Genomic DNA, 110,865 nt, shown 5'->3' with positions numbered 1-110,865 from the left:
CGGCGGCAAGTGGACGGGGACGATGAACCTGACCGAGCCGCAGGCGGGTTCCGACCTGGCGCAGGTGGCCACCCGGGCGGTCAGGCAGGACGACGGCAGCTATCGCCTGTCCGGCCAGAAGATCTTCATCACCTATGGCGAACACGACCTGGCCGAGAACATCATCCATCTGGTGCTGGCCCGCACGCCGGACGCGCCGGCGGGCGTGAAGGGCATTTCGCTCTTCATCGTGCCCAAGTTCCTGGTGGCGGCCGACGGCAGCCTGGGCAAGCGCAACGACGTCTGGTGCGCGTCGCTGGAGCACAAGCTGGGCATCCATGGCAGCCCCACGGCGGTGCTGCTGTACGGCTCGGGCAAGGGCGAAGTGGGCGAGGGCGCCATCGGCTACCTGGTTGGAGAGCAGAACCGCGGCCTGGAATACATGTTCATCATGATGAACGCCGCCCGCTACTCGGTCGGGCAGCAGGGCATCGGCGTATCCGAGCGCGCCTACCAGCACGCGCTGGCGTACGCGCGCGAACGCGTGCAGGGCCGCGCGGTGGAAGGCTCTGCCGGACCAGTCGCCATCGCTCGCCATCCCGACGTGCAGCGCATGCTGATGACGATGAGAGCGTTGACCGAGGCGGCGCGCGCCGTGTCCTACGTGACGGCCGCCGCGCACGACAAGGGCACGCACCACCCCGACCCGGAACAGCGCTCGCGCAACCGCGCCTTCTATGAATACATGGTGCCCATCGTCAAGGGCTGCTCCACGGAGTCCGCGGTGGAGGTCGCGTCGCTGGGCATCCAGGTGCATGGGGGCATGGGCTTCATCGAGGAAACCGGCGCGGCGCAGTTCTATCGGGATGCCCGCATCCTGCCCATCTATGAAGGCACCACGGCGATCCAGGCCAATGACCTGGTCAGCCGCAAGACCCAGCGCGACGGCGGCGCCACCGCCTACGCCGCCATCGCCGCGATGCGCGAGACCCTACGCGCGGTCGAGGCGGAATCGTCGCGCGCGGCCGCTCCCGAACGCGACGCCTTGCGCCTCTTGCGCGACAACCTGGATGGAGCCATCCAGGCGTATGAGGCGGGCGTGGGCTTCATCCTTGAGCAGTCGGCCGCGAACATCCGGGCGGTCTATTCCAGCAGCGTCCCCTACCTGATGCTGGCGGGCGTCGTGCATGGCGGCTGGCAGATGGCGCGCGCCGTGCTGGTCTGCCGCCGCAAGCTGGCGGCGGGCTCCACCGATCCGTTCTACAAGGAAAAGGCCGCGACGGGATTGTTCTACGCGGCGCATATCCTGCCGCGCGCGCTGGCCCTGTCCGCGGCCGTGCGCGCCGGGGTCGTCGCGGAGGCCTGCGGGGCGGCTTCGAATATTGCATAAGGTTATATGACTTGCGTATTTCCTCGGCTAAAGGTTTGATGGAAGAATCGTTTCATACGCGGTACTGTCCGCAAGGAAACGCTGTCCTGCGCTGCCGGCCATGACGGTCGGGCAAGCCAGTCCCCCCTAACTGAATCCGCATACAGGAGACACCATGAGTCAACTACGCCTGGGCGATACCGCCCCTGATTTCGAACAGGAATCCTCGGCTGGCCCGATCCGCTTCCATGAGTACCTGGGCAACAGCTGGGGGGTGCTTTTCTCGCATCCGGCCGATTTCACCCCCGTCTGCACGACCGAACTAGGCTACACGGCCAAGCTGGCCGACGAGTTCGCCAAGCGCAACGTGAAGGTCCTGGCCCTGTCGGTGGATGGCGCCGATTCGCATACCAAGTGGATCGAGGACATCAACGACACGCAGTCCACGACGGTCAACTTCCCGATCCTGGCCGACAAGGACCGCAAGGTCTCCGAGCTCTACGACATGATCCACCCCAACGCCAGCGCCACGGCTACCGTGCGTTCGGTGTTCATCGTCGACCCGAACAAGAAGGTGCGCCTGACCATCACGTATCCGGCCAGCACCGGCCGCAACTTCAACGAAATCCTGCGCGTCATCGATTCGCTGCAATTGACCGACAGCCACAGCGTGGCCACCCCGGTCAATTGGGAAGACGGCGACGACGTGATCATCGTTCCGTCCCTGCAGGACGAGGCCGTGATCAAGGAGAAGTTCCCCAAGGGCTACAAGGCCGTGCGCCCGTACCTGCGCATTACGCCGCAGCCGAATAAGTAAATTCGAAAAACGGGGGGTAGCCCCCCGCCGGACCGGCGGCTTTCCAGCCGCCGCCACCGCCGCTTTCCCCATAGGGAAACGCGGCGGTTTTTCATTGTTGGGACGGCGATCCTATATGCCTGAGAGCGATGAGCAATCAAAAAATGATTCGTTCCGTTCAGAATGGCCAGCCCCCAAACTTGCTTCCACATTGCCGAACACAGGGAGCAAGGGATGTCTTTCAGGAAAGCCGGTTGGTTGGCCGCCTTGGCCGCAGTGACAGTTTCGTTTGCCGCGATTTCGCCGGCGCAGGCGCAGCAGAAGCAAACGCTGCTGAACGTGTCCTACGATCCCACGCGCGAGCTGTACCGCGCCATCGACGACGCCTTCGTCAAGCAATACAAGGAAAAGGCGAACGTCGACCTGACGATCCGCCAATCGCACGGCGGCTCCGGACGCCAGGCGCGCTCGGTCATCGACGGGCTGGAAGCCGACGTGGTGACCCTGGCGCTTGCCTACGACATCGACGCAATCGCCGACCGCGGCCTGCTGCCGGAGAACTGGCAGGCGCGCCTGCCGCAGAACAGCTCGCCCTACACCTCCACCATCGTGTTCCTGGTGCGCAAGGGCAACCCCAAGCAGATCAAGGACTGGGACGACCTGATCAAGGACGGCGTGCAGGTCATTACGCCGAATCCGAAGACCTCGGGCGGCGCGCGCTGGAACTACCTGGCCGCCTGGGCCTATGCGCTGGAGAAGAACGGCGGCAGCGAAGACAAGGCCCGCGCCTTCGTCGGCGACCTGCTCAAGCACGTGCCCGTGCTGGACACCGGCGCGCGCGGCGCCACCACGACGTTCGTGGAGCGCGGCGTGGGCGACGTGCTGCTGGCCTGGGAGAACGAGGCCTTCCTGGCGCTTGAGGAGCTGGGTCCGGACAAGTTCGACATCGTGGTGCCGTCGCTGTCCATCCTGGCCGAGCCGCCGGTGGCCATCGTCGACAAGATCGTGGACAAGAAGGGCACCCGCGACGCGGCGCAGGCCTACCTGGAGTTCCTCTACACGCCCGCCGCGCAGGAAATCATCGCGAAGAACTACTACCGGCCCTTGGACAAGACGGTTGCGGCCAAGTATGAGTCCAAGTTCCCCAAGGTCAAGCTCGTCACCATCGACGACAAGATCTTCGGCGGCTGGCGCAAGGCGCAGAAGGATCACTTCAGCGACGGCGGCACCTTCGACCAGATCTACCAGCCCCAGAAGAAATAATCGGACAACGATCGGACGACGGCCATGACTACCGCCTCGAACCCGACGGCAAACGGCGCGCAAGCGCCTTTTGCCGTTCGGCGCAACAGCCCGGGCGTGCTGCCCGGATTCGGCATTTCCATGGGCTACGCGGTGTTCTACCTGAGCGTGCTCGTGCTGATCCCCCTGGCCGCCTTGCCCATCAAGAGCGCGGGGCTGGGATGGCAGGGCTTCTGGGATGCGGTGACGGCGCCGCGCGTGCTGGCGTCCTATCAACTGACGTTCGGCGCGTCGCTGATCGCGGCGCTGGTGAACCTTGTGTTCGGCACCGTCGTCGCCTGGGTGCTGGTGCGCTACCGCTTTCCCGGCAAGAAGGTGCTGGACGCGCTGGTCGACCTGCCTTTCGCGCTGCCCACCGCCGTGGCCGGCATTGCGCTGACCGCGCTGTATTCGCAGAAAGGCTGGCTGGGCGGCCCCCTGTCCGAATGGTTCGGCCTGAAAGTGGCCTTCACGCCGCTGGGGATCGTGATCGCGCTGATCTTCATTGGCGTGCCCTTTGTGGTGCGCACCGTGCAGCCGGTGCTTGAAGACGTGGAGCGCGAGATCGAGGAAGCGGCGGCCAGCCTGGGCGCCAACCGCTGGCAGACCATCCGCCGGGTGCTGCTGCCGACCATCCTGCCCGCGCTGATGACCGGCTTTGCGCTGGCGTTCGCGCGCGCGGTGGGCGAGTACGGATCGGTGGTGTTCATTGCCGGAAACATGCCCATGGTGTCCGAGATCACGCCGCTTCTGATCATTTCCAAGCTGGAGCAGTTCGATTACGCCGGCGCGGCCGCCATCGCGACCGTGATGCTGGTCCTGTCGTTCGTGCTGCTCCTGATCATCAATCTGTTGCAGGGCTGGCAGGCGCGCCGCGGCCTGGGGAGGCAGTCATGAGCGCATCGGACCGTCCCGCTCACCTGACCGAGCCGCGCTGGGTGCGCGGCGTGCTGCTGTTCGTGGCGTTGGGATTCCTGACGCTGTTCCTGCTGGTGCCGCTGGCGGCGGTGTTCGCCGAGGCCTTCAGGAAAGGATGGCAGCTGTACCTGGACGCCATCGTCGAGCCGGACGCGCTGGCGGCCATCCGCCTGACGCTGCTGGTCGCGGCGATCGCCTTGCCGGTGAACCTGGTGTTCGGCGTCGCCGCCGCCTGGGCCATCACCAAGTTCCAGTTCCGCGGCAAGCAGTTCCTGATCACGCTGATCGACCTGCCGTTCTCGGTGTCGCCCGTGGTGGCAGGCCTGGTGTTCGTGCTGCTGTTCGGCACGCAGGGCTGGTTCGGCGGCTGGCTGCAAGCCCACGACATCAAGATCGTCTATGCGGTGCCGGGCATCATCCTGGCGACGCTCTTCGTCACGTTCCCTTTCGTGGCGCGCGAGCTGATTCCGCTGATGCAGGCGCAAGGCAGCGAGGAAGAGCAGGCCGCGCTGACCCTGGGCGCCAGCGGCTGGCAGATCTTCTGGCGCGTGACCCTGCCGAACATCAAGTGGGGCCTGCTGTACGGCGCCATCTTGTGCAACGCGCGGGCCATGGGCGAATTCGGGGCGGTGTCGGTGGTGTCCGGGCAGATCCGGGGGCTGACCAACACGATGACCCTGCATGTGGAAATTCTCTACAACGAATACCAGTACTCCGCGGCGTTCGCCGTCGCTTCGCTGCTGGCCCTGCTGGCGCTGGTGACCCTGGTGGCGAAGAACGTGGTCGAGTGGCGCAATGCGCGCCTGATGCAGGGCGCCGACCAGCCGGTCGAGTACCCGGGCCCCGCGGTGGCCATCAAGCCGGCCGTCGCCTGACGCGACGGATACGAAGGAGACAGGCATGAGTATCGAAGTTCGCAATCTATCCAAGCGGTTCGGCCAGTTCCGCGCGCTCAACGACGTTTCGCTGCATATCGAGACGGGCGAGCTGGTGGCGCTGCTGGGGCCGTCGGGCTGCGGCAAGACGACGCTGCTGCGCATCATCGCGGGGCTGGAGTCGGCCGATTCCGGCAGCGTGCTGTTCGCTGGCGAGGACGCCACGGCCGTGGACGTCCGCCAGCGCCAGGTGGGGTTCGTGTTCCAGCACTATGCGCTGTTCAAGCACATGACGGTTTTCGAGAACGTGGCCTTCGGCCTGCGCGTCAAGCATCGCTCGCAGCGCCCGTCCGAAGACCAGATCAAGCGCAAGGTGCACGACCTGCTCAGCCTGGTGCAGCTGGACTGGCTGGCGGACCGCTATCCGGCGCAGTTGTCGGGCGGACAGCGCCAGCGCATCGCCCTGGCGCGCGCGCTGGCCGTCGAGCCGCGCGTGCTGCTGCTGGACGAGCCCTTTGGCGCGCTGGACGCCAAGGTGCGCAAGGAGCTGCGGCGCTGGCTGCGCCGGCTGCACGACGAACTGAACGTGGCCAGCGTGTTCGTCACGCATGACCAGGAAGAGGCGCTGGAGGTATCGGACCGCGTGGTGCTGATGAACGCGGGCCGGATCGAGCAGGTGGGCACGCCGCGCGAGGTGTGGGAAGGTCCGGCCACGCCGTTCGTCTACGGCTTTCTGGGCGACGTGAACCAGTTGCAGGGCGTGGCCACGCGCGGCGTGTGGGAAGGCGCCGGCCTGTCGCTGCCGGCCCCCGAGCTGCCGCACGCCGACGCCCAGCGCGCCACCGCCTATGTGCGGCCGCACGAATTCGATATCGAGCGCTACCGCGCGGATGCCGACGGGATTGCCGTGCGCCTCTCGCACGCCTATCTGGCCGGGCCCAGCGCCTACCTGGAACTCGCCCGCCAGGATTCCGACGCCATCATCGAGGCCGAAGTGCCGGAGTACCTGTACCGGGAACTGAACCTGCGCGACGGCGAACCCCTTCTGGCGCGTCCCCGCCGGGCGCGCATCTTCGCGGTGCAGCCATGACGACTATTCTTTCCGCCGAACTGGACGCCGGCCTGGCGGCGCGCTGGCGCGATCTGGCGGCGCGCCTGGCCGATATCCAGCGGCGCTATCCGGATGCCGCGCTGGCGTCTTCGCTGGCGGCCGAGGACATGGTGCTGACGCACGCCATCTACGACGCTGGCCTGGAGCTGGAGGTGTTTACGCTGGACACAGGCCGGCTGCATGCCGAGACGCTGGGCGTGCTGGACGCGGTGAGCGAGCGTTATGGACGCGAGGTGACGGTGTACAGGCCTGTCGCCGCCGCAGTCGACGAGCATGTGGCCGCGCATGGCGCCTTCGCCTTCTACGAAAGCGTGGAGCTGCGCAAGGCCTGCTGCCAGATCCGCAAGGTCGAGCCGCTCAAGCGCGCCCTGTCGGGCCGCGGCGCCTGGATCACCGGGCAGCGCCGCGCGCAGTCCACGACGCGCGGCGAGTTGCCGCTGGAAGAGGACGACAAGGCCTTCGGCCTCTACAAGTTCAACCCGCTGGCCGAGTGGAGCGAGGATGAGGTCTGGGCCGCCATCCGCGCGCTGGGCATTCCGTACAACCCGCTGCATGACCAGGGCTACCCCTCGATCGGCTGCGAGCCCTGTACGCGCGCGATCCGCCCGGGCGAAGACCTGAGGGCAGGGCGCTGGTGGTGGGAGTCGTCGGACTCCAAGGAATGCGGCCTGCATGCGGGCAACCGGGTCATCAGTATCGTGGCGCGCGACGATTGAAGCCGCCCATGAATTCAAAATCTGTTTTAGGGGAATACCTATGTCTGCTGTGATCCAACGCAGCCACCTGGATTGGCTGGAATCGGAAGCGATATTCATCCTGCGCGAGGTGGCCGCCGAAAGCGAAAAGCCCGTGCTGCTGTTCTCGGGGGGCAAGGACTCCGTGGTGCTGCTGCGCCTGGCCGAGAAGGCGTTCCGTCCGGGACGGTTTCCGTTCCCGTTGATGCACATCGACACCGGGCACAACTTCGACGAAGTGATCGCGTTCCGCGACGCGCGCGCGGCCGAACTGGGCGAAACCCTGATCGTGCGCAGCGTCGAGGATTCGATCAGTCGCGGCAGCGTCGTGCTGCGGCGCGAGACCGATTCGCGCAATGCGGCCCAGGCGGTGACCCTGCTGGAGGCCATCGAGGAGTTCGGCTTTGACGCCTGCATCGGCGGCGCCCGCCGCGACGAGGAAAAGGCGCGCGCCAAGGAACGCATCTTTTCGTTCCGCGACGAATTCGGCCAATGGGACCCCAAGGCCCAGCGCCCGGAACTGTGGAGCCTGTTCAACACGCGGGTGCATCGCGGCGAGAACATGCGCGTGTTCCCGATCTCGAACTGGACCGAGCTGGACGTCTGGCAGTACATCCAGCGCGAGCAGCTCGCGCTGCCGCCGATCTACTACACCCATGAGCGCGAGGTGGTGCGCCGCAAGGGTCTGCTGGTGCCGGTCACGCGGCTGACGCCGCCGCAGGAGGGCGAGCAGGTCGAGCGCCTGTCCGTGCGGTTCCGCACAGTGGGCGACATCTCCTGCACCTGCCCGGTGGCGTCAGACGCCGCCGACACCATGGCCATCATCGCCGAGACGGCGGTGACCGACATCACCGAGCGCGGCGCCACGCGCATGGACGACCAGACTTCCGAGGCCTCGATGGAGCGCCGCAAGAAGGAAGGCTATTTCTGAATGCACGATGCGCCGGCGCATGCCGGCGTCTGGGGACGCACATGAATGCACTGAACGATTCTTTTCTTTCCGGCGCCGGCACCGGCGTGCTGCGCCTGATCACGGCGGGTTCCGTCGATGACGGCAAGTCCACGCTGATCGGCCGCCTGCTCTATGACAGCAAGGGCGTGTTCGCCGACCAGCTCGATGCGATTTCGCGCTCCAAGCACAAGCGGGTGGCCGGCGACGGCATCGACTTCTCGCTGCTGACCGACGGCCTGGAGGCCGAGCGGGAGCAGGGCATCACCATCGACGTGGCCTACCGCTACTTCTCTACGCCCGCGCGCAAGTTCATCGTCGCGGATGCGCCCGGCCACGAGCAGTACACGCGCAACATGGTGACGGGCGCCTCGACGGCGGACGTCGCCGTCATCCTGATCGACGCCACGCGCGCCGCCGACGGCAAGCTGCTGCCGCAAACCAAACGCCACAGCACCATCGCGCGTCTCCTGGGCATCCGCCACATCGTGGTCGCCGTGAACAAGATGGACCTGGTGGACTGGGACCGCGCCGTGTTCGAGCGCATCCGCGACGCCTATGCGGATCTGGCGGGCAAGCTGGGCATCGCGCATTTCGACGCGCTGCCGCTGTCGGCCCTCAACGGCGACAACGTCGTGACGCTGTCGCCGAAAACGCCGTGGTACGAAGGGCAGCCGTTGCTGTCCTTGCTGGAGTCGCTGGACCTGGCCAGCGATGGCCGCGCCTTGCCGCTGCGCTTTCCCGTGCAGTGGGTGGCGCGCCATGATGGCGACCGCAAGGAGGATTTCCGCGGCTACGCCGGCCGCGTGGCCAGCGGCGTGCTGCGTCCGGGCGACGAAGTCACGGTGCAGCCGTCGGGCGTGACGGCGGTGGTGCGCGAGGTGCGCGCCTTCGACCGCGCGCTGGATGAGGCCGTGTCGGGCGACTCGATCACCCTGGTGCTGGATCGCGATGTGGACGTGTCGCGCGGCGACGTGATCGTGCATGCGTCCGCGCCCGCGCAGGTGTCGCGCGAGTTCGAGGCCGAGTTGTGCTGGCTGGATTCGCAGGCCTTGAATCCGGCGCGCAAGTACCTGCTCAAGTCGGGCACGCGATTGACGTCGGCAAAGATACGCGCGGTGCTGTCGCATCGCGATATCCACGAACTGCAGGAAGTGGAAAACACCGAAGGCACCTTGCGCATGAACGATATCGGCCGCGTGTCGTTCACCACGCGCGAGGCGCTGGCGGTTGATCGCTATGACGATGTGCCCGCGACCGGCGCCTTCATTCTGATTGACGAGGCTACGCATCAGACCGCGGCGGCGGGGATGTTGCGATAAGCGGAAAGAGGCGGGAAAACAACGGGATTCTGGGCCGATTTTCTGTGTTGTTTTTCTTCCAAATCCAATGCTGGCGCGGGTTTCCAGCGCATATCGCCTGATGAAAACGATTTGTTCGGACGTCGTCTTCGTCTTGCGGTAAAGTTGGGTTGTCTTACGAAAAGGCTTTTGGTGCTTGTCAAAACCACTGTGTTTTTGTACAGTAGTTTTCATGGCACGCACCGATCATTCTTTTCCCGCCGGTTCTGGGTCCCCGGCTGCCGCCCCCGCCGCCTTGCGCGGTCGGGGTGCGGTTACTAATGTTCGGCATCGCTTTCAGCGCGATGACCGCGTGCAGGTCGACGATGGCTGGTCCTCGTCCGGTTTGCCCGCCGACTTCGTAGATTCTGTCCCCGATAATTCCCCCGATGGGTCGCGCCCCGGCGCCGTCGTCATTCCCATCCTGCCCGATACGCGTTGCACCCCGCCCGCGCCCAAGACCACGGTCACGGCGGAAGAGGCGCGCAAGATGCTGTCGCGCAACGATTCCCCCGACATTCCCTTCGACGTCGCGGTCAACCCGTATCGCGGGTGCGAACACGGCTGCGTGTACTGCTACGCCCGGCCCACGCACTCCTACCTGGGCTACTCTCCCGGGCTGGACTTCGAAACGCGGCTGGTGGCCAAGGCGAACGCCGTTGAAGCCCTGCGCGCCGAACTGAGCCGGCCGGGTTACAAGCCCTCGCCCATCAACATCGGTTCGGCCACGGACGCCTACCAGCCCATCGAGCGCGACTGGCGCCTGACCCGCGGCCTGCTCGAACTCATGCTGGAAACCCGGCACCCCGTCACCATCGTCACGAAGAACGCGCTGGTCGCCCGCGACCTGGACCTGCTGGCCGCTTTGGCGGAGCAGAACCTGGTGGTCGTCTACATCAGCATCACGACGCTGGATGCCGGCATGGCGCGCACGCTGGAGCCCCGCGCCGCCGCGCCGTGGCGCCGCCTGGAAGCCGTACGCAGCCTGACGGACGCCGGCGTGCCGGTGGGCGTGCTGGTGGCGCCCGTCATCCCGTTCATCAACGACGAATCCATGGAACACATCCTCCAGGAGTCCAAGGCGGCGGGCGCGCATTACGCCAGCTATACCGTCCTGCGCCTGCCCTGGGAGGTCAAGACTCTGTTCGAGGACTGGCTCAACGCGCATTACCCGGACCGCGCCCAGCGCGTGCTGCACCGCATCGAAGACCTGCGCAACGGCCGCCGCAATGATCCGAATTTCGGTTCCCGCATGCGCGGAACCGGCATCTGGGCCGACCTGCTGCGCCAGCGCTTCGCCGTGGCGACCCGCAAGCTGGGGCTCAACCGCCACCGGCTGGCGCTGGACTGCGACCGTTTCCAGCCTCCGGCGGGCCCCGGGGCCACGGCGCCGCTGTTCGCGGCCGGCGCCACCGGCCAAGCCGCCCAGGCGCCGGCAACCGCATCCGGCGCCGGTCCGGCCGCTTCCGATTTCCTATCCCCGGTTGGCGCGCAAGCGTCTTCAGGGGTCCCTTTTCCCAGTGGTTTGCCCGCCGTCAGCGGCGCGTACGGGCGTGGTGCGCGCCAGTTGCGCGCCATGGCGGCCGGCCAGTTGTCATTGTTCGATTGACCGCAGGCGGCTGTTGCCCCGCGCGCGCATGCCAAGGCGGTCCGCCAAGGCGCTGAAACGTTTATCCAAGGAGTTCCCATGAACACCGCTGATTTTTCCGTCCTGTCGGATGAGCTCGTCGTCTCGCTGAATCCCCTGCGCCGCAGCGCCCATCGCGCCCGCGCCTTTTGCGCCAGGCTGACTGGGCTGGCCATGCCCTGGGCGGCGTCCGGGGCCGGCATCGAGCCCCGCCAGCGCGTGCGCTCCGGCACGACGCCGGCCCGGTGGCCGTTCCCGCCCGCGCCGGTCGAAGAGGGCGCGCTGACGGGCAATGCCGTGGTTGCGCCGGCGGCGCCGGCCGTCGTGCCCGTGGCAACGCCGGTCGCGCCCGCCATGCCCGCCGCCCCTGCCGTCCGCGATCACTGCCTGGGCAACGCCACCGTCGAACCGGTGTCCCAGCAGGTCACCATGAAGGCGATGGTGACGGACGTGGTGCTGGTGCTGGCTTGGGGCGCAATGATCCCCGGCCTGATGTGGCTGGGCGTGGCTGGCGGCTTCTAAGTCATTGATGGTCAAGCGTTTGTTGGAAAACGCCAGGCGGACGAACGACGTTCAGCTCGATCCCAACAGGATCACGCCCGCCAGGATGGACAGGCAGCCGGCCAGCCGGCCAGGCCCGACCTTTTCTCGCAGCAGGAACATGCCGGCCAGGGTGCCCAGCATCATGGACATTTCGCGCGCAGGCGCGACCAGGCTGAGCGGGGCGCCATTGCGCAGCGCGTACAGCACCAGAATGTAGCCCAGCGGGGACAGGAATCCCACCGCCAGCGCCAGGTGCCAGTGCCCGCGCATGGATTCCCAGGCCTGGGTACGGCGGCGCAGCATGTGCGGCGTCATCATGGTGGTCCGCGTGACACAGGTAAACCAGTCGAACAGCACCGGGCTGATCAGCAGCACCTTCACGCCGTACGCGTCCACCACCGTATAGGCGGCAATGAACAGGCCGATCACCACGCCCCAGCGCACGCCTACCCAGGCCTGCGCATGCTTGAAGATGGCCAGCCGCCCCTGGGTGGCGATTAGCAGCACGCCGATGACCACGCACAACATGCCGACGATGCCGGTGCTGGTGGCGGGCTCGCCCAGCAGCAGGAAGGCGCCCGTGGTCGAGAGCAGCGGACCGGTGCCGCGCGCAATGGGATAGACCACCGACAAGTCGGCCACCTGATAGCCGCGCTGCAGGCACAGGCTGTAGCCCAGATGCAACAAGCTGGACGTCAGAATGGCCCCGACCACCGGCCAGGTCCAGGTCATGCCGTCATGCATCAGCACCCAGATCACCCACGGCGCGTAGAGCACCGAGGCGCACAGGCCATAGGCGAAGACGAAGGGAGCGCCCACCATGGCCGCCCGCTTGGCGAGCAGGTTCCACGTTGCGTGGGCCATCGCCGCCAGGACGACCAATATCAGGGACGAGTACGACATGAGGGAACAGCGTCAGATGACGTGTTTGTTACAGAAAGGGGAAGGGTACCGCAAAGCGTAGGGCAGGCGCTCATGTTACCTGAGGCTCAGGCGAATTTTTGGTGTAGAATCATTGGTTTGCCAAATCTCATCCTCTGCTTGCGGCACGAGCATTGCACGAAAACCCGCCGGGTTGGCTGCAATGCACACGCGGATGGCTTGATGTGACCCCTTGGTGTGACCCGGTTCTTGAATTGGCGTGTTGGTTTGGTCGGCTGATAACCCAGCTGATGCGAATCCGATGCCAGTCAGGGGCGGCCACATGCAAGAAAGCCAGCGCGAACAACATCGAACGGCAAAAGTTTTAGCCCGCAAAGACATGATGATCTAGGAGTTCTAATGAACCTCATCGCTATCCTGGAACAGGAAGAAATTGCCCGTCTGACCGGCGGTCAAGCCAAGCCTGAATTTGCTCCTGGTGACACCGTCATCGTGAGCGTGAACGTCGTTGAAGGCACCCGCAAGCGCGTGCAGGCTTTCGAAGGCGTTGTCATTGCCAAGCGCAACCGCGGCCTGAACTCCGCGTTCACCGTGCGCAAGATTTCGTCGGGTGAAGCCGTGGAACGTACGTTCCAGCTGTACTCGCCGCAAATCGCCAGCATCGAAGTCAAGCGCCGCGGCGACGTGCGCCGCGCCAAGCTGTACTACCTGCGCTTCCGCTCGGGCAAGTCGGCACGTATCAAGGAAAAGCTGGTCAGCAAGCAAGCCTCGGCGGCTTGATCGCTTATCGGTACACGGCCCAGCCAGTGTCGGACGCTCACGCCAACCCGCGTTTCCGTCCGGCACAGGTTTCCGGGTTAAAAAGGCACCTGCGAGGGTGCCTTTTTCTTTTTACAAAGCCGTATGTCTGATTCCTCGTCTTCCGCGCGGCCCCGACGGCCGCTCGCGCGCCCGGGCTTTGACCCGGCTACGCAACCTTGGGTGGTGGCCAACGAGTCCTTGCCGGCCGTGCCCACCAGCCTGCTGACCCCGGATTCCTTGCGGGGCACGCTCAGCCAGCCGTCCACCTGGACGCTGGAGCTTTCACGCGACAACGATCTGCGCTATCCGGGCCGGGAAGGCACGCCCGTGCCGGCCGCGGTGCTGATTCCGCTGGTGACGCGCGAGAACGGCGTGCACATCATGCTGACGCAGCGCGCCGCGCATCTGCACGATCACGCTGGCCAGATCAGCTTTCCGGGCGGACGCATCGAGACCAGCGACCCCACGCCCGTGGCCGCGGCCCTGCGCGAAGCACAGGAAGAAACAGGCTTGCCGTCCAACCATGTGGAAGTGCTGGGCAGCATGCCGCCTTACCTGACCGCAACGGGATTCTCGATCATCCCCGTCGTATCCCTGGTGCGCCCTGGCTTTCATCTGGCGCCCGATGCGTTCGAGGTGGCCGAGGTGTTCGAGGTGCCGCTGTCGTTCCTGATGGACCCGGCGAATCATCGGCTGTACGAAGCCAGGCTGGACGATGGCCGGGTGCGTCATTATTACGGCATGCCCTACGGCAAGCATTTCATCTGGGGCGCCACGGCCGGCATGCTGCGCAATCTTTACCATCTGCTGCGCCACGGTTTCGCGCCGAGCTGATCCCCGCCGCGCGCCGGCAAATGAAGACGGCCCCGACAGGGGCCGTTTTCATTGCTGTGGGTGGACGGGCGATCCCGCCTAGTAGCGCTGCTGGCCCGCCAGGTTTTCTTCCAGGATCCGCTGGTACAGGGCGTAGCGCGCCGGATCGATCTTGCCTTCCTGCAATGCCGCGACCACGCCGCAGCCCGGTTCGTGCCGGTGCGAGCAGTTGTAGAAGCGGCAGGCTTCGATGGGCTGCGTGAATTCCGGAAAGCCGCGGATGATGTCTTCGCGGGTCAGGTGCTGCAGGCCGAAGGCCTGGAATCCGGGCGAATCGATCAGGTCTCCGCCCGGCGCCGGCAGGTGGTAGAGCCGGGTGCTGGTCGTGGTGTGCTTGCCCATGTCCAGCGCGGTCGAGTGTTCGCGGGTGGCGGCGGCGGCGCCGGGCACCAGCACGTTGAGCAGCGTCGATTTGCCCATGCCGCTCTGGCCCAGCAGCAGATTGGTTCGTCCGGCCAGGCGCGGCGCCAACAGGCTGTGGACCTTTTCGGGCTCCAGGGCGCTCAGCTCGATCACGTCCACGCCCAGCGCCGCAATGGGCGCCAGGCGCGCGCGCGCGGCGGGCAGTTCGTCCGCGAGGTCCGTCTTGTTCAGGATGATCAGCGGCGAAATGCCCGCGCTCCAGGCTCCCGCCAATGCCCGGCCGGTGAGGTCGTCCGAGAAGGTCGGCTGCACGGCGATCACGATCAGCAGCTGGTCCACGTTGGAGGCGAACTGCTTGGAACGCATCTCGTCCGAGCGGAACAGCAGGTTGGTGCGCGGAAGGATCGCGTCGATGGCGCCTTCGTCCTTGCCCTGCGGCGTGATCCGCACGCGGTCGCCCACGGCGGCGCCGGCCTTCTTGCCCCGGGGGAAGCACTTGCGCAATGCGCCGTCGGCAAGCTCGACGGTGTAGTGGCGCCCATGGGCGGCGATGATGCGGCCTTCCATCGGGGGGCGCGTGGGCAGGCCTTCGTGCGGGGCACTGGGCGGCGAGGTCTTGGAGCTGCGCGGCGCGCTCATGCGGCGGGCGCCATCAGGTGGCGGATGCGCACGGCGGCGGGGGGATGGCTATCGTAGAAGGCGGAATGCACAGGGTCGGGGGTCAGCGTTGCGGCGTTGTCGTCGTAGAGTTTGACCAGCGCGGATACCAGGCGTTCCGGCGAACTCTGTTCGGCCGCATAGCGGTCCGCCTCAAATTCGTCGCGGCGCGAGTACCAGCTGGCCAACGGCGTGAATATGAAAGTGAATACGGGGATGGCCAGGAAGAACAGCAGCAGCGCCATGGCGTCATTGCGGCCGCCCAGTTGCGGCATGACGCCCAGGCCCACGTAGAACCAGGGCTGCTGGGCGACCCACCCGAGGATGGCGAAGAATACCAGCGCCGCGCCAAAGCTGAAGACAATGCGCTTGACGATGTGGCGCTTGGCGAAATGGCCGAGTTCGTGCGCGAGCACCGCTTCAATCTCGTCGGCATTCAGGCGCGCCAGCAGGGTGTCGAAGAACACGATGCGGCGGGAACGTCCGAAACCGGTGAAGTAGGCGTTGCCGTGGGCGGACCGGCGCGACCCGTCCATCACGAACAGCCCGTTCAAGGCAAAGCCGCAGCGCTGCGCCAGCCGCTGGATGCGCCCGGCCAGTTCAGGGTCGGACAGCGGCGTGAACTTGTTGAAGAGCGGGGCGATGAACATCGGGTAGATGATCAGCAGCGCCAGGTTGAACACCGTCCATAGCGCCCAGGCCCAGACCCACCAGTACGCGCCGGCGCTGCCCATCAGCCAGAGCACCGCGGCGGCCAGGGGCAGGCCCAGCACCGCCGCGACCAGCAGGCCCTTGAGGGCGTCCGCGACGAACAGCCGGGGCGTCATGCGGTTGAATCCGAAGCGCGCCTCCAGCTTGAATTGCCGCCATAGCGTGAAGGGCAGGCCGACCAGGCCCAGCACCAGCGCCACCACCACCAGCAACAGCATCTGGCGCACGAAATCGTTGCTGGTAAGCTGGCTTACCTGCAGGTCGATGAATTGAAGTCCGCCCATCAGCGTCAGGCACACCAGCAGGATCGCGTCGTAGGTGCGCTCCAGCATGCCCAGCTTGACCCGCGCCACCGTGTAGTCCGCCGCGCGCTGATGGCTGGCCAGGCCGATGCGATGGGAGAATTCCGAGGGCACCTGGCCGCGATTGCGCGCGACGTGGCGGATCTGGCGCGAGGCCAGCCACATGCGCACGGCAATATCGGTCAGCAGGAAGGCAACGAACAGCAGTGTGAACATGGGCGATGCGGCTTGCTCAAGAAGGGATGTGCGAAAATCGCGTGTTTTATAGGCAAATTATATGGCTGCGAACGAAAACCGCCTGATCTGGCTCGACATGGAAATGACGGGGCTCGACCCCGAGAAAGAGCGCATCATCGAAGTCGCCGTCGTGGTGACCGAGCCTGACCTGACGGTCGTGGCCGAAGGCCCCGTGCTGGTGGTGCATCAGCCCGACAGCCTGCTCGACGCCATGGACAACTGGAACAAGTCCACCCACGGCAAGAGCGGCCTGATCGACAAGGTCAAGGCGTCCACGGTATCCGAGGCGCAGGCAGAGGATACGCTGTTGGCGTTCCTGGCGCAGCATGTGCCGGCCGGCAAGTCTCCCATGTGTGGAAACACGATCAGCCAGGATCGCCGCTTCATGTTTGCTTACATGCCGCGCCTGGAGCAGTTCTTCCACTACCGCAACCTGGATGTCAGCACGCTGAAGGAACTGGCGCGCCGCTGGGCGCCGGCCGTCTACAAGGGCTTCGAGAAAAAGAGCCGCCACGAAGCGCTGGCCGACATCTACGAGTCGATCGACGAACTGAAGTACTACCGCGAGCACTTCCTGAAGGTGTGATGCCTTCCGGCGTTCACTGACCGGCCCGGTGTCTTGCCCATGCAATCCTATTCCGTTGCCGCCATCCGCCATGCCGAGCGGCTCGCCCTGGAGCAGGGGCGGGCGCTGATGCCGCTGGCCGGCGCGGCGGCGGCCCGTCATGCCGCCGGGCGCGTCCCGCCCGGTACGCACGTCCTGGTCCTGGCCGGTCCCGGCAACAATGGCGGCGACGCCCTGGAAGCCGCCACCCGCCTGCGCGCCCAGGGATTCGATGTGCGGGTGCTGCTGCCCGCCGGCCCCGCCAGGCTTCCCGCCGATGCCGCCCGCGCTTATGCGGGCTGGCTTGCCGCGGGCGGCGCCGTCCAGGCGACGCTGGCCCCCGGCGAGATTCCCGGCCTGGTCATTGACGGCTTGTTCGGCATAGGCCTGAACCGGCCCTTGGACGCGGACTGGCAGGCGCTGGTCGATGCCGTGAATGGCCGGCGGGTGCCGGTGCCGGTGCTGGCGCTGGACGTGCCCAGCGGGATCGATGCTGATACCGGCGCCGCGCTGGGCCGCCCGATCCTGGCGCGCTGGACCCTTTCCTTCATCGCGCAGGCCAGAGGGCTGGCGCGCCCGGGGCCCGGCCGCGAGGCGGCGGGCGAACTGCTCGTGGACACCTTGGGCGTGACCATGCCCGCCGGCAGCGGCGAGACCCCTTAGGCCGGCCGCCCGCCAAAGCGCGATTCCACATCCTTGGCCAGCGGCGTGTAGCGTTCGTTGTCCTGGCCCGCCAGGGCATCCAGATGGGTTTCCGACGCGTCGAAAACCTTCCAGTAGATGCGGCCGCACAGTTCGCGCGCGGCGTGGCCCGGCCAGTTGTCGGGCAGCATCGGTCCGGGCAATTGGGGATCGTGCAGCACGATCCGGCGCCAGTTGTGCAGCAGCATGACCCGGACCGTGAAGGCCTCGGACGGCGAGGGCGCATCCTCCAGCAGCTTTTCCAGCGGTCCGAAGTTCCTGGAGAACTGGCGGTACTGTTCGGCCACGTCGTCCAGGTTCCAGCATTGCGAGGCCAGGCTGGCGATGGGCAGGCCGCCGGCGCCGGCCAGGTCGCGGGCCGACAGCACCAGCGCGCGGTCGGGGATGCCCAGCTTGTCCAGGATGTCGTGCGCAGCGCGCGCCTCGGTGTGCGGGTGCGCGAACAGGCCCGGCGCAATCATCCCAAACCCTTCCCAGACCAGCTCGCGGCGCAGCTCGCCGCGTTCGGCCAGGCCGTTGCCCGAGCGCGGCAGCGCGACCAGCGTCCATTCCCCGTTCCACTCCCTGGCCGCGCCCTCATAGATGCGCTGCGAGGCGTGGGAGGTATGGCGCGCGCCCTGTTCCGAGATCAGGTAGAGGCTGCGCCGGCCATGCCGCTCCGACTGCAGCCAGTTCTGCGCGACCAGGCGGAACACGCTGGTGCGCAGCAGGCGTTCATTGATCCCGAGCGGGGCCAGCAGTTCGATCAGGCTGCCCAGCCAGATGGCGCCGCCGTGGGGGGCCAGCGCGTCGCCAAGCAAGCTGACGCACAGCGATTTGGCGCGGGGCGGATCGCTTTTCAATAAGCGGGACAGGAAGCGGTCCAGGGGCGACTGAGGGTTTGCCATAAGGGGGGCCGCAAGGGGCCGGTATCGGGATCCTCAATATGATACATAAATCCAATGTGATACAGATTTGAGTTTGACAATGAATTTTTTGTATTAAATAATCTTCCTATGACATGACGGCACTGCGGAGCGTTTGCCTTGCGTTTTCGCAAACCGTCTCAAGGAGACAAACATGTACGCTCAACTCGTCGAAACCGGCGTCAAGCAGGTCAAGACCGCGGACCAGCTCGAAGGCCCGGAACAGGCGTTCCAGCGACGCATCGACGACGGCGTCCGCATCGAGGCCAAGGACTGGATGCCGGAGGCCTACCGCAAGACGCTCGTGCGCCAGATCTCGCAGCACGCGCACTCCGAAATTGTCGGCATGCTGCCCGAAGGCAACTGGATCAGCCGCGCGCCGTCGCTCAAGCGCAAGGCCATCCTGCTGGCCAAGGTGCAAGACGAGGCGGGCCACGGGCTCTATCTGTACAGCGCCGCGGAAACGCTGGGCGTATCGCGCGACGACCTGATCGACGACCTGCACGCCGGCCGCGCCAAGTACTCCAGCATCTTCAATTACCCCACGCTCAGCTGGGCCGACATCGGCATGATCGGCTGGCTGGTCGACGGCTCCGCAATCATCAACCAGATCCCGCTGTGCCGCTGTTCCTATGGCCCGTATGCGCGGGCCATGGTGCGCGTCTGTAAGGAGGAGTCCTTCCACCAGCGCCAGGGCTACGACCTGCTCATGCAGATGTGCCTGCACGGCACGCCCGAACAGAAGGCCATGGTCCAGGACTCGCTGAACCGCTGGTGGTGGCCTGCCCTGATGATGTTCGGCCCCTCGGACGCGGACTCCCCCAACAGCGCCCAGTCCATGGCCTGGAAGATCAAGCTCTTCTCCAACGACGAGCTGCGCCAGAAGATGGTGGACCAGACCGTGCCCCAGGCCGAGTACCTGGGCCTGACCGTCCCGGACCCCGACCTGAAGTGGAACGCCGAGCGCGGCCACTATGACTTCGGCGAGATCGACTGGAGCGAGTTCTACGCGGTGCTCAAGGGCAATGGCCCCTGCAACCGCGAACGCCTGGCCGCGCGCGTCAAGGCGCACGAGGACGGCGCCTGGGTGCGGGACGCGCTCGTCGCCTACGCCGACAAGCAGGCTGAGCGCAAGGCCGCCTGAGCCGCGCGTCGACTTCACGCTACTCCATCATCAGAGACCGGTGCGCGCGCGGCGCGCCCGGCATTAGAGGAAATCCATCATGAGCAAAGACTGGCCTTTGTGGGAAGTCTTCATCCGCAGTCAGCACGGACTGGCGCACAAGCACGTGGGCAGCCTGCACGCCTCGGATGCCGAAATGGCGATCAACCACGCCCGCGACGTCTATACCCGCCGCAATGAAGGGCTGAGCATCTGGGTGGTGCGCGCGGCCGACATCTCGGCCAGCAGCCCCGGCGACAAGGACCCCCTGTTCGAACCGGCCAACAGCAAGGTCTACCGGCATCCGACGTTTTTCCCGATGCCCGAAGAAATCAAGCACATGTAAGGCGCGGGCGTAGACATGGACAAGACATTCTTTGAGTACCTGCTGCGCCTGGGCGACTCGTCGCTCATCCTGTCGCAGCGCCTGGGCGCCTGGACCGGCCACGGCCCTATCCTCGAAGAGGACCTGGCGCTGACCAACACCGCGCTGGACCTTCTGGGCCAGGCCCGCATGTGGTTGACCCTGGCCGGCGAGGTCGAGGGCGCCGGCCGCGACGAAGACGCGCTGGCCTACCTGCGCGACGCGCACCAGTACCACAACGTGCTGCTCGTGGAGCGCGACAACGGCAACTACGCCGACACCATGGCGCGGCAGTTCCTGTTCGACGTCTGGCATTACTTCCTGCTGCAGCGCCTGGAGAAGTCGGCCGACGAGCGCGTTGCCGCCATTGCCGCCAAGTCGATCAAGGAAGTGACCTACCACGTGCGCCGCTCGTCGGACATGGTGGTGCGCCTGGGCGACGGCACCGCCGAAAGCCACGCCAAGATGCAGGCCTCCGTCGACGACGCCTGGCGCTTTACCGGCGAACTGTTCGCCGACGACGCCATCGACCTGGACCTGGCCGCCCGCGGCATCGGCTGTGAGCTGTCCGCCCTGCGCCAGCCCTGGCTGGCGCATGTGCGCGAAGTGCTGGAAGAGGCCACCTTGACCGTGCCGGACGAGGCGGCCGCGAATCATCTGGCGTACCGCGGCGGCCGGCAAGGGCGCCACACCGAGGCGCTGGGCTACGTGCTGGCCGAGATGCAGCACCTGCCGCGCGCCTATCCGGGAGCCACGTGGTGAACGCGCTCGCGCCCGTTTCCGCCGACCAGGTCTACACCTGGCTGCAGGAGGTTCCCGATCCGGAAATCCCCGTGCTGTCCGTGGTGGATCTGGGCGTGGTGCGGGACGTGTCCTGGGACGGCGGCGCCTGCGTGGTCGTCATCACGCCCACGTATTCCGGCTGCCCGGCGATGCGCGAGATCACGCAGGACATCCAGCAGACGCTGGGACGCCACGGCATCGGCGAGGTCCGCGTCGAAACCCGCCTGGCGCCGGCCTGGACGACCGACTGGATGAGCGAGAAGGGGCGCGAGGCGCTCAAGGACTACGGCATTGCCGCGCCCGCCGAACGCGCCATCGACATCTCGGGCATCAGCCGCCGCGCGGTCGGCCCCGCCATCGCGTGCCCGCGCTGCGGCTCGCGCGAGACGCGCCTGGTCAGCAACTTCGGGTCCACATCGTGCAAGGCGCTGTACCGCTGCGTGTCCTGCCGCGAGCCCTTCGATTATTTCAAGACTCACTGAGAGTGGTTGCTAGATGAGCCAGAACCAATTTTATTCCTTGAAGGTGGCCTCCGTGGCGCGCAATACGCGCGATGCGGTGGTCGTGACCTTCGACCTGCCCGAGGCGCTGGCGGAAGAGTTCGCCTTCCTGCCCGGCCAGTACCTGACGCTGCGCACCCAGCTCAACGGCGAAGAATTGCGCCGTTCGTACTCCATCTGTTCCGCGCCGCACGACAAGCTGCTGCGCGTGGCGATCAAGAAGGTGGACGAGGGCACGTTCTCCAGTTGGGCCAATCACGAGCTGCAGCCCGGCCAGACGCTGGAAGTCATGGCGCCGGCGGGCAACTTCACCGTCGACTTCTCACCCGAAAACCAGCGCCACTATGTGGCGTTTGCGGTGGGCAGCGGCATCACCCCGGTGTTCTCGCTGGTCAAGACAGCGCTGTCGACCGAACCGCGCAGCACGTTCACCCTGTTCTTCGGCAACCGCGCGTCCTCGGCCGTGCTCTTTCGCGAAGAAATCGAAGACCTGAAGAACCTCTACATGGAGCGTTTTTCGCTGGTCTACGTCATGAGCCGCGAAACCCAGGACATCGAGCTCTTCAATGGCCGCCTGGACGGCGACAAGGTCGATCAGCTCATGACGGCCTGGATGAGCCCCGAGGATATCGATTACGCTTTTGTCTGTGGTCCGCAGACCATGACGGAAAGCGTGGTCGAGCGGCTGCAGGCCCGCGGCATCCCGAAGGCGAACATCAAGTTCGAGCTCTTCGGCGCGCCCAAGGGGCCGCGCGCATTGCGCACCGGCCAGGACGCCCGCCAGGCGCCCGGCAAGGGCCAGTGCGAGGTGACGGTGGTGCAAGACGGGCATAGCCGCATGTTCGTCATTGAAAAGAACAAAGATAGCGTGCTGGACTCGGCGCTGGCGCAAGGGATCGAACTGCCGTATTCGTGCAAGGGCGGGGTGTGTTCCACCTGCCGCTGCAAGGTGATCGAAGGCGAGGTGGACATGGACGCCAACTTCGCCCTGGAAGACTACGAAGTGGCGCGTGGTTTCATCCTGAGCTGCCAGAGCTTCCCGGTCAGCGACCGCCTGGTCATCGACTTCGACCAGGAAACCTGACCCGGCCCGCGCCAGGCAGAAAATTCATATCCATTTGGAGAGACACAGTGTCCCAAGAATTCTTCGAACGTCACCAGCCCCTGCTGGAGCAGGCCATGGCTGCCGCCGCGCTGCGCGGCTACTGGAGCCCCTTTGCCGAGTCGCCCAGCCCCCGCAATTACGGCGAGACCGCCAACGACGACGGGCGCGCCGCATTCGAGGCGCTGCGCGGCAAGGCGTTTCCTCTGAAGCAGCATGACGCCGACGGCGCCGTGGGCGGCGAAGTGTCTCCCTATGGCTTCGACCTGGGCATCACCTACCCGCGCGTGCCGGCCGACAAGCTGGTCGCGGCGTCCAAGCGCGCGCTGGAAGACTGGCGCCGGGCCGGGCCGCGCGCCTGGGTGGGCGTGTCGCTGGAAATCCTGGCCCGCCTGAACAAGCTCAGCTTTGAGATCGCCTACGCGGTCCAGCACACCACCGGGCAGGGCTTCATGATGGCGTTCCAGGCCGGCGGCCCGCATGCGCAGGACCGCGGCTTTGAAGCCGTCACCTACGCCTGGCAGGAGATGTCGCGCATTCCGGGCGTCTCCATCTGGGAAAAGCCGCAGGGCAAGAACGATCCGATCCGCATGGAAAAGCAGTTCACCGTCGTGCCGCGCGGCGTGGCGCTCGTGATCGGCTGCTCGACCTTCCCGACCTGGAACGGCTATCCCGGCATGTTCGCCAGCCTGGCGACCGGCAACACCGTCATCGTCAAGCCGCACCCCGGCGCGATCCTGCCGCTGGCCATCACCGTGAAGGTGGCGCGCGAAGTGCTGCAGGAAGCGGGGTTCGACCCCGACGTGGTGCAGCTGGCCGCGCACGCCGCCGGCGACGACACCGCGCAGAAGCTGGCGCTGGATCCGGCCGTCAAGATCGTCGACTTCACCGGCAGCACCGCCAACGGCGACTGGCTGGAAAACAACGCCCGCCAGGCGCTGGTGTACACCGAGAAGGCCGGCGTGAACCAGGTCATCATCGATTCGACCACCGATCTGAAGGGCGTGGCGCGCAACCTGGCGTTCTCGCTGGCCCTGTATTCCGGCCAGATGTGCACGGCGCCCCAGAACATCTACGTGCCGCGTGGCGGCATCAATACGCCGGAAGGCCGCGTCAGCTTCGACGACGTCGCCGCCGCGCTGGGCGTGGCGCTGGAAAAGCTTGGCGCCGATGCCGCGAAGGCCGTCGAACTGACCGGCGCCATCCAGAATGAAGGCATCGTCGAGCGCATCGAAAAGGCGCGCGCGCTGGGCCTGCCCGTCGTGGCCGACAGCAAGGCGTTGACCCATCCGCAGTTCGAGAACGCCCGCGTCCGCACGCCGCTGCTGCTGCGCACGGAAGCCGGCAACGCCGCCATCGGCCAGGAATGGTTCGGCCCCATCGCCTTTGTCGTGGCCACCGATTCCACCGCCCACAGCATCCAGCTCGCGCGCGACAGTGTCATCCAGCATGGCGCCCTGTCCCTGTCCGCCTACACGACGGACAACCAGGTGGCCGAGCAGGTGCAGGACGCGGCGGAGGTGTCCGGCGTGTCGCTGTCGCTCAACCTGACGGGCGCGGTGTTCGTCAACCAGACGGCGGCCTTCAGCGACTTCCACGGCACCGGCGCCAACCCGGCTGCCAATGCGGCGCTGTCCGATACGGCGTTCGTTTCGAACCGCTTCCGCGTGGTGCAAACCCGCCGCCACGTCTGACCAGGGCGACCGCTCATGACTTATCAGGATATCCAATTCGATCTGTCGGCCGGCATCGCGCGTCTGACGCTGAACCGTCCGGACAAGCTGAACAGCTTCACCGCGAACATGCACGCCGAAGTAGCTGACGCGCTGACGCGCGTCGAGACCGAAGGCGCGCGCGTGCTGGTCCTGACCGGCGCGGGCCGCGGCTTCTGCGCCGGCCAGGACCTGAGCGAGCGCAAGCCCGCCCCGGACGGCACGCCGCCCGACCTCGGCGAGACCGTCGACAAGTTCTACGCGCCGCTGGTGCGCCGCTTGAACGCCTTGCCCATGCCCGTCGTGGTGGGCGTGAACGGCGTGGCCGCGGGGGCGGGCGCCAACCTGGCGTTCGCGGGCGATATCGTCATCGCCAAGGCCTCGGCCAACTTCATCCAGTCGTTCTGCCGCCTGGGCCTGATCCCGGACACCGGCGGCACCTACGCGCTGCCGCGCCTCGTGGGCCGCGCTCGCGCCATGGGCCTGGCCCTGCTGGGCGACAAGCTCAGCGCCAAGCAGGCTGAGGAATGGGGGCTGATCTGGCAGTGCGTGGCGGACGAGGAATTCGACGCCGCGCTGGAGCGCCTGGCCCGGCATTTCTCGACCGCCCCCACCAAGGGCCTGGCCTTCACCAAGCGGGCGCTGCAGGCCAGCCTGGGCAACGACCTGTCCACGCAGCTCGACCTGGAACGCGACATGATGCGCGAACTGGGCCGCAGCGCCGATTACGCCGAAGGCGTCGCCGCCTTCCTGGGCAAGCGCGAACCGCAATTCAAGGGGCAATGATGAGCACACACGTTTCCCCCGTTGAAGCGCCGGCCGATCCCCAGGAACTTGCGCAGGCCGTGGGCACCGTCATGTACGCGGGCGACGCGGCGTCGCAGGGCCTGGACATGCGGATCGAGGAAATGGCGCCGGGCTACGCGCGCCTGACGATGCGCGTGCGCGCCGACATGCTGAACGGCCACAAGACCTGCCATGGCGGCTTCATCTTCGCCCTGGCGGACAGCGCTTTCGCGTTCTCCTGCAATTCCCGCAACGTCAGCACCGTGGCGTCCGGCTGCACCATCGACTACCTGGCCCCCGGGTTCGAGGGCGACATGCTGACCGCGGTGGCCCAGGAACGGTCGCTGGCCGGCCGCACGGGCGTCTACGACGTCACCGTCACCAACCAGGACGGCCGCAACGTGGCCCTGTTCCGGGGCCGTTCCTATCGCATCAAGGGCCAGATCGTCGGAGTGCCGGCGGACGCTTGACCGCGCAGCCCAACCAAAGAGAGAGCCGCCGGCCGGGCCGGACGCGGATTGGAGCCGCGCCGCTTGAGCCGGGGCGTAGAGAATTTCAGGAGAGACATCATCATGCCCAACACCATGAGCAAGCCGGGACTGGATCCCATCGAGCATGCCAGCCAGGATGAACTGCGCGCCCTGCAGCTCGAGCGCTTGAAGTGGTCGCTCAGGCACGCCTACGAGAACGTGCCGCACTACAAGAAAGCGTTCGACGAAGCCGGCGTGCATCCGGACGACCTGAAGCAGCTGTCCGATATCTCCAGGTTCCCGTTCACGACCAAGAAGGAACTGCGCGAGAACTATCCGTTCGGCATGTTCGCGGTGCCGCGCGAGCGCATTTCGCGCATCCACGCCTCCAGCGGCACGACCGGCAAGCCGACGGTGGTGGGCTACACCAAGGGCGACCTGGATAATTGGGCCAACCTGGTGGCGCGCTCGATCCGCGCCGCGGGCGGCAAGCCCGGCGACACGGTGCACGTGGCCTACGGCTATGGCCTCTTCACGGGCGGCCTGGGCGCACATTACGGTGCGGAACGCCTGGGCTGCACGGTCATCCCGATGTCGGGCGGACAGACCGAAAAGCAGGTGCAGCTGATCAACGATTTCCGTCCGGACATCATCATGGTCACGCCCTCCTATTTCTGCAATATTCTGGAAGAGCAGCGCCGCCAGGGCATTGATCCGCGTCAAAGTTCGCTGCGCATCGGCATCTTCGGCGCCGAGCCGTGGACTGGCCAGATGCGCGCCGACATCGAGGCCGAAGCCGGCATCGACGCGGTCGACATCTATGGCCTCTCCGAAGTGATGGGCCCGGGCGTGGCGAGCGAATGCGTCGAGACCAAGGACGGCCCGGTGGTGTGGGAAGACCACTTCTACGCCGAGATCGTCAATCCGGACACGGGCGAACCCGTGGCGGACGGCGAGGCGGGCGAGCTGGTGTTCACGTCGCTGACCAAGGAAGCCATGCCCATCGTGCGCTACCGCACGCGCGACCTGACCCGCCTGTTGCCGCCGACCTCGCGCAGCATGCGCCGCATCGGCAAGATCACCGGCCGCAGCGACGACATGCTGATCGTGCGCGGCGTGAACATGTTCCCCACGCAGGTCGAAGAGCTGGTCCTGAAGATTGCCCAACTGGCGCCGCACTATCAGCTGGTGCTGTCGCGCTCGGGCAACATGGACGAACTTGAGATCCTGACCGAGGTGCGCGCGGAGTTCTCGGGCCTGTCGGACGCGGACCGCGCCAACCTGGGCAAGCAGTTGCAGCACGCGGTCAAGACGCACATCGGCGTGAGCGCCCGGATCCAGGTTTCCGACGCCGGCCAGGTCGAGCGCACCTTGACGGGCAAGGCGCGCCGGGTGATCGACAAACGGCCGAAATAAGACCCTCACGCCGCGCACGCCATGCGTGCGTGCTGCCCCGCCTTGGGGCGGCCCGGCGGCGGGGCGGCTATTTTTGCGTGGGTCCGGCGCTGGGCGCCACGGCCCGCACGATACGCCGGTACCAGTAGTGCAGCAGGGCAGCCGACAGCGCCAGGCCCACCATGGCCATCAGCCACATGGTGCCGGCGCCCTCGGGCGAGCCGGGCACCAGCGCGTTGCGCAATCCGTCCAATCCGCCGCGGCCCGGACCGAAGCCGAACCACCAGCCGCCCACCAGGCCCACGCCCGCCAGCGCCACCATCTGCAGCAGCAGGGGCACCACGGCCACCTTGTAGGCGCGCAGGAGGTAGGAGTTGATGCATTGCATCGAATCGAACAGGTGGAACAGCGGCAGGACGGCCAGCAGCGTGGTCGCCACGGCCGCGACCTCCGCGTCGTCGGTATAGGCGGCCAGGATGAGGGGGCGGCCGGCCAGCAGCACCGCCGCCGTCAGCAATGCGCCCATCAGGCCCAGCGCCAGTCCCGCCATGCCGGTGCGATGGGCGTGCGCAAAATTGCCGGCGCCGACGGCTTGCGCGGTCAGGGCGGCGGTGGCGACGCCCAGCGCCATCGGCATCATGTAGCACAGGGCGGCCAGGTTCGACATGATCTGGTGGCCGCCGGTCACGAACGTGCCTTCGCGCGCGACCAGCAGCGCCATGAACGTGAACGCGGACACCTCGACCAGATACGATCCGCCCATGGGGATGCCCGGGCGCAGCAGTTCCTTCAGCGCCTTCCAGTCCGGTTTGCCGATGCGCAGCCGGAAGCGGCGGTAGTAGCGGTCGTGCGTGATCACCCACAGGCCCAGTCCCAGGCTCATCCACGACACCACGGCGGTGGCCAGCCCGGCCCCGGCCGCGCCCATCGCGGGCAGGCCCAGCTTGCCGTAGATGAAGAGCCAGTTAAAGAGCGCCTTGAAGCCGATGATGGACAAGTTGATGGCCATGACCAGCTTGGGCCGGGACACCGCCGTGCCCAGGGCGTAGATGGTGCGGAACACCAGCGCGGCGGGCAGGGCCAGCACCAGGGCCTGCAAATAGGACGCGATGCGGTCGCGCACGCCGGGGGCGACGTCGCCCGACAGCGACAGCCACACGTCCGGAAACAGCATCAGGACCGCGCCCACGACGGACAGGCCCAGCGCCAGCCAGACGCCTTGGCCCCAGCTGCGGCCGACTTCAAGATTGTTGCCGGCGCCGAACTGCTGGGCCAGGATCGGGATCAGGGCATGCACGACGCCCATCAGTCCCACGAAGATGGTGATGTAGATGGAGGCGGACAGGGCCATCGCCGCCAGGTCGTCGGGGCTGGAGTGGCCCGTCATGGCGGTGTCCAGCACGCCGAACGAAATGCTGGCCCACTGGCTGATCAGCACGGGCCAGGCCTGCTTGGCGATGCTGCGCAGCGTGGCGCCGAAAGTCATCGGCGCCATGGGCGCGGGCGTCATTGCTTGGGGCCGACCCGGAGCAGTCGGAACACTTCCTGCCGGTCGGCGCGGCGGCCGCCTTGCCACAGCACCTCGGCGCCATCGCTGTACGCGGCGGTGTTGTCGCGCAGGCTCTGGTTGCTGGTCTGCTGCAGGATCAGCGTGCAGCGGGCGTCGAACGTGAACGAAAGGTTATTGAAGATCAGGAACGACGCGCGCTGGCCGCTGCCCAGGCTCAGGCCCCGCACGCATTCGCCCGGGCGCACGTGCTGCTCCAGCGCCTGGGCCAGCTGGCCCGAGACGGTGCGATAGCTCCGGGCGTAGTCCACCGCCGGTTGCCACAACAGCACCAGCAGGATCCAAGTCGTGGTCAATCCGCCGGCCGACAGCACGGTGCCGCGCCACAGCGCTTGCGGTCGCACCCGCAGGCGCCACACTACCAGCGCGATCCAGGCCAGCGTGAAGATCGCGGCCAAGGTGAAGGCCACCCAGGAGATGACGGGCTCATAGCCGGCGGTCTGGCGGCCGATGTTGCGGGAAATCTGCGCCGGCCACTGGAAATGCAGGGCCACCCAGCCGAGCCAGACGGTCGCGGCCGTCAGCGAAAAGCACATGACCGCGAACCAGTCCAGCGTATTGACGACGCCACGGCGCAAGGTCGGCAGCGAGAACGCGCCCAGCACCGCGCAGGGCACGGCCAGCAGTACGTACTCGGAGTCCGAGGCTTGTTCCTGTATGAACAGGATCAGCGCCGAGCAGACCAGCAGCATCAGGGGCAGCCAGATGTGCGGCGCATAGATCCATGCGCGCCAGCGCCACACGGCCAGCAGCGCCAGCGGCCAGGTCGGCCACAGATACCAGGGCAGGTCGCGCAGCGTGCGCCCGGCGTCGTGCCAGGAGGGGGCCGCGAAGGACGACAGGTTCCAGGTCTTCCAGTTGCGGACCCAATATTCGCTGCCTTGGCTGGCGGGAATCCACCAGGCAAGGATCAGGGCGGTGGCCAGCAGCGCGGCCCAGAGCAGCCAGCGCTTGCATTTCCACAGATGGCTGCGGGGATAGAAGGCGAGGGCCGCGCCGATCATGATGGGCAGGGCGCCCACCCAGCCGCGCGTCAGGAAGCTGGCGGCCAGCGCGATGCCCAGCGTGGTGGAGCCCGTGACGGGGCGGTCCACGGTGCGCGCCAGCGAGTAGAAGGCCAGCGCCTGGCAAGCCATGATGGCGGGCACGACGGTGGTTTCATGGGTGCGCTGCAGGATGCCGACCGTGGCCAGCAGCAGAAGCAGCGCGGCGTCGGCGAGCATGCGGCCGTAGTCGCGCGGTTCGGGCTCGCCGCCGAATGGCAGCGCCAGCGGCTGGGCTTCGGGACGGCGGCCAAGCAGGTAGGTGCCGTACCAGACGCTGGCGGCCGTAATGCCGAACCACAGCAGGTTGGGCAGGCGGCCGGCGGGGATGTCGCCGATGAGGGGGCCGAACAGCCAGATGAAGATTGCGCCCACCCACGTGATCAGCGGTCCTTCCTCGGCGTGCGCCAGATGCCCTACTTGGGGCAGCAGCCAGGTGAGTCCGCCTTCGCGGATCGCCGTGACCATGGTCGCCAAGCCGACCGCATCGTCCGTCTTCCACGGGTCGCGCATGAACAGGCCGGCCACGATATAGGCCAGTGCCAAGCCCAGCAGGATGAGGCGGGGCAGTTTTGCGGTGGCTACCGACGTCAGTCGGGCCGGAGTGGAAATAGAAAGAGGGGACACGGGCGTTAATGTAACCGAGTGGTCTGAATGCGCCAGCCCTAGACCGCGGATAAGCCGGCAAGGGGGGAAAAAAAAGCAGCCCGAAGGCTGCCTTTTTGCTGTGACTCCCGCAGGAGCAACAGGATCAGGAAGCGGACTTGACCGTGCCGGCCGTACGGGCGAAGCGGGCGCGGAACTTTTCCACACGGCCGGTTTCGACGATACGCGTCTGGGCGCCCGTGTAGAACGGGTGCGATTCGGAGGTCACGTCGCACTTGAAGAGCGGGTACGTCTTGCCATCGATTTCGATGTTTTCGCGCGTGTGGACGGTCGAACGGGTGATGAACTTGTTGCCCGTTTGCAGGTCGGCGAAGACGACTTCGCGGTATTCGGGGTGAATGCCTTCTTTCATGGTGCTTTCCTAGACTCTCTTGAGTCTTTCTCAAGTTGTTAGGGTCGCCAGCTAGCGTTGGTGAAATTCCTCACGCGAAAAATACCCAAAAAACGGAGTACCCCGCGGATGGCGCTAGCCACGTATCCAAAAAGTAACCCCAAATTCTAGCATGGGAAATTTCGCCGGGCTAGCCTCGGAGAGGTAGCCCCGAAGGGCCACCCTCGCCAGAAATAAAGGGGGCAGATTTGTTCCAGCTGTCAAAGCTCCGTACGCAGCTTCCAGATCTCGGGGAACAGCACGACGTCCAGCATGCGCCGCAGATAATCCACCCCCGACGTGCCACCCGTGCCGCGCTTGAAGCCGATGACCCGCTCGACGGTCGTGACGTGGCGGAATCGCCACAGGCGGAAGGCGTCTTCCAGGTCGGTCAGCTTTTCGCCAAGCTGATACAGGTCCCAATAGCGGTCGGTCTGGCGGTAGACCGTCAGCCAGGCGGCTTCGACGCCTGCCGATGACTGGTAGGGCTGCGTCCAATCGCGTTCCAGGCGGTCGGCGGGCACGTCGATGCCATGGCGGGCCAGCAGCCGCAGCGCTTCGTCATAGAGCGACGGGGCTTCATAGGCGCTCTGCACCTGGGCCAGCAGGTCCGCGCGATGCGAATGGGGCTTGAGCATGGCCGCGTTCTTGTTGCCCAGCAGGAATTCGACCTGGCGGTACTGGTAGCTCTGGAATCCGCTGGAGCGCGCCAGATAGGGGCGCAGCGCCGAATACTCGGGCGGCGTCATGGTAGCCAGCACGTCCCAGGCATGGACCAGCTGTTCCATGATCTTGCTGACCCGGGCCAGCATCTTGAAGGCGGGCTGCAGCCGGTCGGCCGCCACGTTGGCGATCGCCGCGCGCAGTTCGTGCAGCATCAGCTTCATCCAGAGTTCGCTGGTCTGGTGCTGGATGATGAAGAGCATCTCGTTGTGCTCCGGCGACAGCGGGTGCTGCGCGCCCAGCAGTTCGTCCAGATGCAGGTAATCGCCGTAGGTCATGTCGCGCGCGAAATCGAGCTGCGCCTTTTCCTGGTGGACGATGTCTTCGGGGCGTTCGGCCTGGCTCATGCGCGGCCTCCTTGGCAGGGCGGCGCGGCGCGGCGGGCGGATGCGGGCAGTGCGCGCCAGTGGGGCGCGAAGTTATTGGTCATGGTCGTGCTTCACAGAATGGGAGCTGCTGGGTCTTGTCAGCCGCTCCGTGGCCGGCGTATCAGCCTACAGCTCGCGCAAGACCGCGCGAACGGGGCTGGCATCAGCCTGGACCAGCGCCAACGGCAGTGCGATCAACTCGTAATCGCCTTCCGGCACATCGTCGAGCACCAGGTTTTCCAGTACCCGCATGTCGTGCCGCAAGATCGTGTGATGGCTGTCCAGGGTCTTGCTGGACGCGGGGTCGATGCTGGCCGTATCCAGCCCGATCAGCATGACGCCGCGTTCGGCCAGCCATTCGATCGTCTGGGGCGCATAGGCCGAGAAGTCGTCAGTCCACCAGTGCTGCGCGGCATGCTTGGCGGTGCGCACCAGCACGCGGGGCGGCAGATTCAGGGCCGCATGGGCCAGGTGGTCGGGGGTGATCAGCGGGCCGCAGTCGATGGCATGGATGACGCGGCAGGGCCCCAGGAAGGGCTCGAGCGAGACCGCGCCGATGGTCGCGGCGTCGTTCTGGTAGTGCAGCGGGGCGTCCGCGTGCGCGCCGATGTGCGGAGACAGCGTGATCTCGCTGACATTGACCGGACAGCCGGGCGCGAGCGACCACTTCCATTGCTGGCGGTACGGCGTGTCGCCTGGAAAAACAGGCGAAGCCGTGGAGACGGGCGGGGAAATATCCCACAGGCGTTTCATGTCGGGCGCAAAAGGGTCGCGGGAGGCCGGAATTAGGTTAAGCCTAAAGCAATAACGGGCGGTAGTCTAACGAATTCCGGCGCGCCGCGCAGTCACAGGCAGCCCAGTTCGGCCAGGGAGGTCACGGCGCCTCCGGCCACGATCAGGTGATCCACCAGCTTGATGTCCACCAGCGCCAGCGCCTCTTTCAGGTGCCGGGTAAAGGCCTGGTCGGCGGTGCTGGGCTCGGCCAGGCCCGAGGGGTGGTTGTGGGCCACGATCAGGGCGGCCGCGTGGTGGCGCAGGGCCTCGCGCACCACTTCCCGGGGGTAGACCGCGGCTTGCGACAGTGTGCCGCGCGCCAGCTCCCCCGTGGCGATCAGGCGCAGCTGGTTGTCCAGGTACAGGGCAATGCAATGCTCCACCTGCCGGTGCGCCAGCGCGGTCTTGCAATATTGTTTCACCTGGGCCGGGCGGTTCATCGGGTTGTCGCGGGCCAGGTCTTCCTCGATGGCCCGGCGGGCCAGTTCCAGCAGGGCGGCCAGGGTGCAGGCCTTGGCCGACCCCAGCCCGGGAATCGCCATCAACTCCTCTGGCGGGGCGCCCAGCAGGCCCCGCAGCCCGCCGAACCGGTCCAGCAGCTTGCGGCACAGATCCACCACGCTCAGGCCCGGAATGCCCGTGCGCAGCGCGATGGCGAGCAGCTCCGCGTCCTGGATCGATGCGGCCCCGAGACGCAAAAGCCGCTCGCGGGGACGCTCATGTTTTGACAGTTGGGCAGACAATTTCATAAGAGGCTCTAAAATCAAGGTTTACTTAATGTCTATACGGTGGCAGATCTTGAGCATCGCCTCTAATGAAGTGAACGTTTTGGTCCGTCCGGATTCCTACCTGACGCTGCACTATCGGATCACGCTGGCCTCCGGGCCGGGCAAGGATTCCGTGTTCGCCAACACCTTCGACGGTCGGCCCGGCACGCTGCAAATGGGCAGCGGCCAGTGGGCGCCCGGCCTGGAGGCGGCCTTGATCGGCCGCGCCGAAGGCGAACGGTTCAGCGTCACGGTGGCCCCGGCCGATGCCTATGGCGACCGCAACCCCGAACTCATCCAGCGCGTGACGCGCGCGATGCTCGCCGAGCACGCGGGCGCGGACGCCACGTTCGAGCCGGGCGACCTGGTGGAATTCGCCGCGCCGAACGGCGGCCGGTACTCGGGCGTCCTTAAAGAAATCAACGATGAGTCGGCTCTGTTTGATTTCAACCACCCGCTTGCGGGCATCAGCTTGCAAGTGGACGTGGCGCTGCTGGGAGTCCTTTGATGAGCCAGGCCGTAACCGCCTCCGACGCCGAAGTCCTGCTGGCTCAGCCGCGCGGCTTCTGTGCCGGCGTGGATCGCGCCATCGATATCGTCGAGCGCGCGATCGAATTGCATGGCGCGCCGATCTACGTGCGCCATGAGATCGTCCACAATCGCTATGTGGTGGAAGACCTGCGCGCCAAGGGCGCCATCTTCATCGACGAGCTCGACGATGCGCCCGCCGGGTCCATCGTGGTGTTCTCGGCCCACGGCGTGTCCAAGGCGGTGCGCGCCGAGGCGGAATCGCGCGGCCTGCAGGTGTTCGACGCCACGTGCCCGCTGGTCACCAAGGTCCACATCGAGGTGGCCCGCATGCGCGCCGCGGGCCGCGAGATCATTATGATCGGCCACAAGGGCCACCCCGAGGTCGAAGGCACCCTGGGCCAGGCCCAGGGCGGCATGTATCTGGTCGAGACGGTGGACGACGTGGCCGGCCTCGAAGTGACCAACCCGGAAAACCTGGCTTACGTCACGCAGACGACGCTGTCCGTGGACGACGCGGCGGCCGTGTCGCAGGCGCTCAAGGCGCGCTTTCCCAGTATTGCGGAACCCAAGAAGAGCGACATCTGCTATGCCACCCAGAACCGCCAGGATGCGGTCAAGGTGATGGCGCCGGATTGCGACCTGGTGCTGGTCGTGGGCAGCACCAACAGCTCCAACTCCAACCGCTTGCGCGAAGTCGCCGAGCGCAAGGGCGTGGCCGCCTACCTGATCGACGGCGCGGAATCCATCGATGCCGCCTGGCTGGTCGACCGCAAGCGCATCGGCGTGACGGCGGGCGCCTCGGCGCCCGAGGTCCTGGTGCAGCAGGTGATCGCGCGCGTCAAGGAACTGGGCGCCGTGTCGGTGCGCACGATGCCGGGGCTGGAGGAGAATGTCGCGTTCCCGCTGCCCAAGGGCCTGTCCCGCAAGGCGGCCAAGACGGAATCGCTGGAATGAAAAAGCGCCGCCCTGGCGGGCGGCGCAACTAGAACATCAAGGAGACTTCATGCAGTTGTACAGCTACTTCCGCAGTTCGGCCGCGTACCGCGTGCGCATCGCCCTGAACCTGAAGGGCCTGCCGTACGAGTATCTGCCCGTGCATCTGCTGAAGGACGGCGGCCAGCAGCTGTCCGCGGACTATCGCAAGATGAACCCGACGGCCCTGGTGCCCACGCTGGTCGATGGCGATGCCGTCATCGGGCAGTCGCTCGCCATCATCGAATACCTGGAAGAGACGCACCCCGAAACGCCGCTGCTGCCGGCCGACGCCATCGGCCGGGCCCGCGTGCGGGACCTGGCGCTGGGCATCGCTTGCGACACCCACCCGTTGAACAATCTGCGCGTGTTGAAGTATCTGAAGCACACGCTGGGCGTGGATGAAGCCGCCAAGACCGCCTGGTACAAGCACTGGGTGCATCAGGGCCTTGAAGCCCTGGAGGCGCAACTGGCGCATTCCAGCGCCACGGGCCGTTTCTGCCACGGCGACACGCCTACCATCGCGGATCTGTGCCTGGTGCCGCAGGTGGCCAATGCGCAGCGCTTCGAGTGCGACCTGTCGGCCATGCCGAACGTGGTGCGCATCGACGCGGCTTGCCGCGAGCTGCCTGCCTTCGACGCTGCCGCGCCGGGCAAGCAGCCCGACGCGGAGTAATGCGCGGACCGGCTTAGCCGACCTGCACCGGCACGAAGATCTTGTCCTCTCCGCGCTGGACCAGCAGGGCGACGGTCTTGCCCGCCTTGGACAGCGCTTCCTTGACCTGCCCGATATTGCGCACGGGCTCCCCATTGAGGGACAGCAGCACGTCGCCCGGCTGAATGCCGGCCTTGGCCGACGGACCCGCCGATCGCTCGATCAGCAAGCCTTCGGCGCCCGACGCCTGCTGTTCCTGCGGGCTCAGGGGGCGCAGCGCCAGGCCCAGTTGGCCGGGCTGCACTTCCTGGTCTTCCGCCGAAGCCTGCGTCTTGTCCTTGGGAGCGCCGCCCAGGGTGGCGACCAGCTCTTTCTGAGCGCCGCTGCGCCAGACATCCAGCTTGATCTTCTCGCCAGGGGCGGCCATCGTGATGGTGGAGGCCAGGTCGCCCGAGGACACGATGGTCTTGCCGTCGATCTTGCGCACCACGTCGCCAGGCTGCAGGCCGGCCTTTTCAGCCGCGCTGCCCTTCTCGACGCTGGACACCAGCGCGCCCGTGGGGGAATCCAGTTTGAAGGAGTTGGCCAGGTCCTGGTTCACTTCCTGCACCGTCACGCCCAGCCGGGCGTGCTGCACCTTGCCATGCTCAATGATCTGGTCCTTGATCTTGTAGGCCAGGTCGATGGGGATCGAGAACGACAGGCCCTGGAATCCGCCGGTGCGGCTGTAGATCTGGGAATTGATGCCCACGACTTCGCCGCGGTCGTTGAACAGCGGGCCGCCGGAGTTGCCGGGGTTGACCGCCACGTCCGTCTGGATGAAGGGAACCGAGGTGTCGTCGGGCAGCGAACGGCCCTTGGCGCTGACGATGCCCGCGGTGGCGGTGTTTTCCAGGCCGTAGGGCGAGCCGATGGCCAGCACCCATTCGCCCACTTCCAGCTTGTCGACGTTGCCCACCTTCACAACCGGCAGGTTCTTTGCTTCGATCTTGATGACGGCAACGTCGGTCTGCGGATCCGCGCCCAGCACCTTGGCCTTGTATTCGCGGCGGTCGGTCATCTTCACCGTTACTTCCTTGGCGTCCTGAACGACGTGCGCGTTGGTCAGGATGATGCCGTCCTGGCTGACGATGAAGCCGGAGCCTTCGCCGCGCATCGGCACTTCGCGCGCAGGGGCGCGGCCGCGGGATCCGGGGATCTGGCCGAAGAACTGCGCCAGGGGATCATCGCTGTCGGCGGCGGACACCTTGCGCGTGCCGCTTACGCTGATGTTGACGACGGCCGGGCCGAAGTCGCGCGTAATCTGCGCGAAGTTGGGCGGGCTGGACGTATTGATGGTCTGGGAGGAGGGGGCGACGGCCGGCGCGTCGGCGGCCATCGAAACGCCGCCGGTCAGGGCGGTGGCGCCCGCGCCGCCAATGGCGCCGGCGGCCAGCAGCGCCAGGACGAGGCGCGAGGGTTTCATTTGCTTGGTCTTCATGTCGGCTCCTGCGTTCATGTTTAAGGACATGGCGCTATCTTCGGGCCTGACGCTTAGGTGAAACTTAAGTGGAAAAATCCACCCGCGCGCGCAGGCCGTGGCCGGCGGGCGCGTCCTCCAGGGTGATGGTCGCGCCGTGCCGGTCCGCGATGGCGCGGGCGATCGCCAGCCCCAGGCCGCTGCCGTGCTGCGTATTGCCCTCGGCGCGATAGAAGCGGTCGAATACGCGTTCGCGCTCTTCCGGCGCAATGCCGGGTCCTTCGTCGTCGATCAGCAGAGAGGTCCTGTGCGCCGCCTGTTCAAGCCGCAGGCTGACGCGGCCGCCGGCGGGCGAGTGCTTGATGGCGTTATCCAGCAGGTTGCGGGCCAGCAGGACGAGCGCGTCGCGGTGTCCCTGCACCCGCGCCTCTGGCGCGCCGTCCAGGTCGATGCTGATCGACTTGGCGTTGGCTTCGGCCAGCGTTTCCGACAGGGCTTGGCGCAGCACGTCGGCAAGATCGACTGGTTCGGCGGGAGTCTGCTCGGCGGCGCTCTCGTGGCGGGCCATGGACAGCAGCTGCTCGACCAGGCGCGTTGCGCGGTCGATGCCCGCCGCGAGCCGCTGTTCGGCCAGTTGGCGTCCTTCGGCGTTGCCCGCGCGCTGCAGCGCCTGCATTTGCAGGCGCAGTGCTGCCAGCGGGGAGCGCAGTTCATGCGCCGCGTCGCCCACGAATTGCTTCTGTTGCGCAAACGCCCCGCGCATGCGCTCCAGCAGCAGGTTCAATTCCTGGACCAGCGGGCGGATCTCGTCGGGCAGGCCTTGCACGCTGACGGGCGAGAGGTCTTCGGGCTGGCGCGAGGCCACCTGGGCGCGCGCCCGCTTGACCGGCCGCAGCGACCAACTGACCACGCACCAGATGATCAGCATCAGCAGCGGCGCGGCGGCCGCGATGGGGGCGACGGTGCGCAGGGCCAGCGCCCGCGCCATGTTCGTGCGCACGCCCATGTCCTGCGCCACCTGGATCACCTGGAACGGCGTGGCCAGCGAATACACCCGGTAGGTGCGGCCTTCCATCCTGGCGTCGGAAAAGCCCAGCACGATCTGGCTGGGCAGCGGCAGGCGCGAGCGCGAGTTGAAGACGCGGACGCCGTCCGGCGTCCAGATCTGGATGATGAGGTCGTCGGCGACGGGCGAACCCGCGCCCCGGGCGTGGGTCGGACCCGTGCTGAGCAGGCCGTCGCCGGTGCCCAGCGACAGGGCGGTGCGCTGCAGTAGCGAATCGAAGATATCGTCGGCTTGCGCCAGGGTGCTGCGATAGGCGATTGCGCCTTGCACCAGCGCGCCGACCGCGATGGCGGCCAGCAGGAAAAAAAGCAGCCTGGCTCTCAGCGAATAGCTAAGCGGAATGCTCATGTTTTGGGGATGACATAGCCGACGCCTCTGACGTTCTGGATCAGGTTCTGACCCAATTTCTTGCGCAGGCCATGAATATATACCTCAACCGCGTTGCTGCTGACGCTGTCCTTCCAGCTGTAGAGCTTCTCTTCGAGTTGGGCGCGGGAGAAGATCATGCCCGGGCGCGCGATCAGCGGCTCCAGCACGGCCCATTCGCGGGCGGTCAACGCCACGGGCGCGCCATCGACCATCGCGGCGTGGGATTGCGGGTCGATGGTGATGCCTTCGTGCTCGAACACCGGTTCGGCGCGGCCGGCGCTGCGGCGGATCAGCGCGCGCATGCGGGCCAGCAGTTCGTCCACGTCATAAGGCTTGACGATGTAGTCGTCGGCGCCCGCGTCCAGCCCGGCGATGCGGTCGGTGACCGCGTCGCGCGCGGTGGCGATCAGCACCGGCGTGCGGTCCTTGCGCGCGCGCAGATCGCGCAACAGCGCCAGGCCGTCGCGCTTGGGCAGGCCCAGGTCCAGCAGCATGAGGTCATAGGTGTCGGTGTGCAGCGCAAGTTCCGCGGCGTTGCCGTCCTTCACCCAGTCGACGGCATAATGCTCCGCGCGCAGGCAGTCCAGTACGCTTTCACCGATCATGATGTCGTCTTCGACGAGGAGGATGCGCATGGTTGTTTCCGCTTGGATGGTCCAGGAGGTTGGACGCTCGGCGAGCGGCGGGAGTTCCCTGAGGGGAGGGGGGGCGGCGCAGGCGGATGGGGGGGGCGGAAATGAAAAAAGCAGCCCGGAGGGCTGCTTTTTGAATTTTGGTGCCGGCAATAGGAGTCGAACCTACGACCTTCGCATTACGAATGCGCTGCTCTACCAACTGAGCTATGCCGGCAAGACCATTTGCTTTGTTTCTGGACCAGGCCGGAAAGCGGTAAGCAAAACATCTTTGTCTTCCCAGTCCGTCGCCCTTTTATGGGGCCCGATCTGGAAAGACCGAGATCATATCAGAGTTTTTTTGCGATGGGAAACAGGAAGCCCAAAACTCTCAAAAAAAATCTCGATTTGCATGCTGTGAATTTTTCCTTCATAATTTCGTTCTTGGCAGATCCCCGATAGCTCAGTCGGTAGAGCGACGGACTGTTAATCCGCAGGTCGCTGGTTCGAGCCCAGCTCGGGGAGCCAAAGAATTTCAAGGTCAAATTCCGGGGTCATTCACGCAAGTGAATGGCCCTTTTGGTTTTTGCCGCCGGCGGTGCGGGTTGTTTCGCCTCTCGCCTGCCCATTGGACTGATCGACATGGAAGACGACAAGCGCATCGGCGTCACGGTGATCTCCGGGTTCCTGGGCAGCGGCAAGACTACGCTGCTGAATCGCCTGCTGCATGACCCGGCCTACGGCGATGCGGTCGTCATCGTCAATGAATACGGCGACGTGGGCGTGGACCATCACCTCGTGCGGCTGGCGCGGGATAGCGTCGTGCTGGTCGAGGGCGGCTGCCTGTGCTGCGTGGTCAGCGGGGCGGTGGTCGACACCTTGCGCGAGCTGTTCATGCTTGCCATCGCCCGCAAGATCAAGCCGTTCCGGCGCGTGCTGATCGAGACCAGCGGGCTGGCGGATCCCGCGCCTATCCTGTTCACGCTAAAGCACGACCGCTTTCTGTCGGAGCGCTACGCCTATCGCGGGGCGGTCGTGGTGGTGGATGCCCGGCACGGAGAGGAGCAATTGGCCTCGCAGCCCGAGGCGGCGCGCCAGTTGGCGCTCGCCGATACAGTGGTGTTCAGCAAGTCGGATCTGGCGGATGCGAGGCAGTTGCGGCGGGCCGAGCAGGCCGTCGCCTCCATCAACCCCGGCGCGCAACGCTGCGTGCAGCGACTGGATGCGCCGCTTGCCGGCGTGCTGCGGGAGGCGCCGGGCGCGCAGGTCCGGCGCGATGGCGTGGCCGCGGCGAATTGGCTGCAGGCTTTTTCCAGGCCGGCCGCCAACCGGCATGCCCATGTGGCCAGTTTTTCGCTGACGCTGTCGTCGCCGCTGGGGCGGGCGGCCTTCCTTGCGGGCGTTTCGCGTATCCAGGAACGCTTCGGCCAGGGCGTGCTGCGGATGAAGGGGCTGGTGTGCTTCGAGGGCGAGGCGTTGCCGTGCGAGGTGCATGGCGTGCACGGCGAACTCTATCCGATCCGGCCGCTGGCGCAGTGGCCGGGCGAGGACCGCGCGTCGCGGCTTGTCTATATCGTTCGCGGGGTGGATGCGGAGCTCGTGCGCGGCGCCGTGCTCGAGGCGCTTGGGCAGCCGCCTGCCTGAGGGCGCTTCCGCTGAGGCGCTTGCTCAAGGCCCCGTTTCGTTCGCCGATATTCTTTGCTGATGTTGCACGGAAATACGGTATAAACGGTACGGTCTGATGCAAGAAACGAGACAATCATGGATCGTCTGAAAGCCATGCAGGTGTTCGTGGAAGTCGCCGACCGGGGAAGCCTGTCGGCGGCGGCGATTCATCTGGATATGTCGCGCGCCATGGTGTCGCGCTATCTGGCCGAAATGGAACAATGGGTAGGCGTGCGCTTGCTGCACCGCACCACGCGACGTCTCAGCCTGACCCCGGCAGGGGCGGAAACCTTGCCTCGTTGCCGGCAGATGCTCGACATGGTGGGCGATTTGCGCAACGCGGTGTCCACCCCCGACGATACGCCGCGCGGCCTGCTGCGCATCACGACGAGCATGTCGTTCGGCGCCCGGCATCTGGCCAGCGCCGTGACGGAATACGTCAAGCTGCATCCCGGCACCTCCGTGGACCTGATGCTGGTCGAGCGCGCCGTCAACCTGGTGGAAGAGCGGGTGGATCTGGCAGTGCGCATCACCAATGACCTCGATCCCAATCTGATCGCGCGCAAGCTGGCCGTTTGCCGGTCGGTGGTGTGCGCCTCGCCCGAATATCTGGCGCGCGAGGGGGCGCCGGCGCGCATCGAAGACCTGTCCCTGCGCAACTGCCTGACTCATTCTTACTTCGGCAAGAGCCTGTGGCGTTTCGAACGCGACGGCGAGCCTGTCGATGTGCCGGTCAGCGGGAATATCAGCGCCAACGAGGTTTCGGTATTGTTGAGCGCGGCGGTGGAGGGCGCGGGCATCGCCATGCTGCCCACCTATTACGCGTCCGAGTGCATTGCATCCGGTCGCCTGCGAGCCATCTTGCCGCAGTGCAAACCGCAGGAGCTGGGCATCTATGGTGTTTATGCCTCGCGCCGCCAGATGCCGCTGATTTTGCGTTCGATGCTGGATTTTCTGGCGGAACGCCTCGGTTCGGCGCCGTGGGATAAGCCCGCAGCCTAGGTTTTGCGATGCGCCTGCGCACCGCCGAGCTTGAGGGCGGGGTATATAACGGTATAATTTGGGTGCTGTTTCAGCATGTTTGGCACGACTTGCTCCGGGTTTTGTCCCTGCAATGCGTGTTTTGCGGCAAGCCAATGTCCGCCGGCATGCAGCCTTGGAAAACACCTAAGAATCGTAGTCCGGCCGTCGTACGGTCTGATAAGTGTCCGGCCCGGCAGCGGGCCGAAGCATCGCGGAGCCGGTCTCCGTATGCGCAAGGGGGAGGCGCCTTGGGGTTGGGGTTGTTGCGGTTCGTCCGCCAAACCTCAGTGTCCAGCGCCTGACGATTCAAGTCTTTGATATCGAGTGCCGCAGGAAAATGGCGTCGGAGTTCCGGCGCTTTCCGCAGCCATGTTGGCGATTGGTGCCAGCTTTTCCAGAATTTGATCGAGGCGCTGCCGCGACGCGTGTCGCGACAGGCAATCCGCCCTATATGGATGGCGCGGCTGTATCTACTGCTGTATCTACTGCTGTATCTGCGTATTGCCGTGGCGGTAAAACAGGAATCTAGTGAAAACTTTGCAAGCCAACGTCGTCTGTTGCGGATCCGCCTATGTGGCGGCCCGGGCGGCTGCGGATGCGCGCGCGATTCTCGCCCCGGCCTGCCGGTCGGGTTTTGCGCTGTTTTTTCGTTTGCCCTGTGCCCGGCTTTCGGCCTTGCAGGCACAAGCTTTGCAGGCACAAGCTTTGCAGGCACAAGCTTTGCAGGCACAAGCTTTGCAGGCACAAATGAAAAAGGCCCGGCGCATTCGCCAGGCCTTCATCAATTTGGTTGCGGGGGCAGGATTTGAACCTACGACCTTCGGGTTATGAGCCCGACGAGCTGCCAGACTGCTCCACCCCGCGTCTGAGAAAAGAATATTAACCTTATTTTCAACCTAGCGCAAGTTATCTCCTTTTTGAATTTGAATGTCGATGAACGATAGCGAGGCAATACTCGTGCTGGAAACCGCGCTTCTTTGCGCGGTGCAGCCGATGCAACTGTCCGATATGCGCAAGCTATTCGGAGATGATGAACAATTCGACAACAGCGCATTGCGCGCGTTGCTGGAGACGCTGCAAAGCAATTGGGCCGACGGCGGCCTGGAGCTCGTGCAATTGGCGACGGGGTGGCGTTTTCAGAGTCGTCCGCGCATGCAGCGCTACCTGGAACGCCTGAGCCCCGAGAAACCGCCCAAGTATTCGCGCGCCGTGATGGAAACGCTGGCCATCGTGGCCTGGCGCCAGCCGGTCACTCGCGGCGACATCGAGGACATTCGCGGGGTGACGGTCTCGTCGCAGATCGTGAAGGCGCTGGAGGATCGCGGCTGGATCGAGGTGATCGGGCACCGCGACGCACCGGGCCGGCCCGCGCTGTTCGGCACCACGCGCCAGTTCCTGGACGACCTGGGCTTGCGCGCCCTGGATGAGCTGCCGCCGCTGGAGTCCGCACACGCGGCCGCCGCGCTGGCGGGGCTGGATCTGGGCGAGGTGCAGCAGGTAATGGGAGAGGCGCCGGCGGAAGGCGCGGCGCAAACTGACGATCCGGCGGCGGCCGAAGAGGGCGCTCCCGAAGGTGAAAATGCCGCGCCGACGGATGCCGGCGACGGGGAGATTGAGAATTTCCCGGTTGCGGAATTGTCTGTTTCGGAACACGATGCAACCATAGGCCCGGTCGATAGCGTAGAATCCCTGCTTTCGCGCACAGAAGAAGGCGCGGATCCCGCAGACGAATCCACCGTCCGGGAGCAAGCCGAAGGCTTGTCCGATACGCCGTCCTTGTCCGGTTTTCCCGACGACATGGCCGGCAACGACATTTCCGATATGGCCGCCGACGCCTCCGAGGCCGGTGCTGCAAAGGAAAGTGTCGAGAACGCAAAACACGCGGAACCGACCGACCCGATTGACGAGACCGATACCGTGGCGCCTGGCGCCGCCGGGCATGAGCCTGCCATCGGTCTTGACGAGGCTGTTGCGCCCGACCCTGATTCCGCTCCCGCGGAATCGGAAGAGGCGGAATCCGGGCGGCCCGGGGCCGGACGAGATCCGGCGTCCCCAGATGATGACGAGCCTGCCCCCGGCAGGCCTACCCAAGTTTGAAATTCGGAGCTGTCCCAGTGACAACGAATACAGCAATGCAGGACGACAATCCCCGTTCGGATGACACCGTTTCCAATGGTCAGCCGGAATCCGCCGCGCGCGAGCCGGCAGCCGAAGGCGAAGCCGGCGCCCGTGGGCGCGGGCGCAAGCTGAGGACGCCGTTTCGCCGCCGCCGAGGCGATGCCGCGGCCGAGCAGGCGCCGGCGGCCGAGGGTCAGCCCGCGCCGGCTGCCGCGGCCCCGGTCGAGTCCGCGGACTCCCGTGGCGGCGAGCAGGAAGCCGAGCAGGCTCTGGCGTACCTGGACACCGCGGACCGCATGGAGCAGCGCCTGGGCAAGTACCTGAACAGCGAAGCTGTCATGCCCAAGCTGCATAAGGTGCTGGCCGACGCCGGCATCGGGTCGCGCCGCGAAATGGAAGAGCTGATCGTCGCTGGCCGGGTATCGGTTAACGGCGAGCCGGCGCATATCGGCCAGCGCGTGGGTCCCAATGACCAGGTCCGCGTCAATGGCAAGCCCATCATGCGGGTGAACACGAAGAAGCCGCCGCGCGTGATCCTGTATCACAAGCCCGCCGGCGAGATCGTCAGCCACGACGACCCGGGCGGCCGCGCCAGCGTGTTCGCGCGCCTGCCCAAGCTGCGCACGGGCAAGTGGCTGTCCGTTGGCCGCCTGGACCTGAACACCGAGGGCCTGCTGATCTTCACGACCTCGGGCGATATGGCTAACCGGATCATGCATCCGCGTTATGGCACGGAGCGCGAATACGCGGTCCGCGTGCTGGGCGAGATGGACGAGGCGCAGCGCCAGTCGCTCGTCGACGGCATTGAGCTGGAAGATGGACTGGCCGCGTTCGGCGCCCTGGATTACCTGGGCGGCGACGGCAGCAACCGCTGGTATCGCGTCACGCTGCAGGAAGGCCGCAATCGCGAAGTCCGCCGCATGTTCGAAGCCGTGGGCGTCACGGTCAGCCGGCTGATCCGCACCCGGTTCGGCGATGTGGTGCTGCCGCGCACGCTGCGCCGCGGCCGCTGGGAAGAGCTGGACGGCTCCTTGGTCACCGCGCTGATGGTCCAGTTGGGGCTGTTGCGCGAAGACGACGATTCCTCGGGCAACCGCCGCCGCTCGAAACAGCCGCAATCGCATGACAGCGCCTTGCCTCCGGGCTTTGGCACCATGGACCGCAATGGCATGAATGGCGCCCGCATCGGACGCCGCGGCAAGCTGCAAGGGGGCCGCATGGGCAGCGCGGGCCAGGCGGCGGCGTGTCCGTCCGATCCCTTCGGGACCGGCCTGATGATCGCCGGCGGCTATGCCAATGGCCATCCGCTGGCCGCCGAAGCCCCCTCCGGCAACCGCAAGGGCGGCAAACCCGCGGGCGGTCGCCCGTCCGTGGGTGGCGGCAAGCCGGGCGGCCGGTCGGGCGGAAAGCCTGGCGGCAAGCCGCGAGGTCCGCGCGCATCCGCGGCGAATGGTCCGGCGGGCAATGTGGCCTCGGGCAATGTGGCGGTCGGCACTCCGGCGGATGCTCCGGCGGGTACGGGTCGCCGTCCCTCTGGCGGCAAGCCCGCTGGCGGTAAGCCGGCAGGCGGCAAGCCCGCGGGCGCACGCGGCGGAAACGCCAGCCGAGGCGGCAAGCCGGCGGCCGGCGGCCGTGGCGGCAACAAGACGGAAGGTCCGCGCACGGGCGGCAACAAGGGTCCGGGCGCCGGCGGCAAGCCGCGCACGCCCCGCAGTGGCGCGCCTCGCAGCGATGCTTCGCCCCGTGGCGATGACTGGCAACCCCGCGGCGCTTCCGCGCACGAATCCCGCCTTGGCGTGATGGGCGGGCGGGGCCGTCAGGGCCGCTGATCGCCGTCAGGCGGCGCGCTGGCCGCGCCGCCGGGTCCGATGCGTCCCATATAAGCGTAAGCCCGTGACGAATCAGGCATTTTTCCAGTTTATCTGGTAAAATCAATGGTTTTCATGGCTTCGCGTCTTTGCTTTTTGCCAGAGGCACCGCTTTATAGGGTGCGCTTTCCGGTGAAAGGATGCGTCGGCAGCGTTTCTGCCGATCGGGCGCACGGCTTTTTGTGGGCGAGTCGCGGGGTGCTTTATATATAAGTGTCTTGGCGCGTGCCGCTATCTGCGCAGTTGCGCGGGCAAAAAGCAGCGAGAGCGTGTCGGGGCGCAGGTCGGCAATGCAGAAAGGCGGTGGGACGGGTGCAGCAATGCCTGGTCTTTTGCCCGGCTTGGCTGGCAGCGGACGGCGCGCAAGCGCCGCCGTACCTGGATTGAGCGGGTAGGGCGGACAGGGCGGCGCAAGCCAAAATTTAGGTCGCAATATAGGGCGCTGCCCAGCATTGCTCCTTACGTGCAGTAGGGAAGCGGCTGGGCTCTGTGCAATATCGGTGGGCTGGGCGTGCAGCCCATTTTTTTTGAGTATATGGCTGATTTATTCGCATTGACCGAAGAGGCTCTGGCCGGCATGGACGTCGAACTCGTGGACGTCGAGCGTGCCGCCCTGGGCCTTTTGCGCGTAACGATCGATCGGGTCGGCGGTGTGCGCATCGAAGACTGTGAGCAGGTGTCCCGCCAGTTGTCGCGGGTGTTTGAAGTCGAGAACATCGACTACAAGCGGCTGGAAGTCGGTTCGCCGGGCATTGACCGCCCGTTGCGCAACGAGGCTGAATTCCGCCGCTTCGCAGGTGAGCGCATCGAAATCAAGCTGCGCGAGGCATTGGACGGCCGCAAGGTCTTCTCGGGCACGTTGACCGTGCCGGAAGACGGCGCCGCAGCCTCGGATGCCGCTGCTGGAATGCACAAGACCGTGTTCGGTCTCGAATTTGAGGCAAAAAAGAACGAAGTCCAGGTATTGAATTTCACGGTCGACGATATCGAACGTGCAAAACTGGATCCCGTTCTGGATTTCAAGGGCAAAAAGCGATGAGTCGCGAAATTCTTCTGTTGGTCGATGCCTTGGCGCGTGAAAAGAACGTCACGCGCGACGTCGTGTTCGGCGCACTCGAAAGTGCGCTGGCCTCGGCCATGAAAAAGCGCTTCAAGGATGATGCGGACATTCGTGTCGCCATCGATAGGGAAACGGGCGACCACGAAGGTTTCCGCCGTTGGCTGGTCGTGCCTGATGAGGCCGGCCTGCAAGAGCCCGACAAGCAGGAAATGCTGTCGGACGCGGTGGAGATCGTCCCCGGAATCCAGGAAGGCGAGTACATCGAAGAGCCGCTGGAGCCCATCGAGTTCGGTCGTATCGGCGCTCAGGCCGCCAAGCAGGCCATCTTGCAAAAGATCCGCGACGCCGAGCGCGAACAGGTGCTGAACGACTTCCTGGACCGTGGCGAAACCATCGTGTCCGGCACGATCAAGCGCATGGACAAGGGCGATGCCATTGTCGAAACCGGCAAGATCGAAGCGCGCCTGCCGCGTTCCGAGATGATCCCGAAGGAAAACCTCCGGGTGGCCGACCGCGTCCGCGCGTTTGTGTTGCGTGTTGACCACGCCGCGCGCGGCCAGCAAGTGATCCTGTCGCGCACCTCGCCCGAGTTCATCCGCCAGCTGTTCGAGAACGAAGTTCCCGAGATCGAGCAAGGCCTGCTGGAGATCAAGGCTGCCGCACGCGATGCCGGCGTGCGTGCGAAGATCGCCGTCGTGGCATACGATAAGCGTATCGACCCCATCGGAACGTGTGTGGGCATGCGCGGTTCGCGCGTGACCGCCGTGCGCAACGAGTTGGGCGGCGAGCAGGTCGATATCGTGCTGTGGTCGGAAGACCCTGCGCAGTTTGTCATCGGCGCCCTGGCGCCGGCCAACGTCGAATCCATCGTCGTTGATGAAGACAAGCACGCGATGGACGTCGTGGTGGACGAGGAAAACCTGCCCAAGGCCATCGGCGCCAAGGGGCAGAACGTGCGCCTGGCTTCCGAGCTGACCGGCTGGCAGATCAACATCATGACGCCGGAAGAAAGCCTGAACCGCCAGGAAGTCGAGCGTTCGGGCCTGCGCGCCACGTTCATGAACAAGCTGGACGTCGACGAGGAAGTCGCTGACATCCTGATCGACGAAGGTTTCACCGGTATCGAGGAAATCGCCTACGTTCCCATGCAGGAACTGCTGGAAATCGAGGCGTTTGACGAAGACACCATCAATGAATTGCGCGCCCGTGCCCGCAATGCGCTGCTGACCGAGGCAATTGCCCAGGAAGAGCGCCTTGAGACCGCACAGGATTTGCTTGAACTCGAAGGCATGACGCAAGAACTGGCTGCCAAGCTGGCCGAGCGTCAAGTGCATACGCGTGATGATCTGGCCGAATTGGCAACGGACGAACTGGCGGAAATCGCCGGTCTGACCGAGCAGGAAGCCAGCGACCTCATCATGCGTGCCCGCGCCCATTGGTTCGACGAAGAATAACCAAAAGGACACGGGTCTGCGGTGGGCGAGGCGTCGCCTTATCCACCGCAAGTTCACGTTGTTTGTAATAGCTGCCTATAGGGAAGAGAGAGCCTAATGTCGAGTAATACCGTCGCCCAGTTCGCTACCGAGCTGAAAATGCCTGCCAATGTGCTGCTGGATCAGCTGCGCTCGGCTGGCGTTGACCTCAAATCGGTTGACGATTCCGTCACCGACAGCGACAAGGCGAAATTGCTCGAATCGCTGCGTCGCGCCCATGGCGCGACCGAAGGCAAGAAGATCACCCTGACGCGCCGCCAGACGTCCGAGATCCGGCAGGCCGACGCCACCGGCCGCTCGCGCACGATTCAGGTCGAAGTGCGCAAGAAGCGCGTGTTCGTCAAGCGTGATCCCTCCGAAATCGCCCTGGAACAGGCCGCGTCCGCGCGTGCCGAAGATGAAGTCTCCGTCGAAGAGGCGCAGCAGGTGTCCGCGCCGGCCGCAGCCGAGGCTCCTGCCGCGGTTGAGCCTCGCGAAGAAGCGGCAGTTGTCCAGGCAGAGGCTCCGGCCCCTGCCGAAGCGGAAGCATCCGTTGCTGTAGAAGCGCCCGCGCCGGTTGAAGCGCCCGCGCCTGTTGAATCCGTCGCGGCCGAAGCGCCCGCCCCCGTCGAGGCGCAAGCCGCCGAAGTCCAGGCCCAGCCTGAACCCGAACCGACGCCGGCGCCTGCTCCTGCCGAGCCCGTGGCCGAAGAGGCCAAGCCCGAAATCAAGACTGAATCCACCGAGCCCCAGGCTGAAGAAGCCAAGCCGGAACCCGCTGTGCTAGCCAATAAGTCCGAAACATCTTCCTCCCAGGCCGCCGCGCCTGTCGCCCAGGCTCAGCCTGCTGCGAAGTCCGAATCCGTCAAATCCGCCGCGCCTGCCTCGGCCGCCGCGCCCGCCGTCAAGGTGGGCAACCGCGCCGACAACCGCCGCGCCGGCCCGCCTCTTGCCGCCTCCGCCACGTCGGCCGGCCGCGATGAGGCCCGCCGCGCCGCCGAGGCCGAAGCTGCCGCCCTGCGCGAGATGCTGAACCGTCCCCGCAAGGTGCTGCGCGCCCCCGAGCCGGAGGCGCCCGCCGCGGCGGCTGCTCCGATTTCTGGCACGCTGCACAAGCCGGCCGGCAAGCCCGGCGCGACGCCTGGCGCCAAGAAGGATGCCAAGCCGGCCGCTCCTGGCGCGAAGAAGACCATCAAGACCGCCGAAGTCGCTTCGACCTGGTCCGATGACGCATCGCGCAAGAAGCCCGCCGACAAGCCGGCAGCCCCGGCCAGCCGCGACGGCTGGCGCGCTGGCGGCAAGGGCGGTGGCAAGGGCGGCGGCCGTGGTGGCCGCAACCAGCAGAACGACCGCCGCAACGAGCCCGCGCCGCAGGAATTCATCGCGCGTGAAGTGCACGTGCCGGAAACCATCAGCGTGGCCGACCTGGCCCACAAGATGTCCGTCAAGGCCGCCGAAGTCATCAAGCATTTGATGAAGCTGGGCCAGATGGTCACCATCAACCAGGTGCTGGACCAGGAAACGGCCATGATCGTGGTCGAGGAACTGGGCCACGTGGCGATCGCCGCCAAGCTGGACGACCCGGAAGCCTTCCTGGACGATTCCACGGCGGTTTCCGAAGCCGAGCAACTGCCGCGCGCGCCGGTCGTGACCGTCATGGGCCACGTCGACCACGGCAAGACCTCGCTGCTGGACTACATCCGCCGCGCCAAGGTTGCCGCGGGCGAAGCCGGCGGCATTACGCAGCACATCGGCGCCTACCACGTTCGCACCGAACGCGGCATGGTGACCTTCCTTGATACCCCGGGCCACGAGGCGTTCACCGCCATGCGTGCCCGCGGCGCCAAGGCGACCGACATCGTGATTCTGGTGGTTGCCGCCGACGACGGCGTGATGCCGCAGACGCGCGAAGCCATCCACCATGCCAAGGCCGCGGGCGTGCCCATGGTCGTGGCCGTGACCAAGATCGACAAGCCGTCCGCCAACCCGGAACGCGTCAAGCAGGAACTGGTGGCCGAACAGGTCGTGCCGGAAGAGTACGGCGGCGATGTGCCTTTCGTGGGCGTATCCGCCAAGACCGGCGAGGGCATCGACGATCTGCTCGAAAACGTGCTGCTGCAGGCCGAAGTGCTGGAATTGAAGGCTCCCGAAGACGCGCCCGCCAAGGGCCTGGTCATCGAAGCCCGTCTGGACAAGGGCCGCGGTCCTGTCGCGACGATCCTGGTGCAGAGCGGCACGCTCAAGCGCGGCGACGTGGTGCTGGCCGGCGCAAGCTTTGGCCGCGTGCGCGCCATGCTGGACGAAAACGGCAAGCCCATCCAGACCGCTGGCCCGTCGATCCCGGTGGAAATCCAGGGTCTGACCGAAGTGCCGGCCGCCGGCGACGAGCTGATGGCCCTGTCCGACGAGCGCAAGGCGCGCGAAATCGCGCTGTTCCGCCAAGGCAAGTTCCGCGACGTCAAGCTGGCCCGCCAACAGGCCGCCAAGCTGGAATCCATGTTCGACAACCTGGGCGAGGGCACGCAAACGCTCACGCTCATCGTCAAGACGGACGTGCAGGGTTCGCAGGAGGCGCTGGTGCAGTCGCTGGTCAAGCTGTCGACCGACGAAGTCCGCGTGCAAGTGGTGCATGCGGCCGTGGGCGGCATCTCGGAAACCGACATCAACCTGGCAATCGCCTCGAATGCCGTCGTCATCGGCTTTAACGTGCGTGCGGAAGCAAGCGCCAAGAAGCTGGCCGAGAACAACGGCATCGACGTGCGCTACTACAACATCATCTATGACGCCGTGGATGAAGTGAAGGCAGCCATGTCGGGCATGCTGGCGCCCGAGAAGAAAGAAGAAATCATCGGCCTGGTCGAGATCCGCGAGGTCTACAGCATCTCGCGCCTCGGCAACATCGCCGGTTGTATGGTGCTTGACGGCATCGTGCGCCGCGATTCCCAGGTTCGCCTGCTGCGCAACAACGTGGTCCACTGGACGGGGCATCTCGAATCGCTGCGCCGCTTCAAGGACGACGTCAAGGAAGTCAAGTCGGGCTTCGATTGCGGTCTTACGCTGCGCGGCAACAACGACATCCAGGTGGGCGACCAGCTGGAAGTCTTTGAAATCAAGGAAATCGCGCGTACGCTGTAAAGCGTCGCGAGGCATTATTTCTAATGAGCCGTCACAAGTCCAAAGCCATCCCCGGCCGCAATCTGCGGCTGGCCGACCAGATCCAGAAGGATCTGGCCGGGATCATCCAGCGCGAGATCGATATGACCCGCGCGGGACTGATCACGCTCTCTGGTGTGGAACTGTCGACCGACTACGCGCACGCCAAGGTGTATTTCACGGTTTTGGGCGCAGAGCCCGAAGCCGCGACCACCTTGCTGAACGAGAAGGCCGGCTGGCTGCATTCGCAGCTCTACAAGCTGTTGCACATTCACACTGTCCCCACTTTGCGTTTCTTCCACGACGAGCAAATCGCCCGTGGCATCGAGATGTCGATCCTCATCGACCGCGCAAATCGGCCCGGCCCGCATTCGGGCGTTCCCGACGAGCCAGAAGACCAGTCCTGATCGGGCTGTCGTCACTGCTTTAATTTCCGGATTCCGACGATGGCTAAACGACGCGGGCTTACGCTCGACGGTGTGCTGTTGCTCGACAAACCCGTAGGTTTGTCGAGTAATCACGCTTTGCAGCGCGCCAAGCGCGCCATGGACGCGGCGAAAGCCGGCCATACCGGCACGCTGGATCCCTTTGCCACCGGCCTGCTGGTGTGCTGCATGGGACGCGCCACCAAAATTTCCGGCGCGATGCTCAACGCCGACAAGGCATATCGCGCTACGCTGCAATTTGGCGAAGAGACCGATTCCGGCGACCTGACCGGCAACGTCGTGTCCACCGCCGAGCCGGGCTTTGTTGTCGAGGAACAGGCGCTGCGCGATGCGCTGTCACGTTTCTCGGGCACGATCGAGCAGATTCCGCCGATGTATTCGGCGCTCAAGCGCGACGGCAAGCCCTTGTACGAATACGCGCGTGCCGGCATCGAGCTTGAGCGGGCGCCGCGCCAGATTACGATACACCGCATCGAACTGTTGTCCCTGAACGGGACGCAGGCAGAGATCGATGTGGCATGCAGTAAAGGCACGTACATCCGCACACTGGCCCAGGACATCGGGCGCGTGCTGGGCTGTTACGCCCACCTGACGGCGCTGCGGCGCACGCATGTCGGGCCATTTTCTCTGGAACGCGCCGTTGAGCTGGAAGCCTTGCAGGCCATGCCAGACCCGAAGCAGGCATTGCTTGCACTGAACGAATTGCCGGAGGGCTTGCTGCCCTCCACCCTGACCTTAAAGGACTCGCTATGACTCGCGCCTTGCGCAACGTCGCCATCATCGCCCACGTGGACCACGGTAAAACCACCCTGGTCGACCAGCTGCTGCGCCAATCCGGCACCTTCCGCGAAAACCAGGCGCTGACCGAACGGGTCATGGACTCGAACGATCTGGAAAAAGAACGCGGCATCACGATTCTGGCCAAGAACTGTGCCGTTGAATACGAAGGCACGCACATCAACATCGTCGACACCCCGGGACACGCGGACTTCGGCGGCGAAGTCGAACGCGTGCTGTCCATGGTCGACGGCGTGCTGCTGCTGGTGGATGCCGTCGAAGGCCCCATGCCGCAGACCATCTTCGTGACCCGCAAGGCGCTGGCCCTGGGCCTGAAGCCGATCGTCGTGGTCAACAAGGTGGACCGCCCCGGCGCCCGCACCGACTTCGTCATCAACGCCACGTTCGACCTGTTCGACAAGCTGGGCGCGACCGAAGAGCAACTGGACTTCCCGGTGGTCTACGCCTCGGGCCTGTCCGGCTACGCCGGCTTGTCCCCGGACGTGCGCGAAGGCAACATGCGCCCGCTGTTCGAAGCCATTCTCGAACACGTGCCGCAGCGTGAAGACGACCCCAACGGTCCGCTGCAAATGCAGATCATCTCGCTGGACTACAACAGCTACGTCGGCAAGATCGGTGTGGGCCGCATCAACCGTGGCCGCATGCGCCCCGGCATGGAAGTGGCCTACAAGTTCGGTCCCGACGGCCAGGGCGGCCGCGGCCGCATCAACCAGGTCCAGAAGTTCCATGGCCTGGAGCGCGTGGTGGTGGACGAAGCCGAAGCCGGCGACATCGTGCTGATCAACGGCATCGAAGAACTGGGCATCGGCTGCACCGTGACCGATCCGGTCACGCAGGAAGCCCTGCCGATGCTGCGCATCGACGAGCCCACGCTGACCATGAACTTCATGGTGAACACGTCGCCGCTGGCCGGCCGCGAAGGCAAGTTCGTGACCAGCCGCCAGGTGCGCGACCGCCTGGACCGCGAGCTGAAGTCCAACGTGGCGCTGCGTGTGCGCGACACGGGCGACGACACGGTGTTCGAAGTGTCGGGCCGCGGCGAACTGCACCTGACCATTCTGCTGGAAACGATGCGCCGCGAAGGCTACGAGCTGGCCGTGTCGCGTCCGCGCGTGGTGTTCAAGGACATCGACGGCGTGAAATGCGAGCCGTTCGAATCCCTGACCGTCGACGTGGAAGACGCCCACCAGGGCGGCGTCATGGAAGAGCTGGGCCGCCGCAAGGGCGACCTGCAGGACATGCAGCCGGACGGCCGTGGCCGCACGCGCCTGGAATACCTGATCCCGGCCCGTGGCTTGATCGGTTTCCAGAACGAGTTCCTGACGCTGACGCGCGGCACGGGCCTCGTGAGCCATATCTTCCACGAGTACGCCCCGGTCAAGGAAGGCGCGATCGGCGAGCGCCGCAACGGCGTGCTGATCAGCCAGGACAACGGCGATGCCGTGGCCTACGCGCTGTGGAAGCTGCAGGATCGCGGCCGCATGTTCGTCAGCCCCGGCGATGCGCTGTATGAAGGCATGATCATCGGCATCCACAGCCGCGACAACGATCTGGTCGTGAACCCCATCAAGGGCAAGCAGCTGACCAACGTGCGCGCCTCGGGCACCGACGAAGCCGTGCGCCTGGTTCCGCCGATCCAGATGTCGCTGGAATACGCCGTGGAATTCATCGACGACGACGAACTGGTGGAAATCACCCCGAAGTCGATCCGCCTGCGCAAGCGTCACCTGCTGGAAAACGACCGCAAGCGCGCCGCGCGCGAATCCGCCATCTAAGCGGGTTGCGGGGCCAGGCCCCAGCGCTCCAGCAGTCAAAAGCCGCGCACCTTCGGGTGCGCGGTTTTTTTTCTACAGGCCGTTTTTCTGATGGCGGTATTCCTGCGTTTCGCCGCCGTAGCCGTAGGCGGCGGCGCGCGCATCGATAACGTGCACGTACGAACACTCGTGCAGCTCGCCCAGGATGTCCTGGAACGCGCCGAATATCTCCTTGATGAAGCGCGCCTTCTCGGCCTTGGTATTGGTCTCGTCGGTGACGCTGATGTCCAGGTGGAACGCGTTCTTGCCCTGCTCGGACAGCGGACGGCCGCCGATGAACCAGAGCTCGTGCGGGATGTGCTGCAGCGTGATCGCGATGACGGGCAGTTTCTTGCCCAATACCGATTGGGTGAGCCCGGCGACGGATTCGACGACGCGGCGGTTGACGGCGGCGTCGGACTGGCCGGAGATATGGACGACGATGTGGGGCATGGCAAGACTCCTGTGGGTGAGGGTGCAGAGCCAGTGTAGGGAGCCCGTTGACATCGGAAAAGCGGGAATCTACGATTTAATCCATCGATAAATCCGTTGGATAAACCATGCCTGGATTCGATCTGGACCAGTTGCGCACGCTGGTTGCCGTGCTGGATGCCGGCAGCCTCACGGCGGCGGCCCCGAAAGTGTTTCTCTCGCAATCGTCGGTCAGCGAACAGATGCGCAAGCTGGAGGACCGCGCCGGCCAGCCGCTGCTGGTGCGCGGCAAGGCCGGCGTGGCCGCCACGCCGGCCGGCGCGCGCCTGCTGGCGCACGCGCGCGCGATCCTGGCCTTGAGCGACGAGGCGTACCGGGATCTGCGCGGCGTCGCCCTGAGGGGCGAGCTGCGCCTGTGCATCACGGATTACTTCCGGCCCGGCGACGTGGCGCGCATGCTGCGGCGCCTGAACGAGCAGTATCCGCAGGTGCGCCTGCACGTCACGATCATGAAGAGCGGCGCCATCGAGGCAGCCTATGAGCGCGGTGAAATCGATGTGGGCATATCGATGGTCATCCAGGAGCGGGGCGCGGCCCGCGGCCGCGCGCCGGGCGCTTTGCTGCGCCGCGAGCCCCTGCTGTGGATGGCGGCCGAAGGCACAGCCGAAGCGCCGCCCGGGCCCTTGCCCCTGCTGGTCTTGCCGGAGACCTGCGCCTTGCGCCAGTACGTGGAACGGCTGCTGTCGCGCCGCAGCCTGGCGTACTCCGTCGCGCATGTGGCTTCCGGCGTGGCGGGCCTGCAATTGGCCATATCGGCGGGGCTGGGCGTGGCCTGCCTGAACGAGTCTGCCCTGGCGCCGGGCATCGCGCGCCTGAACGCGCCTGGCCTGCCGGCGCTGCCGGCGGTGGAGTTCCGCCTCCTGCCCGCGCGCCCCGGTGAAAGCGACTTCACCAGGCTCGCCCGGGAGGCTATCGTCAGGGCGCTGTCGTGAGCGGCAAGCGGGGCGCAGGACCCCCGCGTCCGTCTGGCGGCGTTGCAGGTATTCAAGGTATGAATACAGGTATTCCTTTTCCACTCACAAAACCGCCACAGGAGACGCAATGGGTGCCATCGACAAACTCGAGCCGTTCATCGACGCGCGCAGCGAGCGCTATGCTGAACTGAGCGACCGCATCTGGAGCCTGGCCGAGCTGCGCTACGACGAGCACAAGTCGGCCGAACTGCACATCGCGATGCTGGAGGAGGCGGGCTTTCGCGTCACGCGAGACGCGGCCGGCATCCCTACGGCCTTCGTGGCCGAGGCCGGCAGCGGCGGCCCGGTGATCGGCATCCTGGGCGAGTACGACGCGCTGTCCGGCTTGAGCCAGGAGAGCGGCGCCTATGCGTGCCAGCCATCGCCCGAGACGCCGAACGGCAACGGCCATGGCTGCGGCCACCATCTGCTGGGCACTGCCGCGCATTTCGCGGCAGTGGCGGTGAAGGAGTTCCTGCAGTCGAACGGACTGCCCGGCACAATCCGCTTTTACGGCTGTCCGGCCGAGGAGGGCGGGTCCGGCAAGACCTTCATGGCGCGGGCCGGCCTGTTCGATGAACTGGACGCGGCGCTGACCTGGCATCCCGCGTCGCACACCGGGATCTTCCATCAGTCGTCGCTGGCCAACATCCAGGCGTACTTCCGTTTCCGCGGCATTGCCGCGCATGCCGCGAATTCCCCGCACCTGGGGCGCAGCGCGCTGGATGCGGTGGAGCTGATGAACGTGGGCGTGAATTACCTGCGCGAGCACATGCTGCCCGATGCGCGGGTGCACTACGCCGTGACCAACAGCGGCGGAATTTCGCCCAACGTGGTGCAGGCGCGCGCCGAGGTGCTCTACCTGGTGCGCGCGCCCATCAATTCCCAGGCGGCCGAGCTCTACGAACGGGTCAAGAACGTGGCGCGCGGCGCGGCGCTGATGACAGGCTGCGAGCTGGACATCGTGTTCGACAAGGCCTGCTCCAACTACATCCCCAACGACGTGCTCAACCAGGTCATGTACGCCAACATGCAAGCGCTGCAAGGCCCGCAGTACACGGCGGGCGAGCAGCAGGCCGCGCGCCGCATGTGGGATTCGATCTCGGAAGACGATATCGACAACGCGGGCAAGAACCTGGGCGCGGTGCTGCGCAATCCGACGCCGCTCTTTAGCGGCGTGTCGCCGTACGAGCCGGGCAAGGCCGAGATCACGTACGGGTCGACGGACGTGGGCGACGTGAGCTGGGTCACGCCCACCGCGCAATGCTGGGGCGCGTGCTACGCCTACGGCACGCCCTTTCATTCCTGGCAGATGGTGGCGCAGGGCAAGATGTCCATGGCGCACAAGGGCATGGCGCACGCGGCCAAGATCATCGCGGCGACCGCCGCCGATCTCTATTCGAACCCCGAGGCGCTGGCCCGCGCCAAGGCGGAACTGATCGAGACGCGCCGCGGACAGCCCTACGTCTGCCCGATTCCGGCGGAGGTATTGCCATCGTTCATGCGCAAATGAGAGGGGCGCGGCGGCCATCCCCAAGGATGGCCGCTATCGTTCAGGCTGGCATGGACGGCGCGTATTGCTCGCCCGAGTTGACCTGTTCGTGAAATTCCACCACCTTGCGCACCACCTTGATCGGATCATCCTCGATGATGAAAAGATCCAGGTCGTGCGCGCCGATCATGCCGTTGGCAAGCACCTGGCCGCCCAGCCATTCGGCCAGTCCGGACCAGTATTCGCTGCCCACCAGCACGATCGGGGCTGGGGGAACCTTGCCCGTCTGGATGAGCGTCAACGCTTCGAAGAGTTCATCCAGGGTGCCAAACCCGCCCGGCATCGCCACATAGGCGAAGCTGTGCATGAAGAACGCCGCCTTGCGAGGAAAGAAGTACTCGAACGACAGGCTGATGGTTTGGTATTCATTGTTGTGCGCTTCGTGCGGCAGGCTGATGTTCAAGCCGACGCTCGTGCCTCCTGCTTCGAATGCGCCCTTGTTGGCGGCCTCCATGATGCCGGGGCCACCGCCTGCTATCACCGCAAAGCCTGCTTCGGCCAGTGCGGCCGAGATTGCGATGGTGGTTTCATAGTGGGGAGAATTGCGGCTGACTCGTGCGCTGCCGAAAACGCTGACTGCGGGCCCGATGTTTGCGAGCTTGTCTGCCGCCGTCCGTATCTCTGACATAATCAGCGGAATTTGTTTGCCGGCGGGTGTTTCCATATCTGCCTTTGTAACCATGAAAAAAACTCTATTACTGGTCGACGGTTCAAGTTACTTGTACCGCGCTTTCCACGCTATGCCTGATTTGCGCAACGCGCAAGGCGAACCCACGGGTGCGCTCTACGGCGTGGTGAATATGCTGCGCAAGCTTGTATCTGACCATAAGGCAGAGTATGCCGCATGTATTTTCGATGCTCGCGGCAAGACCTTCCGGGACGATCTGTACCCGGAATACAAGTCGCACCGTCCGCCCATGCCGGAAGACCTGGCCGCGCAGATCGAGCCCATCCACCGCGCGGTGCGCGCGCTGGGCTGGCCGGTGCTGGCCATCGAAGGGGTGGAAGCCGACGACGTGATCGGCACCCTGGCATGCCGCGCCGCCGAGCTCGACGTGCACACTATCGTCTCCACGGGCGACAAGGACCTGGCGCAGCTCGTCAACAGCCACGTCACCCTGGTCAACACCATGACGGGCGAAGTGCTGGACGAGCCGGGCGTGGTCAACAAGTTCGGCGTGCCGCCCGACCGCATCGTGGATTACCTGATGCTGGTGGGCGACACGGTGGACAACGTCCCGGGCGTGACCAAGGTGGGGCCCAAGACGGCAGCCAAATGGATTACGGAATTTGGCTCCGTCGACAAGCTGATCGAGGGCGCCGAAGCCGTCAAGGGCGTGGCCGGCAGCAACCTGCGCGAAGCCATCCCGAAATTCCCGCTGACGCGCCAGCTCCTGACCGTCAAGTGCGATTGCGACCTGGCCGGCCACGTGGACAGCGTGGACGACCTGACGCCGCGCCCGCGCGACGACGCGACGCTGACCGAACTGTACGAGCGCTATGGGTTCCGCACCTGGCTGCGCGACCTGACCGGCGATGCCGAGCGCGTGCCCACGGGCGATGCGCGGATCGCGCCGCAAGCCCCCGCCGCGCCGGCCGAGATCGACTACCGCATCATTTCCGACTGGGCGGCATTCGACGCCTGGATGGAAATGCTGCAGGGCGCGTCCCTGGCGGCGCTGGATACCGAGACCACCTCGCTGGACGAGATGCAGGCCAGGCTGGTCGGGCTGTCCCTGTCAGTGGCGCCCGGCGTGGCCTGCTACATCCCGGTCGCGCATCGGGGTCCGGACGGCGCGACCCAGCTGCCCAAGGCCGAGGTGCTGGCGCGGCTGAAGCCGTGGCTGGAGGACGCCTCGCGCGCCAAGCTGCTGCATCACGCCAAGTACGACACCCATGTGTTCGCCAACGAAGGCATCCGGCTGGCCGGCATCGCCGAAGACACGATGCTGCAAGCCTATGTGCTGGAATCCCATCGCGGCGTGGGCCTGAACGACCTGGCCCAGCGCTACCTGGGCCGCAGCGGGGTGTCTTACGAGGATCTTTGCGGCAAGGGCGCCAAGCAGATCGGCTTTGACGAAGTGGCGGTGGACAAGGCCGGCCATTACGCCGCCGAGGACGCCGACTTCACCTTGCAGTTGCATCAGGTGCTGCGTCCGATGGTGTCCGCCGACGAAGGGCTGGAGCGCATCTACCGGCTGGAAATGCAGGTGTCGGCCGTGCTGACCACCATCGAGCGCAACGGCGTCAAGGTGGACGCCGCCGAGCTCGGACGCCAGAGCCACAAGCTGGGCCAGGAAATGCTGCAGCTGGAACAGAAGGCCTATGAGCTGGCCGGGCAGCCCTTCAACCTGAATTCGCCCAAGCAGCTGGGCGAGATCCTGTTCGGTCGCATGCAGTTGCCGGTGGTGCGCAAGACCGCCGGCGGCGCGCCGTCCACGGACGAAGAGGTGCTGAGCAAGCTGGCGCTGGACTACCCGCTGCCGCAGGTGCTGCTGGAGTACCGCGGGCTGTCCAAGCTGAAGTCCACGTACACGGACAAGCTGCCGCGCATGATCAATCCGGATACGGGGCGGGTGCACACCCACTACTCGCAGGCCGCGGTGATCACGGGCCGGCTGGCGTCGTCCGATCCCAACCTGCAGAACATCCCGGTCCGCACGGAAGCGGGCCGGCGCGTGCGCGAGGCGTTCATCGCCGAGCAAGGCATGCTGCTGTCGGCGGACTATTCGCAGATCGAGCTGCGCATCATGGCGCACGTGTCCGATGACGCCAACCTGCAGCGCGCCTTCGCCGCGGGCGAGGACATCCACCGCGCCACCGCATCGGAAGTCTTCGGGGTGCCGCTGGACGGCGTGAGCACCGAGCAGCGCCGGGCCGCCAAGGCCATCAACTTCGGCCTGATCTACGGCATGGGGGTGTTCGGCCTGGCGTCCAACCTGGGCATCACGCGCGATGCCGCGCAGGCCTACATCGACCGCTACTTTGCCCGCTATCCCGGCGTGGCGATGTACATGGACAACACCCGCCGGCTGGCGCGCGAGCAGGGCTACGTGGAAACCGTCTTCGGGCGGCGGCTGCAGCTGCCGGAGATCCGCGGGGCCTCCGGTCCGCGCCGGCAGGGCGCCGAGCGGGCGGCCATCAACGCGCCCATGCAGGGCACGGCGGCCGACCTGATCAAGATGGCCATGGTGGCGGTGCAGGATTGGCTGGAAGCCGAAAAGCTGCAAACGCGCATGATCATGCAGGTGCACGATGAACTGGTGCTGGAAGCGCCGGACGCCGAACTGGAGGTGGTCAAGGAAGCGCTGCCTCGCCTGATGTGCAATGTGGCGGCCTTGCGGGTTCCGCTGGTGGCAGAGGTGGGCATGGGCAAGAACTGGGAACAGGCCCACTGAGGCTGTCCCCCAAAGGCAGGGCGTTCCCTGCCGGCAGTGCCGATGGGCCGCCTCCGGGCGGCCCATTTCCGCTTTTGGGATTGCAACAATATAATGTTGCGCTTTCCCCGCCTATTTCCGTCTCCCCACATGTTGCTGCTCTGGGTCCTGCTTGCCACCGTCACCGGTGGCCTTATTGCCGTCCTTGTCGCCAGCTGGCTGGCCTACAAGGTCTTTGCCCAATACCTGCATCACATGGTGAGCCTGTCGGTGGGCGTGCTGCTGTCGGTCGCCCTGCTGCATTTGCTGCCCGAGGCCTTCGAGACCGGGGTGGGAGACGCCCATGTGCTCTTTGGCCTGATGCTGGCGTCGCTGATCGGCTTTTTCGTGCTGGAGAAGATCGCGCTGCTGCGCCATAGCCATCACCATGAAGGCGATGGCCATCACCATCACAAGGGCCACGACCGCCACGAGGCGGGACGCGGCGGCATGCTGATCCTGATCGGCAGTTCGCTGCACAATCTGTGCGACGGCGTGCTGGTCGCGGCCGCCTTCCTGACCGACCCGCTGCTGGGCGTGCTGACCGCCGCGTCGATCATCGTGCATGAAGTGCCGCACAAGCTGGGCGATTTCGTCGTCCTGCTCAATGCGGGCCTGCAGCGGCGGCGCGCGTTTGCGCTGATCCTCTTCACCAGCCTGTGTTCAGCGGTGGGCGGCATAATAGGGTACTTCGTGCTGCAGCAGGCGCAGGACTGGGTGCCATACATCCTGGTGGTTGCAGCCAGCAGCTTCCTGTATATCTCGGTGGCCGACCTGATGCCGCAAATGCACGAACGGGTATCCCTATCCGACGCCGTCCCGCAGCTGCTGCTGGTCGGCGTGGGCGTGGCGCTGATCTACAGCGTCACGACACTGATGCACCACGGGCACGAACATGGCGCCGACGCCGGCCCTGGCGCGCCGCAAGCGGAGCATGGCCACCGGCACTAAGGCGGGGGCGGGGGATAGCCGGCTTTGTCGACCCCAACACAGGAGTTCTCCATGAGTTTTTCCGCCGCCGCCGGCAATGTTGCTCCCACCGTGATCCGCACGGACACGCAGGGACTGGTCCACGGGGATTTCAAGCTGCCCGTGGCAGATGGATCGATTGACGCCTATTACGCCGCGCCGCAAGGCCAGCGCGACCTGCCGATCGTGCTGGTCGTGCAGGAGATCTTCGGCGTCCACGAACATATCAAGGATCTTTGCCGCCGGGTAGCCCAGGCCGGCTATCTGGCGGTCGCCGCCAACCTCTACCAGCGCCAGGGCGACGCCTCGGCCTACACCGACATTCCGAAACTCATCTCGGAGCTGGTCAGCAAGGTGCCCGACGAACAGGTCTTTTCGGATCTGGACGCCAGCGTGGCCTGGGCCGCGGCCAACGGCGGGGACGCCAGGCGCGTCGCGGTCACGGGTTTCTGCTGGGGCGGGCGCCTGACCTGGATGTACGCGGCGCACAATCCGGACGTAAAGGCCGGCGTGGCCTGGTACGGCAAGCTCAGCGTGGGCCATGGTCCGCTGATCAAGCGCGTGGCCTTTGACGTGGCCAACGAACTTCACGGCCCCGTGCTGGGCCTGTATGGCGGCCGCGACGCCAGCATCCCGCTCGTGGACGTCGAAACCATGAAGGCCAAGCTGGCCGCCGGCAACGCCGCGGCGCAGCAGTCCGAGCTCGTGGTGTATCCCGAAGCCGACCACGCCTTCCTGGCGGACTACCGGGCGAGCTACCAGCCCGAGGCCGCGAAGGACGGCTGGCGCCGGATGCTGGAGTGGTTTACGCGGTATTTGTGACTGGCATGACGGCTTAAAAAAAACCGACCCGCACGGGTCGGTTTTTTTGCGCCCACAGCGGGCCCCAGTCCATACAGGCAGCCCCCTCGGGGGGCGGCATGCGAGCGAAGCGAGTGCGGCGTGGGGGCCTTAATTCCCCGCTTCGCGCAGGCGGCTGGGGAGGAGTTCGCCGTGGCGGGCCAGCAGCGGATAGGCCGCCGCGCCGACCAGATGGGAGTTGATGCCCTTCATGTCCCGCAGGATGTCCAGGTAGAGCGCGCCGACTTCGGCGGCGTCGACCTCGCCCGCCTTGATCTTTTGCAGATGCGTGTCGGCGGCCTGCGTTTCGATCGTGCGGAATCGGGCCTTTTCGCCAGCCAGCGAGCGGGCCTGGCGCAGGTCGTCGTTGACGAAGAGGGCGGCGGCGGTGCGCTGGTTGGCGATGAGCTGGCCCAGGGTGTCGTCCAGGCTGGCGCGCTGCTCGGGCGAGAAGACCCAGCCCTGCTTGCGCAGCTTGGCAACGTGGCTGAGCAGGCCGTGGTGGGCGATGTCCCCCGCATGGCCGATATTGCTGGCGAACGCCAGAATATCGTCCATGCGCTGGATGTCGTCGCGCGTCATGTTTTCCTGGTCCAGCGTGGCCAGGTAGGTCGTGATGGCGTTTTCCAGCTTGTCCAGCGCGGCGTCCAACTGGCGCGCCTGCACCAGGCGATGGCGATTGTCGCGCTTGAAGCCGGCGCGCGCGTAAAGCAGCAGCGTCTGCAGCATGTCGGCCATGCGCAGGGCCTCGCGGGCCGCATTGCCCAGGGCCACGGCCGGCACGTCATGCGCCCATTCGTCCAGATACTGGGGGCGGGACGGGTCGTTTGGATCGGCGCGCTTGGGCAGCCAGCGGGTGAGCAGGGCGGCGTACGGCGTGAGCAGCGGCAGGAAAACCAGCGCGATGACCGCGTTGAACAGCGTATGGAAGTTGGCCACGGCGCGCGCCGGTTCGCTGGCCAGTCCGCTCATCAGCGGCTGCAGCACCGGCAGCAGCAGCAGGCCGGCCAGCACGCCCAGCACCCGGGTCAGCAGGTTGCCCAGCGGCAGGCGGCGGGCGGCGGGATCGTCGCCGGTCACGCCCTCGATCATCGGGTTGATGGCGGTGCCCAGGTTGGCGCCCAGCACCAGCGCGAAGGCGACGTGGGGCGCCACCATGTTGTGGCTGGCCAAAGACATCACCAGCACCACCACGGCCACGCTGGAGTGCGCCGCCCAGGTAAAGGCCGCGGACAGCAGCACGGCCGCCACGGGCTGGGTCGCCAGGGCGTCCAGGATCATGCCCAGCATCGGGGCGGTCTGGAACGGTTCGAAGAGTTCGACCAGCTGGTGCAGGGACAGCAGCAGCAGGCCCAGGCCGATGAAGACCCGGCCCAGGTCGCGCGTGCGTCCCGGCGGATAGCGCCGGAACATCCAGACGCCCGCCAGGATCAGGATGGGGGCCAACGCGGTCAGGTCGAAGGACAGCAGCTGGACGATCAGCGTGGTGCCGACGTTGGCGCCCAGCATGGCGGCCAGGGCCGGCACCAGGCCCACGACCCCGCCGGCGGCAAAGCCGGTGATCATCAATCCGGTGGCGGTGCTGCTCTGGAGGGCGGCGGTGATGCCCAGGCCTGCCGCGAAGGCCCGCAACCGGGTGCCCAGGGCCCGCCCCAACGCCGCGCCCAAGGCGGCCCCGAAGGCGCGTTGCACGCCCGTTTGGACCATATGCACGCCCCAGAGGAGCAGCGCAACGTAGCCGGCGAAGTCAAGCAGGGTAATGATTCCAGACATCCAGGCGGGTTTCCGTTCTTTTTATGACAAGTAATAATTCTGTAATGATCGCATGCCAGGCCGGGCGGGGAAACCCGTCCGGGCAATACAGGATACGCCCGGCGGGGCTTTGCCGCGTATGCCTCTGCCTGCGCGTATCATTGCCTGATCATTTGTGGATGTATTGGAGTTCTGCGTGGCCGTTTCCGTATTCGATCTGTTCAAGATAGGCATAGGCCCGTCGAGCTCCCATACGGTGGGCCCGATGCGGGCGGCGCTGTTGTTCGCGCAGGGCCTGGAGCGCGACGGCCTGATTCCGCGCGTCGCCAGCGTCCGGGCCGAACTTTACGGATCGCTGGGCGCCACCGGCAAGGGCCACGGCACCGACAAGGGCGTACTGCTCGGCCTGATGGGCGAGGCGCCCGACACCGTGGATCCCGCCGCCATCGCCGGCATGGTCGCGTCGGTGCGCGCCAGCCGCCAGCTGCCGCTGCTGGGAAAGTACCCGCTGCCTTTCGTGGAAAAGGAGCACATGATGTTCTACCGCCGCGAGGCGATGGCTGAACATCCCAACGGCATGAAGTTCCATGCCTTCGACGCCAGCGGCGAGTCGCTGCGGGAGTCGCGCTACCTGTCGGTGGGAGGCGGATTCGTGGTGACCGCCGGCGCGTCGAACAGCCAGGTCATCGCCGCGCACAATCAATTGCCATATCCGTTCCGCATGGGCCGCGAACTGCTGGCCATGTGCCGCGAGAGCGGGCTGACGGTGGCCCAGCTCATGATGAAGAACGAGCTGACCTGGCGCGACGCCTCGGAAGTGGACAGCGGCCTGGACCGCATCTGGCAGGTCATGCAGGACTGTGTGTCGCGCGGCTGTGGCATCAATTACCCGGAAGCGGACGGCGAACTGCCCGGCCCCTTGCGGGTGCGCCGCCGCGCGCCGGAGCTCTATCGCAACCTGACGCAGCGCGCCGAACGCACGCTGTCCGACCCCTTGTCGGTCATGGACTGGGTCAATCTGTACGCCATGGCGGTCAACGAAGAGAACGCCGCCGGCGGCCGCGTGGTCACGGCGCCGACCAACGGCGCGGCGGGCATCATTCCCGCCGTGCTGCACTACTACGACCGTTTCGTTCCCGGCTCCAACCGCGAGGGCGTGCGGGATTTCCTGCTGACCGCCGCTGCTATCGGGCTGCTCTACAAGTACAACGCCTCGCTCTCGGGCGCCGAAGTCGGCTGTCAGGGCGAAGTGGGCGTGGCGTGCTCGATGGCGGCGGGCGGCCTGGCCGCGGCCCTGGGCGGCTCGGTCGAGCAGGTCGAGAATGCCGCCGAGATCGGCATGGAGCACAACCTGGGCCTGACCTGCGACCCCGTCGGCGGGCTGGTCCAGATTCCGTGCATCGAGCGCAACGCCATGGCGTCCATCAAGGCGGTGAATGCCGCCCGCATGGCGCTGCGCGGCGACGGCCAGCATTATGTGTCGCTGGATTCGGTCATCAAGACCATGCGCGAGACCGGCGCCGACATGAAGACCAAATACAAGGAAACCGCGCGCGGCGGCCTGGCGGTGAACATCGTCGAGTGCTGACCGCCCCAGGGCCGCGTCAAAAAAAAACCCCTCGAAGAGGGGCTTTTTGCTGCCGGCGGCGTTCAGACCACGCGGGCGTTCTGCAGCGCGGCGATGCGCGACGGGATCGGCGGGTGCGAGGCGAACATGGCAGCCAGGCCGCCCTTGCCGGTGATGCCGGAGGCTTCGAAGGACTTGGGCAGTTCGCCCGGCTCCAGGCCGCCCAGGCGGGCCAGGGCGCGGATCATCGGTTCGCGGGCGCCCATCAGGTGGGCCGAGCCGGCGTCGGCGCGGTATTCGCGCTGGCGCGAGAACCAGGCCACGATGATCGATGCCAGGACGCCGAAGATGATTTCACAGACCAGCACGGTGACGAAGTAGCCCGGGCCGATGCCGCGTTCGTTCTTGAACACGACGCGGTCGATGAAGTAGCCGACCACGCGCGCCAGGAACACGACGAAGGTGTTCACCACGCCCTGGATCAGGGTGAGGGTGACCATGTCGCCGTTGGCGATGTGCGCCACTTCGTGGGCCAGCACGGCGGCGACTTCTTCCTCGCTCATGCTCTCCAGCAGGCCCGTCGACACGGCGACCAGCGAGTCGTTCTTGAATGCGCCGGTGGCGAATGCGTTGGGGGCGCCTTCATAGATGGCGACTTCCGGGCGGCCGATGCCGGCGCGGTCGGCCAGTTGATGGACCGTGTCCACCAGCCAGGCTTCGCGCTGGTTCCGGGGCGCATTAGGGTCCAGCACCTGCGCGCCGGTGCTCCATTTGGCCATCGGCTTGCTTATCAGCAGCGAGATGATGGCGCCGGTAAAGCCCACCACGACCGAGAAGATCAGCAGCGCGTTGAAGTTCAGGCCGTTGGCCGTGATGATGCGGTCTACGCCCAGGATGCGCAGCGTGGCCGACAGCACGAGCATGACGGCCAGGTTGGTGACGACGAACAGGATGATGCGTTTCATGTTTTTTTGTTCCTCTGCGAGCGGGAAATAGCCCGGGTTCGACATGGCGGCGGCCCGCCAGTTCCCCGACTCGCCGGCACCGCTCCCGGTGACGAAGAGTATAGTATCGCTTTCCCTTATTCCTCCTCACTTTTCCCTTAGCGTAGAGCCCCATGCAGGCACTTTGGATGTTGCTGGCGTCCGCCATGTTCGCCATCATGGGGTCGTTCGTGAAGCTCGGCACCGAACACGGCGCGTCGCTGCCGCAGGTGGTGCTGTTCCGCGGCCTGCCTTCGGTCGTATTGCTGCTGCTCTGGGCCCGCGCCGGCCGCCAGTCCATCGTTCCGACCAGCTGGAAGCTGCATATATGGCGCAACCTGTCCGGCGTCACATCGATGTGGCTCGGCTTTTTCGCCATCTCCCACCTGCCCCTGGCCACCGCCACCAGCCTGAACTACACGGCGCCGCTTTTCATCGCCTGCTGGATGCTGGGCTGGGGCGGCGCGCAGCGCGACCCGGTGCGCATCGTGGCCGTGGCGCTGGGCTTCCTGGGCGTGATCGCCGTGCTGCGGCCCAGCATCAACGAAGACCAATGGCTGGCCGCCTTGCTGGGCATGGGCGCGGGCGCCATGTCGGCGATCGCCATGATGCAGATCCGCCAACTGGGACGCATTGGCGAACCTGAATGGCGCACCGTGCTGTTCTTCTCGGTGGCCGTATGCGTGTCCAGCTCCGCCGGCCTGGCGTTCGAAGGCTGGGGCCAGGCGGACTGGACCGGCTATTTCTCGCTGCTGGGCGTGGGCGTGACGGGCCTGTTCGGGCAACTGGCCATGACGCGGGCGTTCGGCATGGGGTCGGCGCTGCTGACCGCGGCGCTGCAGTACAGCACCATCATCTTCGCGGCCTTGCTGGGCATGGGCTTCTGGGGCGACCATCTGGACGGTCTGGCCTGGGCCGGCATGGGCTTGATCATTTCCGCGGGCCTCTTGTCGGTGTGGCGCACCATGCGCGACCCCAAATCGGGCTGAGCCCGCAGCCGCCCCTATTCCGCACAGGAGCACAACGAATGACGACGACCCTGATTTCCGCCGCCGACCTGGCCGCGCGCCTGGATGCGCCCGATGTGCGCGTGTTCGACGTGCGCCACGACCTGACCAATCACGCGGCGGGCCGCCAGGCCTACGACGCCGGCCACATCCCCGGCGCGCGCTACCTGGATCACGAGACCGAGCTGGCGGCCGCCCGCAACGGCAAGAATGGGCGGCATCCCTTGCCGTCCCGCGCCGAATTCGGCGCGCTGATGGCCGCCCACGGCGTCACCCCGCAGACCCTGGTGGTGGCGTACGACGCCAGCGGCGGCATGTATGCCGCGCACCTGTGGTGGATGCTGCGCTGGCTGGGCCATGGCCAGGCGGCCGTGCTGGACGGCGGCTGGCAGGCCTGGCTGGGCGCCGGGCTGCCGACGACGACCCAGGCTGCGCCCGCCGTGCAGCCGGGCAAGCCGGTTGCGCCCGGCGCGCCGCTGGCCGGCTCCGTGGATGCCAGGGCCGTGCTGGACAATATTGCCCAGCCGTCCTTCACCGTGATCGACGCCCGCGCGGCCAACCGCTATCGCGGCGAAGTCGAGCCCATGGATCCCGTCGCCGGCCATATCCCCGGCGCCTTGAACCGTCCCAACGGCGAAAACCTCCAGCCGGACGGCCGCTTCAAGGCGGCCGAGCAGTTGCGCGCCGAATTTTCCGCCCTGCTGGCCGGCCGCGACCCCGCTTCGATCGTCCACCAATGCGGTTCGGGCATCACCGCCTGCCACAATCTGCTGTCCATGGAAATCGCGGGCCTGTCCGGCTCGCGCCTGTATCCGGGATCCTGGAGCGAGTGGTGCAGCGACCCGTCCCGCCCGGTGGCCAAGGGCGAATGAATGCAAAAAGCCAGGGCGCAATGCCCTGGCTTTTTCAATGGGAGTCGCCCGCTGCTACCAGATGGCGGCCAGCTTGACCCGTCCCGAGACGCTTTCGGCGATTTCCAGGAAGTGGTCCAGGGGCGGCGTGGCCAGCCCCGGCACCTTGGCCATGTCGTCCCAGCGCCTCAGGCGTATCGAGTCCGGCGCGCCCGGCATGCTGGCGAAATCCACCGCCTGGCCAGCGTCGAAACTGCCGCCCTGCAGCGCCAGGCTGCGCTTGGAGTCCTCCGAGAGCGACGCTTCGTACTGCGGCTCCACATAGCAGAGGTAGCGCTTGGCCTCGACGTGCAGCCGGATGGGGTCCAGCACGGCCGAGCTGAACAGCCCGCGCAGGAAGGGCAGCACGAAGTACTGGTGCTTGTCGTCGATGCCCCGCAGCGTGGGCGTGCCGGGCCGGTCGGCGATCAGGTGGCCCAGGTCGTGCAGCAGGCAAGCGGTGATGAGGTGGGCATTGGCGCCGTGGCGCTCGGCGAGCGCCGCCGTTTGCAGCGCATGCCGCAAATGGCTGACGGATTCGCCATGATAGGAACGGTGCCCGCGTTCCAGGAAGAGCTGTTCGATATCTTGCAAGGTCAAGGCCATGGTTGTCTCCTGAGTGGCCGCAAGGGGAAGAGGCGGGCAGTGACCGCTAGCGGTCAGCCGGCTGCCGGCGCCATCTCCAGAAAGCGCGCGATAAGCTGCACCGGTTGGCGCTCGCGCAGGCAGTACAGGTATTCATGCATCACGATGCCGGCGTCCTGGATGTCCAGGGCCGCCAGGTCGGGATGGGACGGGATCTCGCGCGAAGGGATCAGGCTGACCCCCAGTTCACAAAGAATGGCCTGCCGGATCGATTCCCGGCTGCCGATCTCCAGCGTGCGGCGCACCGCGACGCCGGCCGCCTGCAGGGCGTCCTCGGTAAGCTGGCGCGTCATCGAACCGGGTTCGCGCAAGAGCAGGGCGTGCTCGGCCAGGTCGGCCAGGCGGACCTGGCCGCGCCGGGCCAGTGGATGGCTGCGGTGCGTCACGACGCGGATCGGGTCGGCGGCGATCATCCGGCGGTACAGGTGCTTGTCATCCATCAGAAAGGATGAGGTGGCAATCTCTATGCGGTAGTCGTGCAGCGCCTGCAGCATGGTCTGCGAGTTGCCGATCGTTACGGTCAGGTCGATGCCGGGATAGCGCTGGTTGTATCGGCGCACCGTATCCATGATGTAGAAGGGGCCGGTGGCGCCGATGCGCAGGTTGCCCTCGCGCAGGTCGCTGGCGTCGCGCAGCCGGAAATCGATCTCGGTTTCCTGCTGCACCAGCTTTTCCACCATGGGCATCAGGTTCTGTCCCGCATCCGACAGCCGCATGCCCCGGCCCTGGCGGTGGAACAGTTCGATGCCGTAGCGCGACTCCAGCTGGCGCAGTTGCCCCGTCACCGTGGGTTGGCTGACACCCAGCTGGGCGGCGGCCTTGGTGACGGTGCCGCAGCGAGCCACGGCGTAGAAGGATTTGAGTTCGGCGACAAGCACGATGGTGGGGATGGCAGGTGGACGCAATGCGCAAGACCGCCAGTACACCAAAATAATTTGATGTTTTTATTACTGCATTTGCGCGAAGTGTCATAAACACTCAATACGCGGCTTCCATACTGCCTTCGTTCCCAGACCGGAGGCACCATGCCCCAACGCGATACCGCCTTTCTATCAGTGCAGAATCTTGTGAAGCGATTCGGCAGCCATACGGCGCTGGCCGACGTTTCCCTGGATATACGCGCCGGAGAGCTGGTTTGCCTGCTGGGACCGTCGGGTTGCGGCAAAACGACATTGCTGCGCGCCATTGCCGGGCTGGAGCGCCAGGACAGCGGCGCCATCGTGCTGTCGGGCCGGGACATCTCGTGCGCCGAGCCTCAAGAGCGCGACTACGGCATCCTGTTCCAGTCGTACGCGCTGTTTCCCAACCTGACCGTGGCCCAGAACGTGGCCTACGGCCTGAGCGGCAAGCGCGCCCATCGCACCCACGTCGCCAGCCGCGTCGAGGAAATGCTGACCCTGGTCGGCCTGGCCGGCGCGGCGGACAAATATCCGGGACAGATCTCCGGCGGCCAGCAGCAGCGCGTGGCCCTGGCGCGCGCGCTGGCGCCGTCGCCGTCGCTGCTGTTGCTGGACGAACCCATGTCCGCGCTGGACGCCCGCGTGCGCGAGCATCTGCGGATCGAACTGCGCGCCCTGCAAAAGCGCCTGTCCATCACGACGCTGATGGTGACGCATGACCAGGAAGAGGCCATGGTGATGGCCGACCGCATCGCCGTGATGAACGGCGGCGTCATCGAGCAGTACGGCACGCCGCGGGAACTCTATCGCCAGCCGGGCTCCGCCTTCATCGCCGATTTCGTCGGCGAGGCGAACTGGCTGCCGTTCGAGCGCATCGACGCTCATCGCGCCCGCGTCGGCCGCCAGGAGCTGGCGGTGGACGAGGCGCTGGACGCCAAGGCCGGCAAGCTCTTTGTGCGCCCCGAAGCCGTGCGAGTCAGCATGGCTCGGCCGCAAGAGCCCAACTCCATGCTGGCCGACGTGCTGGACGGCGTGTTCCTGGGCCGCGGCTACCGCCTGGCGCTGCGCCTGGAAGGCGTGCCCGGCGCCACCGTGCATTCCATCGTGTCCCCTGAAACCGGAGACGCCCTGCTGGGCCCTCACGCCGCCAGCCGCTGCTGGGTGGAGCTGCCGCGCCATGCGATACGCGCCTACGCTTGATCCGGTCATGACCCGTTCCTCCGCCATGGCCGAGCCGGCCCCGGTTCTTTCGCCCTCCGCGCCCGCGCTGGGCCGCCGTCCGCTGCCGGGCTGGATCGGCTCGCTGGGCTTGACCCTGGGGCAGGGCGCGCTGGTGCTGGGCCTGCTGCTGTTCCTGGCGCTGCCCCTGGCGGCCATCCTGGTCAAGTCCGTCACCGACAGCGACGGCGCCTGGGCCGGCTTCTCGGTCATCGCCGGCATCATCGGCGCCGACGGATTCCTGGCCATGGTCGGGCGCAGCCTGACCGTGGGCGTCGTGACTGTGATGCTGGTCGTGCCTTGCGCCTACGGCTTTGCCTATGGCCTGACCCGCACCCGGCTGCCGGGCAAGGGCTTGCTGCGCACTGTCGCGCTGCTGCCGCTGCTGGCGCCGTCGCTGCTGCCCGGCATCGCGCTGGTTTACCTGCTGGGCAACCAGGGCCTGCTCAAGGGCCTGACCGGCGGCGCCACCATCTATGGTTTCTGGGGCATCGTCGTGGGCGAGGCGTTCTACACCTTTCCCCATGCGCTCATGATCCTGCTGACCGGCCTGACGCTGGCGGACGGCCGGCTGTACGACGCCGCGCGGGCCATGGGCGCGGGTCCATGGCGCACCTTCCTGACCGTCACCTTGCCCGGCACGCGCTATGCGGTGTTCTCCGCCTGCTGCGTGGTGTTCACGCTGACCGTGACGGACTTCGGCGTGCCCAAGGTCGTGGGCGGCGACTACAACGTGCTGGCCATGGAAGCCTACAAGGCCGTGGTCGGCCAGCAGAATTTCCCCAAGGGGGCGGCCATCGGCATCCTCCTGCTCCTGCCCGCGCTCCTGACCTTCGTGTTGGACCGCCGGCTGCGGGCCCGCCAGGGCGCCCAGATGAGCGGCCGCGCCCAGCCCTACGCGGCGGGCGTGAACGGCCGCCGCGACGCTGCATTCCTGGCGCTGGCCGGGGTGCTGGCGGCCTTCCTGCTGCTGATCATCGGCGTGGCCGTATGGGCCTCGTTCGTGAAGATGTGGCCCTACAACCTCTCGATGTCGCTGCGTTCCTACGATTTCGACAACATGGACGGCGGCGGCTGGCTGGCCTGGCGCAACAGCCTGCAACTGGCGTTCTGCACGGCCGTGCTGGGCACCATCGTGGTCTTCGTGGGCGCCTGGATGATGGAAAAGGTGCCGTCCCGCGGCGCCGTGGCGCGCGGCCTGCGCGGCATGGCGGGCATGCTGGCGCTGATGCCCATGGCGGTCCCCGGACTGGTGCTGGGCCTGGGTTACATCTTCTTCTTCAACAGCCTCATGAACCCGCTGAACGTGCTGTATGGAACCATGCCGTTGCTGATCCTGTGCACGGTCGTCCACTTCTATACCAGCGCGCACCTGACCGCGGCCACCGCCTTGAACGCGCTGGATCCCGAGTTCGAGGCCGCCTCCGCCTCGCTGAAGGTGCCGCGCATGACGACATTCCTGCGCGTGACCCTGCCGATGTGCCTGCCGGCGGCGCTGGATGTCGCCCGCTACCTGTTTGTTTCCGCCATGACGACGGTGTCGGCCGTGGTGTTCCTGTACAGCCCGTCCACGGTGCTGGCCGCCGTCGCCGTGCTTAACATGGATGACGCCGGCTTCATCGGACCGGCCGCCGCCATGTGCACGGTGATCATGGCCAGTTCCGCCGCCGCCGCGCTGGTCCTGCACCTGGCCAGCCGCGCGCTGGTGGCGCGCAGCCAGGCCTGGCGCCGCCCCGTGGCCCGTTGACCGACAATTTTTCAAGGATGATCCCCATGACTGTTACGCCTTTGCCTGTCCGCCTTGAAGCGGTGATATTCGACTGGGCCGGCACGCTGGTCGACTTCGGTTCCTTCGCGCCCACCAAGGTGTTCGTCGATGCCTTCTCGCAGTTCGGCATGGAAGTGTCGCTGAAGGAAGCCCGCGGCCCGATGGGCATGGGCAAGTGGGACCACATCCGCGCCCTGTGCGACCAGCCTGCCATCGCCAGCCAGTACCAGGCCCAGTTCGGCCGCCTGCCCGGCGACGACGACGTGACCGCCATCTATGAACGCTTCCTGCCGATGCAACTGGAAAAGGTCGCGCAGTATTCGGCGGCGATTCCCGGCGCGGCCGAGCTGCTCCGCGCGCTGCGCCAGCGCGGCCTGAAGATCGGCTCGTGCTCGGGCTATCCAGACAGCGTCATGCGCCGCGTGGTCGAGCGCGCCGCCTCGGAAGGGCTGGAGCCTGACTGCATCGTCGCCAGCGACGACGTGCCGCGCGCGCGTCCCGCGCCCGCCATGGCGCTAAAGAACGTGGTGGAACTGGGCCTGTCCGACGTGGCCGCCTGCATCAAGGTCGACGACACCGCCCCGGGCATCGAGGAAGGGCGCCGCGCCGGCATGTGGACAGTGGGCCTGCTGCTGTCGGGCAATGCCGCCGGCCTGACGCTGGACGAATACCTGAGCCTGGACGAGGCGGGCCGCGAGCGCGCGCGCGCCGCCGCGAGCCAGGAACTGTCGTCCGTCCCGGCGCATTACCTGATCGATACGGTGGCCGACCTGCCGGCCGTGATTACCGACATCGAAGCCCGCCTGGCGCGAGGCCAACGCCCCTGACCTAGACGCTTCTTGCCCGGGTCCCCGGGGCATTTCATTCATTCGCAACGCATACCGCGGCCGCCATCCGCCGGCCGCGGGGACTTTCTTCACCCTTTTTTCCGCTCACCCACGGAGTTCCTCATGAATCGCTACAAGCTGCTTGCACTGGCCGCCGCCCTGACGGGCGTGATGGGCGCCGCCTCCGCCGAGACCACGCTGACCGTCTACACGGCGCTCGAAGCCGACCAGATCAAGGTCTACCAGGCCGCGTTTGAGAAGGCCAATCCCGACGTCAAGATCCAGTGGGTGCGCGACTCCACCGGCATCATCGCCGCCAAGCTGCTGGCGGAAAAAGGCAACCCCAAGGCCGACGTGATCTGGGGCCTGGCCGGCACGGCGCTGGGCCTGATGGATAAGGAAGGCATGCTGCAGCCCTACGCCCCCAAGGGCCTGGACCAGATCGCCGCGAACATGCGCGACGCCAAGGCCGAGCCGTCGTGGGTCGGCATGGACGGCTACGCCGCCGCCATCTGCTTTAACACCATCGAGGCCGAAAAGCAGAAGCTGCCCAAGCCCACGTCGTGGCAGGACCTGACCAAGCCCGTGTACGCCGGCAAGATCGTCATGCCGAACCCGGCGTCCTCGGGCACGGGGTTCCTGGACGTGAGCGCGTGGCTGCAGATCTTCGGCGAAGAAAAGGGCTGGGCCTACATGGACGCGCTGCACAAGAACATCGGTTCGTACACGCACTCGGGCTCCAAGCCGTGCAACATGGCCGCGGCCGGCGAATTCCCGATCGGCGTGTCGTTCGACTACCGCGCCGCCAAGCTGAAGGCCGACGGCGCGCCGGTCGAAGCCGTGTTTCCGTCGGAAGGCCTGGGCTGGGAAGTCGAAGCCACCGCCATCATGAAGGGCACGAAGCACCTGGAAGCCGCGCGCAAGCTGGCCGACTTCTCGGCCAGCCGCGAGGCCAACGAACTGTACAAGGCCAACTTCGCGGTGCTGGCGATTCCGTCGATCGCGACGGTCAACCCGAACCTGCCGGCCGACCTGACCACGCGCATGATCAAGAACGACTTCACGTGGGCGGCCACGAACCGCGAACGCATCATCGCCGAATGGACCAAGCGCTACGACGGCAAGTCCGAGCCGAAGAAGAAGTAAGCCCGCAATCCCTCTGGCAGTGTTCCGAAGATGAAAAATTTCGACGTAATCGTGGTGGGCGCGGGCATGCTGGGCATCGCGCACGCCTGGGCGGCCGCCAAGCGCGGCCTGTCGGTGGCCGTGATCGAGCGCAGCCGCCAGGCGCATGGGGCCACGGTCCGCAACTTTGGCCAGGTCATCGTGACTGGCCAGGCGCCCGGCATGATGCTGTCGCACGCCCTGCAGGCCCGCGAACTGTGGCTGGAGCTGGCCGGCAAGGCGGGCTTTCACGTGCGGGCCAACGGCGCGCTGGTGCTGGCGCGCAATGCCGACGAGGCCGACGTGCTGCAGGAGTTTGCCGATACGCGCATGCGGCAGGAAGGGTATCGCGCCGAACTGCTGTCCGGCCGCGACGTGGCGGGCCTGTACGGCGGCCAGCTGGCCCATCATTGCATGGCGCTGCGCGGCCAGGACGACTTGCAGATCTATTCGCGCGAGGCCTTGCCCGCCATCACGCGCTACCTGGAGAGCTCGCTGGGCGTCGCGTTCATCACGGGAACGCTGGCGCGTGCGGTGGAGAACGGCGAGGTCGGCACCACGGCCGGCGACTTCAAGGGCGCGCACGTCTTTGTCTGCCCGGGCCATGACTACCTGACCTTGCTGCCCGAGCGCTTTGCGCCGCTGGACCTGGAGGTCACTCGCCTGCAGATGCTGCGAGCGGCGTTCGAGACGAACCCGATCGCGCTGGACCGCCCGTTGCTGACGGGCCTGTCCTGCGTGCATTACGGCGCGTTCTCGGATCTGCCCTCGGCGCAGGCGTTGCGCGGCGTGATCCAGGAGCGCACGCCCATGCTGCTGGAGAACGGCATCCACCTGCTGATCAGCCCCACGCCGTACGGGGAGCTGATCATCGGCGACTCGCACCGCTATGGGCAGGACGCGCCGCCGTTCAACGACGAGGCCGTCGACAACGCCATGCTGGATCTCGCGTCGCAGGCCCTGGGCGCGCGGCTGCGGGTGCTGGAGCGCTGGCAGGGCGTGTATGGCGCGCACGGCCCGGCGCCGTTCTCGGTGCTGCCGGTGGACGCGGCGACCACCGTGGCGGTCATGCACTCCGGCGTGGGCATGACGGTGGGGCTGGCTATCGGCGAACGCACGGTGGCGGGCGTGACGGGGCGTTGAGTTCCGCCGGCGCAGCGCAATGAAAAGGGCCTCGCGATCGCGAGGCCCTTTGCCTTTGCTGCGGGACGAGCCGGCCTACAGCTCTTGCATGATGCGGCGATACCACTCATGGAAATGCTGCATGCCGTCTTCCATCGGCGACTGGTACGGCCCGGTTTCGTTCACGCCGCGCAGCATCAGGGCCTTGCGGCCGGCATCCATGCGTTCGGCGATCTCATCGTCTTCGATGGCCGTTTCCATGTAGGCCGCGCGCTGCGCCTCGACGAACTCGCGCTCGAACGCGGCGATCTCCTCGGGGTAGTAGAACTCGACGACGTTCACCGTTTCCTGGGGACCCTTCGGGTACAGCGTGGACAGCACCAGCACGTGCGGGTAGAGCTCGATCATGTGGGTCGGGAAGTACGTGACCCAGACCGCCCCGAAATCCGGGGCGTCGCCGTCGCGGAACGACAGCAGGCGGTCGTGCCATTGCTTGTACACATCCGAACCCGGCTGCGCCAGCGCATTGTGGACGCCCACCTTCTGCAGGCTGTACCAGTCGTTGAACTCCCAGGCCAGGTCGTCGCACGTGACGAAGCGCCCCAGGCCGGGGTGGAACGGACCGACGTGATAGTCCTCAAGGTAGACCTCGATGAAGGTCTTCCAGTTGTAGTTGCACTGATGCACTTCGACGTGGTCCAGCACATAGTCGCCGAAGTTGAACTCGGGACGCGAGAACAGCGGCGCCATGTCGGCGGCCGGATCGCGCGGGCCTTCGAACAGCAGACCATGGCAATCCCGCAGGCGGAACTTCTGCAGATTCATGCAGGGCGTGGTCTCGAACTGAGGCGCGCCCAACAACTCGCCCTGGTTGTTGTACGTCCAGCGATGCAGCGGGCAGACAATGTTGCCGCCGGTGGCCTTCAGATTGCCGTGCGTGTTGCAGTTGCCGGCCACATTGCCGGCTTCGCCGCCAAGCATCAATGCCTGACGGTGGCGGCAGACATTTGAGATGAGTTCGACGCCTTGCTGGTTGCGAACCAGCGCGCGCCCTCCGCTTTCCTGTACCAACGTACGCCAATCCCCGACTTCAGGCACCACTTTCTGGTGGCCGACGTATTGCGAGGATTGCTTGAAAATGAGTTCTTGCTCGCGGGCAAAGAGGGCTTCGTCAAAATACGCGCTGACGGGTAGCTGGGTGCGAGCTGGCACGACATGTGCCATCCGACCGATGTCGGTCATGATTCCCTCCGCTCGGATAAAAAAGCCAGGACGGTTTGAGCTTTGCCAAGCGCATTTGTTCAAGCCAAGATTTTGTTCAGGGCTTGTTCAAGAATTTGAGCCTGGCTAAATCCGTTCTGGCGCGAAGAAAAATCGGTGTCTGGCCGATCAAATAAGCCGTGAATTGTACCCCAAGGGCCTTCCCCACGCCCGTGTAGATCGGGCAAGGCTGGCGCAACTGCCAGGGGGCGAGTTTGGCCAGGCGCAAAACCCGATTAACCCTTCGGTGCGTAGGTCTTTCAGACGAGCTTGCGCGTGGCGGGATGGCGCCTTAGCAACCAGCTGCTGGCCGCCGACAGCGCGAACACCGCCATCGTCAGCAAGGGCACGGCCCAGGCATCGCGCTGCCCGCCGGAGAAGGCGCCGGCGCGGCGCGCCACGTCCAGGAACACCGGATGGATCAGATAGACGCCGAACGTCAGCGGCGCCAGCGAGGCCAGCCTGGGCAGCCGGGGCGAGGACACGATCCACTGGAACGCGGCCAGCGACATGAACGGCACGGTCAGGCTGAAGTAGTCATAGAAATAGGTGTCCAGCGCGTGGCCGTTGGACATGACGGTCACGCCCAGTGCGGTGGCGGCAACGCTGGCGGCCAGCATCAGGCCGGGGCGCGGAATGCGCATCTCGCCGTCGAAAATCAGGCGGCCCGCGACGAAGTAGCCCAGATAGGGGAGGAACCACGTCAGGAAAAAGCCGTGAGGCGCGCCGAGCGCGCGGCGATACAGCGCGTCCAGGATCGCCACGCCCAGAATGCCCACCACCCACAGCACGCGAGCCCGGGGGGCGCTGCGCGCATACAGCAGGCGGACCAGCGGGGCGAACAGGTACAGGCCCACGATCATGTACAGGTACCAGAGGTGGTAGTAGGGCTCGCCTTGGGCGACCTTGCGCGGCCAGAACGAAAAATCGATGCGGCCGTCATCCCACCAGTCCAGTCCGGTGCGCCATGCCAGGTAGAAGAGGGTCCAGAACAGCAGAGGGGCGCAGATCCGGGCCATGCGTTTGCTGTAGAACCGGCGCGCGTCGTGGGGCTTGTCGGGATCCAGCAGCAAGGCGCCGCTGACCATCACGAAGACCGGCACGCACCAGCGCGCGGCGGAGTCATACAGATTGGCGGCGAGCCAGGCGCCGCCGCCATACGCGGCCGGGTCGCTCACGATGAGCGCCGCGCTGTGCAGCAGGACCACGGCCACGGCGGCCAGCCAGCGGGCGGCGTCCAGGCGGGAATATCGGTCTTCGGTGTAAGGCATCGGGCTCCCGCTGGGTGTTTGCTTTTCACCTTAGCAGCGACACGGCCCCGATTTCTGTATCCAGGGGTTAGGCCAGGCGTAAAAAACCGACAGGGCCCGGGTTGGCGCTGCCGGTGGAAAAGGCGGCCCGCGATAGGGGGACGGGCCGCTGCGTCGCGGGCCGGCGGGTCCGCGAACGTTTTGTCACGAAACCGTCGGGGCGTGAAGGCGCGTTCCTACTGCAGGACGATGTTGGCCTGCTTGATCAGTTGCGACACGATGGGCTGTTCGGTCTTGATCTGCTTGTCCAGTTCGGCCGCCGTGCCCGAGCGCGGGTCGATGCCCATGTCCAGCATGCGCTTTTTCACGGCTTCGTCCTGCAAGGTCTCGGTCAAGGCCGACTGCAGCTTTTCCAGCACGGGGGCGGGAGTGCCCTTGGGCGCGACGAAGCTGAACCAGGCCGTCATGTCGAATGCCGGGTAGCCCTGTTCGGCCAGCGTGCCCAGCTTGGGCTGCGTCGCCAGGCGCGACGGGCTGGTGATCGCGAATACCTTGACCTTGCCGGCGTCGGCCTGCGGCATGCCGGTGGCGACCATGTCGAAGAACAGGTCCACGTCGCCGCTGATCAGCGCGGGCAAGGCCTGGGTTGCGCCCTTGAAGGGCACGTGCAGGATGTCGATGCCCGCGCGCTCCTTGAACAGTTCGCCGGCCAGGTGCGACGAGGTGCCGGCGCCGAACGTGGCGAAGGTCAGCTTGCCCGGGTTCTGCTTGGCGTAGGCGACGACGTCCTGGGTGCTGTTGAACGGGCGCTTGGGGCTGGAGAGCAGGACCAGCGGGCCCACGCCCACCATGCCGATGCGCGCGAAACTGTCCGGGTCGTAGGGCAGTTCCTTATACAGGTAGCGGTTGGTGACCAGCGTCGAGTTGGTGGCCATCAAGATGGTGTAGCCGTCCGGCGTTTCGCGAGAGACGAAAGCGGCGCCGATGGAAGTGCCGGCGCCCGCCTTGTTCTCGACGATCATCGGCTGGCCCAGGGTCTTGGCCATGCGCTCGGCCAGGACGCGCGTCAGCACATCCGTGGCGCCGCCCGCCGGGAAGGGCGAGATCACCTTGATCGGCCGGGACGGATAGGTGTCGGCCTGGGCGCCCAGCGATGCGGCGCTGAGCAGCAGGGTGGCGAGCAGTTTGAAGCTGGTGCGTATCATGTTTTCCCCTTGAAAACGCATGGTCGAGAGTGGATCGCCGGGCCTGGCTTGGCTGGGCTGCGATGGGTCGCATCGCGGCGGCTTGCCAGGTCTCCTTGGATGTTTTAAATTCCATGTATTGGAATTTAATTTTGGTCTTCGAAATAAACTATAAAAACGAAGCGAATAGAAATGCAATCTTTTTCTGACGCCAGGCGCATCGCGCGCCCTCCCGCCAAGCCGGACGACAAGCTTGAGCTCAGCCTCCCGGCGCGCCGCAAGCGCGCGCCAGGCGCGGGCGAGGGCGCCAATTCCCCGGACTTCATCACGGCGCTCGCCCGCGGGCTGGATGTGCTGAGATGCTTCCGCCATGGCGTGGCGGCGCTGGGCAACCTGGACCTGGCCCGCCTGACCGGGCTGCCCAAGCCCACCATCAGCCGTATTACTTACACGCTGACCGAGCTGGGCTACCTGCGCTATCACCCGGACACCGGCAAGTATTCGCCCGGCTATGGCGTCCTGGCGCTGGGGTTTGGCCTCCTCGCCGGGCTGGAAGTGCGCGAACTGGCCAAGGCCTCGATGACCGACCTGGCCCGCGACACCGGGGGCGCGGTCGCCCTGGGCGCCTTCGACGGCGACGCGATGACCTACGTCGAAGCCATCCACGGTTCCTCCGCCCTCTATCTGCGGCTGCCTGTCGGCTACCGCGCCAGCCTGGACAGCGCCATGGGCCGCGCCTACCTGGCCAGCCTGCCGCAAGAGGAATGTGCGGACGTCCTGGCGCGCCTGGGCCAGGCGGCCCCGGCGGCCACGGCGATCGAGCGCGCTCGCTCCGAACTGCGGGAATCGGGCTGCTGCTTTGCCATTGGCGAATGGCAATCGGGCATCAATGCGGTCGCCGTCCCGTTCGCGTCCATCACGGGCGAAGGCGTGTTCGTCATGAGCTGCGGAGGGCCCGCCAGCCTGCTGGAAGAGCCGGACCTGCGCGCCCGCGTGGCGCCGGCCCTGAGGGCCGCGATCGCGGGCCTGGCGGGGGCGCCGGGCTGAGACGCGGCGCGCATCCCGGCCGGGCGTGGCTATCTCGTACAATTCACGGATTGATCCACCCCTAGCGCCCTCGGAGACCCGTTTGGCCAAACCCACACAAGCTGATCCGCAGACTGACGACCGTCCCTTGCCCCAGGATTTCGAAACGGCCCTGGCCGAGCTGGAATCATTGGTTGCGGCCATGGAAGACGGCTCGTTGCCGCTTGAGCAATCGCTGGCCGCCTATCGGCGCGGCGTGGCGCTCACGCGGGTCTGCCAAGACCGCTTGGCGCAGGCCGAACAACAGGTCAAGGTCCTGGAAGGCGACCTGCTGCGTCCGCTGGATCCTGCCGCGCTGGATGACGAATAAGAACCCGATGAAGCAAACACAACTCGCCTTTCCGGAGTGGTTGCAAGGCCGTGCGCGACACGTCGAAGACGTGCTCGACGACCTTCTTCCTCCGGCGGACGTGCTGCCCTCGCGCCTGCACGAAGCCATGCGGTACGCCGTCCTCGGCGGCGGCAAGCGCGTTCGCGCCGCCCTGGTCTATGCCGCCGGGCAGGCCTGCCCGGTCAGCGGCAGCGTCCTGGCCATCGAAGCCTCGCTGGACCGCGCCGCGGCCGCCGTGGAACTGATCCACGCCTATTCGCTGGTCCATGACGACCTGCCCTGCATGGATGACGACGTCCTGCGCCGTGGTCGCCCCACCGTGCACGTGCAGTTCGACGAAGCCACCGCCATGCTGGCGGGCGATGCCCTGCAGCCGCTGGCGTTCGATCTGCTGGCCTCCATGCCGATCGCGCCCGCGCTGATCGTGCAGGCCACGCAGTCGCTGGCGCGCGCCGCCGGCAGCCAGGGCATGGCGGGAGGACAGGCCATCGACCTGTTCAGCGTCGGCCATTCGCTGTCGCGCGATGAACTGCAAATGATGCACAGCATGAAGACCGGCGCTATGCTCGCGTGCAGCGTGGCGCTGGGCGGCATCGTCGCGGGCGCCAGCTCGGCATCGCGCCAGGCGCTGGACGCCTACGCGCAGGCCATGGGGCTGGCATTCCAGGTGGTCGACGACATTCTCGACGTGACCGCCGACAGCGCCAGCCTGGGCAAGACGCCGGGCAAGGACGCGGCCGAGAACAAGCCCACGTATGTATCGCTGCTGGGGCTTTCCGAGGCGCGCGCGTTTGCCGAAGAGTTGCGCGTAGCCGCCCTGGATGCGCTGGCGCCGCTGGGCGACGCGGGCGCGCGCCTGGCCCAGCTGGCCGATTTCATCGTTCTCCGAGACCGCTGATCCGTGACAAGCCCGGCCTGAATGCAGGCCGGGTCAACGAACCACATAAAAGCATGACGACAGATTTGTTGGACCGCATTCAATCCCCGGCAGACCTCAAGCGCCTGGATCGTCGCGAGCTGAAAAAGCTCGCGGACGAGCTGCGTGGCTTCGTGCTGGAGTCGGTATCCAAAACGGGCGGGCACCTGTCGTCCAACCTGGGCACCGTCGAGCTGACGCTGGCGCTGCATCAGGTGTTCGACACGCCGCACGACCGCATCGTCTGGGATGTGGGCCACCAGTCCTATCCGCACAAGATCCTGACCGGCCGCCGAGCCGGCATGGCCAAACTGCGCCAGCAGGGCGGCATCTCGGGCTTTCCCAAGCGCAGCGAGTCCGAATACGACGCCTTCGGCACCGCGCATTCCTCCACCTCCATCTCGGCGGCGCTGGGCATGGCGGTCGCCTCGCGCAACGCTGGCGTGCAGCGCCAGCACATCGCGGTGATCGGCGACGGCGCGATGTCCGCCGGCATGGCGTTCGAGGCCATGAACAATGCAGGCGTCACGCCCAACATCAACCTGCTGGTGATCCTGAACGACAACGACATGTCGATCTCGCCGCCGGTGGGGGCGCTGAACCGCTACCTGGCCCGGCTGATGTCGGGCCGCTTCTATGCCGCGGCCAAGAACGTGGGCCGCGCCGTGCTGCAGCACGTCCCGCCGGTGCTTGAACTGGCGCGCCGCTTCGAAGAGCACGCCAAGGGCATGGTCACGCCGGCCACGCTCTTCGAGGAATTCGGCTTCAACTACGTCGGCCCCATCGATGGCCACGACCTGGATGCGCTGGTTCCCACCCTGCAGAACCTGAAGGCCCTGGAAGGCCTGCAGTTCCTGCATGTGGTGACCAAGAAAGGGCAGGGCTACAAGCTGGCCGAGGCCGATCCGGTGCTGTATCACGGCCCGGGCAAGTTCGATCCGGCCGTCGGCATCCAGCAGTCCAAGGCGCCGGGCAAGCGCACGTTCACCCAAGTGTTCGGCCAGTGGCTGTGCGACACGGCCGAGCAGGATTCGCGCCTGGTCGCCGTCACCCCCGCCATGCGCGAAGGCAGCGGGCTGGTGGAATTCGAAAAGCGTTTCCCGCAGCGGTATTTCGATGTGGGCATCGCCGAGCAGCACGCCGTGACGTTTGCCGCGGGCATAGCCTGCGAAGCGCAAAAGCCCGTCGTCGCCATCTACTCCACCTTCATGCAGCGCGGCTACGACCAGTTCATCCACGACGTCGCCCTGCAGAACCTGGATGTCACGTTCGCGCTGGACCGCGCCGGCATCGTGGGCGCCGACGGCGCCACGCATGCGGGCAACTACGACATCGCCTTCCTGCGCTGCGTGCCCAACATGGTGGTCGCCACGCCCTCGGACGAAAGCGAAACGCGCCTGCTGCTCACCACCTGTTATCAGCATCCGGGCCCCGCATCCGTGCGCTATCCGCGCGGCGCGGGCTGCGGCGCCCAGGAAGGCGCCGGCCTGGATGCCGTCGAGCTGGGCCGCGGCGAGGTTCGCCGCGAAGGCCGGAAGATCGCCATCCTGGGCTTTGGCACGCTGGTCCAGGCGGCGCTGGGCGCGGCCGGGAAACTGGACGCCACCGTGGCCGACATGCGCTTCGTCAAGCCGATCGACCGCGAACTTATCCTGGACCTGGCAAGCCGGCACGATGCGCTCGTCACCGTGGAAGACGCGTCCATCATGGGCGGCGCGGGCAGCGCCGTGCTGGAGGTGCTGAGCGCGGCGGGGGTGCTGATTCCCGTGCTGCAATTGGGCTTGCCGGACGAATTCATCGACCACGGCGAGCAATCGGCGCTCCTGGCCGGCATTGGCCTGGACGCCGCCGGCATCGAGCAGTCGATCCGCGCCCGCTATGCCGATCTGCTGGGCTGACCCCCTACTTGTGGACGAGGGCTGCCGCCTTCGTCCACAAGAATGAAACACACTGTTCCGGCCCCGCTAACCTACGAATAGAAGGGTTTTCCCTGGCGGTTGCGGGCGTATAGGCGATAATGAGCGCCTCTCAAGATTACTAGGCCCGTGCGTTTTCACGACTGATTGCCTAGACAGGTAAGCCGAAATGAATTCTCCGATCGACCCCGCCATCGTGATGCCCGACGTCCAGAGTTCGGCGGACACCCGGCACATTCCGATTCAGCGCGTGGGCATCCGTGGCGTGCGCCACCCCATGCTGATCGAAAGCGGCGATGGTTCGCCCCAAGGCACCGTGGCCAACTGGACGCTGACCGTGGCGCTGCCGGCCGAAGAAAAGGGGACGCACATGTCCCGCTTCGTGGCCCTGCTGGAAAAGTACCGCAGCACCCCCATGACGCCCACGCTGTTCCGCGCCATGGCTGCCGACATGCTGCCGCTGCTGCATGCGGAGCGCGGCGACATCACCGCCTCGTTCCCGTACTTCATCAACAAGTCCGCCCCGATCTCCGGCGTGCAAAGCCTGCTGGACTACGAAGTCCAGTGGATCGCCCGCGCCCAGGACGATGGCGTTGAATTCGAACTGGTCGTGCAGGTGCCCGTCACCAGCCTCTGTCCGTGTTCCAAGGCCATTTCCGAGTACGGCGCGCACAACCAGCGCTCGCACGTCACGGTTTCGGCCATCCTCAGCGACGACATCGGCATGGATGGCGTCATCCGCCTGATCGAGGAAGAAGGTTCGTGCGAACTGTGGGGCCTCTTGAAGCGCCCCGACGAGAAGTACGTCACGGAACGCGCCTACGACAACCCCAAGTTTGTCGAAGACCTGGTGCGCGATGTGGCCGCCCGCCTGAACGCGCATCCCGGCATCGCCCGCTACCGCGTCGAGGCCGAGAACTTCGAGTCCATCCACAATCACTCGGCCTACGCCGTCGTGGAAGGCTGAGCCTTCCGTGGGCCATCCGGCGGCCAATGACTGGCCGCTCATCGCGGGGCTGCAAGATTGGGAATCGCGGCTGGCCAGCAATCTGGCCGGCCGCGGCCGTTTTGGCCTCGCCCTGTACGAGTTCTTCCGTTTCGGCGTAAAGCAGGCATGGGCCTGCCTGTTCGGCGGGCTGATGTGCGCGCTGCTGCTGGGCTCCTACTGGTGGTATCCCAAGGACGCCGTCCTCGCCCGATATGACTTCCTGACCCTGGCCGCGCTCGGCATCCAGGCCATGCTGCTGGCGCTGCGCATGGAAACCTGGAGCGAGGCCCGCGTGATCCTGATGTTCCATGTGGTGGGCACCTGCATGGAGCTGTTCAAGACCGCGGCCGGCTCGTGGATCTACCCCGAGGCCAGCGTGCTTCGGATCGGCGGGGTGCCGCTGTTCACGGGCTTCATGTACGCGGCCGTGGGCAGCTACCTGGCGCGCGTGTGGCGGCTGTTCGATTTCCGCTTTCGCGCGCATCCGCCGCTTGCCGCCACGGCGGCGCTGTCGGCGCTGATCTACCTGAACTTCTTCACGCACCACTACATCGTGGATTTTCGGTGGGCGCTGTTCGCGCTGACGGCAGTGCTGTTTGCCCGCACCTGGGTGTACTTCCGCATCTGGCGCGTCTATCGCCGCATGCCTCTCCTGCTGGGTTTCGTGCTGGTGGCGCTCTTCATCTGGTTCGCCGAGAACATCGGCACCTTTGCCAACGCCTGGCGCTATCCGAGCCAGGCGCAGGCCTGGCAGCTGGTGTCCCTGGCGAAGCTGGGCTCCTGGTTTCTGCTGATGATCATCAGCTACGCGATGGTCAGCATGGTCAACCGGCCGCGGGAAATCGATGTTGCGGATCTGCCTCGGGCGGTGGGTCCGGCGGCGGCGAGTAACGCGTCCCTTATTTCATAACGCTACTTCAACTTGCGTGTCCCTCATCAATCGGTGATAATCGAGGGCTTTCTTGCTCGACCGCCCATGGTTTTTGGGCAGCGGGCTGCCCCTTGCGGCGATCGTCAAAGCAGTAAATCCACCCATGATGGAAAGCGCGGGTGCAAGACGGTCGGCCAGCGAGACATCCTCAAGGAGTTTTACTCATGCGTCACTACGAAGTAGTGTTTATCGTTCACCCCGACCAAAGCGAGCAAGTGCCCGCCATGGTCGAGCGTTACCAAGCGCTGGTCACGGGCCAAGGCGGCTCGATCCACCGCCTGGAAGACTGGGGTCGCCGCCAACTGGCCTACCCGATCCAGAAGCTCGTCAAGGCTCACTACGTCTGCCTGAACATCGAGTGCGGCCAAGCCACGCTGGATGAGCTGGAACACTCGTTCCGCTACAACGACGCCGTTCTGCGCCACCTGGTCATCAAGACCAAGAAGGCCCAGACCACGCCCTCGATCATGATGAAGTCGGTCGAGCGCGAAGAAGCCCGTAAGGCTTCGGCGGAAGCTGTCGCGGTTCAGCCCGAGTAAGCTGGGCTCACGCAGAGCTCATCCCATGAAGTCCCCTCGGTGCCTGGCAGGATGAATAAGCTGGAACTCAGCGCCCGCGTTCTCGAATGCGAGCCTTTGCGCCACACTCCCGCCGGACTGCCAGCGCTGGAAATGCTGCTGGCTCACGAGTCGGAGATCATCGAAGCCGGCCACCCGCGCCGTGTCGAATTGACGATCACCGCCGTGGCATTGGGCGATCTGGCGTTGCTGTTGAGAAACACCGCTTTAGGGTCTGAATTGCTGGTGCAGGGGTTTTTGGCTCCCGCCCGCAAGGACTCGGTGAAGATCAAGCTGCATTTGCAGCAGGCGCGCAAGGTCAGCGGCAGCGCAGGACGCGATCCGCAGGTGGCTTGAAGGGAATGAGTCCATAGGTGCGAGAGCGCCTTCTGAATACGGATAGGTTATGGGGAATTGGGCCCGGCTTTTGAAAAACCCGGGTGGAACCGATCCCCTCAAACATAGAGGCACATATCATGGCTTTCTTCGGAAAACGCAAAGAAAAACGCAAATTCACGCAGCAGAACCCGCTTTTCAAGCGTCGTAAGTTCTGCCGCTTTACCGCAGCCGGCGTCGAAGAGATCGACTACAAGGATCTGGACACCCTGCGCGACTTCGTGCAAGAAAACGGCAAGATCATCCCGGCTCGCCTGACCGGCACCAAGGCAATCTACCAGCGCCAGCTGGACACCGCCATCAAGCGCGCGCGCTTCCTGGCCCTGTTGCCTTACACCGACAACCACAACTAATCCGGGGCACTGAAATGCAAGTTATTCTGCTCGAAAAAGTCGTCAACCTGGGCAACCTGGGTGAAGTCGTGCGCGTGCGCGATGGCTACGCCCGCAACTTCCTGATTCCCCAGAAGAAGGCGCGTCGCGCAACCGACGCCGCCCTGAAGGAATTCGAAGCCCGCCGCGCCGAACTGGAAAAGGCCCAGGCCGAGAAGCTGGCCGCTGCCCAAGCCCTGGGCGAGCGCATGAACGGCTACCAGCTGAAGATCGTCCAGAAGGCCGGCGTCGACGGCCGCCTGTTCGGTTCGGTCACCAATGCCGACATCGCCGATGGCCTGAAGAAGGCTTCCTTCGAAGGCGTCGAAAAGGCCCAGGTGCGTCTGCCCAACGGCCAGCTGAAGGCTGTTGGCGAGTTCCCGGTCCAGGTCGCTCTGCACGCTGACGTCGTGGTTGACGTCACGGTCCTGGTCGAAGGCGAACTGTCCTAAGCCGGTACCTGCGGTAAAAAGAAGCCGGCCCGCGCGCCGGCTTTTTTTCTTTTCGCCCAACGGCGCCGTGCGTGCCGTCATCCGGGCGGCACGGCCCAGGCCTTACGCTGTTGCTTTCAGAGGACCTCTTGACTCATCCGCCCGTTCATCACAATGCGCCGCCCGGCCTGCGCGCCTGGCTCGACAACGTGGACGCATCGCGTGAACCCGCGGTGCGGGATGTGACGATAGATGGCGTCCGTTGCATCATCAAGCGCCGCCGGCCTGGTTTTGGCCGGGGCTTGAGCTATGCGCTGCGCTACGTCCGCGCCTTGTTCCTGGGCGCCGGCTGCAAGATCTTCCTGGGCGAGTTTCCGCGGCCCGGCGTGCTCTTGCGCAACGGCCTTGCCCACGAGGGGCGGCGGTTGACGCAATTGCTGGAAGCCGGCTGCCGCGTGCCGGAAGTGTGGTGGCAGGAGCAGGGCCTGCTCGTCCTGGAGTACGTGGGCCGGGACCTGGCCGACCTGATCCGCAAGGAGGACCTGACCTCGCGCCTGTGGCTCACGCGCGCGGCCGCCACCGACCTGGCCGCCTTTCATGCCCGCGGCATGTGGCATGGCGGCGCGCAGATCCGCAACGTCACGCTGCAGGACGGCGAGATGTGGCGCATCGACTTCGAAGAGAACATCGGCGCCACGCTGTCCCGGCCGCTGGCGCAGGCCTACGATCTGTTCCAGCTGCTGGCCTCGCTGGTGTCTTTGCGTAAATTGCCGGACGACGATGCCGCAACGCTGGGTAAACTGGCGCTCGAGGTTTACCTCGAGTGCAACCCCGACCCCGAAGTCAAAGCCCGCCTGACGCGCCTGGCGCGCGTCCTCTGCGGTATCGCGACGCCCCTGCGCCCCGTGCTGAGCCGTTTCCCCTCGCGCGATGTCCAGGGGTTTTTCCGCGTCGCGGATATCCTGCAGCCGTTACTATTGAAGTCATGAACACACCCGCCGATTCCCAGCTTGAATACCTTCGCGTTCCCCCCCATTCCATCGAGGCGGAGCAGTCGGTTCTGGGCGGCCTGCTGCTGGACAACACCGCGTGGGACCGTATTGCCGACGTCCTGGTGGAAGAAGACTTCTACCGCCACGATCACCGGTTGATCTGGCACCACATTGCCCGCCTGATCGGGCTGGCGCGTCCCGCGGACGTGATCACGGTCAATGAATCCCTGATCAGCGCCGGCAAGGCCGAGGACGCGGGCGGCCTGGCCTATCTGAACGCCCTGGCGCACAACACGCCGTCGGCCGCCAACATCCGGCGCTATGGCGAAATCGTGCGCGAGCGCGCCATGCTGCGCAAGCTGGTGTCGATCGCCGACGAGATCTCCTCGGCCGCGTTGAATCCACAGGGCAAGGAAGCCCGCCAGCTGCTCGACGAGGCCGAATCCAAGGTCTTCCAGATCGCCCAGGAGGGCTCGCGCGGCGCCGCGGGCTTCCAGGAGATCCAGCCGCTGCTCACGCAGGTGGTCGAACGCATCGACGAACTCTATCACCGCGAAGGCAGTTCGGACGTGACCGGCGTGCCCACCGGTTTCGCGGACCTGGACAAGATGACCTCGGGCATGCACGGCGGCGACCTGATCATCGTGGCCGGCCGCCCGTCCATGGGCAAGACCTCGTTCTCGATGAACATCGGCGAACACGTGGCCATCGAACAGGGCCTGCCGGTGGCGGTGTTCTCCATGGAAATGGGCGCCGTGCAATTGGCGATGCGTATGCTGGGTTCGGTCGGCCTGCTGGACCAGCACCGCATGCGCACGGGCAAGCTGATCGCCGAAGACTGGCCCCGCGTGACGCACGCCGTGCAGCTCATGCAGGATGCGCAGGTCTACATCGACGAAACGCCCGCGCTCAGCCCCATGGAAGTGCGCGCCCGCACGCGCCGCCTGGCGCGCCAGTGCGGCCAGCTTGGCCTGATCATCATCGACTACCTGCAGCTCATGTCGGGCAACGGTTCCGGTGAGAACCGCGCCACCGAAGTGTCGGAAATCAGCCGCTCGCTCAAGGGTCTGGCCAAGGAGCTGAATTGCCCGCTGATCGCGCTGTCGCAGCTGAACCGAAGCCTGGAGCAGCGCCCCAACAAGCGCCCCGTGATGAGCGACCTGCGCGAATCGGGCGCCATCGAACAAGACGCCGACGTGATCCTGTTCATCTACCGCGACGAGGTCTACAACCCCGATTCGCCGGACAAGGGCACCGCCGAGATCATCATCGGCAAGCAGCGTAACGGTCCTATCGGCACCGTGCGACTGACGTTCCAGGGTTCGAGCACGCGCTTCCTGAACTTCTCGGGCGCGCAAAGGCCCGACATGTACTGACCGCCGTCTGTTCCGGCCGAAAAAAAACCGCGTCCGAGAACGCGGTTTTTTCTATTGGACGCCAGGCTCAGGCGTCGGCCTCGGGCCGCTTGCCGAAGCGCGCCGCGAGCACGCCGCAGACCATCAGCTGGATCTGGTGGAACAGCATCAGGGGCAGGACGATCGCGCCCACGGCGTGCCCGGCAAACAGCACCTGGGCCATCGGGATGCCGCTGGCCAGGCTCTTCTTGGAGCCACAGAAGAGCAGGGTGATGCGGTCTTCCATGCTGAAGCCGAACATGCGGCCGGCCAATGCGGACAGGCCCAGCGCCAGCGCCAGGATGACGGCGCAGCAGACCACCAGGCCGAGCAGCGCGGGGATCGGGGTCGAACTCCACAGGCCCTCGTTGATGGCTTCGGAGAAGGCCGTGTAGACCACCAGCAGGATCGAGCCCTGGTCGACGAACTTCAGCATGGCCTTGCGCTTGTGCACCCAGGCGCCGATCCAGCGGCGCGCGAACTGGCCCAGCACGAACGGCAGCAGCAGCTGGAGCATGATCTTGCCGACGGCGTCGAAGGAAATCGGCGCGCTGCCCGCATTGGCCACGACGGTGCCGACCAGCAGCGGGGTCAGGAAGATGCCCAGCAGGCTGGAGGCCGATGCGCTGCACACGGCAGCGGGCACGTTGCCGCGCGCCATGGACGTGAAGGCGATGGCCGATTGCACGGTCGCCGGCAGGCAGCACAGGAACAGGATGCCGAGATAGAGCTCGGGGGTGACCAGCGGTTCCAGCACGGGCTTGAGCGCCAGGCCCAGCAGCGGGAACATCAGGAACGTGGCGGAGAAGATCGTCAGGTGCAGCTTCCAGTGCGTCAGGCCGGCGATGATGGCCTCGCGGGACAGGCGCGCCCCATGCAGAAAGAACAGGAGGCCGACGGCCACGTTGGTGATCCAGCCGAATACCACCACGCCTTGCCCGTGCGCGGGCACGATGCTGGCGATGATGACGGTGCAGATCAGATAAAGGGTGAAGCGGTCGGGCAGGAGTCGGACAAGACGGGACATGGGGGATGGAGGGCTGACAGAAAGCGGCGGCGCGCGATGCGCGCCGGAAACGGGGCGTATTGTAGACCCGGGGGCGGGATGGTCCCGCGCAGGCGGACGTCAGTGTCCGCGCGGTGAGGCAGGCGCGGGGCCTGCCGCCCTCAAGGCGTCATCGCCAGCGCCAGGTCGAACGCCGCAACCAGGGAGGCCTGGTCGGCCACGCCCTTGCCGGCGATGTCGAAAGCGGTGCCGTGGTCGACGCTGGTGCGCACGAAGGGCAGCCCGACCGTCACGTTCACGCCATGGTCCAGCCCCAGGTACTTGACCGGGATCAGGCCCTGGTCGTGGTACTGGGCCACGACGATGTCGAACTCGCCGCGGCGGGCGCGCATGAAGATGGTGTCGCCGGGCCAGGGGCCGCTGGCGTCGATGCCTTCGGCGCGCGCGGCGGCGATCGCCGGTTCGATGATGTCGATGTCTTCGCGGCCGAACTTGCCGCCTTCGCCCGCGTGCGGATTCAGGCCCGCGACCGCCACGCGCGGCCGCGCAATGCCCATCTGCCGGCAGGCGCGGTCCGCCAGCCGCATCGCGGTGAGCTCGGCCTCGGGCGTGATGCGGGCAATGACGTCCGCGAGCGCCACGTGGATGGTCACCAGCAGCACGCGCAGCTCGTCGTTGGCGAGCATCATCGCGAAGTCCTGCGTGGCGGACCGTTCGGCCAGGATCTCGGTATGGCCGGGATAGTCGATGCCGGCCTCGTGCATGGACTTCTTGTTCAGCGGGGCCGTGACGATCGCCCGGATCCGGCCGGCCTGCGCATCGTCGATCGCGGCGCAGACGTAGTCATAGGCGCCGCGTCCCGCGGCCGCGCTGATCTGCCCGGCGGGCAGGTCGGCGGGCAGGGCGGGGCCGCAAGCGATGACATTGATGCGGCCGGCGTCCGGACGGGCATGGCCGATGCCGGGGACCTCGACCACCTCCAGGCGCGCGCCGAGCTGGGCCGCGGCGCGGCGCAGCGCGCCGGCGTCTCCGTACACCACACAGGGCGCGTTCAGCCCTTGCGCGTAAGCCTTGACGACGATCTCGGGGCCGATGCCGGCGGCATCGCCCATGGTGATACCCACGGGCAGAAGAGTGTTCACGATGCGTGCAATAGAGATGGCGATGCCGATAATGCTACACCCGATCGGGTGCGCCTCCGGCAGCGGGCCGCGGCTTTACTTGGCGGCGCCCTTGGGCGGCTCGACGGCGCCGCATTCGAAGGTGACCGTGGCGCGCTTGGATCCCAGGCCGGTGGCATGGTTGGACGTGACTTTCGGCTTTTGCAGTTTGCGGCCGAGAGACTCGCAGTATTGCTCGGCGCGCTGCAGCGTCTGGTTCTTGAGTTCCACCCAGGTCAGCAGCTGCGTGCCGGAGCTGTAGGTGACGCTGTAGGTGTTCTTGTCGACGGACGTGACTTCGCTCATGCTGGAACAGGCGGCCAGCAGGGAGAGGAAGGCGGCGGCAGGGGCAAGGCGTGCAAGCATGAAGGATCCAGGATTCGCGACAGGTTCCATTACACCACCATGTCATGCGGGGAGGAAAGGCGGCCGTCGGGGCAAGATCCTTCAGGGCGCGGCGACGGCGCCGCGGCGGTCGACCTTGCGGCTGAGCACGATCGAAGTTTGCGTCTGCTTGACGCCATCGATCAAGCCGATGCGGTCCAGCAGCCCGTCGAGCTGTTCGTGGGTCTCGCAGCGCAGGAAAATGAGGTAGTCGTATGGCCCGCTGACCGAAGAGACTTCCTCGACCTCGGGCATTCTTTCCAGTTCACGGATCACCGCGGCGGGCGTCTTGGGCAGCACGCTGATGAAGCAATAGGCGCGCACCGCCGCCTCTTCCAGCAGGCGGCCCAGGCGCACGCCATAGCCGGACACGATGCTCTCGCGCTCCAGCCTGGCGATGCGCGCCACCACGGTGGTGCGGGCCAGGCCGAGCTTGCGCGCCAGGATGGCGGCGGGTTCGCGCGCGTTGGCCTGCAGCAGGCTGAGCAGTTGCCGGTCGATGGCGTCGAGTCGTTCGTTCATGCGGTGGGCGATGGCGTTAAAGCGGGATGGCGGGATTGCCGACGGTACAGGCGCGGGCCCGCCCGCGTCAATGCGGCGCTGCGGGGGCGAGGCCATTTTCAGGGTGCGCGGGCCCTAGCCGTCCGACTCCGGCGGAATGCCGCCGCGATAGATGCGCCCGTCGAACTCGAAGCGCGTGATGGTCTTGTGCGCGGCGTCGAAGATGCGGTCGCGGCTGGCGTCGTCCAGGCCGTCATGGTCGGCGAAGTTGAAGCGGCACAGATCGATGTCGCTGTCGTAGAACGCGGTATGCACGAAACGGCTGACGCCGGCTTCATGCGCGAAATGCGCGAACTCGCGCAGCTGCTCCATTTCGTGGAAGGAGCCGTTGCGGCTGACCAGCAGCATTCCGAACTTGCGCTCTTCGTCGGCCATGGGTTCGGGCGCGGGCGGCGCGACGGACGCCTGGGGATCCTCGTAATCGAGGTGCGCGCCGACCTCGCGCATGGCGGTCAGCACGCGCTGCCATTCGCGTTCATCCAGGGTCAGCCGGGCCATCATGTAGAAGAGCCGCTGCCGGCCCAGGGATCGGGGTTCCGGGCCGCCCACATAGCTGGGCCACGGGGTGGCCGCGTCCAGTCCGGCCAGCTCCGCCATGCGGGCGTCGCTGTATCCCAGCCTGTCCTGCAATCGCTGCAAGGACTGGGCGTCCGGCGGGGCATAGTTCTGGATCGTCTTCATGAGCGCGCTCCGGTTGCGCCGGACGCCTGGGACGGGGCCGGCGGCGTGCGCCGCGTTGCCCTTGCGGCTACGCTTCATGCTAGCGCGCCGCGTGCCGCTTGCCTAGCGCCCGGCCGGAGACGCCATGCTAGGATTTGCGCCGACTTTCATTGCCAGGAGGCTTTCATCATGGACATTCAGGAACAAATCGCCGTCATCGTGCACACCATCTCGCACCAGGGCGGCCGTATCGACGCGCTGAATTCGACGCTGCTGTCGATGCTGCATCTGGTGAAGGGCTCGCCGGGCTTGCGCGAAGCGATCGAAGCGCAGCTCGAACAGAACTATTCCAGCCTGCTGGCGCGCTCGGAGAATCCGCAATACGTGGCCGGTTTCGAGAGTGTGCGCGACATGGTCGCGGGCGCCCTGAAGTAATGCGCAGCGGCGGAGTTACCCACAACTTCTGTGGACAAGCCTTGGGATAGCGCGGGCATAGATCCCCAAATTCCTTTAATTACAAAGGCTTGCCCGCAGCGGTCAAAGGTGGCTCCAATTGCGCTCGCCGGCGCGGTTTTCCACCGGCCCGGCACGCGATGGTCAAGCCGGGTAATATGCGGCCCCATGCGGAATCAGTATTCATTGGAGTACCGGAGCGGAGCGATGTCGGCCCGCGTTTCGGAAGCGGCAAAGCTGGCGGCGTTCGACCCCGGCAAACTTTCTCCCGAGGCGCGCGAGAGCTGGGAGCGCATGGGGCATGGCTTCAAGGCCTGGCACGACTTCGATCAGCGCCATCCCATCCTGCGCCGCCTGGCGCTGCTGCCGTTCATCGGCGGCCTGTACCGCAAGGCGCGGCGCCGCCATGTGCTGCGGGCCAGCGGCAAGCTGGTGTTCTGACAGGGGCGCCAGGCTATCTCCGATACCTGGCGTACAGGCGGTACGCCAGCCAGATGACAACCCCGAGGACGGCGGCCACCGCCAGCTTGGTTTCCACGCCGTGCAGGCGTCCAAGCATCGATTCGATGGTTCGCCCGAAGGCATGGCCCAGCAGGCTGAAACACACCGCCCAGATGGCGGCGGCGATCGCGTTGAGCACCAGGAACCGCAGCGGCGACACGCGCGAGACGCCCAGCGCGACGGGGCCGACGGTGCGCAGGCCATACAGGAACCGCAATGCCAGGATGAAGCCGTGCGGATGGCGGTCGATGGCGGACAGCGCCTTTCCGAAGGCGGGCTTCTCGCAGATGCGCTGGATGAAGCGATGTTCGCGGTAGCGCCGGCCCAGGTAGAACAGCGCCTGGTCCGCCACGAACGAGCCGGCGAATGCGGCCAGCATCACGGACGGCAGGTGCAGCAGCCGCTGGTGCGCCAGGAAGCCGGCGAACACCACCACGCTTTCGCCTTCCAGCAAGGTGCCGCCGAACACGGCCCACAGGCCGTAGTCGACGATGAATTGATGCAGTTCCTGATTCATCCGGGCCGCTCGTCCACGATGCGCGCCAGCGTCAGCAGCGCCCGCGAGATCTCGGGCGTGGTGCGTTGTCCGCAGCTGATGCGCAGGAAGTGGTTAAAGCGCGCGCCGTTCGAGAACATGGCGCCGGGCGCGACCCGTATGCCTTGCCGCAGCGCGGTCTCGAAGACATCGAGGCCCGAGCGGCCGTCAGGCATTTCCACCCATAGCAGCATGCCGCCCTGCGGCATGCTCAGGCGCGTGCCCCGCGGAAAGTGCGCGGCGATCGCCTCAGCGGTCTGGTCGCGCTGGGTCTTCAGTTGCCTGCGCAAGCGCGCCAGGTGACGGTCATAGGCGCGCGAGCCCATGAACTCCGCCACCGCGATCTGCGCCAGCGGTTCGTTGGGCCGGCTTTGCGCGAACTTCAGCATGGCGATGCGCGCTTTCCAGCGGCCACCCAGCAGCCAGCCCAGCCGCATGCCGGGCGCCAGCGTCTTGTGCATCGACGAGCAATAGATGACGTTGCCGGTCGCGTCCCAGGACTTGGCCGCGGCCAGCGGCGTGTCGTCGTCGGTGAGCGCGCCGTAGGTGTCGTCTTCGATCAGCGGCACCTGCTGGCGTTCGCACAGCGCCACGAGCCGGGCTTTTTCCGCATCGGGCATGACGCACCCGAGCGGGTTATGGAAGTTGGGCACGACGACCACGGCCCGGATATTGCCGTGCGTCTGGAAGGCAAGGTCCAGGGCTTCGATCGACAGGCCGTGCTGGGGGCTGGTGGGAATCTCGAGCGCCCGCATGCCCAGGCTTTCCAGGATTTGCAGCAGGCCGAAATAGGTGGGCGATTCGACCGCGATGGTGTCGCCGGGCCGGGCGACGGCGCGCAGCGCCAGGTTCAGGGCCTCGATGCAGCCGTGCGTGACGATGACATCGTCGGGCGTGGCGTTGATGCCGTTGGCCAGCGCCCGGCGCGCCAGCACGCCGCGAAGTTCCGGATGGCCCTGCGGCGGCACCGGACTGACCAGCACCTGCGGGGACTGGCGCAGCGCGCGCGTCATCGCCTGTTTGAGCTCTTCCATCGGATAGGCTTGCGGCACGGCCGCGGCCAGCGCGAAGTTGGCGCTGACCGGATGCGCTTCGCACTTCGCGATGAAGTCCGACACGCGGTCATGGATGCCTACGTATTGCGCCGCGCCCAGTGTCTGGCGGATGTCCGGTTCGCCGACGGGAGGGATGCTGTTGCGCCGGGGCTTGAGAACGAAGTACCCCGACCGGGGGCGGGCTTCGATCAGTCCGTCGTCTTCCAGCTGGCGGCAGGCTTGCAGCGCGGTCGACAGGCTGACGTGGTGGGTGCGCACCAGGGTGCGCACGGAGGGCATGCGCTGGGCGGGAGCCAGCACGCCGGTCTGGATGGCGCGCCGGTAGTGATTGGCCAGGCGGAGGTACAGCGGTTGCGGGTCCATGCGCCGATCATGCTCCCCTAGGTTGGTGTGAGGGTAGGCACAGATTCACGCAAAGTACACCATAACAGCGTCAAAATCGAGTCTCTGCATCGGTACAGAAAGGCAAGTTGTGTGGCTGTTGCGCAAAGCAGGGCGCGCGTAGCCTGTCATTGTCCGATTGGAGATGATCATGGCCACACACACCGCCCCCGACACGCCGGCGCGCCGCATGGAAATCCCTTCCGGCGCCAGCAGGCTGCTTGCCCTGCGCGCCGGCGCCACGGTGGTCTGCACCGACGGCAGCGTGCGCGTCGAAGAATTGGCAAATGGCCCCGAAGCCGCAGGGGGCCTGCATTGCGCCGTATCCGTAAGGGTCAACGCGGGCGAGGCCCATGGGCTGGCTTACGGCGGCGCCGTGCGCCTGACGGCGATCGGCGCCGCCCAAGTGATTTGCCTGGATGTCTCTGGGCCGGCCAGCCGCATTTTTCTCCAGGCGACCGGCTTTTTTCAAAGAATTTTGGCGAAAAACCGAAATAACAGCGTAGGTGCGCTGCACAAGATTTCAAAATGAGGTATGATTCACACATCAGACGCGGGGTGGAGCAGTCTGGCAGCTCGTCGGGCTCATAACCCGAAGGTCGTAGGTTCAAATCCTGCCCCCGCAACCAGTTTCAAGCAGGACCCGGATCTTCCGGCGGCGCGTTCAAGAACGTGTCTTCGCATGGTCCCTCCTAAAAAAAGCCGCGACGCTGTCGCGGCTTTTTTTCGTCCGTCCTTGCCCTGGGTCAAACCATTGCTCCAGTCCGGAGTTTCCCGAGTATGCCTGGCCGCACAGGGCTGCCACCCTGAGCTACCATGGGGCACGCGCGCTAGTTCGCCGCACACGAGGAGGGTCCATGGGTACAGCAAAATACGATCATCCCGGCTATGTCGCCGACACTGGCGCTGAAGGCAAGTACCACGTCGGCATCTGGTGCCCCCACGGCTATCCCGCCCACATCCACATCGGCCGCCCGGCCGAGCGCGGCGACCCCCAGGCCTTGCTGCGCTTGCGCATACCGGACGGCGTGTTCCAGTCCCTGCCCGACGATCCGGAAACCCTGTGCCGCCGCGCGCTGGGACAGGCGCTGGACGCCGGGCTGCTGCGTTCCGTCTCGGTCGACGGCGAATACCAGGAGCTTCGCTTCCAGCTGGATGCCGAGCCCTGGTCCGGCCCGATGCAGGCGGCGGGCAACGCCTGAGGCGAAAGTTACCCACAAGGACTGTGGACAAGCCTTGGGATAGCCTCTGCGCATGTCCGATTTGTCCCGTAATAACAAAGGCTTGGCGCCTGCGGTCAAGAAATGGCCGGCGCCAGGCTTTTTTTGCGACAATCTCCCCCCTTGAGGCCCAGCGGGCCGCCTCCCCATCCCCAGTTCATTTGCCTTACATGCATTCTGTCTTGCCCATCCCTCGTGTTGTCATGACGGCGGCGGCGCCATGAGCCTGTCCGCCAAGCGGGTCGCCGTCATAGGCGGCGGGCCGGCCGGCCTGATGGCCGCGGAAAGGCTGAGCGCGCGGGGCGTGCAGGTTGATGTGTTCGACGCCATGCCATCCGTCGGCCGCAAGTTCCTGATGGCGGGCCGCGGCGGGTTGAACCTGACGCATAGCGAGGCCGCCGCCCCTTTCCTGGCGCGCTACGGCGCGCGCGCCGCGCAGATTGCGCCCTGGCTCCAGGCGCTGGATGCCGCCGGCTTGCGGGACTGGGCGCATCAGTTGGGCATCCAGACCTTCATCGGCTCCTCGGGCCGCGTGTTTCCGCAGGAAATGAAGGCGGCGCCCTTGCTGCGGGCCTGGCTGGCCAGGTTGCGCGCAAGCGGCGTGCGTTTCCATATGCGGCACCGCTGGCTGGGTTGGCCTGCCGGCGGGCCAGCCACCGCGAGCGCGCTGCGCTTTGATACGCCGGACGGCGAGAAGGACCATGCGGCCGATGCCGTCGTGCTGGCCTTGGGCGGAGGCAGTTGGGCCAAGCTGGGGTCGGACGGCGCCTGGGCAGCGGGCCTGCAGTCGCGCGGCATCGAGGTGGCGCCGCTGCGGCCCGCCAACTGCGGTTTCGATGTTGCCTGGTCCGATCACTTCCGCGAGCGTTTCGCGGGCCAGCCGGTCAAGTCCGTGTCCATGGCATGCGGCAGCCTGGCCAGGCAAGGCGAGTTCGTCATTTCGGAAACCGGCATCGAAGGCAGCCTGGTCTATGCGCTGTCGGCGCCGCTGCGGGACCAGATCGATGCCAAGGGCCAGGCCCTCGCCATGCTGGACCTGGCGCCCGACTGGCCGCAGGACAAAGTCATGGCGGCGGTGACGCATCCGCGCGGCGCGCGCTCCATGTCCAGCCATTTGCAGAGCCGGCTGGGCCTGACCGGGGTCAAGGCAGGCTTGCTGCGCGAATGCGCCTCGGCGGACGATTTCCGGGATCCGGCCCGGCTGGGGCTGCGGATCAAGGCCCTGCCGCTGACGCTGGCGCGCACGCGTCCGATCGATGAAGCGATCAGCACGGCGGGCGGGGTGTCTTTTAACGGGCTGACGGGCGGGCTGATGCTGAGCGCCGCGGCGGGCGTCTTCTGTGCGGGCGAGATGCTGGATTGGGAGGCGCCGACAGGCGGCTACCTGCTGACCGCATGCATGGCGAGCGGCGTGGTTGCCGCTACCGGAGTCATGGATTTTCTTGACGGCCAGCCCTGAGGCGGCCGGATCGGGGGCGGGGCGTCAGGAGGCCGGGGGATAGGACGCCATGCCCAGCGGCGCGCGCGGGGCCAGGTCGCCGACGACATGGCCCACGACGGGCGGGCCGCCTTCGGGTTGCGTGATGATGCCGATCACGCGGGTAATGGCGCTGGCGGGAATGGCGGTGCCATGCGCGGGATCTTGCACCAGTTGCCAGATCGTGGGGCTGGCGGCGCCGGCGTCGCCGTCGACGACATCCGTGGCATCGAGGCAGTTGCGGGCAAAGAAGGACCAGTCCGAGGCGTTACAAGGCAAGCCGTGCGCCGTGGCCAGGCGGGCCAGGGCCAGAGGCGCATCCGCTTGGCTCGCGGCGTGCTGGGCGGCGGTGCCCAGCGAGACGTCCAGCGACAGCAACCGGAGAAACTCTACGACATTGTCCGTGTTCATTATGTGGTCTCCTGTGAGGGCTGTACTGGTCGATCCTGGCCGCGAATCGTCGCGGCTGGCGGGTGTGTCAACCGGGGCCTTGACCCAGCATCGACACCAGCGATTGTTTCAGGCGCGGCGAAAAAATAGGTACGGTATGCGATACGCCGCTGCGGTCTACACCCTCTTTGAGTTCGACCGATTGCCCAAGGAAAATATCCGGCGCCGCGCCGATTTCGTTGTATCTGGCGAGCAGTTCATTCACGTGCTCCTGCGCGTCGGCCAGGGTGCTGCTGTCCGCCAGCTTGCCGGCGGCGTGGGCCTGCAAAATTCGATGCAGATCGTCGATGAACAGCGCCAAAGCGGCCTGTCCGCGACATTGCGGTTGTTCCCAGCCCCAGCCCTGAGGGCCGGCGCCAGCGTTTTGCGAAACATGTTTCTTGGTCATTTGCGCATCCTAATCCATTGCCGGCAAATACGCGACAGGCTCGGACGCGCAGGAAATGTCACCGGTCCGTAAGGGTGGTGACGGTTCCTCTTTGGCGTTGTTACAACCCCTTGGACCATGGCGCAGCCGCCAAAGCGGCGCACCGCCCGCGGACGGTTACAAGGCGAAGGTGGCCGGCCAGTCACGCGCCGGTCAGGATTTACCAGTTTGCGGCGAAAGCGGTAGGCCCCTCATGCGAAGGAAAATGAGGCAGGACTTCCTCGGCCAGTTCCTGGATGACTTCGGCCACCGGCCGCTGCGAGAACTGGATGCCCAGCGCCGCGTGGTTCACGCCGGCCTCCTTCCATTCGCCCAGCAAGTCCAGCAGCCCCTTGCGGCCGGTGCGCAGCACGAAGCCGCCCTGCATCGGCGTGCGCGGCAGGTCCGGGTCCGCGCTCAGATCCAGCCATTCATTGGTGGCGTGAGGGCGGAATCCCGCGTCGGGGATCAGGTCGCGCCAGGCCCGTATCTTCTGCGCCAGCCGGCGCGGGCCCTCGCTGGTGTGGGCGGAATCGGGGTAGCTCAGCCAGCCGTCCGCATGTTCGCCCACCCATTGCAGGGTCTGGCGGCAGGACCCGGTGACCAGCAGCGGCACGGCCCCGGCGGCTGGCTTGGGCAGGAACTGCGGACCGGCAATCCGGCCAAGCGGCGACTCGATGGCGCCGTGGTCCGCCTGCATCAACTGTCGGAACATCGCGACGGACTGCGCGAACCGCTCGCCGCGGGCTTCGTGCTGCATGCCATAGGCCGGGAACTCCGCCGGCCGGTCGCCCGAGGCGACGCCCAGCACTAGCCGGCCGCCCGATAGCTGGTCGATCGTGGCCGAGGCCTTGGCCAGGTCGATCGGATGGCGCAAGGAGAAGATGGCGCTGCCGGTCGCCAGCGCCACGCGTTGCGTGCGCGCGGCAAGGTAGGCCAGGTATGTGAACGGATCGAACACCTGGCCAGCGTCGCCGAAGCGGGGGTCGAAGAGCGGAACGTCCCGGACCCAGACCGCGGCAAAGCCCCGGCGGTCGATGTCGGCCACGGCATCGGCCTGGCCGGCCAGTACGGCCATGTCGCCCTGGTAGAAGCGCAAGGGCAGGAAGATGCCCACCGTCAGCGCGTTTGGCGCGAACATGCGGCGGTAGCCGGGATGGGAGGCGAAGGCGGGGGCGGACGCGCCGGCGAGGGGGCGGGGCGTGGCGAGGGTTTCAGTCATGGCGGTCTTTGCTTGTGGTGGCGGCCGGTCAGGGGCCGGTGGCGGGCTGGGGCAGGGCGATGCCGCGCTGGACGGCGGGGCGCAGGCTGGCGCGCTGATGCCAGGCGCTCAGGTGGCGGTAGCCGCTGAAGTCGAAATCGATGATCCGTGCGATGTGCATCCAGCCATAGGTGGCGATGTCCGCGATCGAGTACTCATCGCCCGCCAGCCAGGGGCGCTCCGACAGGCGGGCGTCCAGCGTGGCGAATATGTCCGCGCTCAGGCGGCGGTACCGCTCGATGGACGGCGCGTGCGGCTCGGGGGCGAAGCACTCGTAGTGGACGCGCTGGCCCAGCAGGGGGCCCATGCTGGAAGTGTGGAACATCAGCCAGAGGATGGCATCCCAGCGGGCCGCGGGCGCGGCGGCCAAGAGGCGGCCCGTTTTCTCGGCCAGGTACAACAGGATCGCCGCCGATTCAAACAGGGTGATGCCGGCGTCGGCATCCACCAGAACGGGGATCCGGCCATGGGGATTGAGCTTCAGGAAGCCGGGCAGGCGGTGTTCGCCCGCGTCGATGCGGACATGGTGCAGCGTGTAGGGCAGGCCCAGTTCTTCCAGCGCGATGGTGATCTTGAAGCCATTGGGCGAGCTGTCGGTGTAGAGATGCAGGGTGGGGTCTGTGGTCATGGGGACAAGGGATGAGCGGTGTGCGGTGCGATGCCTGGCGCTATCCTGGGGCCGGCCCGCATGCCCGTAAAACGATCATTCCTTCCCCTTGGCGATAGTTTTTCTAAAGCCTGGGCCGCCCCTGCGCAAATCGCGGGCTTTGCGTTATGCTGGCTTCGGTTCCCACGCCCAGACAGGAGATGTTTATGAAGAACAGAGTCTTTCTCGTCATGTTGCTTTCGATCGCCGCGCTTTCGGCGGGCTGCAATACTGTTGCAGGGGCTGGGAAGGACATCCAGCGTGGCGGGGAAAAGATCGAGGGCGCCGCGGAAAAGAAATAGGCCGCCACGCTCCGCTGCCGCGCTGACGGCTCAAGGCCACGCGAGAAATGTTCCGGCATTTCCGGCGTGGCCTTTTTGTGGCCGCTGGCATAATCGCGGAAGTCCGAATACCAATGGCGGGAAGAATCATGCGCAAGTCAGTATGGGTGGGTGTAACGTTGGCGGCCCTGTTGGCCGGCTGCGCGAGCAAGGGCGTCTATGAGTCGGAGTCGGTGAAGAAGGACACCTTCAGCGTCGACACGAACTACCAGGCGGCCTTTCGGCGGGCCGGCGAATATGTCCGGACGTGCCATGTGATTGTGCAGCATGCCTACGGGGTCTCGTATGCCTGGCGCCACACGATAGGCGAGAAGGGTGCGCCCGACGAGATCCAGGTCTTCAAGGTGGGCGAGCCCGCCACGGTGCTGGAGCTGATTTCCGCCGAGGCCGACGGCCCGGCCAAGTCCAAGGTCACCGTGACCGTGCTGGGCGAAGGGCGCTGGGACGAGGCGGAGATCGCTGCGGCGCGCCAGTCCATCCAGAGCGCCACGCCCGTGTGCCGCGGCGCCAAGGGCGGTTGACGCATGGATCCCCGGGCCCAGCAGATACGCGCCAGCGGCATGTCGTTCTCGATGCTGTCGGGGGCGTTCCGCTTCCTGGGGTGGCTCAACGGCGTGGCGGCCCTGATACTCGTGGGCTTTTCCCTGGGTGTCGTGGGCGGCGATATCGCCGCCCCTGATCTGCAAATCCCCCTGGCCCTGCTTCTGGCGGGCCTGCTGGCGACGTGCCTGGGATTGCTGTTTGCCTACCTGGCGCAGGTCAGCCTGTTGCGCCAGGGCTACAACGGGCACCTGACCCGTGGGCACTGGCCAGCGCAATTGCTTGCGATGCTTTGCTATCTGTTCAGCGCGCTGGCCTTCTGCGCGGCTTGCTGGCTGGCGGCGGGGCAGGCGGTTTCCGACCCTCCGCAAATGACCTCCTACGCAAAACGCTGATGTTTGCGGGTAAACCCTTGTGCGCAAAATCGTTGGACTAGAAATAGCGTTGGGAATAATATGCGCACTGCGTATATAAAACCTCTTCCTCGGGGCCCGTCATGACCATTTCCCAGCAAGCCTTCCTGCGCGACGCCATGCGTCGCCTGAACCTTACCCGCGATGTATTCGCCACCCGCATCGGCGTCAAGCGCCGGGCGCTGGATACGTGGCTGTTGCCCGAGGGTTCGCAGGAATTCCGCGCCATGCCGGAAGTGGTGCAGCGTTTCGTCAGTGAAATCGTGCAGAACGGCGTCTTGCTGGAAAAATATACGCAGAGCGTACAAGATGGCCCGCTGCGCGACCGCATCGCCGTGGAAGGCAAGCATCAGCTGCTGTCGGTTGATCAGTTCACGCGCGAATCGGTCGAAGACCTGTTCCGCGTGGCTGACATGATGCAGCCCATCGCGCGCCGCCAGAAAGTGTCGCGCGTGCTGGAAGGCGCCGTGCTGGGCAACCTGTTCTTCGAGGCAAGCACCCGCACCCGCGTCAGCTTCGGTTCCGCATTCTGCCGCCTGGGCGGCTCGGTGTGCGACACCACCGGCTTCACGTTCTCGTCCATGGCCAAGGGCGAATCCATCTACGACACCAGCCGCGTCATGAGCGGCTACGTGGACGCGATGGTGATCCGCCATCCGGACCAGGGCTCGGTCGCGGAATTCGCGCGCGCCACGAACATTCCCGTGGTCAACGGCGGCGACGGGCCGGGCGAACACCCCAGCCAGGCCTTGCTGGACCTGTACACGATCCTGACCGAGTTCTCGCGCCTGGGCAAATTGCTGGACGGCGCCCACATCGCCATGGTCGGCGACCTGAAGTACGGCCGCACCGTGCATTCGCTCATCAAGCTGATGGCGCTGTACAAGAACGTGAAGTTCTCGCTGGTGTCGCCCAAGGGCCTGGAAATGCCGACCTACATCATCGAGCAGGCCAGCCGCAACGGCAACATCATTGAACAGAAGTCCTCGCTGGCCGAAGGCCTGGCCGGCGCCGACGTCATCTACGCGACGCGCGTGCAAAAAGAGCGCTTCGCCAATGAAGAGAACGAAGGCTACACGCCGGACTTCCAGATCAGCCGCGCCATCATCGACGCCTACTGCAGCCCCGAGACGATCGTGATGCATCCCTTGCCGCGCGACAGCCGCCCCGGCGCGAACGACCTGAGCGTGGACCTGAACCACGATCCGCGCCTGGCCATCTTCCGCCAGACGGACAACGGCATTCCCATCCGCATGGCCATCTTCGCGGTCCTGCTGGGCGTGGAAGGCCTGGTGCAGCATTCCCTGCGCGACGTGACGTGGCAGCACCCGTCTCACGTCGGGCCGGACGATTCCGTCTTCCACGGCCTGGAGTAACGGCATCCCCCCGGACAAGGCTGTCGCGACGGCCTTGTCCGGGGGATTTCAAGCATAATCCGCGCTGGCTTTTTCTATGGCGCGCCGCTTTCGAGGCTAGCCATGCAGTCCTTGGGCGGATGATCTTATGTCTTCGAGCAGTAGTGGTGTTCCATCTTCCTCAGACGGCGCCGATGCCGCATCCGGCCAAGCGTGCTACCTGAGCGCGTCCAACGCGCAAGCCTGGGAAGCGGTCTATCAGTCGGTCGACGCCTATACGCGCGGCCAGGTCGCCGCAGTGGTGGCCGACAGCGCCACGCAGTTGGTGGACGCGTTCTATTCCACCTTGCTCGCCGACGCCGAGGCCGGCCCGCGGCTGTCCCACGAGATCGTTTCGACCCGCCTGCACAGCGGCATGAAGCGCTGGCTGAAGGGGCTGCTCTGTGTGCGCGACCAGGGCGACATCGTCGCCTTGATGGCGACGCAGAAGAAGGTGGGTGAAGTGCACGCCCGCGTCCATATCCCGATCCATCTGGTGATGGCCGGCGCCCGCGTCCTGAAGAACGAGATCGCCCAGCGCCTGCGCGCGAGCGACCTGGACGGCACGGCCGCGTCGGTGGCGACGCAATACGTATGCAACCTGTTCGATCTGGCGATCGAGCAGATGAGCCGCGCGTTCATGCGCGACGTCAACCGCGGCGCCCGCAACGACGAGGCCTACCGCCTGTTCGCGCTGGGGCAGAACATTTCCACCGAACGCGAGCGCCAGCGCGCCGCCTTGCTGGAATGGAGCCAGGCCGTGCTGATCGGGCTGCACTACCGGGCGCCCGAGCAGGCGCTGCCGCGCCTGGCCGCCTCCGAGTTCGGCCTGTGGCTGCAGCACAAGGGCGGGGTGCTGTTCGAAAGCGCGCCGGCCCTGCGCCAGATCACGGAAGCGGTCGAACGCCTGGACGACACCGTGTTGCCCCGGATGATGCAGTGCGATCCGCAAGAGCGGAACTCGCTGCCGGACCAGGTTCGCGAACTGCAGGAGCTGGTGGCGTGCATCAAGCATCTGCTCAATGGCCTGTTCGACATGGTGGCCGAGATCGAGAGCGGCAGCGATCCGCTGACGAACGTGCTGAACCGGCGCTTCCTGCCGTCCGTGATCGGCCGCGAAATCTCGATTTCCCGGCGTCAGCACATCGACTTTTCGGTGCTGTTGCTGGACATCGACCACTTCAAGGCGATCAACGACGAGCATGGCCATTCGGGCGGCGACCAGGTGCTGCGCCAGTTCGCCGAGGTGGTGCACCAGGCGTGCCGGTCCAGCGATTTCGTCTTCCGCTATGGCGGCGAGGAATTCCTGGTGGTGCTGGTGGACACCGGGCAAGAGGCCGCGCTGGCCGCGGCCGAGAAGCTGGGGGCCGAAATCCGCCGGCACCGTTTCAACATCGCCGAGGCTGGCGCGCTGAACATCACCGCCAGCATCGGGGTGGCGACCTTTGACGGGCACCCGGACTACGCCTACCTGATCGATCGCGCCGACAAGGCGCTATACCGCGCCAAGCAGGCCGGCCGCGACCGCAGCGTCGCGGCATGAAAAAGGCCGCCCCGAGGGGCGGCCTGATTCTTTCCGGCAAGCCGGCGAGAGCGGCTTACACCTTCTTTTCGCCGCCCAGGGCTTCGACCAGCTCGGCCATCATCTTGGCCAGTTCGCCCGTCATCAGCATCATGTCGGAATCGAACTTCTCGTCGTCGTTCGTGGCCATGCCTTCGTTGCCTTCCTTCAGCACGTCCAGCGGCGCGACGCGCTTGACGTCCAGGCCTTCGGTCAGCACAAAGGACACGCGGTCCGCCCAGGTCATCGCCAGGCGGGTGCATTGCTTGCCGGACTGGATATGGCGGCGCACGTCGTCGGCATCGATGGAGTGCTTGACGTAGCGGATGGCCGCGCCGCTTTCGCCGGACGACCGCAGCTCGGTGTCCTGGTCGATGCTGAAGTTGGCCGGGGCTTCGTCTTCGGCCAGCCAGCCGGTCATCGCCGACGCGGGCGACTGGGCCACGTACAGGTTTTCCAGCGGGAACGGGTCGACGCACTTGGCGAGCAGGCCGATGACCTCGTCGGCCTTGGCCGAGGCGGCTGCATCGATGACCAGCCAATGGTTCTGCGGGTCGATCCAGACGCGGGTGTCGCGATATACGCTGAAGGCGCGCGGCAGGAGCTCGTCCGTGACGCGTTCCTTGATTTCCTTCATTTGCTTGCGGCCCGGCTTGTAGCCTTGCTGCTCTTCGATCTCCTGGGCGCGCGCCTTGGCGACCTGGTTCACGACGGTGCCGGGCAGGAGCTTCTTCTCGGCGCGCAGGCTCAGCAGGATCTGGCCATTGACCACGTGGGCGAGGCCCCCGTTTTCGCGCGGCGGGACCCAGCCCAGGCTTTGCATTTCGAGGTTGTTGCCGGCTTGGTAGGCGTGCCGCGCCAGCGTTTCTTCAAGCTGCTCGCCGGTCAGAGTCCAGGGCGAGGAGAGGCGGTAAATCTTGAGATTCTTGAACCACATGAGCGTCGGCCAAAAGGGTAGATTCTATACGACGCGGAAGGCTTTGCCGAAGTGTTGCAATACGGCAGCGCGAGGCGACACGTTCTGTCACTGACACGGGCGGGGCTATCCGGTAATGTCCGGCGCACCAACGTGGAATTGGAGAGAAAACATGAAGATCATTGGCGCGATCCTGATCGTCCTGGGCATTGCCGCCCTGGCGTACAAGGGCTTTAACTACAAGTCCGAGGAGACGGTGCTGCAGATCGGTTCCGTGAAGGCGACGGCCGAAACGGAGAAGTCGGTGCCGATTCCGACCTGGGCAGGCATTGCCGCAATCGTGGCCGGCGTGGTCGCGATCGGCGTGGGCATGCGTCGCTGAACGCCGCCGGCCCTTGCGGCCGGTTGCGTGGCATGAAGATGGCGGCCGCGTTGCGGTCGCCATTTGCATTTGCGCGCCCGAAAAAAAGCGGCCCGGCTCAATAAAGGCCGGGCCGGTACGGGAGCACACAATACCGCGTCATAAAAGGCTCGCGGGGAACGCGGTATCGGTGTCAGAACACTAGCCCTGCGACCACCGGACAGGGGGATCAATCGTCAGGCGATCTGGCGCAAGGCCGTAATCTGAGCGCTCAGTCTAATGGCGCAGGTCTGACATGGTCCTGAATCTGCGGAACACATGAAGGCAAACGCGCGTGTTGTGGCGGCACGCAAAAAAAAGCTCCATAAGGAGCTTTTGAAAGGCCGGGCAGGCGCAGCAGTCCCGCCCGGCGGGGGATGGTCTATCAGGCGTTGATGTCGTTGTCCTTGGATTCGCGCACGAACAGCGTGCCGATGACCAGGGTCATGACTGCAATGATGATCGGGTACCACAGGCCGTCGTAGATGTTGCCCGTGGCTGCCACGACCGCGAAGGCGACCGGTGGCAGGAAGCCCCCGAACCAGCCGTTGCCGATGTGGTACGGCAGGCTCATCGACGTGTAGCGGATGCGCGTCGGGAACATTTCCACCAGCATCGCGGCGATCGGGCCGTAGACCATGGTCACGTAGAGAACCAGGATCGTCAGCAGCACCACCACCATGACATTGTTGGTCTGGGCCGGATCCGCCTTGGCGGGGTAGCCGTGGCTGCGGATCGCCGAGGTCAGCGCCTTGTCGAGTTCGGCGGCCTTGGCCTTGAAGTCGGCCGGGGCCATCGACTTGCCGTCGAAGGAATTGAACTCGTCGTTGCCGATCTTGACGCGGGCGAGCGAGCCCGCCGGGGCGGCCTGGTTGGTGTAGTTCACCGAATTGCGGGCCATGAACGACTTCACCACGTCGCAAGAGCTGGTGAACGCAGCCGTGCCGACGGGGTTGAACTGGAACGAGCAGGTGGCGGGATCGGCGATCACGGTGACCGGGGCGGTGGCTTGCGCCTTTTCCAGCGCCGGGTTGGCGAAGTGCGTCAGGCCCTGGAAGATCGGGAAGTAGGTCGCCGCGGCGATCAGGCAGCCGGCCATGATGATGGGCTTGCGGCCGATCTTGTCGGACAGCGCGCCGAAGATCACGAAGAAGGGCGTGCCGAGCAGGAGCGCGACGGCGATCAGGATGTTGGCGGTGTTCGAGTCGACCTTCAGCGTCTGCGTCAGGAAGAACAGGGCGTAGAACTGGCCGGTGTACCAGACGACGGCCTGGCCGGCGGTCAGGCCCAGCAGCGCCAGGATCACGACCTTCAGGTTCTTCCATTGGCCGAACGATTCAGCGATGGGCGCCTTCGAACCCTTGCCTTCTTCCTTCATGCGCTTGAAGGTGGGCGATTCGTTCAGTTGCAGGCGGATCCACACCGAGATGCCCAGCAGCACCACCGAGATCAGGAACGGAATGCGCCATCCCCAGGCTTTGAACTCGTCTTCGCCCATGAACGTGCGGATGCCCAGGATGACCAGCAGCGACAAGAACAGGCCCAGCGTCGCGGTGGTCTGGATCCAGGACGTGTAGAAGCCGCGGCGGCCGTGCGGGGCGTGTTCGGCGACGTAGGTCGCCGCGCCGCCGTACTCGCCGCCCAGCGCCAGGCCTTGCAGCAGGCGCAGGACGATCAGGATGGCCGGCGCGGCCAGGCCGATGCTGGCGTAGCTGGGCAGGATGCCCACGAGGAACGTGGAAAGGCCCATGATCACGATCGTGACCAGGAAGGTGTATTTGCGTCCGACCAGGTCGCCCAGGCGGCCGAACACCAGCGCGCCGAACGGCCGCACCGCGAAGCCCGCCGCGAAGGCCAGCAGCGCGAAGATGAAGCCCGCGGTCGGGTTCACGCCGGAGAAAAAGTGTTGGGCAATGATGGCCGCAAGCGAGCCATATAGATAAAAGTCGTACCACTCGAATACCGTGCCGAGCGACGACGCGAAGATGACCTTGCGCTCCTCCTTGGTCATCGGACGCGGATCCGCGGATGGACCGCGGCCTGCCATGGTAGTTGTGCTCATGATGTCTCCTCGTTTTTTGGCCGGCGGTTCTCCGCCGTGCTTGACCCTCCGCCGGCGAGACCGACATCGAGCTAAGCGTCACATTGGGGGCCGAGGCTGACGAGGTTCTGACGGGACCCTTACCCGAATCTTAAATTTGAAACAAAATATGACTATTCCGTGGGAAACTAGGGATAGTCCTAGCCGTCCGCGAGGTCCGGCGTTGGCGCATACAGCGGAAAAATCACGCGGATGCGCGTGCCCGGCAAATCCGAATGCGCGGTGGGATGGTCGCTGATGACGACGCTGGCCTGATGCTTTTGCGCGATCTCCCGCACGATGGCCAGACCGAGGCCGCTGCCATCCGAGGTCGTGCCCAGCACGCGGTAGAAGCGGTCGAACACGCGCTCGCGCTCTTCCGGCGGGATGCCGGGACCGGAATCCTCGACTTCCAGCACGCCTTGCCCGGCAAGGCTGAGCGCGCGCACCGTGATGTGGCCGCCGCGCGGCGTGTAGCGCAGCGCGTTGTCCACCAGGTTGTTGAGCAGTTCGGCCAGCAGCAAGGGATTGCCATTGATCTCGACGGGCTCGTCCGAGCCCTCGAAGCCCAGGTCCGTGCTGAGCGACAGGGCAAGCGGCACCCAGTGCATGGTCTGCTCGTAGGCGATGGTGTTGATGTCGGTGCGGGTCAGCCCGATGGCGCTGGGATTTTCGGCGCGGGCCAGCAAGAGCAGCTGGTTCACCAGCCGGGTCGCCCGTTCGGAGCCGGTCACCAGCTGGCGCAGGCTGGACTGCATTTCTTCGGGACTGGCGTCGCGCAGCGCCAGTTCGGCCTGGGTCCGCAATCCCGCCAGCGGCGTCTTCAG

General features: G+C 66.0%; 109 protein-coding genes and 4 tRNA genes (2 of these 113 running past the window's edge). 75 read left to right on the top strand and 38 right to left on the bottom strand.

What is annotated here, in order from left to right:
- The 11 genes from ACFWP0_RS10285 to ACFWP0_RS10235 all read left to right on the top strand — a co-directional run.
- Positions 1-1,369 carry the 3' portion of an acyl-CoA dehydrogenase gene (locus ACFWP0_RS10285; RefSeq protein ID WP_377841711.1) on the top strand. Its footprint begins 458 nt before the window's first position, so 1,369 of the gene's 1,827 nt are visible here — the last part of the coding sequence; the start codon falls outside the window, past its left edge; it ends in the stop codon at positions 1,367-1,369.
- A gap of 154 nt (positions 1,370-1,523) precedes the next feature.
- Positions 1,524-2,165, top strand: a complete 642-nt coding sequence (locus ACFWP0_RS10280) for a peroxiredoxin (protein WP_377841710.1) — start codon at positions 1,524-1,526, stop codon at positions 2,163-2,165.
- A gap of 213 nt (positions 2,166-2,378) precedes the next feature.
- On the top strand, positions 2,379-3,407 hold the full coding sequence (locus tag ACFWP0_RS10275) for a sulfate ABC transporter substrate-binding protein (protein ID WP_377841708.1): 1,029 nt from the start codon (positions 2,379-2,381) through the stop codon (positions 3,405-3,407).
- A 24-nt stretch (positions 3,408-3,431) separates the two neighbouring features.
- Positions 3,432-4,322 carry a sulfate ABC transporter permease subunit CysT gene (gene cysT / locus ACFWP0_RS10270; protein ID WP_377841707.1) on the top strand — a complete coding sequence of 297 codons (891 nt, stop codon included), beginning with the start codon at positions 3,432-3,434 and terminating at the stop codon, positions 4,320-4,322.
- Complete coding sequence (cysW, locus tag ACFWP0_RS10265; RefSeq protein ID WP_377841705.1) at positions 4,319-5,218, top strand: sulfate ABC transporter permease subunit CysW; 900 nt, start codon at positions 4,319-4,321, stop codon at positions 5,216-5,218. Before cysT ends, cysW begins: the two co-directional genes overlap by 4 nt.
- Positions 5,219-5,243: 25 nt before the next feature.
- Positions 5,244-6,308: a sulfate/molybdate ABC transporter ATP-binding protein gene (locus tag ACFWP0_RS10260; RefSeq protein ID WP_377841703.1), complete on the top strand. Its 1,065-nt coding sequence runs from the start codon at positions 5,244-5,246 to the stop codon at positions 6,306-6,308.
- Entirely contained in the window at positions 6,305-7,045 is a 741-nt protein-coding gene (locus ACFWP0_RS10255; RefSeq protein ID WP_377841701.1) for a phosphoadenylyl-sulfate reductase, read from the top strand. Before ACFWP0_RS10260 ends, ACFWP0_RS10255 begins: the two co-directional genes overlap by 4 nt.
- A 40-nt stretch (positions 7,046-7,085) precedes the next feature.
- A complete protein-coding gene (gene cysD / locus ACFWP0_RS10250) occupies positions 7,086-7,994 on the top strand; it encodes a sulfate adenylyltransferase subunit CysD (RefSeq protein WP_171663377.1) in 909 nt (302 codons plus the stop codon).
- A 41-nt stretch (positions 7,995-8,035) separates the two neighbouring features.
- On the top strand, positions 8,036-9,334 hold the full coding sequence (locus ACFWP0_RS10245; RefSeq protein WP_377841699.1) for a sulfate adenylyltransferase subunit 1: 1,299 nt from the start codon (positions 8,036-8,038) through the stop codon (positions 9,332-9,334).
- Positions 9,335-9,545: 211 nt separating this feature from the next.
- Complete coding sequence (locus ACFWP0_RS10240; protein ID WP_377841697.1) at positions 9,546-10,961, top strand: PA0069 family radical SAM protein; 1,416 nt, start codon at positions 9,546-9,548, stop codon at positions 10,959-10,961.
- Between the two features lie 78 nt (positions 10,962-11,039).
- The gene (locus ACFWP0_RS10235) at positions 11,040-11,501 is read left to right on the top strand and encodes a hypothetical protein (RefSeq protein ID WP_377841696.1); all 462 of its coding nucleotides are present in this window, start codon (positions 11,040-11,042) and stop codon (positions 11,499-11,501) included.
- 51 nt (positions 11,502-11,552) lie between these two features.
- Here the strand turns inward: ACFWP0_RS10235 and ACFWP0_RS10230 are convergent, their stop codons facing one another.
- Positions 11,553-12,425 (bottom strand): EamA family transporter, encoded by an 873-nt coding sequence (locus ACFWP0_RS10230; RefSeq protein ID WP_377841694.1) that lies wholly within the window; start codon positions 12,423-12,425, stop codon positions 11,553-11,555.
- A 378-nt stretch (positions 12,426-12,803) separates the two neighbouring features.
- Here ACFWP0_RS10230 and rplS point away from each other — a divergent pair, with 378 nt between their 5' ends.
- On the top strand, positions 12,804-13,184 hold the full coding sequence (gene rplS, locus ACFWP0_RS10225; protein WP_377841692.1) for a 50S ribosomal protein L19: 381 nt from the start codon (positions 12,804-12,806) through the stop codon (positions 13,182-13,184).
- Positions 13,185-13,307: 123 nt separating this feature from the next.
- Positions 13,308-14,039, top strand: a complete 732-nt coding sequence (locus tag ACFWP0_RS10220) for a CoA pyrophosphatase (protein ID WP_377841691.1) — start codon at positions 13,308-13,310, stop codon at positions 14,037-14,039.
- A 78-nt stretch (positions 14,040-14,117) separates the two neighbouring features.
- Here ACFWP0_RS10220 and rsgA read toward each other — a convergent pair whose 3' ends face one another.
- Both rsgA and ACFWP0_RS10210 read right to left on the bottom strand, forming a co-directional pair.
- Positions 14,118-15,008 (bottom strand): ribosome small subunit-dependent GTPase A, encoded by an 891-nt coding sequence (gene rsgA / locus ACFWP0_RS10215; protein ID WP_377841875.1) that lies wholly within the window; start codon positions 15,006-15,008, stop codon positions 14,118-14,120.
- Positions 15,009-15,076: 68 nt separating this feature from the next.
- Positions 15,077-16,327 (bottom strand): M48 family metallopeptidase, encoded by a 1,251-nt coding sequence (locus ACFWP0_RS10210; protein ID WP_377841689.1) that lies wholly within the window; start codon positions 16,325-16,327, stop codon positions 15,077-15,079.
- A 61-nt stretch (positions 16,328-16,388) separates the two neighbouring features.
- Between ACFWP0_RS10210 and orn the strand changes: the two genes are divergently transcribed.
- Positions 16,389-16,934 (top strand): oligoribonuclease, encoded by a 546-nt coding sequence (gene orn / locus ACFWP0_RS10205; RefSeq protein WP_377841688.1) that lies wholly within the window; start codon positions 16,389-16,391, stop codon positions 16,932-16,934.
- Positions 16,935-16,973: 39 nt separating this feature from the next.
- The gene (locus ACFWP0_RS10200) at positions 16,974-17,615 is read left to right on the top strand and encodes an NAD(P)H-hydrate epimerase (protein WP_377841686.1); all 642 of its coding nucleotides are present in this window, start codon (positions 16,974-16,976) and stop codon (positions 17,613-17,615) included.
- On the opposite strand, the gene paaX is transcribed toward ACFWP0_RS10200, so the two are convergent.
- Positions 17,612-18,541, bottom strand: a complete 930-nt coding sequence (gene paaX, locus ACFWP0_RS10195; RefSeq protein WP_377841685.1) for a phenylacetic acid degradation operon negative regulatory protein PaaX — start codon at positions 18,539-18,541, stop codon at positions 17,612-17,614. The genes ACFWP0_RS10200 and paaX overlap by 4 nt on opposite strands.
- Before the next feature lie 172 nt (positions 18,542-18,713).
- Here paaX and paaA point away from each other — a divergent pair, with 172 nt between their 5' ends.
- The 9 genes from paaA (at position 18,714) to paaK (ending at position 26,854) form a co-directional block, all read left to right on the top strand.
- Positions 18,714-19,703 (top strand): 1,2-phenylacetyl-CoA epoxidase subunit PaaA, encoded by a 990-nt coding sequence (paaA, locus tag ACFWP0_RS10190; RefSeq protein WP_377841683.1) that lies wholly within the window; start codon positions 18,714-18,716, stop codon positions 19,701-19,703.
- A 79-nt stretch (positions 19,704-19,782) separates the two neighbouring features.
- Positions 19,783-20,067: a 1,2-phenylacetyl-CoA epoxidase subunit PaaB gene (gene paaB / locus ACFWP0_RS10185; protein ID WP_025140200.1), complete on the top strand. Its 285-nt coding sequence runs from the start codon at positions 19,783-19,785 to the stop codon at positions 20,065-20,067.
- 15 nt (positions 20,068-20,082) lie between these two features.
- Positions 20,083-20,847: a 1,2-phenylacetyl-CoA epoxidase subunit PaaC gene (paaC, locus tag ACFWP0_RS10180; protein ID WP_377841681.1), complete on the top strand. Its 765-nt coding sequence runs from the start codon at positions 20,083-20,085 to the stop codon at positions 20,845-20,847.
- Positions 20,844-21,350: a 1,2-phenylacetyl-CoA epoxidase subunit PaaD gene (paaD, locus tag ACFWP0_RS10175; RefSeq protein ID WP_377841680.1), complete on the top strand. Its 507-nt coding sequence runs from the start codon at positions 20,844-20,846 to the stop codon at positions 21,348-21,350. The genes paaC and paaD overlap by 4 nt, the downstream gene beginning before the upstream one ends.
- A 13-nt stretch (positions 21,351-21,363) precedes the next feature.
- Positions 21,364-22,452 (top strand): 1,2-phenylacetyl-CoA epoxidase subunit PaaE, encoded by a 1,089-nt coding sequence (paaE, locus tag ACFWP0_RS10170; RefSeq protein WP_377841678.1) that lies wholly within the window; start codon positions 21,364-21,366, stop codon positions 22,450-22,452.
- A 47-nt stretch (positions 22,453-22,499) separates the two neighbouring features.
- A complete protein-coding gene (gene paaN, locus ACFWP0_RS10165; RefSeq protein WP_377841677.1) occupies positions 22,500-24,164 on the top strand; it encodes a phenylacetic acid degradation protein PaaN in 1,665 nt (554 codons plus the stop codon).
- 15 nt (positions 24,165-24,179) lie between these two features.
- Positions 24,180-24,968, top strand: coding sequence for a 2-(1,2-epoxy-1,2-dihydrophenyl)acetyl-CoA isomerase PaaG (gene paaG, locus ACFWP0_RS10160; RefSeq protein WP_377841675.1), 789 nt, complete (start codon positions 24,180-24,182; stop codon positions 24,966-24,968).
- Complete coding sequence (paaI, locus tag ACFWP0_RS10155; protein WP_377841673.1) at positions 24,968-25,438, top strand: hydroxyphenylacetyl-CoA thioesterase PaaI; 471 nt, start codon at positions 24,968-24,970, stop codon at positions 25,436-25,438. The genes paaG and paaI overlap by 1 nt, the downstream gene beginning before the upstream one ends.
- A 102-nt stretch (positions 25,439-25,540) precedes the next feature.
- Positions 25,541-26,854, top strand: coding sequence for a phenylacetate--CoA ligase PaaK (paaK, locus tag ACFWP0_RS10150; RefSeq protein ID WP_377841672.1), 1,314 nt, complete (start codon positions 25,541-25,543; stop codon positions 26,852-26,854).
- A 67-nt stretch (positions 26,855-26,921) separates the two neighbouring features.
- On the opposite strand, the gene ACFWP0_RS10145 is transcribed toward paaK, so the two are convergent.
- The 6 genes from ACFWP0_RS10145 to radC form a co-directional block, all read right to left on the bottom strand.
- Positions 26,922-28,343 (bottom strand): MATE family efflux transporter, encoded by a 1,422-nt coding sequence (locus ACFWP0_RS10145; protein WP_377841669.1) that lies wholly within the window; start codon positions 28,341-28,343, stop codon positions 26,922-26,924.
- A complete protein-coding gene (locus ACFWP0_RS10140; RefSeq protein ID WP_377841668.1) occupies positions 28,340-30,070 on the bottom strand; it encodes an ArnT family glycosyltransferase in 1,731 nt (576 codons plus the stop codon). The genes ACFWP0_RS10145 and ACFWP0_RS10140 overlap by 4 nt, the downstream gene beginning before the upstream one ends.
- A 124-nt stretch (positions 30,071-30,194) precedes the next feature.
- Positions 30,195-30,461: a type B 50S ribosomal protein L31 gene (locus ACFWP0_RS10135; protein ID WP_057284973.1), complete on the bottom strand. Its 267-nt coding sequence runs from the start codon at positions 30,459-30,461 to the stop codon at positions 30,195-30,197.
- Positions 30,462-30,700: 239 nt separating this feature from the next.
- Positions 30,701-31,549 (bottom strand): tryptophan 2,3-dioxygenase, encoded by an 849-nt coding sequence (gene kynA, locus ACFWP0_RS10130; protein WP_377841666.1) that lies wholly within the window; start codon positions 31,547-31,549, stop codon positions 30,701-30,703.
- A gap of 147 nt (positions 31,550-31,696) precedes the next feature.
- A complete protein-coding gene (gene kynB / locus ACFWP0_RS10125; protein WP_377841664.1) occupies positions 31,697-32,323 on the bottom strand; it encodes an arylformamidase in 627 nt (208 codons plus the stop codon).
- Between the two features lie 92 nt (positions 32,324-32,415).
- A complete protein-coding gene (gene radC, locus ACFWP0_RS10120) occupies positions 32,416-33,093 on the bottom strand; it encodes a DNA repair protein RadC (protein WP_377841662.1) in 678 nt (225 codons plus the stop codon).
- Between the two features lie 49 nt (positions 33,094-33,142).
- Between radC and ACFWP0_RS10115 the strand changes: the two genes are divergently transcribed.
- The 3 genes from ACFWP0_RS10115 to maiA are packed head-to-tail and all read left to right on the top strand — an operon-like array spanning position 33,143 to position 35,290.
- Positions 33,143-33,619: a peptidylprolyl isomerase gene (locus tag ACFWP0_RS10115; RefSeq protein WP_377841661.1), complete on the top strand. Its 477-nt coding sequence runs from the start codon at positions 33,143-33,145 to the stop codon at positions 33,617-33,619.
- On the top strand, positions 33,619-34,596 hold the full coding sequence (ispH, locus tag ACFWP0_RS10110; RefSeq protein WP_377841659.1) for a 4-hydroxy-3-methylbut-2-enyl diphosphate reductase: 978 nt from the start codon (positions 33,619-33,621) through the stop codon (positions 34,594-34,596). Before ACFWP0_RS10115 ends, ispH begins: the two co-directional genes overlap by 1 nt.
- A gap of 49 nt (positions 34,597-34,645) precedes the next feature.
- Complete coding sequence (maiA, locus tag ACFWP0_RS10105; protein ID WP_377841657.1) at positions 34,646-35,290, top strand: maleylacetoacetate isomerase; 645 nt, start codon at positions 34,646-34,648, stop codon at positions 35,288-35,290.
- A gap of 13 nt (positions 35,291-35,303) precedes the next feature.
- On the opposite strand, the gene ACFWP0_RS10100 is transcribed toward maiA, so the two are convergent.
- From ACFWP0_RS10100 to ACFWP0_RS10085, 4 genes are all read right to left on the bottom strand, one after another.
- The gene (locus ACFWP0_RS10100) at positions 35,304-36,749 is read right to left on the bottom strand and encodes a DegQ family serine endoprotease (protein WP_377841655.1); all 1,446 of its coding nucleotides are present in this window, start codon (positions 36,747-36,749) and stop codon (positions 35,304-35,306) included.
- A gap of 64 nt (positions 36,750-36,813) precedes the next feature.
- Positions 36,814-38,142: an ATP-binding protein gene (locus tag ACFWP0_RS10095; RefSeq protein WP_377841654.1), complete on the bottom strand. Its 1,329-nt coding sequence runs from the start codon at positions 38,140-38,142 to the stop codon at positions 36,814-36,816.
- Positions 38,139-38,798 (bottom strand): response regulator, encoded by a 660-nt coding sequence (locus ACFWP0_RS10090; protein WP_377841652.1) that lies wholly within the window; start codon positions 38,796-38,798, stop codon positions 38,139-38,141. The genes ACFWP0_RS10095 and ACFWP0_RS10090 overlap by 4 nt, the downstream gene beginning before the upstream one ends.
- Before the next feature lie 138 nt (positions 38,799-38,936).
- Positions 38,937-39,012, bottom strand: a tRNA-Thr gene (locus tag ACFWP0_RS10085).
- 214 nt (positions 39,013-39,226) lie between these two features.
- Here ACFWP0_RS10085 and ACFWP0_RS10080 point away from each other — a divergent pair.
- From ACFWP0_RS10080 to ACFWP0_RS10070, 3 genes are all read left to right on the top strand, one after another.
- Positions 39,227-39,302, top strand: a tRNA-Asn gene (locus ACFWP0_RS10080).
- Positions 39,303-39,416: 114 nt separating this feature from the next.
- Positions 39,417-40,418 carry a CobW family GTP-binding protein gene (locus tag ACFWP0_RS10075; protein WP_377841651.1) on the top strand — a complete coding sequence of 334 codons (1,002 nt, stop codon included), beginning with the start codon at positions 39,417-39,419 and terminating at the stop codon, positions 40,416-40,418.
- A gap of 117 nt (positions 40,419-40,535) precedes the next feature.
- A complete protein-coding gene (locus tag ACFWP0_RS10070) occupies positions 40,536-41,441 on the top strand; it encodes a LysR family transcriptional regulator (RefSeq protein WP_377841649.1) in 906 nt (301 codons plus the stop codon).
- 808 nt (positions 41,442-42,249) lie between these two features.
- On the opposite strand, the gene ACFWP0_RS10065 is transcribed toward ACFWP0_RS10070, so the two are convergent.
- Positions 42,250-42,326, bottom strand: a tRNA-Met gene (locus ACFWP0_RS10065).
- Positions 42,327-42,395: 69 nt separating this feature from the next.
- Between ACFWP0_RS10065 and scpB the strand changes: the two genes are divergently transcribed.
- The 8 genes from scpB to typA all read left to right on the top strand — a co-directional run bounded on the left by scpB (position 42,396) and on the right by typA (position 54,152).
- Positions 42,396-43,559: an SMC-Scp complex subunit ScpB gene (gene scpB, locus ACFWP0_RS10060; protein WP_377841873.1), complete on the top strand. Its 1,164-nt coding sequence runs from the start codon at positions 42,396-42,398 to the stop codon at positions 43,557-43,559.
- Between the two features lie 35 nt (positions 43,560-43,594).
- Positions 43,595-45,409 carry a pseudouridine synthase gene (locus ACFWP0_RS10055; protein ID WP_377841647.1) on the top strand — a complete coding sequence of 605 codons (1,815 nt, stop codon included), beginning with the start codon at positions 43,595-43,597 and terminating at the stop codon, positions 45,407-45,409.
- 574 nt (positions 45,410-45,983) lie between these two features.
- The gene (gene rimP / locus ACFWP0_RS10050; protein ID WP_377841646.1) at positions 45,984-46,487 is read left to right on the top strand and encodes a ribosome maturation factor RimP; all 504 of its coding nucleotides are present in this window, start codon (positions 45,984-45,986) and stop codon (positions 46,485-46,487) included.
- Positions 46,484-47,962, top strand: coding sequence for a transcription termination factor NusA (gene nusA, locus ACFWP0_RS10045; RefSeq protein ID WP_377841644.1), 1,479 nt, complete (start codon positions 46,484-46,486; stop codon positions 47,960-47,962). The genes rimP and nusA overlap by 4 nt, the downstream gene beginning before the upstream one ends.
- A gap of 96 nt (positions 47,963-48,058) precedes the next feature.
- Positions 48,059-51,115, top strand: a complete 3,057-nt coding sequence (infB, locus tag ACFWP0_RS10040; protein ID WP_377841642.1) for a translation initiation factor IF-2 — start codon at positions 48,059-48,061, stop codon at positions 51,113-51,115.
- Between the two features lie 23 nt (positions 51,116-51,138).
- Positions 51,139-51,540, top strand: a complete 402-nt coding sequence (gene rbfA / locus ACFWP0_RS10035; RefSeq protein ID WP_377841641.1) for a 30S ribosome-binding factor RbfA — start codon at positions 51,139-51,141, stop codon at positions 51,538-51,540.
- A 39-nt stretch (positions 51,541-51,579) separates the two neighbouring features.
- The gene (gene truB, locus ACFWP0_RS10030) at positions 51,580-52,332 is read left to right on the top strand and encodes a tRNA pseudouridine(55) synthase TruB (protein WP_377841639.1); all 753 of its coding nucleotides are present in this window, start codon (positions 51,580-51,582) and stop codon (positions 52,330-52,332) included.
- On the top strand, positions 52,329-54,152 hold the full coding sequence (gene typA, locus ACFWP0_RS10025; RefSeq protein WP_377841638.1) for a translational GTPase TypA: 1,824 nt from the start codon (positions 52,329-52,331) through the stop codon (positions 54,150-54,152). Before truB ends, typA begins: the two co-directional genes overlap by 4 nt.
- Positions 54,153-54,224: 72 nt before the next feature.
- Here typA and ACFWP0_RS10020 read toward each other — a convergent pair whose 3' ends face one another.
- Positions 54,225-54,623, bottom strand: coding sequence for a 4-oxalocrotonate tautomerase family protein (locus tag ACFWP0_RS10020; protein WP_377841636.1), 399 nt, complete (start codon positions 54,621-54,623; stop codon positions 54,225-54,227).
- 107 nt (positions 54,624-54,730) lie between these two features.
- On the opposite strand from ACFWP0_RS10020, the gene ACFWP0_RS10015 reads away from it, so the two are divergent.
- Positions 54,731-55,594 carry a LysR family transcriptional regulator gene (locus ACFWP0_RS10015; protein WP_377841635.1) on the top strand — a complete coding sequence of 288 codons (864 nt, stop codon included), beginning with the start codon at positions 54,731-54,733 and terminating at the stop codon, positions 55,592-55,594.
- A 109-nt stretch (positions 55,595-55,703) separates the two neighbouring features.
- Positions 55,704-57,128, top strand: a complete 1,425-nt coding sequence (locus tag ACFWP0_RS10010) for a M20 family metallopeptidase (RefSeq protein ID WP_377841633.1) — start codon at positions 55,704-55,706, stop codon at positions 57,126-57,128.
- A 40-nt stretch (positions 57,129-57,168) separates the two neighbouring features.
- On the opposite strand, the gene ACFWP0_RS10005 is transcribed toward ACFWP0_RS10010, so the two are convergent.
- Positions 57,169-57,795 (bottom strand): TIGR00730 family Rossman fold protein, encoded by a 627-nt coding sequence (locus tag ACFWP0_RS10005; protein WP_377841871.1) that lies wholly within the window; start codon positions 57,793-57,795, stop codon positions 57,169-57,171.
- A gap of 52 nt (positions 57,796-57,847) precedes the next feature.
- Here ACFWP0_RS10005 and polA point away from each other — a divergent pair, with 52 nt between their 5' ends.
- The 3 genes from polA to ACFWP0_RS09990 all read left to right on the top strand — a co-directional run bounded on the left by polA (position 57,848) and on the right by ACFWP0_RS09990 (position 62,374).
- A complete protein-coding gene (gene polA / locus ACFWP0_RS10000) occupies positions 57,848-60,565 on the top strand; it encodes a DNA polymerase I (RefSeq protein ID WP_377841631.1) in 2,718 nt (905 codons plus the stop codon).
- Positions 60,566-60,694: 129 nt separating this feature from the next.
- Positions 60,695-61,534 carry a ZIP family metal transporter gene (locus ACFWP0_RS09995; RefSeq protein WP_377841630.1) on the top strand — a complete coding sequence of 280 codons (840 nt, stop codon included), beginning with the start codon at positions 60,695-60,697 and terminating at the stop codon, positions 61,532-61,534.
- Positions 61,535-61,585: 51 nt separating this feature from the next.
- A complete protein-coding gene (locus ACFWP0_RS09990; protein ID WP_377841629.1) occupies positions 61,586-62,374 on the top strand; it encodes a dienelactone hydrolase family protein in 789 nt (262 codons plus the stop codon).
- Between the two features lie 129 nt (positions 62,375-62,503).
- Here the strand turns inward: ACFWP0_RS09990 and ACFWP0_RS09985 are convergent, their stop codons facing one another.
- A complete protein-coding gene (locus ACFWP0_RS09985; protein ID WP_377841627.1) occupies positions 62,504-64,165 on the bottom strand; it encodes a Na/Pi cotransporter family protein in 1,662 nt (553 codons plus the stop codon).
- Positions 64,166-64,340: 175 nt separating this feature from the next.
- On the opposite strand from ACFWP0_RS09985, the gene ACFWP0_RS09980 reads away from it, so the two are divergent.
- Complete coding sequence (locus ACFWP0_RS09980) at positions 64,341-65,732, top strand: L-serine ammonia-lyase (RefSeq protein WP_377841625.1); 1,392 nt, start codon at positions 64,341-64,343, stop codon at positions 65,730-65,732.
- Between the two features lie 62 nt (positions 65,733-65,794).
- Here the strand turns inward: ACFWP0_RS09980 and htpX are convergent, their stop codons facing one another.
- Complete coding sequence (htpX, locus tag ACFWP0_RS09975) at positions 65,795-66,676, bottom strand: protease HtpX (protein ID WP_377841623.1); 882 nt, start codon at positions 66,674-66,676, stop codon at positions 65,795-65,797.
- A gap of 152 nt (positions 66,677-66,828) precedes the next feature.
- Between htpX and ACFWP0_RS09970 the strand changes: the two genes are divergently transcribed.
- Both ACFWP0_RS09970 and ACFWP0_RS09965 read left to right on the top strand, forming a co-directional pair.
- Positions 66,829-67,683 (top strand): DMT family transporter, encoded by an 855-nt coding sequence (locus ACFWP0_RS09970; RefSeq protein WP_377841621.1) that lies wholly within the window; start codon positions 66,829-66,831, stop codon positions 67,681-67,683.
- 38 nt (positions 67,684-67,721) lie between these two features.
- The gene (locus ACFWP0_RS09965) at positions 67,722-68,573 is read left to right on the top strand and encodes a sulfurtransferase (RefSeq protein ID WP_377841620.1); all 852 of its coding nucleotides are present in this window, start codon (positions 67,722-67,724) and stop codon (positions 68,571-68,573) included.
- Positions 68,574-68,627: 54 nt separating this feature from the next.
- Here ACFWP0_RS09965 and ACFWP0_RS09960 read toward each other — a convergent pair whose 3' ends face one another.
- Entirely contained in the window at positions 68,628-69,197 is a 570-nt protein-coding gene (locus ACFWP0_RS09960) for a phosphonate degradation HD-domain oxygenase (RefSeq protein WP_377841618.1), read from the bottom strand.
- 53 nt (positions 69,198-69,250) lie between these two features.
- Positions 69,251-70,114 (bottom strand): LysR family transcriptional regulator, encoded by an 864-nt coding sequence (locus ACFWP0_RS09955; RefSeq protein ID WP_377841869.1) that lies wholly within the window; start codon positions 70,112-70,114, stop codon positions 69,251-69,253.
- A gap of 147 nt (positions 70,115-70,261) precedes the next feature.
- Between ACFWP0_RS09955 and ACFWP0_RS09950 the strand changes: the two genes are divergently transcribed.
- The 5 genes from ACFWP0_RS09950 (at position 70,262) to ACFWP0_RS09930 (ending at position 76,255) form a co-directional block, all read left to right on the top strand.
- On the top strand, positions 70,262-71,335 hold the full coding sequence (locus ACFWP0_RS09950; protein ID WP_377841617.1) for a putative 2-aminoethylphosphonate ABC transporter ATP-binding protein: 1,074 nt from the start codon (positions 70,262-70,264) through the stop codon (positions 71,333-71,335).
- Between the two features lie 25 nt (positions 71,336-71,360).
- Positions 71,361-73,100 carry a putative 2-aminoethylphosphonate ABC transporter permease subunit gene (locus ACFWP0_RS09945; protein ID WP_377841867.1) on the top strand — a complete coding sequence of 580 codons (1,740 nt, stop codon included), beginning with the start codon at positions 71,361-71,363 and terminating at the stop codon, positions 73,098-73,100.
- Positions 73,101-73,117: 17 nt separating this feature from the next.
- The gene (gene phnX / locus ACFWP0_RS09940; RefSeq protein ID WP_377841616.1) at positions 73,118-73,948 is read left to right on the top strand and encodes a phosphonoacetaldehyde hydrolase; all 831 of its coding nucleotides are present in this window, start codon (positions 73,118-73,120) and stop codon (positions 73,946-73,948) included.
- Between the two features lie 123 nt (positions 73,949-74,071).
- On the top strand, positions 74,072-75,094 hold the full coding sequence (locus ACFWP0_RS09935) for a putative 2-aminoethylphosphonate ABC transporter substrate-binding protein (RefSeq protein ID WP_377841614.1): 1,023 nt from the start codon (positions 74,072-74,074) through the stop codon (positions 75,092-75,094).
- A 30-nt stretch (positions 75,095-75,124) separates the two neighbouring features.
- Entirely contained in the window at positions 75,125-76,255 is a 1,131-nt protein-coding gene (locus tag ACFWP0_RS09930) for a TIGR03364 family FAD-dependent oxidoreductase (RefSeq protein ID WP_377841613.1), read from the top strand.
- A gap of 75 nt (positions 76,256-76,330) precedes the next feature.
- On the opposite strand, the gene ACFWP0_RS09925 is transcribed toward ACFWP0_RS09930, so the two are convergent.
- From ACFWP0_RS09925 to ACFWP0_RS09915, 3 genes are all read right to left on the bottom strand, one after another.
- The gene (locus ACFWP0_RS09925) at positions 76,331-77,476 is read right to left on the bottom strand and encodes an aromatic ring-hydroxylating dioxygenase subunit alpha (RefSeq protein ID WP_377841612.1); all 1,146 of its coding nucleotides are present in this window, start codon (positions 77,474-77,476) and stop codon (positions 76,331-76,333) included.
- A 278-nt stretch (positions 77,477-77,754) separates the two neighbouring features.
- The gene (locus ACFWP0_RS09920) at positions 77,755-78,765 is read right to left on the bottom strand and encodes an acyltransferase (protein ID WP_377841610.1); all 1,011 of its coding nucleotides are present in this window, start codon (positions 78,763-78,765) and stop codon (positions 77,755-77,757) included.
- A 215-nt stretch (positions 78,766-78,980) separates the two neighbouring features.
- A complete protein-coding gene (locus tag ACFWP0_RS09915) occupies positions 78,981-79,949 on the bottom strand; it encodes a Bug family tripartite tricarboxylate transporter substrate binding protein (protein ID WP_377841609.1) in 969 nt (322 codons plus the stop codon).
- Between the two features lie 171 nt (positions 79,950-80,120).
- On the opposite strand from ACFWP0_RS09915, the gene ACFWP0_RS09910 reads away from it, so the two are divergent.
- The 12 genes from ACFWP0_RS09910 to ACFWP0_RS09855 all read left to right on the top strand — a co-directional run bounded on the left by ACFWP0_RS09910 (position 80,121) and on the right by ACFWP0_RS09855 (position 90,219).
- Positions 80,121-80,975 carry an IclR family transcriptional regulator gene (locus ACFWP0_RS09910; RefSeq protein WP_377841607.1) on the top strand — a complete coding sequence of 285 codons (855 nt, stop codon included), beginning with the start codon at positions 80,121-80,123 and terminating at the stop codon, positions 80,973-80,975.
- An 82-nt stretch (positions 80,976-81,057) separates the two neighbouring features.
- Complete coding sequence (locus ACFWP0_RS09905) at positions 81,058-81,324, top strand: exodeoxyribonuclease VII small subunit (RefSeq protein WP_377841605.1); 267 nt, start codon at positions 81,058-81,060, stop codon at positions 81,322-81,324.
- Between the two features lie 7 nt (positions 81,325-81,331).
- Positions 81,332-82,243 carry a polyprenyl synthetase family protein gene (locus ACFWP0_RS09900; RefSeq protein WP_377841603.1) on the top strand — a complete coding sequence of 304 codons (912 nt, stop codon included), beginning with the start codon at positions 81,332-81,334 and terminating at the stop codon, positions 82,241-82,243.
- Positions 82,244-82,296: 53 nt separating this feature from the next.
- Positions 82,297-84,159, top strand: a complete 1,863-nt coding sequence (gene dxs, locus ACFWP0_RS09895) for a 1-deoxy-D-xylulose-5-phosphate synthase (RefSeq protein WP_377841601.1) — start codon at positions 82,297-82,299, stop codon at positions 84,157-84,159.
- 187 nt (positions 84,160-84,346) lie between these two features.
- Positions 84,347-85,144 (top strand): GTP cyclohydrolase FolE2, encoded by a 798-nt coding sequence (gene folE2 / locus ACFWP0_RS09890; protein WP_377841599.1) that lies wholly within the window; start codon positions 84,347-84,349, stop codon positions 85,142-85,144.
- A gap of 7 nt (positions 85,145-85,151) precedes the next feature.
- The gene (locus tag ACFWP0_RS09885; RefSeq protein ID WP_377841597.1) at positions 85,152-86,075 is read left to right on the top strand and encodes a DUF817 domain-containing protein; all 924 of its coding nucleotides are present in this window, start codon (positions 85,152-85,154) and stop codon (positions 86,073-86,075) included.
- A gap of 185 nt (positions 86,076-86,260) precedes the next feature.
- Positions 86,261-86,635, top strand: coding sequence for a 30S ribosomal protein S6 (gene rpsF / locus ACFWP0_RS09880; RefSeq protein WP_171663313.1), 375 nt, complete (start codon positions 86,261-86,263; stop codon positions 86,633-86,635).
- Positions 86,636-86,686: 51 nt separating this feature from the next.
- Positions 86,687-87,010 carry a primosomal replication protein N gene (gene priB / locus ACFWP0_RS09875; protein WP_377841595.1) on the top strand — a complete coding sequence of 108 codons (324 nt, stop codon included), beginning with the start codon at positions 86,687-86,689 and terminating at the stop codon, positions 87,008-87,010.
- Positions 87,011-87,129: 119 nt separating this feature from the next.
- On the top strand, positions 87,130-87,402 hold the full coding sequence (rpsR, locus tag ACFWP0_RS09870) for a 30S ribosomal protein S18 (protein WP_006218308.1): 273 nt from the start codon (positions 87,130-87,132) through the stop codon (positions 87,400-87,402).
- A 14-nt stretch (positions 87,403-87,416) separates the two neighbouring features.
- Complete coding sequence (gene rplI / locus ACFWP0_RS09865; RefSeq protein ID WP_377841593.1) at positions 87,417-87,872, top strand: 50S ribosomal protein L9; 456 nt, start codon at positions 87,417-87,419, stop codon at positions 87,870-87,872.
- Between the two features lie 128 nt (positions 87,873-88,000).
- A complete protein-coding gene (locus ACFWP0_RS09860) occupies positions 88,001-88,840 on the top strand; it encodes a hypothetical protein (RefSeq protein ID WP_377841592.1) in 840 nt (279 codons plus the stop codon).
- The gene (locus ACFWP0_RS09855; RefSeq protein ID WP_057285020.1) at positions 88,837-90,219 is read left to right on the top strand and encodes a replicative DNA helicase; all 1,383 of its coding nucleotides are present in this window, start codon (positions 88,837-88,839) and stop codon (positions 90,217-90,219) included. The genes ACFWP0_RS09860 and ACFWP0_RS09855 overlap by 4 nt, the downstream gene beginning before the upstream one ends.
- A 67-nt stretch (positions 90,220-90,286) precedes the next feature.
- Here ACFWP0_RS09855 and ACFWP0_RS09850 read toward each other — a convergent pair whose 3' ends face one another.
- The 5 genes from ACFWP0_RS09850 to ACFWP0_RS09830 form a co-directional block, all read right to left on the bottom strand.
- Entirely contained in the window at positions 90,287-91,264 is a 978-nt protein-coding gene (locus ACFWP0_RS09850) for a bile acid:sodium symporter family protein (RefSeq protein ID WP_377841591.1), read from the bottom strand.
- Positions 91,265-91,404: 140 nt separating this feature from the next.
- Positions 91,405-92,385: a 4-hydroxythreonine-4-phosphate dehydrogenase PdxA gene (gene pdxA / locus ACFWP0_RS09845; protein ID WP_377841589.1), complete on the bottom strand. Its 981-nt coding sequence runs from the start codon at positions 92,383-92,385 to the stop codon at positions 91,405-91,407.
- Positions 92,386-92,460: 75 nt separating this feature from the next.
- A complete protein-coding gene (locus tag ACFWP0_RS09840) occupies positions 92,461-92,769 on the bottom strand; it encodes a hypothetical protein (RefSeq protein ID WP_377841588.1) in 309 nt (102 codons plus the stop codon).
- Between the two features lie 81 nt (positions 92,770-92,850).
- Positions 92,851-93,309, bottom strand: coding sequence for an Lrp/AsnC family transcriptional regulator (locus ACFWP0_RS09835; protein ID WP_377841586.1), 459 nt, complete (start codon positions 93,307-93,309; stop codon positions 92,851-92,853).
- A 114-nt stretch (positions 93,310-93,423) separates the two neighbouring features.
- Positions 93,424-94,029: a hypothetical protein gene (locus ACFWP0_RS09830; RefSeq protein WP_377841584.1), complete on the bottom strand. Its 606-nt coding sequence runs from the start codon at positions 94,027-94,029 to the stop codon at positions 93,424-93,426.
- 168 nt (positions 94,030-94,197) lie between these two features.
- On the opposite strand from ACFWP0_RS09830, the gene ACFWP0_RS09825 reads away from it, so the two are divergent.
- Together ACFWP0_RS09825 and ACFWP0_RS09820 are read left to right on the top strand one after the other, a co-directional pair.
- A complete protein-coding gene (locus tag ACFWP0_RS09825; RefSeq protein ID WP_377841582.1) occupies positions 94,198-94,443 on the top strand; it encodes a hypothetical protein in 246 nt (81 codons plus the stop codon).
- Positions 94,444-94,668: 225 nt separating this feature from the next.
- Positions 94,669-94,902, top strand: coding sequence for a hypothetical protein (locus ACFWP0_RS09820; RefSeq protein ID WP_377841581.1), 234 nt, complete (start codon positions 94,669-94,671; stop codon positions 94,900-94,902).
- A gap of 13 nt (positions 94,903-94,915) precedes the next feature.
- On the opposite strand, the gene ACFWP0_RS09815 is transcribed toward ACFWP0_RS09820, so the two are convergent.
- Together ACFWP0_RS09815 and ACFWP0_RS09810 are read right to left on the bottom strand one after the other, a co-directional pair.
- Positions 94,916-95,479 carry a DedA family protein gene (locus ACFWP0_RS09815; RefSeq protein WP_377841579.1) on the bottom strand — a complete coding sequence of 188 codons (564 nt, stop codon included), beginning with the start codon at positions 95,477-95,479 and terminating at the stop codon, positions 94,916-94,918.
- On the bottom strand, positions 95,476-96,915 hold the full coding sequence (locus tag ACFWP0_RS09810; RefSeq protein ID WP_377841578.1) for a PLP-dependent aminotransferase family protein: 1,440 nt from the start codon (positions 96,913-96,915) through the stop codon (positions 95,476-95,478). The genes ACFWP0_RS09815 and ACFWP0_RS09810 overlap by 4 nt, the downstream gene beginning before the upstream one ends.
- A 169-nt stretch (positions 96,916-97,084) precedes the next feature.
- Between ACFWP0_RS09810 and ACFWP0_RS09805 the strand changes: the two genes are divergently transcribed.
- The 4 genes from ACFWP0_RS09805 (at position 97,085) to ACFWP0_RS09790 (ending at position 99,612) form a co-directional block, all read left to right on the top strand.
- A complete protein-coding gene (locus ACFWP0_RS09805) occupies positions 97,085-97,465 on the top strand; it encodes a hypothetical protein (RefSeq protein ID WP_377841576.1) in 381 nt (126 codons plus the stop codon).
- A gap of 20 nt (positions 97,466-97,485) precedes the next feature.
- Positions 97,486-97,562, top strand: a tRNA-Met gene (locus tag ACFWP0_RS09800).
- 228 nt (positions 97,563-97,790) lie between these two features.
- Entirely contained in the window at positions 97,791-98,135 is a 345-nt protein-coding gene (locus ACFWP0_RS09795) for a hypothetical protein (protein ID WP_377841575.1), read from the top strand.
- A 238-nt stretch (positions 98,136-98,373) separates the two neighbouring features.
- Complete coding sequence (locus ACFWP0_RS09790; protein WP_377841573.1) at positions 98,374-99,612, top strand: TIGR03862 family flavoprotein; 1,239 nt, start codon at positions 98,374-98,376, stop codon at positions 99,610-99,612.
- Positions 99,613-99,636: 24 nt separating this feature from the next.
- Here ACFWP0_RS09790 and ACFWP0_RS09785 read toward each other — a convergent pair whose 3' ends face one another.
- The 4 genes from ACFWP0_RS09785 to ACFWP0_RS09770 form a co-directional block, all read right to left on the bottom strand.
- The gene (locus ACFWP0_RS09785) at positions 99,637-100,041 is read right to left on the bottom strand and encodes a hypothetical protein (protein WP_377841572.1); all 405 of its coding nucleotides are present in this window, start codon (positions 100,039-100,041) and stop codon (positions 99,637-99,639) included.
- A 67-nt stretch (positions 100,042-100,108) separates the two neighbouring features.
- Positions 100,109-100,468 (bottom strand): hypothetical protein, encoded by a 360-nt coding sequence (locus ACFWP0_RS09780; protein ID WP_377841571.1) that lies wholly within the window; start codon positions 100,466-100,468, stop codon positions 100,109-100,111.
- A 199-nt stretch (positions 100,469-100,667) separates the two neighbouring features.
- Positions 100,668-101,708 (bottom strand): LLM class oxidoreductase, encoded by a 1,041-nt coding sequence (locus ACFWP0_RS09775; RefSeq protein ID WP_377841569.1) that lies wholly within the window; start codon positions 101,706-101,708, stop codon positions 100,668-100,670.
- Positions 101,709-101,736: 28 nt separating this feature from the next.
- Positions 101,737-102,375 (bottom strand): glutathione S-transferase family protein, encoded by a 639-nt coding sequence (locus tag ACFWP0_RS09770; protein ID WP_377841567.1) that lies wholly within the window; start codon positions 102,373-102,375, stop codon positions 101,737-101,739.
- Between the two features lie 185 nt (positions 102,376-102,560).
- On the opposite strand from ACFWP0_RS09770, the gene ACFWP0_RS09765 reads away from it, so the two are divergent.
- The 5 genes from ACFWP0_RS09765 (at position 102,561) to ACFWP0_RS09745 (ending at position 106,624) form a co-directional block, all read left to right on the top strand.
- Positions 102,561-102,695 carry an entericidin A/B family lipoprotein gene (locus tag ACFWP0_RS09765; RefSeq protein ID WP_171663296.1) on the top strand — a complete coding sequence of 45 codons (135 nt, stop codon included), beginning with the start codon at positions 102,561-102,563 and terminating at the stop codon, positions 102,693-102,695.
- 128 nt (positions 102,696-102,823) lie between these two features.
- On the top strand, positions 102,824-103,255 hold the full coding sequence (locus ACFWP0_RS09760; RefSeq protein ID WP_377841565.1) for a BPTD_2524 family lipoprotein: 432 nt from the start codon (positions 102,824-102,826) through the stop codon (positions 103,253-103,255).
- Between the two features lie 3 nt (positions 103,256-103,258).
- Positions 103,259-103,669: a hypothetical protein gene (locus tag ACFWP0_RS09755; protein ID WP_377841564.1), complete on the top strand. Its 411-nt coding sequence runs from the start codon at positions 103,259-103,261 to the stop codon at positions 103,667-103,669.
- Between the two features lie 101 nt (positions 103,670-103,770).
- Complete coding sequence (locus tag ACFWP0_RS09750) at positions 103,771-105,063, top strand: aspartate carbamoyltransferase (RefSeq protein ID WP_377841562.1); 1,293 nt, start codon at positions 103,771-103,773, stop codon at positions 105,061-105,063.
- Between the two features lie 127 nt (positions 105,064-105,190).
- Complete coding sequence (locus tag ACFWP0_RS09745; RefSeq protein WP_377841561.1) at positions 105,191-106,624, top strand: diguanylate cyclase; 1,434 nt, start codon at positions 105,191-105,193, stop codon at positions 106,622-106,624.
- 55 nt (positions 106,625-106,679) lie between these two features.
- Here the strand turns inward: ACFWP0_RS09745 and ACFWP0_RS09740 are convergent, their stop codons facing one another.
- Positions 106,680-107,579 (bottom strand): recombination-associated protein RdgC, encoded by a 900-nt coding sequence (locus ACFWP0_RS09740; protein WP_377841559.1) that lies wholly within the window; start codon positions 107,577-107,579, stop codon positions 106,680-106,682.
- A 151-nt stretch (positions 107,580-107,730) separates the two neighbouring features.
- On the opposite strand from ACFWP0_RS09740, the gene ACFWP0_RS09735 reads away from it, so the two are divergent.
- Entirely contained in the window at positions 107,731-107,940 is a 210-nt protein-coding gene (locus ACFWP0_RS09735) for a hypothetical protein (protein WP_377841558.1), read from the top strand.
- A 403-nt stretch (positions 107,941-108,343) separates the two neighbouring features.
- On the opposite strand, the gene ACFWP0_RS09730 is transcribed toward ACFWP0_RS09735, so the two are convergent.
- Both ACFWP0_RS09730 and ACFWP0_RS09725 read right to left on the bottom strand, forming a co-directional pair.
- Positions 108,344-110,005, bottom strand: a complete 1,662-nt coding sequence (locus tag ACFWP0_RS09730; RefSeq protein WP_377841865.1) for an MFS transporter — start codon at positions 110,003-110,005, stop codon at positions 108,344-108,346.
- 194 nt (positions 110,006-110,199) lie between these two features.
- Positions 110,200-110,865, bottom strand: the 3' portion of a protein-coding gene (locus ACFWP0_RS09725; protein WP_377841863.1) for a sensor histidine kinase N-terminal domain-containing protein. 711 nt of this gene lie beyond the right edge of the window; only the last 666 of its 1,377 coding nucleotides appear in the window; its start codon lies beyond the right edge, outside the window; it ends in the stop codon at positions 110,200-110,202.

Source organism: Achromobacter sp. NPDC058515, from assembly GCF_042721735.1.
Lineage (GTDB): Bacteria > Pseudomonadota > Gammaproteobacteria > Burkholderiales > Burkholderiaceae_B > Achromobacter.
Note: the sequence above shows the minus strand (reverse complement) of the source record. Positions and strands in the feature narration are given on the sequence as shown.

Coding starts and splice junctions, on each gene's coding strand:
- ACFWP0_RS10280 (WP_377841710.1), top strand. CDS start 1,524: ATGAGTCAACTACGCCTGGGCGATACCGCCCCTGATTTCGAACAGGAA.
- ACFWP0_RS10275 (WP_377841708.1), top strand. CDS start 2,379: ATGTCTTTCAGGAAAGCCGGTTGGTTGGCCGCCTTGGCCGCAGTGACA.
- cysT (WP_377841707.1), top strand. CDS start 3,432: ATGACTACCGCCTCGAACCCGACGGCAAACGGCGCGCAAGCGCCTTTT.
- cysW (WP_377841705.1), top strand. CDS start 4,319: ATGAGCGCATCGGACCGTCCCGCTCACCTGACCGAGCCGCGCTGGGTG.
- ACFWP0_RS10260 (WP_377841703.1), top strand. CDS start 5,244: ATGAGTATCGAAGTTCGCAATCTATCCAAGCGGTTCGGCCAGTTCCGC.
- ACFWP0_RS10255 (WP_377841701.1), top strand. CDS start 6,305: ATGACGACTATTCTTTCCGCCGAACTGGACGCCGGCCTGGCGGCGCGC.
- cysD (WP_171663377.1), top strand. CDS start 7,086: ATGTCTGCTGTGATCCAACGCAGCCACCTGGATTGGCTGGAATCGGAA.
- ACFWP0_RS10245 (WP_377841699.1), top strand. CDS start 8,036: ATGAATGCACTGAACGATTCTTTTCTTTCCGGCGCCGGCACCGGCGTG.
- ACFWP0_RS10240 (WP_377841697.1), top strand. CDS start 9,546: ATGGCACGCACCGATCATTCTTTTCCCGCCGGTTCTGGGTCCCCGGCT.
- ACFWP0_RS10235 (WP_377841696.1), top strand. CDS start 11,040: ATGAACACCGCTGATTTTTCCGTCCTGTCGGATGAGCTCGTCGTCTCG.
- ACFWP0_RS10230 (WP_377841694.1), bottom strand. CDS start 12,425: ATGTCGTACTCGTCCCTGATATTGGTCGTCCTGGCGGCGATGGCCCAC.
- rplS (WP_377841692.1), top strand. CDS start 12,804: ATGAACCTCATCGCTATCCTGGAACAGGAAGAAATTGCCCGTCTGACC.
- ACFWP0_RS10220 (WP_377841691.1), top strand. CDS start 13,308: ATGTCTGATTCCTCGTCTTCCGCGCGGCCCCGACGGCCGCTCGCGCGC.
- rsgA (WP_377841875.1), bottom strand. CDS start 15,008: ATGGAAGGCCGCATCATCGCCGCCCATGGGCGCCACTACACCGTCGAG.
- ACFWP0_RS10210 (WP_377841689.1), bottom strand. CDS start 16,327: ATGTTCACACTGCTGTTCGTTGCCTTCCTGCTGACCGATATTGCCGTG.
- orn (WP_377841688.1), top strand. CDS start 16,389: ATGGCTGCGAACGAAAACCGCCTGATCTGGCTCGACATGGAAATGACG.
- ACFWP0_RS10200 (WP_377841686.1), top strand. CDS start 16,974: ATGCAATCCTATTCCGTTGCCGCCATCCGCCATGCCGAGCGGCTCGCC.
- paaX (WP_377841685.1), bottom strand. CDS start 18,541: ATGGCAAACCCTCAGTCGCCCCTGGACCGCTTCCTGTCCCGCTTATTG.
- paaA (WP_377841683.1), top strand. CDS start 18,714: ATGTACGCTCAACTCGTCGAAACCGGCGTCAAGCAGGTCAAGACCGCG.
- paaB (WP_025140200.1), top strand. CDS start 19,783: ATGAGCAAAGACTGGCCTTTGTGGGAAGTCTTCATCCGCAGTCAGCAC.
- paaC (WP_377841681.1), top strand. CDS start 20,083: ATGGACAAGACATTCTTTGAGTACCTGCTGCGCCTGGGCGACTCGTCG.
- paaE (WP_377841678.1), top strand. CDS start 21,364: ATGAGCCAGAACCAATTTTATTCCTTGAAGGTGGCCTCCGTGGCGCGC.
- paaG (WP_377841675.1), top strand. CDS start 24,180: ATGACTTATCAGGATATCCAATTCGATCTGTCGGCCGGCATCGCGCGT.
- paaI (WP_377841673.1), top strand. CDS start 24,968: ATGAGCACACACGTTTCCCCCGTTGAAGCGCCGGCCGATCCCCAGGAA.
- paaK (WP_377841672.1), top strand. CDS start 25,541: ATGCCCAACACCATGAGCAAGCCGGGACTGGATCCCATCGAGCATGCC.
- ACFWP0_RS10145 (WP_377841669.1), bottom strand. CDS start 28,343: ATGACGCCCGCGCCCATGGCGCCGATGACTTTCGGCGCCACGCTGCGC.
- ACFWP0_RS10135 (WP_057284973.1), bottom strand. CDS start 30,461: ATGAAAGAAGGCATTCACCCCGAATACCGCGAAGTCGTCTTCGCCGAC.
- kynA (WP_377841666.1), bottom strand. CDS start 31,549: ATGAGCCAGGCCGAACGCCCCGAAGACATCGTCCACCAGGAAAAGGCG.
- kynB (WP_377841664.1), bottom strand. CDS start 32,323: ATGAAACGCCTGTGGGATATTTCCCCGCCCGTCTCCACGGCTTCGCCT.
- radC (WP_377841662.1), bottom strand. CDS start 33,093: ATGAAATTGTCTGCCCAACTGTCAAAACATGAGCGTCCCCGCGAGCGG.
- ispH (WP_377841659.1), top strand. CDS start 33,619: ATGAGCCAGGCCGTAACCGCCTCCGACGCCGAAGTCCTGCTGGCTCAG.
- maiA (WP_377841657.1), top strand. CDS start 34,646: ATGCAGTTGTACAGCTACTTCCGCAGTTCGGCCGCGTACCGCGTGCGC.
- ACFWP0_RS10100 (WP_377841655.1), bottom strand. CDS start 36,749: ATGAAGACCAAGCAAATGAAACCCTCGCGCCTCGTCCTGGCGCTGCTG.
- ACFWP0_RS10095 (WP_377841654.1), bottom strand. CDS start 38,142: ATGAGCATTCCGCTTAGCTATTCGCTGAGAGCCAGGCTGCTTTTTTTC.
- ACFWP0_RS10090 (WP_377841652.1), bottom strand. CDS start 38,798: ATGCGCATCCTCCTCGTCGAAGACGACATCATGATCGGTGAAAGCGTA.
- ACFWP0_RS10075 (WP_377841651.1), top strand. CDS start 39,417: ATGGAAGACGACAAGCGCATCGGCGTCACGGTGATCTCCGGGTTCCTG.
- ACFWP0_RS10070 (WP_377841649.1), top strand. CDS start 40,536: ATGGATCGTCTGAAAGCCATGCAGGTGTTCGTGGAAGTCGCCGACCGG.
- scpB (WP_377841873.1), top strand. CDS start 42,396: ATGAACGATAGCGAGGCAATACTCGTGCTGGAAACCGCGCTTCTTTGC.
- ACFWP0_RS10055 (WP_377841647.1), top strand. CDS start 43,595: ATGCAGGACGACAATCCCCGTTCGGATGACACCGTTTCCAATGGTCAG.
- rimP (WP_377841646.1), top strand. CDS start 45,984: ATGGCTGATTTATTCGCATTGACCGAAGAGGCTCTGGCCGGCATGGAC.
- nusA (WP_377841644.1), top strand. CDS start 46,484: ATGAGTCGCGAAATTCTTCTGTTGGTCGATGCCTTGGCGCGTGAAAAG.
- infB (WP_377841642.1), top strand. CDS start 48,059: ATGTCGAGTAATACCGTCGCCCAGTTCGCTACCGAGCTGAAAATGCCT.
- rbfA (WP_377841641.1), top strand. CDS start 51,139: ATGAGCCGTCACAAGTCCAAAGCCATCCCCGGCCGCAATCTGCGGCTG.
- truB (WP_377841639.1), top strand. CDS start 51,580: ATGGCTAAACGACGCGGGCTTACGCTCGACGGTGTGCTGTTGCTCGAC.
- typA (WP_377841638.1), top strand. CDS start 52,329: ATGACTCGCGCCTTGCGCAACGTCGCCATCATCGCCCACGTGGACCAC.
- ACFWP0_RS10020 (WP_377841636.1), bottom strand. CDS start 54,623: ATGCCCCACATCGTCGTCCATATCTCCGGCCAGTCCGACGCCGCCGTC.
- ACFWP0_RS10015 (WP_377841635.1), top strand. CDS start 54,731: ATGCCTGGATTCGATCTGGACCAGTTGCGCACGCTGGTTGCCGTGCTG.
- ACFWP0_RS10010 (WP_377841633.1), top strand. CDS start 55,704: ATGGGTGCCATCGACAAACTCGAGCCGTTCATCGACGCGCGCAGCGAG.
- ACFWP0_RS10005 (WP_377841871.1), bottom strand. CDS start 57,795: ATGTCAGAGATACGGACGGCGGCAGACAAGCTCGCAAACATCGGGCCC.
- polA (WP_377841631.1), top strand. CDS start 57,848: ATGAAAAAAACTCTATTACTGGTCGACGGTTCAAGTTACTTGTACCGC.
- ACFWP0_RS09995 (WP_377841630.1), top strand. CDS start 60,695: ATGTTGCTGCTCTGGGTCCTGCTTGCCACCGTCACCGGTGGCCTTATT.
- ACFWP0_RS09990 (WP_377841629.1), top strand. CDS start 61,586: ATGAGTTTTTCCGCCGCCGCCGGCAATGTTGCTCCCACCGTGATCCGC.
- ACFWP0_RS09985 (WP_377841627.1), bottom strand. CDS start 64,165: ATGTCTGGAATCATTACCCTGCTTGACTTCGCCGGCTACGTTGCGCTG.
- htpX (WP_377841623.1), bottom strand. CDS start 66,676: ATGAAACGCATCATCCTGTTCGTCGTCACCAACCTGGCCGTCATGCTC.
- ACFWP0_RS09970 (WP_377841621.1), top strand. CDS start 66,829: ATGCAGGCACTTTGGATGTTGCTGGCGTCCGCCATGTTCGCCATCATG.
- ACFWP0_RS09965 (WP_377841620.1), top strand. CDS start 67,722: ATGACGACGACCCTGATTTCCGCCGCCGACCTGGCCGCGCGCCTGGAT.
- ACFWP0_RS09960 (WP_377841618.1), bottom strand. CDS start 69,197: ATGGCCTTGACCTTGCAAGATATCGAACAGCTCTTCCTGGAACGCGGG.
- ACFWP0_RS09950 (WP_377841617.1), top strand. CDS start 70,262: ATGCCCCAACGCGATACCGCCTTTCTATCAGTGCAGAATCTTGTGAAG.
- ACFWP0_RS09945 (WP_377841867.1), top strand. CDS start 71,361: ATGGCCGAGCCGGCCCCGGTTCTTTCGCCCTCCGCGCCCGCGCTGGGC.
- phnX (WP_377841616.1), top strand. CDS start 73,118: ATGATCCCCATGACTGTTACGCCTTTGCCTGTCCGCCTTGAAGCGGTG.
- ACFWP0_RS09935 (WP_377841614.1), top strand. CDS start 74,072: ATGAATCGCTACAAGCTGCTTGCACTGGCCGCCGCCCTGACGGGCGTG.
- ACFWP0_RS09930 (WP_377841613.1), top strand. CDS start 75,125: ATGAAAAATTTCGACGTAATCGTGGTGGGCGCGGGCATGCTGGGCATC.
- ACFWP0_RS09925 (WP_377841612.1), bottom strand. CDS start 77,476: ATGACCGACATCGGTCGGATGGCACATGTCGTGCCAGCTCGCACCCAG.
- ACFWP0_RS09920 (WP_377841610.1), bottom strand. CDS start 78,765: ATGCCTTACACCGAAGACCGATATTCCCGCCTGGACGCCGCCCGCTGG.
- ACFWP0_RS09915 (WP_377841609.1), bottom strand. CDS start 79,949: ATGATACGCACCAGCTTCAAACTGCTCGCCACCCTGCTGCTCAGCGCC.
- ACFWP0_RS09910 (WP_377841607.1), top strand. CDS start 80,121: ATGCAATCTTTTTCTGACGCCAGGCGCATCGCGCGCCCTCCCGCCAAG.
- ACFWP0_RS09900 (WP_377841603.1), top strand. CDS start 81,332: ATGAAGCAAACACAACTCGCCTTTCCGGAGTGGTTGCAAGGCCGTGCG.
- dxs (WP_377841601.1), top strand. CDS start 82,297: ATGACGACAGATTTGTTGGACCGCATTCAATCCCCGGCAGACCTCAAG.
- folE2 (WP_377841599.1), top strand. CDS start 84,347: ATGAATTCTCCGATCGACCCCGCCATCGTGATGCCCGACGTCCAGAGT.
- rpsF (WP_171663313.1), top strand. CDS start 86,261: ATGCGTCACTACGAAGTAGTGTTTATCGTTCACCCCGACCAAAGCGAG.
- priB (WP_377841595.1), top strand. CDS start 86,687: ATGAATAAGCTGGAACTCAGCGCCCGCGTTCTCGAATGCGAGCCTTTG.
- rpsR (WP_006218308.1), top strand. CDS start 87,130: ATGGCTTTCTTCGGAAAACGCAAAGAAAAACGCAAATTCACGCAGCAG.
- rplI (WP_377841593.1), top strand. CDS start 87,417: ATGCAAGTTATTCTGCTCGAAAAAGTCGTCAACCTGGGCAACCTGGGT.
- ACFWP0_RS09855 (WP_057285020.1), top strand. CDS start 88,837: ATGAACACACCCGCCGATTCCCAGCTTGAATACCTTCGCGTTCCCCCC.
- ACFWP0_RS09850 (WP_377841591.1), bottom strand. CDS start 91,264: ATGTCCCGTCTTGTCCGACTCCTGCCCGACCGCTTCACCCTTTATCTG.
- ACFWP0_RS09840 (WP_377841588.1), bottom strand. CDS start 92,769: ATGCTTGCACGCCTTGCCCCTGCCGCCGCCTTCCTCTCCCTGCTGGCC.
- ACFWP0_RS09835 (WP_377841586.1), bottom strand. CDS start 93,309: ATGAACGAACGACTCGACGCCATCGACCGGCAACTGCTCAGCCTGCTG.
- ACFWP0_RS09830 (WP_377841584.1), bottom strand. CDS start 94,029: ATGAAGACGATCCAGAACTATGCCCCGCCGGACGCCCAGTCCTTGCAG.
- ACFWP0_RS09825 (WP_377841582.1), top strand. CDS start 94,198: ATGGACATTCAGGAACAAATCGCCGTCATCGTGCACACCATCTCGCAC.
- ACFWP0_RS09820 (WP_377841581.1), top strand. CDS start 94,669: ATGTCGGCCCGCGTTTCGGAAGCGGCAAAGCTGGCGGCGTTCGACCCC.
- ACFWP0_RS09815 (WP_377841579.1), bottom strand. CDS start 95,479: ATGAATCAGGAACTGCATCAATTCATCGTCGACTACGGCCTGTGGGCC.
- ACFWP0_RS09810 (WP_377841578.1), bottom strand. CDS start 96,915: ATGGACCCGCAACCGCTGTACCTCCGCCTGGCCAATCACTACCGGCGC.
- ACFWP0_RS09805 (WP_377841576.1), top strand. CDS start 97,085: ATGGCCACACACACCGCCCCCGACACGCCGGCGCGCCGCATGGAAATC.
- ACFWP0_RS09795 (WP_377841575.1), top strand. CDS start 97,791: ATGGGTACAGCAAAATACGATCATCCCGGCTATGTCGCCGACACTGGC.
- ACFWP0_RS09790 (WP_377841573.1), top strand. CDS start 98,374: ATGAGCCTGTCCGCCAAGCGGGTCGCCGTCATAGGCGGCGGGCCGGCC.
- ACFWP0_RS09785 (WP_377841572.1), bottom strand. CDS start 100,041: ATGAACACGGACAATGTCGTAGAGTTTCTCCGGTTGCTGTCGCTGGAC.
- ACFWP0_RS09780 (WP_377841571.1), bottom strand. CDS start 100,468: ATGACCAAGAAACATGTTTCGCAAAACGCTGGCGCCGGCCCTCAGGGC.
- ACFWP0_RS09775 (WP_377841569.1), bottom strand. CDS start 101,708: ATGACTGAAACCCTCGCCACGCCCCGCCCCCTCGCCGGCGCGTCCGCC.
- ACFWP0_RS09770 (WP_377841567.1), bottom strand. CDS start 102,375: ATGACCACAGACCCCACCCTGCATCTCTACACCGACAGCTCGCCCAAT.
- ACFWP0_RS09765 (WP_171663296.1), top strand. CDS start 102,561: ATGAAGAACAGAGTCTTTCTCGTCATGTTGCTTTCGATCGCCGCGCTT.
- ACFWP0_RS09760 (WP_377841565.1), top strand. CDS start 102,824: ATGCGCAAGTCAGTATGGGTGGGTGTAACGTTGGCGGCCCTGTTGGCC.
- ACFWP0_RS09755 (WP_377841564.1), top strand. CDS start 103,259: ATGGATCCCCGGGCCCAGCAGATACGCGCCAGCGGCATGTCGTTCTCG.
- ACFWP0_RS09750 (WP_377841562.1), top strand. CDS start 103,771: ATGACCATTTCCCAGCAAGCCTTCCTGCGCGACGCCATGCGTCGCCTG.
- ACFWP0_RS09745 (WP_377841561.1), top strand. CDS start 105,191: ATGTCTTCGAGCAGTAGTGGTGTTCCATCTTCCTCAGACGGCGCCGAT.
- ACFWP0_RS09740 (WP_377841559.1), bottom strand. CDS start 107,579: ATGTGGTTCAAGAATCTCAAGATTTACCGCCTCTCCTCGCCCTGGACT.
- ACFWP0_RS09735 (WP_377841558.1), top strand. CDS start 107,731: ATGAAGATCATTGGCGCGATCCTGATCGTCCTGGGCATTGCCGCCCTG.
- ACFWP0_RS09730 (WP_377841865.1), bottom strand. CDS start 110,005: ATGGCAGGCCGCGGTCCATCCGCGGATCCGCGTCCGATGACCAAGGAG.